This window comes from Photobacterium sp. AWH4_225, assembly GCF_056158405.1.
The window spans coordinates 2,536,105-2,651,447 of record NZ_JBSWTF010000001.1 but is presented as its reverse complement, the minus strand read 5'-3'; the positions used below and the strand labels follow the sequence as shown (position 1 = coordinate 2,651,447).

The window sequence follows — 115,343 nt, the reverse complement described above, 5'->3', positions numbered from 1 at the left end:
AAGAAATTTGGCGGTAAAGTGTCTATGTACAACTATGACCGTCCTGCCTACACCGGCTTGGTTTACCCAACAGAGTGCTACTTCCCTGCATGGAAGATCGATGAAGAGCACGTTGCGACTAAGACTCTAGAAGCCTCTTACGAGCTACTGTTCGACAAGAAACCAACCGTTGATAAGTGGACTTTCTCAACCAATGGCGTATCTATCATGGGCCGCTACGGTATCCCAGTGATCGGCTTCGGTCCTGGTAAAGAGCCAGAAGCACACGCGCCAAACGAGAAGACTTGGAAAGATCACCTAGTCACTTGTGCCGCAATGTACGCTGTTATTCCTCAGATGTACCTGAAAGAGTTGAAGAAGTAATAAAACGTGACGGGTAGGGCACTATGCTCTCTGTGCTCTGCCTGTCCATCCTTTTCCGTCCTGGGGGCGCCGACCGCTCTGCCTAACGTTGGCCACATATCCCCCCCAGGATGGATTTCTTTTTTAGGCAGGTGTGTTCTGTTTCTTTTGTCCGTTACCCCTGAAGCCTTAAAGCTAAAGTCTCTAATCTCAGCGGGCAAACGCAACAGCATTCTTTTTATACCTTGACGTAATTTGGGTATATGAATTCTTAGGCAGAGAAGGAATAAAGTATGTTTTCCGCGGCGTCGAAAAAAACATCAGAAAACCAAGCGGCGATCCTTACCCAGCCCCGTCCGGGGACAATGTTGATCCGCCAGGGGATAGTGGTTGATCACCTGCAGGCTCAAAAAGCCGATATTCTTATCGTTGACGGCAAGATCGCCGACATTGCCCCAGAAATCCACATCATTCCCAAGCAGTGTGAAATCATCGAGGCGGCGGGATTGTATGTGATGCCGGGCGGTATTGATGTCCATACCCATTTCAATATCGATGTTGGTATCGCGCGTAGTTGCGATGATTTTTTCTCCGGCACCCGCGCAGCAGCCTGTGGTGGCACTACCACGGTTGTTGACCATATGGGCTTTGGCCCCAAAGGTTGTAGCCTTCACCACCAGTTGAATGTCTATCAGAAATACGCCAAGGATACAGCAGTTATCGACTATAGCTTCCACGGGGTGATCCAGCACGTAAATGACGACATCCTCGCTGAAATGGCTTCGATGGTCGAAGAAGAGGGGATATCCAGCTTCAAGTTGTACCTAACCTACGGTTACAAGCTCGATGATGAAGAAGTGCTCAAGGCGCTGATCCAACTGAAACAAGTCGGCGCATTGGCTACCGTGCACCCCGAGAACGATGCTGCTATTGCCTTGCGCCGTACCCAACTGCTAGAGCAGGGCAAGACCGCACCTAAATACCATGCGGTAAGTCGTCCGCTCGAGTGCGAGGCCGAGGCTATTGCCCGGATGATCAATCTAGCCAAATTGGCCGGTGATGCGCCGCTGTATATTGTCCACCTCTCTAATGGGCTTGGTCTGGATTACACCCGCCTTGCCCGCGATAACCACCAACCTGTGTGGGTGGAAACCTGCCCGCAATACCTGATGTTGGATGATAGCTGCTATGAACGGGAAGACGCGCTCAAATTCATTCTGAGCCCGCCACTTCGACCAGCGGTAGAGCGCGAGAAGCTCTGGCTCGGGCTGGTGGATGGCAGTATTGATACAGTGGCTACCGACCATTGCTCGTTCACCTACCATGAGCAAAAACAGCGCGGCAAAGACAACTTTAGCGCTTGTCCTAACGGGATGCCTGGCGTCGAGACCCGAATGCCATTGCTGTTCTCTGAAGGCGTGATGAAAGGGCGGCTGAGCCCAAGCCGTTTTGTCGAGCTGACCAGTTACCTGCCAGCCAAGTTGTTTGGCCTTTATCCGCAAAAAGGCGCTTTGCAAGCAGGAGCTGATGCTGACTTAGTGCTGTTCGACCCAGAGCAAGAAGTCTCAATCAAACACGAATTACTACACGACAACGCAGACTATACCCCGTTTGAAGATATCCAAACCCAGGGCTGGCCAGTGATGACCATCAGCCGTGGGGACGTTGTAGCGTGTAATGGCGAATTTACGGGGAAAGCTGGGAATGGCCGCTTTATTCGCCGCAAACCGTTCGATGCCAGTGCGCTGTAAGCCGTAACGGACGGGTAGGGGTAATAGCCCCAAAACAACAAGGATAATTCAAGGAGTAGTTATGAACACCCCAACCAAGAAGAGTACTGCTGTCGTCGCCTTAGGGGGAAATGCACTGTTGCGTCGTGGCGATGCGCCAAGTTTTACCAACCAGCTTGCCAATATCAAGATTGCTGCCAAAGCGATCGCTGAGATTGCCAAGGAGTACCAAGTGGCGATTGTCCATGGCAATGGGCCACAGGTCGGCTTGCTAGCCCTACAGAACCTGGCCTACGACAAGGTACAGCCTTACCCGCTCGATGTTTTAGGCGCTGAAAGTGAAGGTATGATTGGCTATATGCTGGCCCAGGAGCTGCAAAACCTGATGCCGGATACAGAAGTCTCTAGTTTGCTGACCCGTATCGAAGTCGATTCGAACGATCCGAGCATGCTTGACCCAACCAAGTTCGTTGGCCCGGTCTACAACGAAGAAGAAGCTGGCATCTTGGCAGAAGCCAATAACTGGACGATGAAGCGCGATGGCGAGTTTGTCCGCCGCGTCGTACCGTCGCCAAAACCGTTGAACATTATTGACAAGAAATCTATCGAGACCTTATTGGGCGCGGGTGAAATCGTGATCTGCTGTGGCGGTGGCGGGATCCCTGTGCGTAAAACTGACTACGGCTATACCGGGGTCGAAGGGGTGATCGACAAAGATCTGGCTGCGACCTTGCTCGCCAAGCAGCTCAACGCTGACAAGCTGCTGATCTTGACCGATGCCGATGCGGTCTACCTAGATTGGGGCACTGAAAACCAGCGCGCCCTTCGCGCAGCAACCCCAGCGCAGTTGAGCGAATACCAATTCCCTGCCGGTTCAATGGGGCCGAAAGTGGAGGCCGCAGCTGACTTTGCCCAGTTTGGTGGCAGGGCCTACATCGGCGCCTTGGAAGAAGGGCTGGATGTATTGGCCGAAAAAGCCGGGACTTGTGTTAGCGCCTAGGAGCGAGTAGCGTTCGCGAGAGTTTCTTTCGTGCGAATTGATTAACCCGTTAAATGAAAAACAGCAACCTAGCTATTAGGTTGCTGTTTTTTTGCGTTGGAAGCCATCGATTACTCAATGTCGAGCAATGACACGACCCACTGCTGTAACGGGTCATCATGGTAGCGGGGGTGCCACGCCGCAATGACATCAAAGCTATCAGGGGACTGCTCGAGCGGAATAGTGACCACATCCAGCCCTTGTATTACTCGCGACGGTAAGAAAGCAATGGAGTCTGTTGTTTCCAGATACATAGGCACAATAGAAAAGCAGGGCGCAGAGACTACAACGTTTCGTTTCAAACCAAACTGTGAAAACCAATCATCGATAAAGCCTTTGAAATTCGGCCTAGATGGCGAGGCGATGATGGTCGGGAATTCTGCCACTTCGGCTAATGATGGCTTTTTCCCTGCGATGGATGACTTTGATGAGGTTACGCAGGCATGGTGCTCTTCAAATAGCTTTAAAACCCGGTAGCTTTCATGAATGTAATCAGGAAAGGCGATAGCTAAGTTGACCTTGCCATTTTCCATCAGCTCATGGAGTGTGTCTATTTCGAAATCCCTGACAATTAACTTCAGGCTGGGGGCCTGTACCCTTAGCTTGGCAATCAAACGGGGTAAGATAACTTGCTGGGCATAGTCCGTTGCTGATATCACGAACGTCCCTTTGGCCTTTTCAGGTACAAAACAGCTGGTAGCCATTAGTGCATTGAAGTCAATCAGTAGCTTATCGACCTTGATGGCGAGCTCTTCGGCAAATGGTGTGGGAACAAAGCCATTGGTTTTCCTGACGAATAACCTGTCATCAAACACATCCCTGAGCTTTTTGAGGTGCTCGCTGACCGCTTGTTGGGTTAGCCCTAACTGGCTTGCGGCTTTAGAAGCATTCTCTTCACGTATCAGTGCTTGGAAAACCCTCAATTGCTTTATGTCTAACCGATCTAACCTGCTCACACTTCACCTTGCTGCAAAAGCTACTTTGGTTGCTATTGTACCTAGTAACAAGTTTGGCTTGTATCACTTACAAAATCATATTGTTTCAGTTTGTTTTAGTGGTTCATTAAAGTCTCTCCATCGAATAAATCCAAAGGCTGGAGAGAAATATGAAAACTGTCATTCTAATTGGTGCACTGGGCAAAATGGGTCAAGCGGCGTTGACCGGTTTAGGCAACCACAAGGTGATCACCGCGGGGCGCTCTGGTGATGTTGACCACATCGTCGATATTACCGATGAAAAATCCATTGAGGCACTGTATGAGAAAGTCGGCCATTTTGATGCGGTGGTCAATACTGTCGGTTACTGTGAATATGCGACTTTTGCCGAGATGACTGAAGCGCAATGGATGACAACGGTCATGAGCAAAATGATGGGGCAGATTAACCTAGTGCGGATTGGCCAGAAATACATTGCTGATGGTGGTTCTTTCACCTTAATCAGCGGTATTTTGAATGTAAAGCCAATTCCCTACGCTATCGCCGATGCCACCACAAGTGGCGCGATAGATACCTTCGTCAAATGCGTTGCCTATGAAATGCCACGTAATACGAGGATCAATGTGGTTAACCCAACCGTTCTTGCCGAAGCATGGGATGTGTACGGTGAGATGATGCCAGGGTTTGAACCGGTACCGGGTAAGTTAGTCGGCAAGGCGTTTGAGCGTTCGGTCGATGGTTTCATCAATGGTGAAGTGATTTTTGTTGATGCGTAATGCCTGACTGGTCACTTCTATTACAAAATCGCTAGTTCATTAGGTTTGCTACTTTTGCTTTTTGTGGTTCATGCCATATCTGTCGATTTGATATGAACCAGAACCTTTGTGGCGTTAAAGTTGTATATTAAATATGTTGATTTAGGCCAATTAAAAAAGCCAGCTGTAAAATCAGCTAGCTTTAGCATTAATTATTATCAGCAGATGTAGGATTACTTACTGATATCTATTTGACGGCCAAGCTGAGGGACAACAATATCTTTACGTTCGCGTAGACCATCAATAATAATATCCATTACAAGTCCTTCCTCCTTAAGTACCTTGCCTTTGGAGAAAACGGTGTAACCATCACCGCCACTAGCAGCAAATGAGTATGTTGCTACACGGTACTTATCAGTGTCTTTAACTGCTTTACCGTTCACTTCCAGAGTAACTAGACGCTTATTTTCTGGCTTAGACATATCATACGTGGTTTTGATGCCTGAGAACTGGGCTAATCCATACGGTAGTGTGTAGCTGTATTCCAATAGTTCTTTTAGGTTCTCGCCAGTTAACTCTACAACGGTTAGCTTATCTGTGAATGGGAAAGCATTCATTGCTTGCTCAACCGTTATCGGCCCTTGATTAAAATCGACACGAATACTACCTGAACTTAGCATTGCAATATCAGCTTCGCCTGCTTCACGAATAATATCTGTTAGTAGGTTACCGATGCGAGATTCACGAACGTAGCGACGCGCTGCTGTGTCATCAAGCTCAGCAATGACTTCAGAAAGATCTGGGTTTGCATCACGAGCTTCATTTATCATTTCTTCTGCACGAGGGTGTGCTGGGATCTTATCTGCGTTGACAGTAATTAACTTTCCTTTTTCAAGTTTTACACCGCCATTCTCTGTATCCACTAACAGCTTCATGTGGCCTAGGTGCATCCCCTGACCAAATGTCATACCGATAATCGTACCAGTTTTAGGATGTACCACTGGTTCCCAAAGACCGTTATCTGAGTGACCGCCAATGATGATGTCAGCTCCGCGTAGCTTACCTGCCATTTCGTAGTCTTCTTCAATACCACGCTGAACTTCCTCGTCGACTTGTTTATCGCTCTGCATTGGTGCAGTCAGGTTCTGGTGAGTGAGGATAACAGTGAAGTCGACTTCATCTTTCAAAAAGTCAATATAGTGTTGAGTGACTTCGATAGGATCTCGAACTTCTAGGCCGCGACGGTTACCTTCCCACATTGTGTTGTAGTAAGCGTCAATACCCATTACACCAATGACACCCATTTTAATACCATCACGTTCGATGATCGTGTATGGCTGAGCGAGGGTAATATCTGTACCTTCATAAAAAATGTTTGCACATAGCACCGGATAGCTTGCACGAGGCATGACTTCACGAAGGCGTTCCCAACCGTATTCGAACTCATGGTTACCTAAGGTAATTACGTCGTAACCCATTACATCATATAAATCAAAAGCTAAGCGACCAAAGCTACGCTTTGTCAAAGAGCCAGTAAAGATGTCACCGGCATCTACTTGAAAGTATGTACTACCTTCAGCCGTCGCTTTATCACGCTCTTGCTCAATCAAAGTTGCAAGGTGAGCAATGCCACCGATACCTTCCATGCTTTCATCCCAAAACGCATCGATTGGTTGGTACACACTTTCAATATCGTTGGTATGTAGAAGAGTCACTTCCTTGATTTCTGCGAGGGTAGGGAAGCTGACGCTCAAGCCTAAGCCTAAAGCAGCCAAAGACTGAGTGATTTGTTTTAGGTTCATGGTAGTGCCTTGGTATAAGAGTACTAAAAATTAAGCGCGTTCTTGGTAAAGAGGGCAAATGCCTCATTTGCCGGCGAACGCTGCTAGTTTGGCTCAACAACTATGGTGGCGGGTCTGTTTATCGGAGACCAACCTTTGCCGTAATTGAATTTGGAGCGCAATTTACTCATCAAACAAACCTTAAGTTGTGACTAACATCACGTTAAAAGCGTTTGCGCAAACGATAAAATAAGAAAATACACTTTTTGTTGATGCTGTTATGGAACTAGTTGATTTAAACGTCTGCAAAAATAACCTCTGTGATAACTTTGGTATCACCAAAGCTAAAGAGTTTACCGGTCCCGTTTATCGACTAGGATTTCGAGCCTTTCATTGTAAGAAATGCGGATCTTATCCCCCGGTGCTAGATAGTGATGGCTTCACTAAGATATGGGCTAAAAGAGCAGAAACCCTTGGCAAATTAACAGCATCTATTTGCCCCAACTGTGCCAGTACAGCTCGGACCCACTTTGGTATTTCAGCCAATGGAAAAATACGTTTTAGGTGTAAAGACTGTTTAACAACTTATTCGCGTTGGACACCTAAGACGGAACTTAAATCAGTTTTAGCCAAACTTGAGCAAAGCCTTGAGAGCAGTAGTTGTTGGCTTCAATATCTGACGAAATCCCCACTCAAACGCAATCAACTCGATCGTCTGTTAACACAATTTAGCAACCTAAAGCAGCAAGAGCGCTATGACTTGAAATCTGCTCAGCGTGTGGCAACTTACGCTTGGGCTGTACCTTACAAAGGGAAGACTCAAGGGGCTCAAAATAAACTGTGGTTGCTTTGTAGCTGCGATGTGGATACAGGAAAAGTAATTCTACTGACTAGTACTTGGTGTCCGTTTTTGCTTCCATCGGACAGTCTTTATGACTATACACAGACTCCGTATGAGTCAGAAGATCATAATCTTACACTCAATTGTCAGGCGATGGAGCTTGCAGAGAAACGTAGCCAGGTATTTTGGGAACGGCCGCAGTTTGATCAGCTAAATTATGGCCCAAGCTCTTTGCAGGCGAAAGGAGAGTCTATATGTAAGCCGGTTTTAGCTGCACACGCTCATTGGCGCACCCTCAACACTCTTGGGCATGGTAAAAAGAAAGGCCATCACTATCTTTATCATGAAGTATTCCTACGAGGTGCTTGTATGACACACTTTGCGTATCAAGTAAAAGCCGGTGAGTGTGCGGTTTACTATGTCTCAGGAAGAAATGAGCATGAGACAGGACAGCTCATCGAAGCAAGAACCCTTGGCTGGTGGCAAAATCGCTGGTATCAATTTAGCAATGGTAATCATGAGTATGCAGTTTCTGCTTTGGTTCCTGATATCCCCCTTGCTGATATTGCGAAAGCAACACTCTCTCCTTGTCACCAATTCATTAATGAGCTGAATCGACAAGGTTGGATGGACACCTTTAAATATTCATCGCCATTAAGAGTAAATGCACTATTACAATGTTTAGCAACACAGTTTAACCAAACGCTTTAATGTAGAGACTATGATCTGCTCTTCAGACTATTCTTATAAAAAATGTAAGCCAAACAACGCTCTACTGTGACGAGAAATGAAGTTTTGCTAACGAACTTCGAAGCACGAATGAGTCAGACAGGTATGAGCCGTAGTTGCGAACTATAAATCACAAAGGTGCAGTGGTGACTATTAGCTCATTTATTGAGTGTTCGGTCGATGGTTTCATAAATGGTGAAGTGATTTTTGTCGATGTTTAACACTTAACTATATAAATCAAAACAGCAACCCAATAGCTTGGGTTGCTGTTTTTTGTTTTTTAAGACTAAGGGAATAACTCTTTCATTCCCTATGCTGTGGGCTCGACAATATACGAGATAATCTTGAACTGGTTATCACTCGAATCGACCACCCACCGTTCCTTAACGGTATTCTCGAACGTTTCCCCCTTTAAGGAGCGGGCCTTGAAATCCAGCATGAAGTCAACTTGATACATGTTGTCAGCCATCTCTGTATATTCGAAGCCATAAGGATGGTGATACAACGAGCCTGGCTCATATGTCGCCCTGTTTCCTGCCATCCATTCTTTAAACCCATCTATGCCATCAAAGATTTCTCCATGGAATGAAAAGTGGTATTGTTCGCTGAGGTACGGCAGAAAGTAACTGTCATCATCTAACCGATCAAAGGCTGTAAAGAGCTGTTTGATGATCGCTTCGAGTTCAGTATTGGCCATTACTTGTCGGCCTCTAACAACTCAACAATATCGGTATAGCCAAACTGCTCGGCCAATGCTTTTGGTGTTAACCCGTCAAAAGCAACAATGGTGGTATCTGCCCCAGCATCAATGAGAACTTTGGCTGCCTCGGTGTGCCCATGCCAAATTGCATCATGAAGTGGGGTATACCCGTTGTTCGGTCCCATAGCATCCAACACGTCTTCGAAGCCCTCATATTGAGATAGAAGTGTCAGCATATCGGCTCGGCCAAAATAAGCCGCTTTGTGCAACGGGATAGCTGCCATATAGTTACCCGGAATGGTTTGGTCTGCACCGGCTTCTAGCAAAGCCTTGGCAATGTCATAGTTACCGTTCCGAGCAGCGACGAGCAAAGCCGTATGGAAATCGCTACCTACTTTGAGGACAGGTGAAATTGCGTTTACCTCAGCCCCGCCTTTGATGAGTGCCTGAATGTTTGCCAGCTTCTCCTCATCGCTCGACTCTGTATCAAGTACCAGAGCTGTGAAGATGGCGCTTTCATCTTCAGCCAGGCTATTTAGGCGTGCCTCACGCGCATCAAAGAGCTCGTTAATCCGAGCAATATCGGCGATCGCAGCCTTATCGTCAGGATTAGGGCCAAAATCGTTAAAGTCTTTTGCCGACATGCCGAATGCCGCCACCAGAGATGTGTCTGTATCCGGCAGGCTCAGGAGGTATTCGACACCTTCGATATTGCGGTACCATACCGCCAGCATCAATGGTGATGCCCCAAGGCGTACCGACTGGAGATTGACGAATGCGCCATTTTCTACCAGCATCTGCAACATGAGTTGATTATGGGCTTGGGCGGCAAAATGAATGGGGGCATTACCCATTAATGGATCCAATGCATTTACATCGGCACCATCGGCAATTAATTTTTTGGCTTTTTCAATATCGCCTTCAACGACAGCTAGATGTAAAGGTGTCAGGTTGCGATAGACATCTTTTTCAACCACAGGCTGGTACAATGCGCCTGTTGGCGTATTTGTCTTTACTGTATTTGTTTCTGAAGATAATGCAGGAACAGATAGAGACAAAAAGCCGATAGCTAACGCTGATGCTAGAGTGCGTTTTACTAATTTCATTATTACTTCCTCGAACTGACACTGGCTAGTATATTTAAAATTTTCTTTGATTCGGTTTTAATGTCCTTATCTAAAAGGAAAGGATAAATATAATTAACTTCATATATCATTATGGAGCAATGAATGATAACCATATTGATATGATAAAAACACCTTGTCCAAATCACGGTTATATTTTTGCTCAAATATCACTGTGATGCCATTAACTAGATGTCAATCTAAACAAAACCACAGGTTAATAATGACTACTTTGTGGTTAACTGCTTGTTATTTTATATTTTTGTTGTGTTTTTTACGCATGGCTCAGATAATGGTAAATGAGAGGGGTAAGTCTTTAAGCTACTGAATGTTAATAATTCCATACAGATATATCAGTATTTCTTCTTCATCTTAAAGCGATAGATAAGTGGCTTGATAATATAAAATAGGCAATATTATTCATTGAATCTTTACCTCTTTTTACCGGCTTTATAGGGTTGGGTTGTTAATCTCGATGTAATAGACTTTAATTTCCAAAGAAAGCCGATAAAGCAATTATCAATGAACCAAAATGCCCAACAGCTTTTACAGGACCTCTGTAATGAGTACGACCATTTATCTCAAATATACCAAGCTCGACCGTTTCCTGAGTTTTCGGAAAGAAATGAAAATGAGTACGGCCACTGTTTAGTTCGTTGCCCTGTAGGTAGCCAAAGGTTCTCTATTGTCTCTGTCAATTTTTCTTCAACAGTGAGGGGACAGGGCGTGTTGACTGCTTTTATAGATTACATCCGGGAACACCCTTATCACTATAATGGCATTGAAGTCGCCACTATTGAAAACAAAGGGCTGGCCAAGCGGTTGCTCACATTTGGCTGGCGGTATAAATCCCGGTTCAGTAAATTTTTTTTGCAAAAACGCCAACACTTATCCAAGACTTTGAAAGTGAATGATGTTTAGCTGCAACTCAAGTGGATGCAGGAGCCATAAAGCTCCTGCTATTGTTTCACCAAGCTTATGTAAATGAAAAATTTTCATTTGCTTGAAAGCCTTACCTTCAAGTGAGGATTCAATTATAAAGTCAGGGCCACGGCGGCTTAAGCGGTACCAAATTTCATTAGGTAAGCCAGTGTGGATGATTGTCCTGTACCAAGGCTTTCAATCATTCTAATGCGGTGAGCACCCAATTGGCCCAGGTGTTATGATAACTCTACAAAAAGAACATAACTTTGGCGAAACAACCCTTGATTAGCGCAATTTTCCATCGTAGCCGGCACATTCTCTATTTCATCTGGCACCGTCTAAGAACCAGTGGTTTTCAGATGCTGACCAGCTTTCTCTTTGTGCGATGTGCACTGCTGACCTTGTTTGTCCCGCTGGATATATGGGTCACTTCTAAATTGATGTCCCTTCATGGGGTGAGTGCGATTGCCAATCAGGAGCTACTGGCTTTCTTTCTCTCGCCTGCAGGATTTCTGCTAAGCCTCTGGTTTATTACCCAGCTGAGCTTTGCTTTTTTTGTCGAACACTCAACTATTAGCATCTTGCTGGCTCAGCATGACTTGGGCAAACGCTCAATATTGGACACGTTCGGGTTGATCCTCCAGCGGAGCTTTCGGGTGGCTAAAGTGCTGCTCGCACAGTCATTAGGGATCAGTCTACTGCTTTCTACCTTGGTGTGGTGCGGGCGTTGGATCTACGGGCTTATGCTCAATGACTGGGATATCAACTATTATCTTAGCCACCAGATGAGCTCACTGTGGCTAGCGGTTGGTTTATTGGTTCTGGTCACCTTGCCGATAGTGTTGTTGGTGCTTCGCTATTGGGCGAGCTGGTGGCTCGCATTACCGCTCAGCCTGTTTCAAAACTGCTCCCAATGGAAGCTGTTCAAACAAGCCCAGCGCCTAAGCCAGGGGATTTACCTGCATATCTTACTGGGCCATATCGCATGGTTGCTTGGCCGGGTAGTGATCATTGCGATTATCGCCAAGGGCATTTTGTTTGTGCTTGAGCCAATTCTTCACTGGGCGACTTATGATCCTGAGCGCTATCCGTGGATTATGGTGGCAACGGTTATTCTGATTGGTGTTGGATTTCTACTGAGCTTTATCGACAGGTTTATCTACGCAAGCTGCCAATACTACGTATTACGGCTTCAGACCAAGCGCCTCAAGCTAGTCAATGAAGAAGAGCGCTTTGCCGGCCTAATGCAAAACACCCAGCGTCGTATTTTGCTGAGAAGTGTGATGGTGTTGCTGATAGTGTTTGCGTCGGTCAACGGCTATTCGGATGTACGTCATTTCGTTGGGCACTTACAAACCAATACCTCGGGCTATGTAACCGCTCACCGCGGTGGTGGTTTTGCACACCCGGAAAATAGCGAAGAAGGTATTCAGTATGCCATTTCACTGGGGATCCAAAGCACGGAAATCGATGTGCAGATCACCCAGGATGGGCAAGTAGTGGTGTTCCATGACCGTGATTTGGGCCGTATGCTGGGCTCTCACTTGGTGGTGGAAAACGCCAGCTATGCTGAGATTGTCGAGGCTTACGAACAACACAATAGTACACCTCCACCGTTGTTAACCAACTTATTGGATGAGTATGCTGATGACATTGAATTCAATATTGAATTGAAGCGTTATAACCGTAGTTTTGATCTTGCACTGGCAATGGCGGACCTGTTGCCGAAATACCAACAAGCCATGATTGTATCGAGCCTGGATACCGAATTACTGGCAAGGCTGATGAACAAGATGGAAGCTAAGCGGCCTGAGAATCTGCGCTATGCACTTATCTATGCGGCCAGTGTTGGCCAGTCGGCTCTAGAACGCGAAGTCGATATGCTGATGGTGAGCGACCAATGGCTTGATGCTTGGCGAATTATCGAAATTCAGCAGCGCGAGCAAGAAGTCTTGGCATGGACCATTAATAATGCGGCAGCCATGCAGCGCCTATTCCTGCTCGGTGTCGATGGTATTATTACCGATGAGCCCAAGCTGGCGTTGGAAACCAAAAAGGGTATTGAAGAGATGGATTTTTCAGAGCGGGCGCTTCGTACCTTGAGGCATTGGTTGCTTCTTTGATTGAGGGGCTTAGGCAATAGAGAGTTTTTGACCAAGACTGCTGCGTTAATAAAAAAAGGGGCGCAAACATATCAATGCCCCAACTGTTCAATGTAGTAACAGAAACTGATGTCTCAATGAGGCTAGAGCTTGCCTTGATAATTGCCTGACAATACGAGCTAGGTATTAAAAAAAGGGGAGTTAACCTCCCCAGACAGTCGCTTATCTAAAGTAGGTGATAAACACAATTAGCAATCATTGATTTGGATTTAACAATCAACTTTCGACACGGATAATGTTACGAAAAGGGTGGGTAGGCAAGAGCAGTAGCTTGGATTTGATATATCTTTTATGGGGTTTTATATTTTTATATACCCCATAAAAGCTTTAAAATTTAGTGTCTTAAGTTTAGTTTCTCACGAAAAATAAAGGTTTACTCTTCTAACGTAAATCCGATTTTTATAGTCACCTGCCAGTGGGCCACTTTCCCATCTTCAATATGGCCACGGGTTTCGACAACCTCGAACCAACGCATATTTTTAACGGTTTCATTTGCTCGGGCGATGGCATTGTTGATGGCATCTTCAATACCATCGGGGGATGATCCAACCAACTCCATTTTCTTGTAAGTGTGATGATTCGAGCCACTCATAATAGTCTCCTGATACTTATCCAGATTGGTATCAATGTGGATTAAGTGTAGTCGGTTTTATTGCTTACTCTTGTTCTACTTTTAAAGAGTTTGTATAGGAATGGTGTGGTGAGTTGGAAAAGAAAAAGGCCCCTTGTAGTGAGGCCTTTGCGTATTATCGAGCTATTGGAACTTACTCAGCTATTTATTTACTATTCTATCAGCTTGTGCGCTATCTGGCTCTGGCGCTCTTGCGGTTTAAACTGGTTAAACCTTGGCAAGAACTTGTCCCAGTCGATGACATGGCTGTTGATTTCCGGGCCATCGATACAGGCGTGTTTACGCACCAGTTTGCCGTCTTCCATCACCGGTACCATACAGGCACCGCACATGCCGGTGGCATCCACCATGATGGAGTTGAGGCTGGCCACACAAGGGACTTGGTAGCCCAGAGTCTGATCGCTGACTGCGCGCATCATCATAGGCGGACCGATGGTGATGACTTCTGCTATGGTTTGGTCAGAATCAGGATCATTGGCTTCCCTGTGCTGTACCAAGCGATCTTCCAGCGGGTTAGTCACGAAGCCTTCGATGCCGAGCGTACCGTCATTACTGGCGTAAACCACCTCCAGCAGTTCAGGGTAGGCTGCTCGAAGATTCTCGACTTTGTCGCCTTCTTTCGTCCAGAAGCTATGAGTTTTGCTTCTGAAACCGGAGATCAGGGTAACCTTATTACCGATTTCCAGGTGGGCGCGCATGATAGGGTGCACAGCAGGCAGACCCACACCACCAGCGGTAAAGATGACACTCTGGTTATCAGGGTGTTTCACTACATGGCTTGCTTGTCCCAATGGGCCGGCAATAGCCTCGAAGCAATCACCTTCTTGCATTTGGTTGATCAGCTTGGAGCTGGTACCCAGCCCTTGGATCACCAGTTCGATAGTGCCGGCTTCGGCGTCCCAATCGGCCAGAGTTAACGGGATCAATTCACCTTTTTCATCTGCTAGTACCCTGACAAACTGGCCAGCCTTGGCTGAGCGGGCAATCAGTGGAGAGGTAATGGTGAATTCGACAATTTCCTCGGTTAATTGACGACGTTTGACGATTTTAGCTGGCGTTTGGCCTAGTCCTGTATAGTGACAAGCTTGTGCGACGAGTCCTTCGACTTCCTTGGCGTTGAAATCGACTTGCCCCATGATCTCCCTAGCCGCTGCCTGACCATCACCCGCTGCCTTGATAGCCGTAGAGCCACCACGGGTAGCATCACCGCCACTGTATACGCCGCTGAGCGAAGTCTCTTGCGAGCCTTTATTGAGCAGAAGCGTACCCCACTTGGAGGTGTTCAAGTCAGGGTTGGCGTCTTTGACAATCGGGTTAGAACTGTTACCCAAGGCCATAATGGCAAAGTCGACCTTCATCAGCTCAAACTCACCGGTAGACTGTGGACGTCTACGGCCGGATGCATCAGGCTCACCCAGCGCCATTACATCTAGCTTGGCACTGGCCAGAACATGGTTTTTGTCACCGTTGAACTCGCAAGGCGAGCGGAGCTCCTTAAGCTGGATCCCTTCTTCGAGTGCATGGTGAAGCTCTTCGACACGGGCTGGCATTTCCTGCTGGGTACGGCGGTAGACGATAGTGACGTTGGCACCCAAACGGCAGGCCGTTCTGGCAGCATCCATCGCAGTGTTACCACCACCGATGATCATCACTTCCTTGCCTTCCATATCCGGCATTGGCGTTTCGTAGTCAGGCTCATTGGCGTGCATCAGATTGACACGGGTCAGGAATTCATTGGCCGACATGATGTTCAGCAAATGCTCACCCGGAACATTCATAAAGCGCGGTAAGCCCGCACCAGTACCGACAAAAATGCGCGTGAAGCCAGCGCGCTTGAGGTCTTCAAGCGTTGCCGTTTTACCTACGATGTAGTTGGTGACAAAGCGGCCGCCGAGCGCTTTGATTTTTTCGACCACATCGTCTACCAACTGGTTAGGCAAACGGAACTCAGGGATACCGTATCTCAGTACCCCGCCCAAGACATGGAATGCCTCGAACACTGTGACCGGATAGCCTTCTTTGGCAAGCAAGTATGCATTGATCAGCCCTGAAGGCCCAGAGCCGACAATCGCAACCGGTGGCTTGGTCGCCGCAACCCAAGGGTTGATGTCCGCTGGTTTTGGTGGCTCACCGTTGGAAAGTTCACGTTCACGCTGAGGTAGGAACCACTCCAACTGGCCGATTTCTATTGGCCTGTCGTTGTGGGTACACACGCCCTGGCATTGCAGCTCTTGTGGACAAACCCGGCCGGTAACATTCGGCAGTGGGTTGGCATCGCGGATCAGCTCGAAAGCGTCTCTAAAGCGGCCTTCACCCATCAGGTTGAGTACTTGTGGAATGTGGATCTTGACCGGGCAGCCGCCGTCGTTTTCTTCAGCGGGGTTGCCGTCGCGATCACATTTAGGCACACCGATTTCACACGGGCGATCTTCACACTGCTTGTCGCGGATCACTTCAAGCCAGACGAACAACTCAACTTCACGCAAGCTGTAGCCCAGCCCCATGTAACCGAGATAGCCTTGGCTCACCAAGTCAAAGTCTCTACGGCGCTCTTCGGCAGGGCGCACGTAAGGCGGTATGTTGTTGCTACCGGGCCATCCGACAGATAGCCCTTTGAACATAGGGTAACGTTCAGACATATGGGTATCCAGCGCCTGCACAAAAGCACGCTTTTGCTTGAGCGGAATACGCCATAAGTAACGCTGCAGGGCGACACTAAGATCGTTGTCAGCGAGCAATAGCTGCCATAGCTTTTCGGTAAACTCAGCAGACAGCTTGCCTTGCTTGAGGGTGTCGCGGATAAGCTGCATGCTCTCCTCGATCACCATCTGCTGGAAGCGCTGTGGGTTTTGCTCCATGCGCTTTAGCATCAGCTCCCGTTGAGCTTGCGAGATTGGACGGGAAATTACATCACTCATGACTACACCTCCACCGATGCAGGCGCGTTGAAGTGGATGATTTCTGCATCACACTCATCGGCAATGCGCGAGGCACGCTTGATCAGCTCGTCGCTGAGCTCGACAGTATCCAGTGCGTTAGGGATCACCTGGCTAATGACCTTGGCTTCACCGTTTTCAACAATGGTGGTTTTCTCGAACAGCTCACTCAATTGCTGGTAGCAGGTTTTGCAGTCTGTACACTGGCCTTTTTCGTCCTCGTTGATAGCGACGAGCGGCAAGTCCCCTGGGTTGCTAGTAGAAGCCTGTGGTGCAGTTGAACTGCTATCTATCTGGGTGACCGGGATGCTATTGGCCACATTGGGCGAAGCAGCCATAGCCAGCTCAGCCAAGCCATTGGCAATGGTTTCGATAGTTTGTTCGTTGCTGTCCATCGCGGTGTGGTAACGCTGTTTCCACTCATCGATCTGGCGCTGGTACTGCTGGTCGATGTTGGTGATGTGCTGGCCGCTCAAGTGCTGCAGCATATGCCAGTTGCGTAACCGCTCTTCGGTCAGCGCGACAATCGAACTGGAGACACTTAGCCTGATTAGGTGCTGCTGTTTATCAGTTGCCCAAATGAACGGTACCTTGCCATTACGTTCTTCGGCACTCATTGCCACAAACTCAGCTATCTCAACCGCGTGCTGCTCGTCAGATACAGGGTTGAAGTGTTTCTTGAAGCGTCCTTCATAGAGTGAGAAATCAGCCGGCGTAAACGGCACTTGTTTCAACTGGGTCATACCGTCGCTGTCGATGTAGCTAATGGTATGGGTTGCCCAGTCATGCTGCAGCTCAGGGTTGCCTTCGATAGAGAAGCGCTCAGATAGTGTCTCGCCCTTGCGTGGGTCGTGGACAAACACTGGACTCATGCGGCTTTCGACTGCCAGGCGTGAGTGGCGGGTGCTGGCATCATCGGCAATACCGTGCTCACCCATACATGGGGTGTAAACATCAAACAGCGCTGGGGCGTCTTGGTAGTTGAGGTACTCCATCAAATTCGCCATGAAGTGACCCTGCAGGGCAGTAGAGGTTTGTACCACCATCACTTTCGGATGGAAGGTCGCGATGATGCCTAGCTCTTTGCGTGATTCCTGCTTACCGCTGTGGGCACTGCCGAAGCGGCTGAGGTCGGAGTCTTGCGCGGTAAAGCTGGCAGTTGATGCCTGGCCACCGGTGTTGGAGTAGCTACCGGTATTGAGCACGAAGACCTTAATAGGCGTGCTGGTTGATAGCAAGCGGGACAGGGCACCAAAGCCGATGTCATAGGTCGCGCCGTCACCGCCGATACTGAATACAGTCGGTAATAGGCCGAGCTCTTGATCTGACAAGTGGCTCCATTCCAGGTAGCGAAGCTGGCGGTCATGGACTTCGGTATCGTACATATCTTCAAGCTCTAGCTTGGCGGTACGAAGTGCCTTGAACTGCTCTAGCTGGTTAGCCGCTTCCCCTTCAAACAAGCCTTTGGCAACCGCTGGGGTATCTTGGAACAAGCTGTTCACCCATGGGTCATTGTATGGGTTAGCCGGGAAGGTCGAAGCGTAAACACTACTACAGCCTGTGGCGTTGGCGATCAGCGCATCGGATGGCCCATTGCCGGTTGGTCCGTATTCGAAGTGGTACAGGCGTTTTTCCAATACTTTGATAGTACGGGCAATACGCTCAGAACGAGCTTGCTCTGCATCGATAGCCGCCAATGATTGGTGCTTGTCTTCCAGCTTCTCAATCATGTTTTCAAGGCTGGCGATGTGTGACTGGTAGCGTTGCTGCTGCAAGGCACGGTTGATAGAGGTAACCAGGCGCAACGCGGTGACCTCGCCACAACCACGGCACGCACCGTGGCCGGAGCTCATGGCGTAGTAGTTGCTGCGGTCAAGCAATAGGCGCTTGGACTCAGTGGCATCGGTGACGCCTTGTTGCAGGAAGCGGGCAGGGGTATTTGGCATTTCTGCCAAGGTATGGAACAGCTCGTGCATCTGCTGGTTCATTTCTGTGGTCTGGCGGACTTTCTGCAGCGCGTTCGGGCCACATACATCCACACATTCCATACAGCCACTACACTTGCTCGGGTCGATAGCCACCGAGAACAAGCCACCGCTGCCCGGAACCGCTTTTTCCATCGCATCGAAGAAAGGTTTGGTACGGCTGACTGGCAGTGATTCCAGCGCGACGCAAATCCCAGCAATCTGCTGGCTCACACCGGGTTCGTCGAATGACATGGTATCGACCACTTTGGCGACCACTTGGTGCAGCGGCAGTGATTCGTTCTTCGGCGCGGTGCGGTAGTACTGGCGGACCGCATCCAAAATCGGCGGCATTTTCGCCTTCAGGCCATCACGCTGTGCAGGCGGGATGTTGAGTTTGTCGATCGCCACATACAGGATATCGTGTAGTTCGTGGACGGCATTTGGGATCGCACCGTCAGGACAGGCAATGGTACATTCCATACAGCCAGTACACTTATCTGCGTCGAACTTAGGCGCATTGAGCCTGAACAGGCCTTTATCTTTAGTGATAGCGCTCGCTGGTGGCATGAACATGCCCGAGCCTGGAATGACCGGCGCCTCGCCAATCGAGCCATCGGCGTAATGCTTACCGGCAATATTGCTGAAGTAGGAAGGGTCGAACAGGCCACAGCTGGCTTGTTTTTGCTTCGGTGCTTCTGTGGTTATTGTTGTAGTTGCTTCAATATCGGCATCGCTGAAATCGGTGTAACAAACCTGCTTGGTCGCGTGGATCCCTTCACGGATCACCGCCATGTTACTGGCAACTACTTTCTCGCCTTTGGCGCCGAACTTCTTGGCAATCTGCTGGGTGATGCGTTCAAGCATCAAGGCTTCGTCAGCCCCTTGGGTGACTTGAGTCGCATGGCCGCAGAGTGCGCCGATAAAGGCGATACCCATCATCCTGATTTCAAGATCCGCAGATGGCGCTTGCTCACGAGCGACCTTGAAGGCATCGACAATGTAGAAGTTGATGTTGTTTTCACGAATATACTGGCGGGCGCTGGCTGGAATTTCCTGCCATACCTGCTCAGGCTCGTGGTGGGTTTGCAGGATGAATGTTCCGTTAGGTGTCAAACCTGCCAGTGGGTTGGTGTGCATGAACACCTTGTGGTCTGGCGACAGGACGATTTCAACTTGCTGTAGTTCGGCGTTGGTGATCTTAATTGGTTCTGGCGACAGAGTAATAAAGAAGTTGGTCGGTGCCCCACTTTTCTCCGAGCCGTATTTAGGCATGGATTTCGAGTGCAGCCCCAATGCGCCGGACAAGATATCAGTCAGCAGTTTCCCGGTGGCAATAGTCCCGTAACCACCTACCGAGTGGAAACGAACCCGCAGTGCAGATTCTGGCAGCAGGTTAGGGTTTTCGCCGGTTTCCAGTGCCATTAGCTCGGTATCTGGGTAGGCGGCACGCAGGCGGTCTTGGATTTCTTTCAGCTCACCTGTGGCTTTAGCATCAAAGAACTGGCTGCCGAGGTAGAAGAACGGCTTGGTATTTTCCTCGCGCATATTATCAAATGCGGCAATCAGATGTTTAGGCTGGAGATCATGGCCGCCAAGCCCGAAAATACCGGTGCTGATGGTTGGGATATGCTGTAGGGCTGGGATCCCCTTGTGCCTTGGGCTATGAACGTTTTCTTGTGCCTTGAACAAGGCGCGCGAGATACGGGCCGTCAAGCGGGTTTCATCACAGCGCTCAAGCACGGTCACTGCCATTTTACCGGCAAGCTTCTCGACGATTTGCGCTTCAGGGAATGGATGAAGCTGCTTGATAGAAATGACACCGACTTTTTGGCCCTGTTTGCGCAGGTGGGTGGCAACGGCTTCAGCATCATCAGTGACTGAGCCCAGGCCAACGATGACATAGTTGGCATCGTCGCACATGAAGTCCATAACAGGTTCGTAGAAGCGACCAGTCAGTTCGCCGTATTCCTTCATGGCTTGCTCGATAAACATCGGCACGTCATTCTGGAAGTGGCTGCGATGGTCGACAATACCTGCCTGGTAATCTGGCTGATTCTGCACCCCGCCGGTCAAGCCTGGATTATGGGTATCCATTAGGGCTGGTACGCGCTGACGGGTATCTTTCTCGTAAGCGTTGAGCCATGCACGCTGCCATTTCTTTTGCAGGCCATCAGGCAAGAAGGCTTTTGTTGATTCAATGAATTGGCCTTCGCTGTCTTTCTCAATCGCTTCGCTGTTGCTGGCAATATAGCCTTTCAGATCGTTCAGCTTTTCAGGCCAGAACTGGTCTTGGAATTTATCGATGAATTGGTTGAGTTGCCAAACACGCCCTTTGGCACCGTAAAGCATTCGCTGGGCTTCTGTTGGTGCAGGAATGCGATCAGTTGGGTCGCCGAGGTACTGTTTCAGTAATTCAGGCTCTGGCAACTTCACTTCACTCTGGATGTGGCTGGTGGCAAAGCCGTCCATGGTATTGGCTACCGGGATCAGCGATTGCGCACTGACACGGTATGAAATCGCCGCAAGGTCTGCCGCTTCCTGTGCGTTGCTGGCAAATAGGGTGGTGTAGCCGGCAGAAAGCAAGGCGTACACATCATCATGCCCGGCCATGACATTCAGTGAATGGCGCGAGACAGAGCGAGCCGCTACGTGAAGGACGAAGCCTGCGGCTTTCTTACCTACGGTAACGTAATGTGATTCCAAGCCATACAAGATCCCCTGGCTTGAGGAGGCATTTGAGATATATTTCCCGCCGGTCAGAGCCGCGCCGAGTGCACCACTTTGTGCTGAGTGTTCACCTTCGGGTTCGAAGAAGAAGGGGTGCTGTCCCCATACATTGCAACCACCTTGCGCCCTGAATGCTTCGTATAATTCTGAGATTTCAGTCGAGGGGGTAATGGGGTATCCAATGACACCGCCACAAACGTAATCCATGACATGCGCGACGGCACCATTTCCATGTATTACGGTTGATTGGCCTGGGTAAGTTGGTGTGCCCTGGGACGTATTGCTCCTTTGTGTCAGTGTAGACATACGACATAGCTCCTTGGTATGTGATTATTATTCGGTCGACTTCCTAAGGGTCGATTCTTTTTACTTCCTCACCAAAATACTTCCCGGCTTATGCGCCGTTTTTTGCACCTTATCAACCAGAGCATTTTGGTGAAAAATCACATACAACAAGTGATAGCTCTTGATTTGACCAACTGATGCTTATAACAACAGATGCTACACTAGTTGCATTTGCAGCATTGCTCAGACGGTCACAAATTAAGCACAAAAACCATGGTTTTTATAAGTGTTTATGCTAAGTGAGAATCGATAACAAAATAGGCTAACCGTTAGTGGCAAAAGCTTGATAACCTAGCCGCTTTCTATGTTTAGGTGTGGCGGTTTCTCTTTGTTTTCTCAACACAAATATACCTTGGCTGGATGCGTCGCTATCCTGCTGTGGAGCACTATTGTTGCCTTTATCCGAAACGTTGCTGAGCAACTGGGCCCGGTAGGCGGCGCGGCAATGATTTATACCCTGAGCTCGGTGTTGCTGGTGGTGGTTGTCGGAGCGCCTAGGCTCAGCCGTTTTTCTCCTCGCTATTTGCTCATCGGCGGTGGGCTGTTCGTCAGTTACGAGATGTGTTTGGCTTTGGCGTTGGGTATGGCTAACGACAGGGTGCAGACCGTTGAAATGAGCGTCATCAATTACCTTTGGCCTGCGTTGACTGTCATGCTAGCGGTGATAGTGAGCCGGCAAAAAGTGAGCAAGCTTTTATATCCCGCCATGGCGATGGCTTTTTTGGGCGTGGCATGGACGGTGAGCGGTGAACAGGGTTTGTCACTAACCCGATTGGCTGCCAATGTGGCGACCAACCCGGTCAGTTATACCTTGGCATTCAGCGGCGCTTTTATTTGGGCTATCTACTGCAATATCACCAAACGCTTGGCTAACGGCCAGAATGCGATTGCCTGGTTTTTCATTGCAACGGCAATAGCCCTATGGGTGAAATACTGTCTCACCGATCAGCCGCCGATGGTTTGGAGCAGTGAAGCCGTGTTGAACTTGGCGCTGGCGGCCATTGCAATGGCGGGTGGCTACGGGTTGTGGAACATCGCCATTATTGGCGGCAACATGGTATTGCTCGCAACGCTGTCTTATTTCACGCCAATTCTGTCTGCTTTTTTCTCTGCCCTGATTTTCGGCATCAGCTTAGGGGCGACGTTCTGGCAAGGTGTGGTGATGGTAACGCTGGCTTCGTTAAGTTGCTGGTATCTGACCCGGAAGAAGACTTAACAGAAAATCGTAAACGAATTTAAAAAGCGTCGGCCATGAGGTCGGCGCTTTTTTGTTGTCATCATAAAATTATCAAATTGTGGGAATGAAGGGTTTCTATATCATATTAATTATCACATTATGAGAATCTTGGTTGAATCGTAGTGGGTGATCCACGTTAATAGAGGGGTCGGCGCGATAGGAGCTACTGAACGTGTCGCCTAACCAGATAAAACCGACAGGAAATGCTTTGAAATCAGATAAATATAAATTGAATGCCAATGAAAAGATGCTGCAGGTACTGATGCATATTGCGTCAGCTAATGAACCTGTTACAGCACAGGCATTAAGTGAACAGACAGGCATGCCGCAAAGTAGTGTTTATCGCTATTTGGTAATCCTCAAGAACTGGAACTTGATTGAGGAAAGCCCGAGGCAAAGCTGTTACAGCATAGGTCCGGCGGCACTACAGCTACTGCGTAATTTCCAGCAGTTTTCACCGCTTTCAAGTGGAGTGCACCAGGTTCTCAAACGGGTTCAGCAGCAAACTGGTGAAATGGCCGCCTACTTGGTACCGGTCGGCTTTCGCGCCCTTTGTACTGCCCGGGTGGACAGTCCTCATGCATTACGTTGTGCGTATGAGGAAGGCCAGAGCCAGCCGTTGATCCGCGGTGCATCGGCCAAGGTGATTCTGGCCCATCTTCCCGAGCAGAGAATCATGGCCACTCTGCACCATTTCGGGATCAGTGACCCTGATGATATTAGCCACTGGTTACAAGATTTGGCGCAGATAAAGAAAGACGGGTATGCCATCAGTACCTCGGAGTATGACGTTGGCGTCTCAGGGGTCAGTGCCCCGGTATTCACCGGCAACAAAATTGTAGGAGCGGTGAGTGTGATGGCACCGCAAGAACGGGTTCAGAAAAGTAAGAACGCGATTATTTTTTCAGTCCTTCAGGCGGCGAGGGTATTGCCACCGGACTTGTAATTTCCCATAAGGAGCAATCATGCTGGATGTAAAACGTTGGTTTCCATTTTCCTTCCTAGGTCACCCCGTCAATACGCATCCTAGAGCCATGATTGAGCCTTATGCTGAACAGCGCAAAGCCGGGGCCGTGATCCTCGGGCTGGCCAGTGACTTGAGCTTAAGCGACTACGATATCTACACCGGTGCCAAAGAAGGGCCGGATGCCATTAGGCAGATGTTAACGAGAACCCCATACTCAGGCGCTTTACCTATTTATGATGCGGGAGTTATCGAGGCGCAAAGCTATTTCGGCGTGAAGGAAGATGAGTTCGATACTATGCGGTCAGCTCAATACGCCAAGCTGTGCAGCATGCTCAAGCTCGGCCATTTGCCAGTGATGCTAGGTGGTGGTCATGAGGTTGCTATCGGGAGTTATCAGGCACTGTCAGATACCGTTAATCAAGCGGGTAACGACAGCTCAGGTGAAGAAAGTCATATCCTCCCTTTTCTGGAAGGAAACCGGATTGGGATTATCAATATCGATGCGAACTTCCAGTTAAGGCGTTCCTTAGCAGTTAAGGCAGGCTCTGCATTCCATAGCGTCGCGTCATTTTGCCATGCCAACAACCGAACTTTCCGCTATCTGGGGTTGGGTATGTGCGATCACATCAATTCGCAGGCAACCTTGGCTTACGCCAGTGAGTTGGGAGCACAATGGCTGCTCGATAGTGAAATGAAGATGAAAAACCGCAAGCGGATCCAGGCGGTGGTGGCCAAGTATCTTGAGCAAGTTGACCATATCCACCTGAGTATCGACTTATCGGTGTTCTCTTCGGCAATTGCTGGGGGAGTGAACTTATCGCGGGTATTTGGTGTCAATTTAGCGGTGGTTGAGATGGTGATCAGCCAAGCAATGGCCAGCAACAAAGTGAGGCTGGTGGATATTGCGGGTCTGAATCCTGAGTATGACTACCAGAATCAAACGGCGAGATTGGCTGTTTCGCTACTACATCATGTACTTAAGGCCCGATGAACATTATGGCTTAGGCTCGAATATTGTCACAAAGCATTAAAACGTGGCTTCCAGTGTTGGAAGCCATTTTGTTTATGGGGTAAAAAGGTGGTAGCACAAACACTAAATGTTATATTATAACATTTGTTAGTTAGAATAACCCATAACACAGGGCTTTTGATGTTTTACCGCAAAAGGGCAAACAACCGAACGTTAACCGCAATGAAGCGGGCTGTACTCGGTCTCTCTTTTCTGATTTCTCCGCTGTTTGCCACAGCGCATCCACATTCCTGGATTGAGATGAAAACCTATGTCGATGGCAATGATGGCATGATCACCGGCTTTCGCATGGTTTGGTCTTTTGATCCTATGACCTCTGCATACATGCTTGATGGCGAAGACACATCGCCGGAGATGGAGCAGCAAACTTTCACCAAAGTGACCGCAATGGTGCTTGATAACATGTTGTCAGAGCATTACTTCACCTACTTCTATGACGGTGAAGAGCCTATCAAATACCAGCTCGCCCGCTATGGCAAGCTCACCCGAGATCGTGCGCGGTTAGTGCTTACTTTCGAGCTGCCGCTTTCCAAGCCGAAGCCAGTGACCGAGGACTCGCTCAAGCTATTGATTTTTGAACCAAGTTACTACGTAGATATGTCATGGCTATCCAAGGGGGATGTCATTTTGGCTGGCGATCTGGCTGATTACTGCGAGCTTGAGATGATTCAGCCTAACCCAACGCCAGAGCAGATGAGTTATGCCATGTCGCTGCCTGCCGATGCCGACCCTGACAATGCATTGGGTCAGCTATTTACCCAGTCTGTTCGCTTTCACTGCCAACCAAACGAATCAAATAAGGACGCCAAGGAATGACACAGCATAAACACAGCGAGCCATCGACTAGCGTCAAGGCTACTCCCAACAGTGTATTTAGCCAGAAGTGGCTGATGTTGTCAGTGCTGGCGATAGCCTTGTTGTTTGGTGCCTATCAGCTTTGGCTAGCATGGCCGAGCATGGTGTTGAAAAGTATCGAATGGCAGCGGGCAGTGAACAACCAACTGGCCGATTTGCTTTATGATGCCAAAGAGAACCCGTTGGTATCAGGGGGGTATCTAGCCGGTTTCAGCTTTTTGTACGGTGTCCTTCATGCTCTTGGCCCAGGCCATGGCAAAGTGATAGTAACGACTTACTTAGCCACTCAGCCGACCAAGGTGAAAACGAGCCTGATGCTGACGCTGGTGTCGGCTATCTGTCAGGCATTAGTGGCTGTAGCCTTGGTGAGTGTACTGCTATGGGGCTTTAATGCATCCATGCGTGAAGTGAGCTCACAGGCAGTGAAGTTCATGACCATGAGTAGCGCGCTGGTCAGTGTTCTGGGTTTAATGATCTGCTGGCGGGCAATTAAGCGTTTTCGCCAAAGTGTTGCCAATAAACACAAAGCAACTTGTAGTCACCACCATGACCACCATGACCACCATGACCACCATGACCACCATGGCCATCATCATCACCACGATCATGGTGCTGAATGTGGCTGCGGGCATCGCCACATAGCTTCGCCGGAAGAAGTCGACAATGCCAAGACACTGCGTGAGTACGTGGGTGTGATCATGAGTATTGGCCTGCGCCCGTGTACCGGTGCCATTATGGTATTGCTGTTTGCCAACATGGTCGGTCTTTACTGGATGGGGGTAGTCAGTGCGCTGGTGATGTCGTTGGGAACGGCGTTGACGACTTCTGCACTGGCTCTATTGACCCTTTCAGGCAAACGTATTGTTCATCGTTACCTGCAACAAGGGAATGGGCAATCCGGTGAGTCAGAGTCTAAAACCGGTTTGCTGTGGGCTGGATACAGTTTGCAGCTGTTCGGTGGCGTACTATTAATTCTATTGGGCTTATTGCTTGCTAGCACTCAGAGCACAGGGTTATCGCCTGTCTTATTGGGATAATATGTTGGGTAATAATTTTGAATAAGTTGGCCCCACTCTTGTGGGGCCTGTCGCCTAGCCAGGTGACGTTTTTATTATTCTTTCTGATATATCATTTCGTTGATTAATCGATTGTCGGCTCAGCCTTTGGCTGGGCCGCTGTCGTTTTTGCGCGCGGCATCATGCGGGCAAGGGTGCTGTCTTTAATCACGTAGTGATGGAACAGCGCCGCTGCAGTATGGATGGTAATTAAGGTCAGAAGAGTAAAACCCAGCAAAGCATGACGTTCACGGATAGTCGCACTGAGTGCCCGGTTTGTTTCGATAAGGGTAGGTAACTCCTGTCCAAAGATTAACAGTGGTTTGCCCGTACTGTTCAGTAGAGCCATCCCCGCAATAGGGATCATTAGCATTAGTGCATACAAAGCGATATGAACAATCTGGGTAATTCTTCTTTGCATCAAGCTTGGTGTTGGATAAATAGCCGGTCTTCGGCTTGCCATTTTTACCAATAGGCGGATAAGAGTAATAACAAAAAGTGTTGCGCCCAGATAAAAGTGAATGTTGCTGAAAAGGTCACGAGTGACAGATCCCCTCTCATAGCTAATAGCGATTTCTATCGAAGCAAAAACCGCGATGAGTACGCAGAGTGACAGCCAGTGTAGGAATATACTGACAGGGTTGAAGGTCATTTTGTCCATAGTGTTATTTTCCTTGAGTCATTGTTCTTAGGTGTTTAAAGGAAACAGACGCTGAGCCCGGCCCATACTATGGATTTGCAATAATGCGACAAGATACGTTATTGATAATTAATGTGAATTAGTAGTGTTTATATTTCTTTTAGCTCTTTTAGCTGTCAGGCTCAAAGATGAAAAAACACCAAGCAGCCTGTGAGCTAATAATTAGTAAGTACTTGTAGCCAATTGCTTATAGTCCGGAGACTTTATGATAAGAACGCGGTGGAATAGATGCCTTTTGGCGATGGGTGCTTCTCTGGGGCTAGCAGCAAACAGCATGGCAACTGAGCCTGCGTTTGACTGTTCGAAAGCAGGTGGTGAGGTAGAGAACCTAATTTGCCAAGATGAAGAACTGGCTACTTTAGATAAGAAAATGCAGCAAGTTTTCGATAAGGCTATCACTCAGTTGCCAGCAGAAGACGTTAAGCTACAAAAGGCGATGCAACGAGGTTGGATAAAAGGACGCAATGATTGCTGGAAGGCCAGTGATGTTCGCGATTGTACCGAGTTTTCCTACAAAAGCCGGATTGTCGAATTGCAAATTATTAGTGGGCAGCTTGAAGTGCCAGATAGCACTTCTCTCGATTGTGGTGATAGTAGCAAGCCGTTTACGGTCGTTTTTTATAACCAAACAGATCCGGCAAGCTTGGTTTTAACCCAAGGTAATGATCAGGTGATCGCCTTGGCTGAGCCCATGGCGAGTGGGATCAAGTACACGGGACAGAATGTGGAATATAACGAGCACCAGGGAGAAATAACCATCAATTGGTTTGATAACACCTTCGAGTGCCAAGCAGGGAAATAGAGATTTAGTTTTAGGGGAAAGAGTTATGCGCTCAGCTCAGCAAGTCATAATCAAGGTGGCGATAGCCAGCCTTTTGTTTGGGTTTATCCAGTTTGTCCAAGCTGGCTCAATGATAGCGACTTTGCCTGACGGCCGGGAAGTTATATTGCTAGAAGACAACACATGGCGTTTTGTCACACCAGAGTCTGCAAGTAGTGCACCGGTAAAGTCATCAGCAACACCAACCACCAGTGCAGGCGGGAATAACCTAGCAACTGGTACTACTGTGGTTACGAGCACTGCAATTGCAACGGATACAGCAGCTACAGTGGATAAAGCAAGTACAGCTGGAAGATCTACAGCGCCAGCGACTGCTTCAGGTGTTATAGCTTCATCAACAAACGGTGATTTGGTCGCCCCAGATACCGGGCGACTGGTTGGCGAATACCAGCGCAGTGGGGTGGTAATGGTTGCTCAATCAGCCAGCTATCAAGATGGAAGGTTGACGATTCCGGTGTTATTGCGAAACGAAGGGACAGATTCGGTGATCCTCGTTGAAGTGGCCACGATTTTACGCAATGACAAAGGGGAGGTGCTCAAGCGTGATAACCATGTGGTCTGGACGTCTATTAAACGCATGCCTGAAACCTATTTCCGTCCGGGCACTGAACGGGAAGGTAAGATCCTGACATTTAGTGTGCCCAAGCAAGAGCGGTACTTCCTAGAAACTGACATTACAACTGTTGAGCGTTGGTGAAAAACTCCACTGTCTACTTTAATGTTCGCTTTAGTTTAAGCTAGCTTTATTGATGTTGTGGTATTTGGTTAACGCCAACTCGATATGTACATTCTCCACTTCCAGCAAGGTATCCAATTGGCTAGGGTAATCGCCATCCTGGCTCTTCATGTATGCTGCCAGTAGTTTTACGTCATCAGGTCTGGGCCGGTAACTCAAATTAGGAAATGTTTGGTAAATCGTCGTGATTGCCGACTTAAGTGCATCCGCAGAACTTTTCATGTCTTTCTTAATTCTTCGTAGTAGGGGTTTCCCAAGTGGTTTTAGTTACTTGGCTAACTAAGCATGGGGATTGTAGGCAGGCTTTATGACAGGATGTTTTCAATACATCAAAGGAATGCAGTTTATTTCATATTAAGTGGATGGCTAGAGGCTTTGAAAGAAGGCTCTCTGTCAGTGCTGCTAAATATTGCACTGTTCGAGAGCCTATCGTTAATAAATTAACGTTAAAAGTGGACAGTCTGCTACTTTGAAGCCGCAAGTTGTTCGGCACGGCGCGCTTTTGCAGCCACTAAACGTGCAGCGCGTTTATCCGGCTTGATTAAGATGCTTTTTGCCGTTATTTGTGCATTTTCGGTGCTTTTTTTACTCTTAGGTAGCAACTGATTAAGCACGATAGTGGCCAAGGTACCTGTGGTGATCCCTGAGTGGAAAACTGTTTTTAGCGAATCAGGAAAGTGCTGGAGCAAGTTCGGTTCGAGGGTGACGGCCATCCCCGAAGCAAGGCCCACGCAAACCACCAGTGCATTACGACGTGAATCGGCGGCTTTTAGCAACATTCGGATCCCTGCGTAGGCAATCATGCCAAACATGACGAAGCCGACGCCGCCAAGTACGGGTTTAGGTACGGTCACAGCCAATGCCGCCAGTTTAGGGAATAGACCTCCCGCTACGAGCAAGCAGCCAGTCAGCGCGACCACATAGCGGCTTGCGACACCACTGATCCCAACGATCCCGACATTCTGGCTAAAGCTGGCCACCGGCATTGCCGAGAACATAGCACCGAAAGTACTGCCAAGACCATCACCTAGCAAACCACGTTTGAGGTCTTTTCCTGAAACCTCGACGTGGCAGTTGCTGCCCAGCGCCATAAAATCCCCGGTGGCTTCGGCAACGACCACCAGATATACCAAGCTCATGCTGATAATCGCTGGGATCGAGAAGGTCATGCCGTACTTGAAGGGCTCAGGTGCCGCTATCCAATTGGCTTCGTAAAGCTGGGTGAGGTCAACCATGCCTAGGGGGATAGCCATGATGTAACCTGCGGCCAGGCCAATGACGATAGCCGAAGCGGCAATTGCGCCTTTGCAAAATACCGATACCCCGATAACGACAGCGAGCGATGCGGCTGCCAGGAACACCTTGGGCAATGAGGCAAAGCTGGGGTCCCCGGCCGGAGCATCGCCGATCCAGTTCATTGCCACAGGGAGGATTGTCAGACCGATAAGTGTGACAACGACGCCGCTAACAAGGTTGGGAAACAGCTTGCGGATTTGATCCATGTAGAAGCTGGCGAGGATGACAAAGAACGAGCCGACGAAGGCGGCGCCGAGTATGGTCGACATACCGCCGGTCTGACCGATGGCTATCAATGCGCCAAGAAAGGCAAAACTTGCCCCCATCACCACTGGTAGCCTGATTCCGACCGGACCAAATCCGAGGCACTGGACAATGGTGGCTAAACCGGAGACAAACAGGGAGGCACTGATCAGGGTAACGATATCAGGCTCGGGAAGGCCTATTGCGCCGCCGACAATCAAGGGTACCGCGACAATCCCCCCGATAGAGGCCAGCATATGCTGGAGGGCGAGGAAAAAGGTGACCCCCTTGGGGGGCTTCTCATTGAGTTGGTAGAGTAACTGCATTGTTCAATCCTTATATACAAGTACACGTAATCTTGGATAAAAAAGCTCCCCTGCTGATTAGGCAGGGGAGAAAGACTTACGGGGTGATGTCTTCAATGACAGCATTGATGGCATTCAGGATGGGTTGATAGCCCGTACAGCGGCAAAGGTTGCCCTCAAGGGCATCTAACACCTGCTGTTGGCTTGGGCGTTGATACTTCTTCAGCAAGGCCCAGGTACTCATCAGGACGCCGGGTGTGCAAAAACCACATTGCACCCCACCACGCTTGATAAAGGATTGCTGCAGTTGTTGGGCTAATGGGTCGTCCTTTAGCCCTTCGATGGTCACGATTTGGCTGTCTTGGCATTGGGCGGCCAAGATCATGCACGAGCATACAGCCTCGTTATCCATCACGACGGTGCAGGCGCCACATTCACCTACGGCACAGCCTTCTTTGGTTCCCGTTAGCCCGAGATCTTGGCGAAGCAAGTCAAGCAAGCGGGTGTTGCCTGTGACAGACAACTGGTAAGGGCGACCGTTAACGGAGAGTGACAATGGGATCAGGTTTTCAGCAAGCAGACTCATTGCACTTCTCCTTGTAGTGGCTGATGGGATTGCTGATATCGAATATCGTTCATAAGATCACGGAACATATTGAGATAAACCGGTTGCTTGTAGGCGGCAGACCAACGGCCACCAATGGCCTTGTCGATCATCGCTTCGAGCTCTTGGCAGGCTTTCTCGATGTTCTCGTTGTTTAAGGTGTGGCCGAGCAGGATTTGTTCAACCGGTTGTAGTCGTTGTGGTTTGCTAAAGAGCGCACCGTCCACTAGGCGACAAGTGGTGATCACTCCGCTTTCATCACGTTCCATCAGGCAGCTGAGGCTCAAGCGAGTGATATTCAGTGCATTACGCCTGCCGAGCTGACGGTATTGTTGGATATGCCCGGAAGGGTTGTGCTTCGCCGAACTGGGAACCGCAAGGATCACTTTGGTCAGCAACTCGCCGGGCTGTAGCTCCGTTCGGTAGCCGCCAGTGATGAATTCGCTGATCGGCAGTTCTCTCATCCCTGCCTTATTTTTCAGTACCACTTTGGCATCGTAGATAACCAGTGGCGGAACGGAATCAGCGCATGGCGCGGCGTTGACGATATTGCCACCGACGGTAGCCCGGTTGCGGATTTGGTGTGAGCCTATGGTATGGCAAGCCTCGGCCAGCAAGGGATAGAGCTGCTTAATGTCGGGGTGTTCTGTGAGCTGGTTGAAACACACTCCCGAGCCGATATGCCACTCGTTACCGCAGCGCTCTATCTGGCAAAGCTCTGGCAGTTTGGCAATGTTGACCAAGGTGCGAGGTTCGTTCTGTAACCGTCCCTGGACAATCACATCAGTACCGCCAGCCAAAGGCATGGCACTGCCGTCAGCAAGAAACTCAAGCGCCGCTGCCAGTGACCCTGGATTTTTCACCGAGAAGCCATTGAGGCGATGGGTCTGTTTTTTCTCGGCTGACTCATGGAGCAATTCACTCTGACGGGCTGGTTTTTTGAGGTTATAGCCCAGCACAACCTGTTCGAGAGTGAGCGGCAGTTGGCGATGGCGTGTCCCGGTAGCAAAGGCGACCGCATTGGTAATTGCCGCGGCGGCAAGCTCTGCAGCGGGTTCGCCGATACTCTTAGCACCAAAAGGCCCGCCATTGTCGACATTTTCCACTGCATGGATAGAAAGCGAAGGAATATCTTTAATCGTCGGCAGCAAGTAGCTGTCGAGGTTTTCCGATTTCACCTGGCCGTGCTCGATGTTGTAGTCTTCCAGCATGCCAAGGCCGACACCCTGGGCAATCCCGCCGGCGACTTGCCCTTCATAACCAATTTGGTTGATGACCTGACCGACATCATGGACGGCAGTAATATCGAGTAGGTCGATTTTACCGGTACTGGTATCGACTTTCAGGTCGACGATTTGGCAACCGTACACCCAGGTGAAATAAGGTGAGCCTGTGCCTTTTTCTTCATCCCAGTGGATTGCCGGTTGGTCGAACCAACCATAGGCAGCCAGGTTAACCCCAGCCCATTTGGTGGCATTGGCCGCTTCCGCAAAGCTGATGGATTTATCCGGTGAGTGGCGGTTACAGATTTCGCCATGGGCCCACAGGGTGTCATCGAGGCTGGTGACACAGAGCTGCTCTTTGATCACCTCGAAAATGCGCAGCTTGATTTGCTCGGCACCGTCTTTGACTGCGTTGCCACCGGTAACGGTCGCGCGCGATGCCACGGTGGGGCCGCCATCGGCAATCAGGGATGTAGGCGGCTCGACAAAGGTGACTTTGGTTACCGGTAAGCCGAGTACTTCGGCAGCAATCGTTGCCATGGTAGTTTGCAGCCCTTGGCCGTTTTCACACACACCGGTCGAGACATTGACACTACCGTCGCTGTTGACGGTTACCAAGGCACTCGAAGTATCGACCCCTTCTGCCCCCATCGAACACCCACGATAACTCAACGCCAGACCGATACCGTATTTGATATGGCCGGGCTTGGCATTCAACTCGGCATAGTGCTCTCGCTTGGCTTGGAATTCACTGCGCTGGGTCGCCTTGTCGAGTACCTCAATCGCCGAGACATTGTGGTTATCAAATACCTGATTGGTAATGCTTCGGCTGCCCTGACGCAGGGCGTTGCGCTCCCTGACCTGAACCGGGTCTAGCTCGCAGGCTTTGGCTATCTCATCCATCAAGGATTCATTGGCAAAGATAATTTGCGGTGAGCCGAACCCCCGCATTGCACCGGACATACTGTTGTTGGTGTAAACGCCTTTGATATCGACCCGGACGTGCTCTATATCATAGGGACCAGCAGCCTGAACCACCGAGCGCCACGTGACGAAAGGGGTACAGGCGGCATAGGCTCCGGCATCGGCCAGGATATCGACCTTCATGCCCTGGATCTTACCGTCTTTGCTGACCCCGACCTTGTAGTTCATATGGTATGGGTGGCGCTTGGTGCTTTCGATGATTGATTGCTCGCGGGTATAAGAAAACTTCACCGGCCGACCGGTGATAGAAGCGAGCAATGCCGCTCGGCAAGAGAGGTGGTCAATACCGTCATCCTTCCCACCGAATGAGCCGCCCATAACCGAACGTTTCACATTGACCTTGGCTTGGTCGATGGCCATGAAACTGGCAACAAAGCCGCGAACCCGATGGGGGTTCTGAATCGAGCCGGTGATCACCAAGTCACGCGAGGTGGGATCGATATAGGCCGTGACAGATTCCGGCTCAATATAGGCGTGTTCCTGAAAGCCGACCTGGTACGTGTGTTCAAGTACGATATCAGCATTGGTAATGGCTGTTTCGGCGTCACCTTTTTCAGTATGGTGGCGGTTGACGACATTGGAGCCGGTTTCGGGGTGGATAAGGCGTGCCCCGTCAGCCAGCGCGTCATGCACATTGCCGATAGGGGCAAATGGCTGGTAGTCGATTTTGATCTTATCAGCAGCCTGACAAGCCGCTTCATAACTTTCAGCAGCGACGATAGCAACAACATCGCCGCTGTAGCGAACCAGTTCATCACATATCGGGTTGTAATCTCGAATGATAACCCCTGTTGCAGGATCTCCGGGGATATCTTTGAATGTGGCTATCCGTACTACGCCTTCGATGGCGTCAGCTTCAGATGTGTCTATGCCAAGGATTTTGCCCGCCGGGATATCGGTATAGCGACACACACCATACAGCATGCCGGGCATTGTAATATCATCTCCATATATGGCCGTACCGGTTACTTTGGCTTGGCCGTCTACGCGGGGTAGGCTATGGCCTACGTGATTGAAACGCGTCATTAAACACTCCCTCTTACATTGGCGACGACGATCTACCAATGACAAACAATGTGCTAAATAAATTGCTGCATCGAGGATGACAAACTACGAAATTACGCGAAATTGATAGTGAGTTAGCGATATTTCATAGTGACTTCGACCCAGCTATAAAGGCATTAATCAGGCCACAAAAAAGCGCATGTATGATTTGTCAGGCAAAACTGTGAACTCAAGGGGGAAAGTTTGTCGTGTTACTGAGCAACTTGTTGCTCGCTGAGAGGGGCATCAAAAATCAGATTTCTTTATTATGTTGATAAATAAGACTTATTTTCATTTATTTGCCAGGGATATCATTTTGATAGTCTCAATTTGGTAATGAGAGTTGCTTAGGTCAAGTTTGATATCTTGGGGGGATTGTTTTATCAGTAGCTTTGAGGCGTTTCGTGGAGTTGGTAACGTCTTTGCAAGAGCGCTAGCGGTAAAATAAAAACGGCTTTTGTGTTCAATAACAACTTAAACAAAGTCCTTCTCCCCTGAAATGGTTGCGAAGGCTAAGGAAAACTATGGATGGAAACAACGTGGGGTAAAGATCCTCTCGCAATTTTTACCGCCACCATGAAAGATGATGGTGCAAAGCAAAATGCGCAAGGCGGTATCGTTATTCAAGGTAACCGAATTCTCGAAATCCTCGCCCGAGGTGAGCGGCCTTCCGTACCGATAGACGTTACTGTTGATGCCAGTCAGCATGTTGTCACCCCAGGGCTTATCAATGCCCACCATCACTTTTATCAAACACTGACTCGCGCTTACCCCGGTGCGCTCAACAAAGAGCTTTTCCACTGGCTCAAAAGCCTCTATCCGGTCTGGGCGGGGCTAGATGAGGAGATGATGCGGGTGGCGACCGAGCTGGCTTTGGTCGAGATGATGACGTCAGGCTGTACTACCGCTTCAGACCATCATTACCTGTTGCCACATGGGCTGGAAAACGCTATCGATATCCAGGTGGACGCAGCGCGGCAACTAGGCATCAGGGCGATACTCACCCGTGGTTCGATGAGTCTGGGGGAAGAGCAGGGAGGCTTGCCACCGCAGCATACTATTCAGAGCGAAGACGCGATTATTGACGATAGCCTGCGGTTAATTCGTGAATATCACCAAACCGATGATGGTGCCATGGTGCAGATCGCACTGGCACCTTGCTCGCCTTTCTCAGTGACGACTGAGTTGATGAAAGAGACCGCAAAGATAGCCCGCCAGCATGGGGTGATGCTGCATACCCATTTGTGCGAAACCAAGGATGAAGAGCAGTTCTGCCTTGAGCGGTTCGGGTACCGTCCGGTGGATTACCTTGAAGAAGTCGGCTGGCTTCACGAGCGGACTTGGCTGGCCCACGGTATTCACTTCAATGAAGAGGAAATACGTCGGCTCGGGCAGGCACAGGTGGGGATCTGCCACTGCCCGACATCGAATATGATGCTGGCCTCGGGGATATGTCGAAATAAGGAGCTCGAAGCAGCCGGAGCCAAAGTTGGGCTCGGTGTTGATGGCTCTGCGTCCAATGACGGTTCCAATATGATTGCTGAAGTACGCATGGCCATGTACCTGCAGCGCTTGCGTTATGGCTCTGCCGAGGTGACACATTATGATGCCCTGCGCTGGGCAACCGCAGGTTCGGCGGCTGCGATGGGGCGCAATGATATCGGTAAGATTGAAGCGGGGATGCAGGCTGATATCGCGATGTTCAAGCTTAACGATATCCGTTTCTCCGGCAGCCATGATCCATTAGCTGCTTTACTGCTTTGTGGTGCTCAGCAGGCCGATAAGGTAATGGTCGCTGGTAAGTGGCGGGTAGTGGATGGCCGGGTACAAGGTGTCGATCTTGGAGATCTGATGGCACGCCACAGTGCGGCGGCCAAACGCTTGGCAATGAAAGCCAGATAACCTGTAAACCCATTAAAACAGCTTCGCAAGAAAATAACATTGAGCTTGAAATAAAAAGGCTGAATCCTAATTAAGATTCAGCCTTTTAGTTTTGCTGTTAATGGATTTTAGCTAGCAGTTCTAGTGAACAGATCTAAAGTGAACTGGCTCTACAGAGAACTGGTTTTAAAGCCTGCACCTTTCCACGCAAAGATACCGCCAGGGTAGCGGTAGACATTGGTGTAACCCAGTTTCACTGCCCAAGCTGCTGCGTTATGGCTACGACCACACTTCACGAACCCGCAGTAAAAGACCAAGGTTTTATCCTTGTCTTCGCCTAGTAGCTTTGTGAAGTCCTCGACAGATTGCTGGTCGGTTAATGCTGCGTCCCATTCAGGCATATCAGGGATAGGGAACTCGAACTGTTTGGCGCTAGGGATATGTTCTTTCTTGTAGCTGTCTTTGAACGGCATGGCGTCGACAATCATCACATTGCTATCTTGCTCGATCATTGTCTTGAGCCCGTTGGTGTCGACAAGCTGGTAACCGCCGGCAAGGGTATCCTTATGGAGCTTGATCGCGACTTGCTCTGTTTCAACCTCGGCTTTGAACTTGCCGCCAAACAAGGCAGCATTGGCACTAAACGGCAGGATTAACAAAGCACTGGCAAGAATAAATAGGTTAAGCCAAAAACTACGTCCGGCTTTGTTCAGTATCATGATCGTATCCTTATGAATAATAGGCTTTTACGCCCATCACACGGCCGGTGTGACAGGACGGTGGGTAGCCAAATTGTTGAAGTAATAAAGTGCTGCTGAAACGAGAAGTACGAGCAGCATGATGAGAAACTGAGGCTCTAAAGTGCTGTAGACGTCTGATTGTACCGAGCCTGGCAGGTTGCAGCCGCAATCAAAATGCAAGCCTTGATATAGCGCCAGACCCGACAGGGCAATATGGATACCGAAGCCTGCAACAACAGGAAGTAGGGTGGTAATGCCCAAGTAAGCTGTGAGGGCACTGATACCGAGTGCCAGTGGGATCGCGAAAGCAATCGGTTCGACATACATGGCTGGGACAATACCGGTATCACTAAGAAGTAATCCGGTGTGTTCAGGTAAGAAGAACCCTTTGACAGTAAGTGCTGCAGCGCACATCAGTACAAAGGAGGTAACAAAATGATGGAAATAGCCTCTAGTTTTCATAATTTGATCTCTTCCTGTCGTAATACCCAGCCTGTTGATTAGCTTCATCAGCAGCGAATGCTGGTGGGGCAATCTAGGCTGGTAAATTTGTCTGGCTTGAATCCCTCAAGCCAGACTGTATCTGTCCCGTCGCCACTTCTGAATCACCCTATTAGAAGCGGTAATGGGTAGGTTGGAGTTAACTCATTCTGTGTTGCTCCAGGTGTAACATGGCTTCGAGCACACTGCCGCCTATCGCCCGGGCCTTGTCAGAGACTGTTGTGTAGTCTGCTTCTTCGCCGCGTGGGTCGATATCACCAATCTTAAAGCCTTCGCGAACGGTGAGGCCGTTGTTCAGTAATCCGCGTACCATACCGCCAAGAGGCGCTACGACAGGACTATCACCGATGTGGGCAATCACATCCCCCTCAGCGACAATGTCGCCCAGTTTTACGTGACTGTGCATGACACCAGCACATGGAGCGCGTAATACCCGTTGGTGGGTATAGCCGGCAATGTTGCCCGGTACCCCTGTATTTGGTTGGGTTGCCCCTTGGTAGATAACCCGTCCCAAATGGTGGCCACGGTTGGTTTCGATTACTGCATCGCAGTCTTTGCCTGCGGTAAAACCAGGGCCGAGGGCAATAGTGACGGGGGCCATGTCTTTCTGGGTGCCGACATTGTGCTTGGCCAAAATGGCATCGACGAGGAAGGTAGGCTTCAGCGTGCTGGCATAACTACAATCTTCATCGACCACAACCGGGATCTGATTGCGGTCGATAATGTCGAACACCTCGTCTTTGTTGTTGGCTTTGCAGGCGGTGATCCCTTCCACTTCAACCGGTTCGCCATACAGACACTGGCCGAATGACACGCTGCAGCGGATCATGGTGGGCTTGGCAATATCCGTCATAACGACTTTGTAGCCGGCATTGAACAGGCGTACTGCAACACCGGTAGCCATATCCCCAGCACCACGAACCAGTACCAGTTTGTTCTGGTTAAGGCGGGTGTCGTCTTTCATTTGGCCGCCAGCCGATTCATGTTTTACCTTGAGGATCTCCGCCATGATACTGATAGCGATTTCTTCAGGGGTCTCGGCGCCAATATTAAAGCCGATTGGAGAGTGGATATTCTGGATCCTTACCTCATCCACCCCGCTTTGGCGCAGATGAGTAAACAAGGTTTGTACCTTGCGGCGACTGGCCATCAGGCCGGTATAGCGGGTTTCGCAATCGACGACCTTGGAAATAGCATCCTGATCTTGGTGATTGGTGGCAATCACTACATAGCTGTCTTTGTTGATATCAAGCTGGTCAATAGCTGCTTCCATGGTATCGCCGAGCAGGCGTTTGGTACCCAATGGGAAGTATTCTTCAGCTAGGCTATCGGCATATGCATCGGCGACCGAGATATCGAACCCCAGTACGTGGGCGGCCTGGGCAACAGCGCGGTTGACGTGGCCAGCACCGATGAGGATCAGGCTAGGGCGTAGGCCATAAACATCGACAAACACCGTCATTGCACCGCCGCAGTCCATGCCCATGGCATCAGGGCCGTTGCGGGTCATCCTGCCTTTGACAACGCGGGGTTTTCTTTCTTGCAGGGCTTCCAAGGCTTGTTCGATAACATACCGTTCGATCATGCCGCCACCCACGGTGCCTATGATGCTGCCATCTGCCTTGACGATCATCTGGCCTGAATGGCGCGGGGCCGAGCCGCGGGTTTCGATTATATTGGCAAGGGCAAAAGGGACGTTCTCTTGTTCTAGTTGGGCTGCCTTGGCAAAGATATTCATGTTCTATGACCTCTGTACTGACGAAGCCAGGTAGCTGCTATGATTCAGTGGCATGACTCAGTGGCATTAGCTACTTGTTCCTTCAAAATGACTTTTTTGATTGGTGTTTCCGACTGCATTTCTGTCAGCCAAACCGTATCGAGCTGTGGGCTGTTTACCAGTACCTCTTGCGCTATTTGACTCACTGCGTGGGTATCATTGGCCTTATCCATTTTGTTTATCAGCCAAACCTGTTTTGCTGTCCTTGGGGTTGATTTAAATAACCCCAGCGGGTGAGAAATCAGCGGTTGTAGTACGTCGGCGTCGATCACATCACCAGGTTGGCATTGCGTAAGGGCTGAAAAAGCTGGCCAGCGGTGGATGCGTTCGGGAATCGCCTTATGGTTGATAGCCTCTGCGCCGGTGACACCAATCACCATATCCGAGTAACTCGGAATGCAAGGCTCATGCCCGTGAGGGGCTTTTATTGGTAATGAGCGTGAACCGTCGCCTTCAATAATAAAAACTGTGAAGGGGAAGTCATTTTCGAGTTTTTTTATCTCTTTTTCAGATAAGCCAGATACTTTCAATCGGGTGGTTTTCAAATGGTCAGTTAATAACGATTTGTAGCAAAAAGTGATTGTGGGATCATAAAAACAAAAAGCATCTTGTGTTAAAGCATCATTACGTACTTTTATTCTTTTTTCATTTTCTTTTTTATTGCAGTACATGGCATCTAGGGGAAGAATATAGTCAGCCTGATCTGCATCGGGTAAATACATTTTTGTAGTGGTAGTGAGACAGACCGCATGGCCCCATTGCTTGAATTTTCTAGCTAACCAAAAGGCGGCTGATGTTTTTCCTCCACCACCGACTAGAGTAATAAACAACGGGTTAGTTTCAGCAGTTAAATGGTATTGGTATAACTCTGACAGGATAAACTGGTCTGGAGTTTGCTCTATTAATCGTGTCTGTGTGTTATTAACCATACGACCACCATAATTATCATTAAAGGAGTATGTTCAGTGATGGATAAATCGTTACGTCCCGAACGCTTAGACTGCGTAATGCCTGCTGCAGGCCTGTCTTCAAGGATGGGGGACTGGAAACTCATGCTACCTTACCAGCAGTACACAATCCTTGATGCAAGTATCGAAAATGCGCTCTCATTTTGCCGCCGGGTAATTTTGGTTGTTGGCTATCGTGGCGCAGAACTTATTGAAAAATATAAAAATGATCCAAGAGTAAAGATAGTGGTCAACGAAGATTACAAGGCAGGCATGTTTAGCTCTATCCAGCAGGGAGTCCGGCATGTAGAGAGCGACTTTTTCTTTATTACCCATGGTGATATGCCTTGTGTGCCGCCGCATATCTTCCGTGAGGTATGGTTTGAGAGAGGCGGATGTACCGTCTTCCCCGGAACTGCTGTTAAGCCTGGGCATCCGGTGTTGATCCCTTGCAGGCTGAAGAGCATGGTGCTCAATGCCAATATTCACTCGTCGATGAAGAAGATTATCTTCCGCTATCCGGTGAAATATTTGGGGTTGGATTGCGAGGAAATTTATTTAGATGTCGACACACCGCAAGCTTATGAAGAGTTGTGTGCAGTGTCACAATAGTGCTATCAACTTGATAGTTGATAATAGGCTTATTATCAATCTGATATTGAGATTACATTTATCTCACATTTTCATTTTATTTTTATCAGATGTTTATTTTCTCATGGCAGGTAATATCTATCATAATAGTTGATATCAAACTGATAGCTTTTTATTAATATGATAGCAATTCTTTCCTAATCAATAATCATCCTCATTTGAGGTGTTTTATTGTTTGATGATTTCTTTTTTTTAACAGCTGTTTTCTTGTTTTAAATAAATTCTGTTATTTGTCACCTGTCACAAAATGCGGTGAACTTTCGACTTTGCTCACGAAATTCATTAATAAATCGCCCGGTTTTGATGGCGCTGAAAAAGTTTGGCTCAGTAGTTGCTCTTTAGCTACTAACTAATTTTCGAATTATTAGCCCTACACATTGCGCATATAAATGTGCCTAGAAGAACAAGAAAAGCATCAAGGAGATCTATCATGGGAGATATCATGCGCCCCGTTCCGTTCGGTGAGCTACTTAACCGAATGTTTAGTGAATACAAGCAGAGCAAATCTATCTTCGGTATTCCAGAGAAGCAGTTCTACCGCAAAGCGAGCAAAGAATCACTGGCGGTTTGGGGAGAGTATTGTGAAACCCCTGTTGGTCCTGCGGCTGGTCCTCACACCCAGTTAGCTCAGAACATCATTACCTCTTGGCTGGCGGGTGGCCGCTTCATGGAGCTTAAAACCGTCCAGAAGCTTGATCAGTTGGAGATCGCCAAACCGTGTATCGATGCTGAAGATGAGTGTTTCAACACCGAATGGTCAACTGAGTTCACACTGCTAAAAGCCTACGACGAATACCTCAAGGCGTGGATAGCCCTTCATCTACTAGAAGAAGTGTTTGCGCCAAGAACCGATGGCGAAGCAAAGTCTTTCATCTTTAACATGAGTGTCGGTTACGATCTATCAGGGATCCAAACTCCGCCGATGCAGAAATACATTCACGATATGCTCGACTCCAGCGAGCACCCAAGCTTCCACGCTTACATCAGCGAGCTGAAAACCTTTATCCAGGATCCTGATTTCATCCGTGAGTATAAGCTAGAGGAAAGAGTTGATCGTCTGAATGCGTTGGTCGACGAGATCCCAGCCCAGCTGACCCGTGGTGTTACCCTATCAACCATGCACGGTTGTCCTCCGCATGAAATCGAAGCTATCTGTCGTTACATGATTGAAGACAAGGGTATCAATACCTTTGTTAAACTGAACCCAACCCTATTGGGCTTCGAGCGTGTGCGCGGCATCCTCGACAATGCAGGCTTTGATTATGTGGCCCTTAGCGAAGAGTCCTTCAGCCACGACCTGCAAATCAACGATGCCAAAGCTATGCTGCACCGCTTGGTAGATTTGGGTAAAGAAAAGGGCATTGGCTTCGGTGTCAAGCTGACCAACACCTTGGGGACTATCAACAAGAAAGGCCGTTTGCCTGACAAAGAAATGTACATGTCTGGCCGTGCGCTGTTCCCGCTATCAATCAATGTCGCGTTGGAGCTATCTCGTGAATTCAACGGCACCTTGCCTATCTCTTACTCGGGCGGTGCGAGCAAATTCAATATCAAAGAGATCTTCGAGGCCGGTATCCGTCCTATCACCATGGCAACGGATCTGCTCAAGCCTGGTGGTTATCTTCGCCTGTCAGATTGCGCCAAAGAGCTAGAGGGCAGCGATGAGTGGGGTATGGGCAAAGTGGATTTGGTTAAGCTAGAAGCGCTAGCTGCGAAATCGCTTGATGCCGACTACGTCCAGAAAGAGTGGCGTGGCCCAGAAGAAATCAGCGTGAAGAAAGCAGTACCGCTGACAGACTGTTACGTTGCCCCTTGTGTCACAGCCTGCCCGATCAGCCAAGATATTCCTGAGTACATTCGCCTGATGGGCGAGCACAAGTACACCGAAGCGCTGGAAGTGATTTATGCACGTAATGCCTTGCCTTCAATCACCGGCCATATCTGTGATCACCAGTGCCAGTACAACTGTACCCGTCGTGACTACGAAGGTGCGTTGAATATCCGTGAAATGAAGAAAATCGCCCTCGCCAAAGGTTGGGATGAGTACAAAGCCAAGTGGCATGAGCCAAGCCTAGACACAGCCAAGCATCCTGTGGCGGTAATTGGTGCCGGTCCTGCTGGTTTATCAGCTGCTTACTTCATGGCACGTGCCGGCCACCCTGTGACAGTGTTTGAGAAAGAGAAAAACGCTGGTGGGGTAGTGAAGAACATTATTCCTCAGTTCCGTATTCCTGCCGAAGCGATTGAGCACGACATCCAGTTTGTTCGGGATCACGGCGTGAATATTGAGTACGGCTGCAACCCAGACCTAACTGTCGATGTGCTTAAGCAGAGCGGCTTCAAGTATGTCTGTTTGGGTATAGGTGCTGACAAGGGCAATCCTATTTCTCTTGCGGGTGATAACATCAATATCTACAAGTCATTGGAATTCCTACGTAGCTTCAATGATGGCGAAGAGCTCAAGCTCGGCAAGCATGTTGTGGTTGTCGGTGCCGGTAACACCGCAATGGACAGCGCCCGTGCCGCATTGAAAGTCCATGGCGTTGAGAAGGTCACCATCCTGTACCGCCGTACTATCGCAGAAATGCCAGCCTACAAGGAAGAGTACGAAGAAGCAGTGGAAGATGGTGTTCAGTTCATGTTCCTGACCAACCCTGAGCAGTTCGATGCCGATGGCAAGCTGACCGCTCGTGTGATGGAGTTGGGTGAACCGGATGAGAAAGGCCGTCGCCGTCCAGTTGCAACAGACATGACTGTTGATCTCCAGGTTGATGCCTTGATCACGGCTGTCGGTGAGCAGTCCAACTGCGATGTCTTGTCCCGTATGGGTATCCCAATGGGTGAAGACGGCTGGCCGGTTGTTGACCGTGAAAGCTGTGAGACGGCGGTTGAGAATGTGTTCTTGATGGGTGATGCCCACACGGGTCCATCATCAATCGTATCGGCGATTTCAGGCGGTCGTAAGGCAGCAACCACTATCTTGGCCCGTGAAGCGCAGGCTGATGAGCAGCTTGAAGCAAAATCCGATGTGAAAGTCGAAGCGGTATATGCCCGTAAGGGTGATATCCAGGTCAAGCTGATTGAAGCCAATAAACTGGAAGAAGCAGACCGCGAAGAGTTCATCGAGCAGGAAGCAAAACGTTGTCTGGAATGTTCTTACATCTGTAGCAAGTGTGTGGATGTCTGTCCGAACCGTGCCAACATTTCGTTGCCAATTCCGGGCTTCCGTGACCAGTTCCAGACGCTACATCTTGATGCGTACTGTAACGAGTGTGGCAACTGTGCCCAGTTCTGCCCATGGGATAGCAAGCCGTACAAAGATAAGTTCACGCTGTTCAACCTGCGTGAAGACTTTACCAACAGCACCAATGCCGGTTTCTTCGTCGAAGGTGATGAAGTACTGGTACGCAGTCAAAGTGAGATTTATTCCTTCCGTATTAATGAGCAGGGCAATGTGGACATGCCAGAGTCGCTCGCTGATGAAGCGACGATTATTAACTATGTCATGGCTAACCACAGCTACCTGCTTGGCAAAGTAGAAGTTTAGTGAGGAGCCAGGGAATGTTAGTACTCAGAAACGCAACAGCCGTGCAGTTTGAGCCTGCACTGATCAAAGAAGGCGTCGATATTGTTATCGATGGCGACAAAATCAAGGAAGTTGGTGCCAATTTGGCCGCCAACTACCCAGATGCCCAAGTCAAAGACATGAAGGGTAAAATGGTGATGCCGGGTATTGTCTGCTCTCACAACCACTTCTACTCCGGGTTGGCGCGCGGGATCATGGCTGATATCAAGCCAAGTCCTGACTTCATCTCGATACTGAAGAACCTGTGGTGGCGGATGGACAGGGCGCTGGACGAAGAAGCCTTGTACTACAGCGGCTTGATCTGCTCGCTCGAAGCTATCAAGTGCGGGTGTTCATCGGTGATTGACCACCATGCCTCGCCGAACTACATCGCCGGCTCGCTTAATACTTTGCGTAAAGGGTTCCTCAAAGCAGGCCTGCGCGGCATGACCTGTTTCGAGACCACGGACCGTAACCACGGCATGAAAGAGATGGTAGCGGGCGTCGAAGAGAACATCGCGTTTGCCCAGTTGATCGACCGCGCTAAGGAAAACGGTGAGGAGCCTTACTTGGTAGAAGCCCATATCGGTGCCCACGCACCGTTTACGGTGACCAATGACGGGTTGTCGATGATGGCCGAAGCGGTACAGGCAACCGGGCGTGGGATCCATGTTCACGTGGCGGAAGATCGCTATGACGTGACCCACAGCCACCATCATTACAGCCAGGACATTGTTGAGCGCTTGGATAGCTTCGGCTTGATCAACGAGAAAACCCTGTTGGCACACGGCTTGTTCCTATCGGAAAAGGATATCGCCATCCTGAATGCCAAAAACGGTTTCTTGGTCCACAATGCCCGTTCGAATATGAACAACAACGTGGGCTACAACGACAAGCTGACCCGCTTCCAGAACGTTGCACTAGGTACTGATGGCATCGGTGCAGACATGTTCGAAGAGCTCAAGTTCGCCTTCTTCAAGCATCGTGATGTGGGCGGCCCATTGTGGCCAGACAGCTTCCTGCGCCACCTGTGGAACGGTAACGAAATTCTTGCCCGTAACTTTGGTGCGAAATTCGGTCGCCTAGACGCCGGCAACAAGGCTGATCTGACCATACTGGATTACACCAGCCCGACACCGTTGGTGGCAGATAACCTAGCAGGCCATATCGCCTTTGGTTTCAATGCCGGTAACGTCAACAGCGTAGTGGTTGAAGGTCGCTTCGTTTACGAAAACCGTGAGTTCCCATTCGATGTGGCTCCAATTTACGCTGAGGCACGCAAGGTGGCGATGCGTTTATGGCAAACCATGGATAAATTGGACTAATGTGAGAACCCGTTATGGATACGGTAAATACGCACTTTAAGTGGGAGGAAGCCACAGGAGCTGCGAAATATATTGCCGATCGCCATTACGAGGGACTATTGGAAGGGCGGTTTTACCGCTCTTCTTGCCCTCGCGGGCGGATCAAATCGGTAACACTTCCAACCTTGCCTGACGGCTACCATATTTTCGGCGCAGATGACGTCCCTGGACAAAATGTTTTGCCGATCGTTGAGATCGACTGGCCAGCCTTCGCCGAGCAAGAAGTACGGTTTGTCGGTCAGGTGATCTTCTTGGTTGTCGGGCCTGATCCTGATGTCGTTGACGAACTGCTTGGCGAGATCGCCATCGAATACGCGCCACTGGAACCTGCCTATACGATTGAACAATCCAAAGCGCTGAAAGACGGCGCGATCCATGCCGATGACAACGTGCTTGATACCCATATGCTGCACAAAGGGGATATCGACGCAGGTTTTGCCAAGGCAGTTACCATCATAGAAGAGACCTGCTCGACCGGCTATCAAGAGCATATCTATCTCGAGACTCAAGGTGCCGTTTGCTACCCACAAGATGGCAAAGTGGTGCTGGAAGGGTCGATGCAATGCCCTTGGTATGTCCACCACACCATGGCTGTTGTGCTGGGTCATGACAATGTTAGGGCAATCCAGTGTCCTACCGGCGGTGGCTTCGGCGGTAAGGAAGACTTTCCTGATGTGCTGGCAGCGCCCTTGGCAGTCGCAGTTGAGAAGCTGCAAAAGCCAATTCGAATCATTTTCGAGCGCGGGGAAGATATCGCGACCACCTCGAAGCGTCACCCTGTCACTTTTCACTATAAAACCGGTATCGATGCCGATGGCAAGATAGTTGCTATGGATATCAAGTTCGATGTCAACGCCGGTGCCTACCTGAGCCTGTCCGGCATTGTGCTACAGCGCTCAATCACGACTGCCACCAATGTTTACGACATTCCTAATGTCAGGGTTAAAGGCCATGCGTGGGCGACCAATACGGTGCCGACTGGCGCATTTCGTGGCTTTGGCTCGCCACAGAACTGTTTCTGTATGGAGACCCATATCCACCATGTGGCCAAGAAGCTGGGAGTCGATCCGGTTGCGTTCAAGCAGCAGCACTTCCTTACCTCTGATTCCCACTCTTTGACCGGAGCGGAAATTTTCGGTGATTTGGTTCTCGACGAGATGCTGCAAAAAGTGCTGGATATGTCGGACTATCAACGTAAATTCGTCGAATTTAACCAGTCAAATCTAAACCAAGCCCAAAACCAAACCGATCTTTTGGGCAAACGTAAGGGGATCGGCCTTGCGGTATTCCAGCATGGATGTGGCTTTGCCGGTGATTTGGAAGATACCTTAGTCAGAGCCAAGGTCAAACTGCTCAAGGATACTGAAGACAAGGTCCAGATATTGGCTTCCAATACTGATATCGGCCAAGGCTTGAGCCTGACGTTCCGCAAGATTGTGGCAGATACCCTTGAAAAGCCACTGGATGATATCCAAATAGCCGTGCCGGATACTGGGATTGTGCCAGATTCTGGCCCTACAGTTGCTTCTCGTTCGATTTTGATCGTTGGTTATATCCTCGAAAAGGCAGCGAAAAAGCTGAAAAAATCATGGATTGCCGGTGAAAAACAGGAGTTGGAAGAGGTTTACTGTAAGCCTGATTATCATCAGTGGGATCAAAATACCTACCAGGGCAATGCCTATCAGGCGACCAGCTATGGCGTTAACGTGGTCGAGGTTGAAGTCGATATGGCGACAGGCGAGGCGGAAATTTCCGGAGCCTGGGCGGTGTATGATATCGGCAAGGCTATCGATGGCACCATATTCAGGGGTCAGATCGAAGGCGGTTTAGTACAGGCGCTAGGGTATGGCAGTTGCGAGAAGCTGGAGATGACCCAAGATGGCGTGTTTGCCCAGCGTTCAATGGCAGATTATGTGATCCCAACAGCACTGGATGTACCGGCTATCGGTAGCGATCTTGTCGACAACCCATACCCTTATGGTCCGAACGGAGCTAAAGGTGGTGGTGAATTGACCCACAACGGCGGGGCTGCAGCCTTTGTCGCTGCGGTTGAAAATGCCATTGGTGTGCCTTTGTCGTCCATTCCTGCAACCCCGGAAAAGATATGTGAGGCACTGGCCTGCCGTTCGGCAGAGCTGAGTGGTTCTGGTCTAGATGGGGTTGGTATAGACGGATCTGGCAAAGGTGGATCTGTTCAAGGTAAGGGAGCATCGAAGTATGAAGATTGAATTTTATCTCAACAGTCACCTTGTCGTTGTCGACGTTGATCCAATGCAGTCTTTGCTCCATACCCTGCGCGGCACCATGAACCATACCGCAACCAAAGAAGGCTGCGGCGAAGGGGAGTGCGGAGCGTGCTCTGTGCTGTTCAACAATCGCTTGGTCAACGCCTGTATGATGCCTATCGGCCAGGTACAGGGCGGTGATGTGATGACCTTGGAAGGATTGCGCCAGACCGAAAAAGGCCAGTGTGTGATCAACGCGTTGCTCGAGGCCAAAGGTGTACAGTGCGGCTTCTGCACACCAGGTATGGTGTTGGCACTCTATGCCTTGCTAGAAGTCGACCCTAACCCAACCGAGCAGGTTATCCGCACTGCGATATCCGGCAACTTATGTCGCTGTACTGGTTACGGCATGATAGTCGAAGCAGCCAAGATTGCTGCCAAGAAAGGAGAAGGCTTATGGTAAATGTCTATCGGCCTGAAACGTTGGCGCAGGCATTGGATACCCTGTCGATGGGCAAGCTGACAGTATTTTCCGGCGGCACGGACTTGATGGTACAGCATGGCGTCAGGGCAGGGATGTCACCAAGGTTCGAGCAAGATGTGCTGTTCGTCGATGCCATTGAAGAGCTGCAATATATTGCGCCTGGAAAGCCTGTTCACAGCGAGCAAAGCAGTCAAGAGCAAGCTTTATACATTGGGGCTGGTGTCGTGTTGGCGGATATCGAGCAGCACCCGTTGGTGCCGTCGGTACTTTGCCAGAGTGTTGCCAAAATAGCTGCGCCCGCACTGCGTAACCGCGCCACGCTAGCTGGCAATATTTGCAATGCCTCGCCAGCGGCTGATTCTTTGCCTGCTTTGTATGTGCTTGATGCCCGTGTGGTGCTGTCATCAATACGTGGGCAGCGGGAAATGGCATTGGAAGATTTCATCTTGGCACCTAGGGTGACCGCCCTCAAGCCTGATGAAATGCTGAGCCATATTGTGATCCCGCAGCATGACTTACCTGAAGAGTTCTACCATAAGGTCGGCACGCGGGCTGCCAATGCCCTGAGCAAGTTATCGGTGGCTGGTATGGCCCGTATCAAGCGATTCCCCAAGAAAGCCCCTGTGCTCGAAGAGTGGCGGGTTGCTTTTGGTGCGGTTGGCCCAACAGTCGTCCGCAGCCGCGAACTAGAATCCTTGGTAATCGGCCAATCTTTAGAAACACTGGCCAACCCTAGCTTTGTTACCCAGGTCGTCGGCTGTTACCGCGAAATCATCCGACCGATAGATGATCAGCGTTCTACGTCAGCTTATCGTCAGCAAGCATCGCTTAATCTACTCACCCGTTGGCTCCAGCAGCTATCCCGCTGCTGACAGTTAACATCTCCCTTCTTGTAAGTATTTTTGTTTACCTTTTGGTTCGGGGCCGCTAGGCCCCTTTTTTTGTTAGGTTACTAACTCGATTTTGCCCCTTTCTAAGCTAGAGCATATATCCATCAATCTTTTCGGATCGCTATTTGACCTACTTTTTCTAATTATTTGTTCAGTGAAGAGAGGTCTTACCACTAGCTCTTGACTCGGCAGTAAAGAATGTATGTTGAAATCCCAAACTGAGGCACTGAGCAATCCCAAGCTAACCACATGATTAATTGATAAATAAAAAATTGAAGAAGAAATGTATATCTATTTGGTTCATACCGTGTATAGTAGCACTCAGCTCAAACAGTGAGCTATTGATAACTTATTTAGTTCAAGCTCTTCTCAGTTCTCTATTGATTTGATTAATCATCTCTATCCTGCCCTGTGATACCTTTTTCTTCATTCCTTATTTAGTAGTTCGCTTTTTAACTCAACCTATCGAGATATACATGTCAAATAAAACAACTGGCTCAGTAAAATGGTTTAACGAAACAAAAGGCTTTGGATTTATCGCACCAGACAATGGGAGTTCTGATGTATTTGTTCATTTTAGGTCAATTACCAGCGATGGCTTCAAAACACTAGCGGAAGGTCAAAAAGTTTCCTTCAACGTGGAACAAGGTGGCAAAGGCCAACAAGCAGCCAACGTTACTATATTGTAATAATTCTGGTGAGAACCTGCCTATTTTCTAGTGAAAGTAAGATCTCTCTATTTGAGCACTTATTAAGGAGTGAAATGATTAGAAGAACCAATCGAAAAAAATATTGGTACTATGTTTTGCGTGAGAAAAATCACCATAAGAGCAAAAGTTAATTGTATCAAGTTAAATATTATCTTTATCACAACAATACCTCTTGGTCAGCTATGATTAATCAGCTAAATAGCGATGTTTTAAAGCGTCATATCTTCCCTAGATTAAATACTACCTGCCTTGACTTGCTTTTTACGTTTTGTGAGTCTGAAAATACTGGGGAAATCAGAAATGAAGAAGATATGGTTTTGGGACATTATTATATATTATAAGTAAAGGAGATTAGACTTTGAAAAAAACATCTGGTCGAAAATTAAAATCAAAAAATGTCGAAAGTCATGGCAACGGAGATCGTAAGGATAACATCCATAAGATAAGAAAGGAGATCGAGAATATTCTACTAGAACGAGAACAGAAAAAGCTATGGGAACTATGAAATGAAAATGAGAAAACCAGCAAAAAAATCAAGTAAGAATATTCGAAAAAACAACTTCGAAGAGAGGTTTTCTCTTATGGTAGCTGAGTATCACAAAGCTAAAAAAATTCTTGATTCTATGGAAGAAGGCACTCCAGAGTTTACCAAACAGAAGAAAAAGTGTGATAGCCTGTTCGCTACCGCTGAACGGTTCATAAACACAAATTAATGCATTCTAATAGTTTTAGCCTTACTGTAGTGTACAGTAAGTTTTGCACAATGCTATGTGCTTTATTTGAATACTTTGCCTTAGTTGAGTTTATCTGAAATATCTCCATTTCTCGGAAATCGTAACAAGGTTTTGTCCATTTCCAAGTCAGTCAGTTTTAGGCTGACTTGTGATCACCAAGCGATTCTGTCGTGCCTTAATTACCAATCGTCACACCAAATCACTTATAGCGCAAAAATACCACGGTTAAGATCTGAAATAGCTCAACACACCTAACACATTGTTTGTGTGATAGGAGAAAAAGTTACGACACAGCCCCTGGATGATAAGAGAATGTGACCCAACACATAAGTTGTACATTTTTTGAACGACTTTTTTGATGTGGGACAAATCTGCTTTCAATTGTATTGGCATTCTAGCATTAGTGATCACTTAATTAAGTAACAGCTAATGTAAGGAGGCGCTACAATGGATAGGATTACATTCTCGATATGGTGTCGGGCTGTTTGCGTTGCAGCTATTTTGGTTCTGCCTCTTCAAATTATTGCCTCGACCGCCGATCACACCAACTTTGAACAACTGCATGGTCCTTTTGAGCGTGCAGAGCAAGTCACTAAAGCCTGTCTGGATTGTCACAACGAAGCTGGAGAGCAATTACAACAGTCCACACACTGGACCTGGCAACATGGCAAAACGGGTAGTGATTCCATGTACGGCAAAACAAACGTCGTCAATAACTTCTGTATTGCTACCGCTTCCAATGAACCACGCTGTACCAGTTGCCATGCCGGTTATGGCTGGAAGGATGATAGCTTTGACTTCACCAAGCAGGAAAGTATCGACTGCCTGATCTGCCACGAGCAATCTGGGCAGTACCGTAAGTTCCCGACCGATGCCGGCCACCCCAACTATGTCGACAAGGAGTGGCCGAAAGGCTCTGGCAAGATGTTACCTGCGGTTGATTTAGCAATGGCCGCCCAAAGTGTTGCCACCCCAGATATAGAAAATTGTGGTGCCTGCCACTTTTTCGGTGGAGGCGGGGACTCGGTAAAACATGGAGATATGGACTCAACTCTGTTTAGTGCGTCACCAGAGCTGGATGTCCATTTATCGGAAGAGGGCGCGAACCTCAACTGCCAAGACTGCCATACCACGAGCAATCACCAAACCAAGGGCTCGCGCTACGCGATGCTTGCGAAAGATACCTCAGGTATCGATATTCCCGGCCACAGTGATTTTAGCCGGGCAAGCTGCGAATCCTGCCATGGTATCGAGCCGCATAAAGGCTCCCGAAATGCCATTCGCCTCAACCAACACGTTGACAACATCGCTTGCCAGACTTGCCATATTCCCGAGTTCGCCCGTGAAAAAGCCACCAAGACTTTTTGGGACTGGTCAACCGCAGGTGACAAGAGCCGTCCAGTCACCAAAGACCAATGGGGCAACGTAACCTATACCCCGAAAAAAGGTGACTTTATCTGGGAAATGAATGTCGTACCAGAGTATGTGTGTTTCAACGGCAATATCGACTACACCGTTGTCGGTGAGATAGTCACGCCTAATGAGGACGGCATTATTGCGTTAACGACCCTGCAAGGACGTTGCGGCGATGACGATTCCCGTATCTGGCCTTTCAAGGTGATGAAAGGCAAACAGCCCTACGATAGCGAAAACCAAATCATGGTCACACCGCATCTATTCGGTAAGGACAAGGCCGCATACTGGAAAAGCTACGACTGGGATGCCTCAGCACAGGCAGGGATGAAAGCCAGTGGTGAAACCTTTAGTGGTGAGCTTGATTTCATCAATACCGAATACCACTTCCCAATTACCCATATGGTCGCCCCCGCTGAAAAAGCGCTAGAGTGCCAGGCTTGCCATAACCCGGATGGCCGAATGGCCAAATTGGCAGGCTTCCATATTCCCGGCCAATCCCACACCTTCAGAGGCGGGCCGTTCCTTTGGTGGTTGGTGGTGATAGTACTCGGGGTCGTGTGCATTCATGCACTGTTGCGAGTGTTCGTCCCCAACAAAAAAGACAAGGAGTGAGTTATGCGTCAGATGATTTACAAACGGTTTGAGCGTTTCTGGCATTGGTCGCAAAGCTTGCTGATGTTGGCCATGTTAGTAACAGGGTTTGAAATCCACGGCTTTTTTAGCTGGCTGGGTTTCGAACAAGCACTGCTTTGGCATGAGGTGGGGGCACTTGCCTTGATCATTCTTTGGCTGTTTGCCATTTTCTGGCATTTCACCACAGGGGAGTGGCGGCAATACATCCCAACTACGGAGAAGCTGATGGCCGTCATTCGTTATTACAGTAAGGATATCTTCTTCGGCAAACCTCACCCCTATAAAGCGACACCGGAGCGCAAACACAACCCGTTACAGCGTTTCTCTTACTTGGGTTTCAAGTTGCTATTGGCGCCTGTCATTTGGCTCTCGGGCTTATTGTTGCTTGCTTATCCCTTTGGGCTCGAAGTGTTCTCGTTGTCCACGCTATCAAACTTGCACCTGGCCACTGCATTTTTGATCCTGATTTTCTTAATTGTACATGTCTATATGACAACCACAGGGCCAACTCCTCTGAGTCACATCAGGACCATGATCACCGGTTATGAAGAGCCCCAGGAACAAGGCAATAAAGAAGTCACTCAGCCAACCAAGAAGACGGTGTAATTGGTTCCTAAAACCATGGCGATATCACCCTGATATCGCCATCAACACTTAATATTTATCAATTAGTTAGCCTTGAGATGCGAATGGATAACGACACCCGTGTTTTCCATGGGAGCCTATCAAACTCACTACTGCTCAGCTTTCGCCAGTTTCTTGCCGGCCTCAATGGCTGCGGTTAGCTCTTTGCGCGCTTGCGCTTCACTGATTTTTTCTTCACGTGGCTCAACGTCCATCAGCAAGAACGAGGTTTTGTTGTTCTTGTTATCCTGTACGCCTTGCTCGACTACTTTCAGGTTGGTGTAGACGTTACTCAGTACGCAGGCACCAATCGCTGCTGTACCGGACGGCAATTCTTGGTTCGCAACCTTCTGGGCTGCCGCTGCCGTACCTTCGGGGATTGCTAGCTCTTTAGGCTCGAAGCTATTTTTCCAGCTGTCGATCTGTTTCAAGGCAGCAGGGTGGGAGGCAATGGTGGTAATCGCCGTATCGTTGGTGACATCTTGGTGGTTCATTAATACACACATTTCAATCGGCGTAGTAATGAATGCCTTGGCTTCAACTAAACGGTATTGCTGAAAAGCCTCCACCGTGGCTTGCACCAAACGGCCTTCAATGGTGCTGTTCTCTACCGCGCTGAAAGCAAGGGCATCATGTTCAATAGATTGCTTGAAGGTGTTGCTTGGCGTCCCCGCAAACGTCACGGCCGCACTTAGCGCTGGCTGTTGTTCAAACAGTTTAGTGATAGCCGCATCGTTGAAGCTGCCTTTTGATGCCTGCGCGAAAACATGCTCTCCGGCAAAAGCAAGATTTGATAATAGAAGGGTAGAAGCGGTTAGGGCGATCCCAAGCGGTTTTAACATCCGTATTTCCTTTACAGTATGTGGAGTGTGAACCGTTTAGTATGACAATTTCATTGGTTTGATTTTATTAACCTTATCACTAAATAAGGTCTGAGCAGTTGATAGGAAATGGTAAGAGAAGGTTGTAGTAGCCCAAAAAATTTGGCCACGTTGTTGGAGGTTATCATATATAAGCTAAATCGAATTACGCTAATTTAGCAAAGTACCTAAAACACCATGTTGTCGGCAAAGAGATAATTCGTCCTTTGAATCATCACTGAGCAGGTTTTTTTACCTATACTTTCGTAAATCTTACCTATGTTCTGGAGTAAGAATATGAGTATGAATAGTCGGCATGGCCTGCGATTGATGGCGGCCATATTTATCAGCTCAACATTCCTTGGCCAGAGTGCTCACGCGGAATCCCACTCCGATGACAAGGAAAAACTAGGCACCGTTCAATTTCCTACCTCTTGCAATTCAGACAGCCAGCCCAAGCTGGAAAGAGGTCTGGCTTTGCTGCACCACATGACCTACGTTGGTGCTCAGGCAACTTTCGAAGAAGTCATCAAAAGTGACCCTGATTGCGCCATGGCCTACTGGGGCGTGGCAATGTCAATGATACACCCGCTTTGGTCTGATCCGCCTGATGAAGATGAATTTGCTAAAGGCCAAGCAATGCTTGAGTTAGCCGCTAGCAAAGGAGAGAAAACTCCGCGGGAGCTTGCCTATATTGAGGCGGTCGAAAGTTACTATGCTCAGGGCCGCAATACCAAAGAAGCCGCTAACCTCACTGCTTTCGAGCAAGGCTGGAAGAAAGTAATGGAGTCGTTTCCGGATGACCCTGAAGCGACCGCCTTCTATGCACTGGCCCATTTGGCGACGGCTTCACCGGATGATAAAAGCTATGTAATACAAAAAAAGGCGGGTGAGACAGCAGCCACTGTATTGGACAAGATCCCTGAGCATCCAGGGGGACATCACTACATAATTCATGCCTATGATTATCCCGAATTGGCGCCCAAAGCATTAGACGTGGCTCGCAGTTATGGGGATATTGCCCCATCTATTCCTCATGCTTTGCATATGCCAACGCATATTTTTACCCGACTTGGCTTATGGCCTGAGTCAATCACCATGAATATCCGCTCGGCCGAAGCTGCCAAGAAACATCCTGCTGGTGATAAGCTTTCCCTTCATTACCTCCATGCATTTGATTACTTGGCGTATTCATACTTGCAACAGGCACAGGACACGAAAGCACTGGAAGTAGTCGAAACTATTCAAAGGCTCGATGCGCCGATTCAGCCGCATGTTGCGTCGGCCTATACGCTGGCCGCTGTGCCGGCCCGGTATGCACTAGAAAGACAGCAGTGGTCTGCAGCAGCAGAGCTAGTGCCTAAAACGCCAAGCAGCTATCCATGGGATAACTATCCGGCTATGGAGGCCATTACTCATTTTGCCAATGCACTAGGGGCTGCCCGAACGGGTGATAAGCAAGGCGCCGAGAAAGCGCTGAAAAGGCTGGATGAGTTGAAGGCTCAAGCCGAACAAAACTCGGCCTATTGGGCCAAGCAGGTTGAAATTCAGCGTCTATCTGCGTTGGCCTGGCATCAATTCCAACAAGGCGATCGTGAACAAGGATTGCAGACCATGCAAAGTGCTGCAGACCTAGAGGCGACTACTGAAAAGCATCCTGTAACACCTGGCGAAATCATACCGGCCAGGGAGTTGCTGGCCGACATGCTTTGGGAAATGGAAATGTATCAACAAGCATTGGATGAATATGTCATAGCCTTGATCCGAAGTAAGAATCGCTTTAACAGCCTCTATGGCGCAGCCCGATCTGCCGAGATGGCTGGAGATAAAGACAAGGCTGAGCAATATTACCAAATGCTGGTTGATGTTGCTGGTGAAGGGGATGCCGATCGGCTGCGGTTACAGCAAGCGAAAGAATTTCTCGCTGCCAAATAGAAGTACCTGAAAAGCAAAAAAGTTAAGGCTAATGCAAAGCCACCTTCTTCAGAAGGTGGCTTTTTACTTGTCGTTTAGAAAGCTAAAACAGAAATATAAACCGTAGTTAAAAATCGTACTGATTGATAACCCCAGCCAGGATCTTGTCAGCGATGTATTTGTGCGTTGCGGTGGTTGGGTGGGTGACACCCCAGAACACATACTTGTCAGAGCCATGGTAAGCACAATCATTGGTTAGGCTGTGGCTGTAAAGGTAATCCATCGCGCTGCTGCGGTTGATATTAAGGCATGCGTCTTTGGCATTCTCAAAACCATGGGCTTTAGGTGCTGTAGTTATATCGTCAAACATCTGTGCGGCATCGACCAGCGCGACGTTGATCCCTTTGTCTTGATAGAGCTGAGCCTGTTCGCGGATATAGACATTGAATAGATGAATTTTAGCCCGGACTTTTTCAATCTCATCTTGGGTCGAGTATTTAAACTGCGGAGCCTTGGTGGCATCCGGCAGAGTAAACAACATGATATTTTGCGCGCCAGCGTCTGTCAGGCGAATAAGCGCGCTACTGAAGTCTGCTTTGACTTCTGAGACTTCACGGTCGTAGTTCATGAAGTCGTTGAGGCCGAACTCCAAGGTAAACAGGGTGCGCTTAGGCTGATAGTTTTGCGCCATTTTCATATAAGTCAGGTAAGAGGTGACCTGATCATATACACCCGTTAGGGCTATATACTGATTGGTGCCAGCTGCGCCACCGACTGCCCAGTTGTAAAGCGGGATATTTTTGTCACGGGCTAGGTATTCTGTCCAAACTAAACCATTGGAGAAACGACCCAAAAACCAAGAATTAGGGTTAGGGAATAGCCATTGTGAGGCATTAAAAATATTGCCGGTATCAGACAGGCTATCACCAAAAGCAACCATTTTATTGATGGTACCAGGCTGGAAGACAGGATCATTGAACCAAATAGAATGGTTGAAAGATAGCCGGTTATCTGCGGCATAGTAGCTCATATCAGCCGTTTCATGTCCAACGCCAAGTGTCGCCTTGCAGCGCTCGATAATTTTCTCTTGGCTAGCATCGGTATAGAACATATTTTTATATGACACCGATGACCACCAATATCCGTCTAGAGTGAAGTAGTCCCCGTCTTCATCCAGTGCCCACTCCCAGGTAGTTGCCGGGTCGTCGTGATTAATATGGGGGCGGTACCAGCAGCGGACATAGGTATAAGTTTGGTTAGCCTGAGCACTGCTGACCTGATATGAAGTGATGGCCTCAGGGGTAAGAGGTTCTGTAGTCGCTGTTTCTATAGCTACAGCCTCTGAAGCGTATGCCGCGAAAGGTAATAATAGAGTAAGTAGTAATTTATTCATTGTATTTTTCTTCTTGTTAACGAAGTTACCACTATTAACCATATGATTAATAGAGTAATTGTTTGTGAACATATTGAAAGCGGTATTTTGCCTGTGAATGCTTTTATATCAATGGCTTTGTTTTTGAAATGTATTAAGTTGGTATAAGGATCGCTTTATAAACAGAAATGGAAAAATGGTTTTATCAATAAGGTTATTTGGAAGTGAGGAGCAGTTAGTTGAACCCTCATCTGTATAGCGCTTTATTACTTATGATATTTTATTTGAAGTTATTTTTGAGTGATCGTTCAAAATGATTGAGACTTCTACTATAGTTATTGGGTCAAACAACGGGCCGATGACATTAATAGGGCAGAGTGGCGAATGTAAGCGGTATGCATCACCCTATATCTATTCAGAGAGTTTTACGTTTAAGTTCAACTTGAATAACGGTCATGATCATTAGGTAAGCTAAGACTGAAAACTAATCAGAACAAGGAAAAGTTATGAAGCAGAATACTGAGTCTTTATCAACATCAACAAGACCCATTCCACAAGAAGCCTATGATTGGTATGACGAATATGCCCATGGATTAATTGATAGAAGGGAGTTTTTGGCAAGACTCTCAGGGTTGGCTGTGCTTGGGTTTACCATGACTACATTAACGTCTGCTTTAATTCCTAATTATGCGCTAGCGGAGCAGGTATCTTTCAATGACCCATCTATCAAGGCAACCTATGAGAAGTTTCCTTCCCCTAAAGGGCATGGAGAGGGACAGGGTTATCTAGTCGTCCCAAGAGAGTTGCAAGGCACGGCTCCTGTTGTATTGGTTGTCCATGAAAATAGAGGGCTAAATCCATACATCAAAGATGTTGCACGAAGGCTTGCAGCTGCGGGTTATATTGCTTTTGCACCGGATGCACTATTTTCGTTAGGTGGTTACCCTGGCAATGATGATGAAGGTCGTGAGATGCAGAAATCTCTGTCGAGAGAGCTTATCGAAGAAGACTTTATCGCGGCAGCGAATTTCATTAAATCGCATGAAAAAAGTAATGGGAAATTAGGCGCTGTAGGGTTCTGTTTTGGTGGCTACATTGTCAATATGTTGGCTGCTGTAATCCCAAATCAGTTAGATGCGGGTGTCCCATTTTACGGTACCCCTGCAGTTCCTGATTTAAGAAAAAATGTGAAAGGTCCGCTGTTGATACATTTTGCTGGAATCGATAAACGTGTAAATGCAACTTGGCCGGAGTATGAAAAGGAGCTTAAAGAAATTGGTGCAGAACATTCTGCTTATATCTATGAAGGTGTCAATCATGGCTTCCATAACGACTCAACAGGCCGGTATGCTGAAAAAGAGGCAGAGTTAGCCTGGAGCCGTACACTTGAGTTCTTTTCTAAACAACTAACATAATCTTGTTAGCTGATATAAGGGCAGATAAATTATCTGCCCTTATATATTTTAATATTCTTATATCTATACCTGTTTTAAATAGCTATATCCTAGCGAACCCACTCCTGATAATACCTTATACATTGTATTTGAGAGGCTTTTTGAGGGAATTTGATATCGTGGCCTGTAACTTTGATGTTTCTTTCATCTTGTTCATAGTCAATTGAATATAAACGGTAGTTTTCTGCGTACAATATAGGTCCGCTGCAATCGCGTTCACCGTGGAAAGAAGCCCTCAACCATAATACCCATGTCACACCTTCATCTGTATTTGTTTGGCGATAGTTAGCAATTCGGTCGGCGTAAAACTCCCAGCCCCCGTTATAAAACATTGTAAACTGAGCTGGATTTTCATAATGAAGGTCTTCTCTGAAGAAATCTAAATTTTCCAATAAGAAGATAGGGTATGAAAGAGATCCTTTTTTATCTTTGGGGGGAAGAAGACTTTGTGTTACTGCCACTGCAGTGGCTTCTGGCCCTGCTTCATTGGCAGGTTCATTGGCAACAACGTCAACACTTTCATCTTCTTCAGATGAACTGCAACCAAACAACAACACAGAAAGAAGACAGCTTACTAAGACTGATTGAATACGATAAGTTCTGAATAACATAACAGCCCCAAACTATAGACAGTTTGATATGTAGTACAATTATAGTTTGCCACATCTAATGTTCGATATAAGTTTCAGTCAGGCATGCCCCTAAAGGTACTATCACTCCCATCCATATCATTTTGATAGCCCCCTGATATTATTTTGATATCACCTCTGTGCTTAGTGATAACCGTTATTATCTACTTGATAACCTAGATATTTATCTGGTTTAAAAAAAGTGACATGTGTCCCGACGCTGATCGCATTTTTACTGAAATTTCGGACTGTGCTCACGAATCCTTGCCTCAGCTGACCAGTTTCAGCAGTTTGGCGTGTTTGTTGCCTTTTAGATATTCAAGACATCAATAACGTTCCGTAAAAGCCTCTCGGCCGAACGCATGATGCAGGAATAACAATGAGAATGCGAAAAGGCAATTAACATGATTGAACAATATCTAACGCCTGATACCCCTGCTCAGGCACTTGAATTCAAGCAGCAGCATGGCAGTGATGCCATCTGGTTTGCAGGCGGATCCAAAATCAATGCAGCGCCAACAAAAACGGATAAAACTGTTGCTATCTCTCTAGGCAAGCTGAACCTCTCCAAAGTTGAGCAGCAAGGTGACAGCCTACACATTGGTGCGATGTGCCGTATCCAGCAACTGATTGACCACGAGTTGGTACCTGTGGCGTTGAAACAATCTGCGGCCTTTATCTATTCCCGTCACGTTCGCAACCAGGCCACATTGGGCGGTGAAATTGCTGCACGCCAACCAGAAGCTTTGCTTGTGCCTAGTTTGATTGCGTTAAGGGCAAAATTGAAACTGGCAAACGGCTTGGAAGTGGATGTAGAAGACTACATCAACAGCGAAGAGCGTGAGCTTATCGCAACAATCATTATTCCAGATAGAAACCTAACCTGTATCGGTTACAACATTGCCCGCTCAGCAGCAGGGTTAGCCATTGTGACTGCGGCGGTATCTATCGATAAACAAGGCAACAAGGTGATTGCCCTTGATGGTGTGTCTCCTTTGCATAACGGCGCAGCTCGTCCGGTTCGCCTGCGAGATGTGGAAGCACAAGATCTGAAAGGGGAGCTACTAGAGCAAGCGGTGGCTGATGCGATCTATCCGGAAGCCGATATTCGCGGCAGTGTGGAGTATAAGCGATATATCGCAGGTGTGGTGATCACGGATTTGATGGCTGAATGTCAGCACTTGGTAGAGGAAGCATAATCATGACGATTCAATTTACCTTAAATGGCCGCCCTCAATCTTTGGAATGTCGTCTTGGTGAAAATGTACAGACATTGCTGCACTCTATGGGCTATCACTCGGTGCGAAACAGTGATGATAGTTGGGGCTTTGCCGGATCGGACGTGATCCTGTTCAATGGTGAACTGATCAACGCTTCACTATTGATCGCCGCTCAGCTTGAAGGCGCAGAAATCAAAACCGCTGAAGCTCTTGGAGAGTGGAATCAGCTGAGCTTGGTTCAGCAGGCGATGATCGATGTCGGTGTGGTGCAATCGGGCTACAACGATCCGGCATTGGCACTGATCTTAACCGAATTGCTTGAGCGTATTCCTCAGCCAAATCGTGATGAAATTAATGACGCGCTATCAGGCTTATTCAGCCGTGATGCGGGTTACCAGCAGTTCTACGAAGTGGTTGAATTGGCGGTGAAGCGTCTTAACGATCCTGACTATACCCAGCAGTTTGCCCCTGAGTTCCGTGATGATCTGGCGGTAGTCGGTAAGAACTGTCCGAAGATTGATTCGGCCAAAATGGTTCAGGCCAAGCCGTGCTATGTCGAAGACCGCATTCCTGCCAATGCTTGTGTCATCAAGGTGCTACGTAGCCCACACGCCCATGCGTGGATCAAACATCTGGATGTATCCAAAGCCGAAGCACTGCCTGGTGTGGTCTCGGTGATCACTCATGAAAACTGCCCAGATATCCCTTACACCCCAGGTGGTCAGAGTGCTCCAGAGCCATCACCGCTAGACCGTCGTATGTTCGGTCAGAAAATGCGTCATGTCGGCGACCGTGTTGCTGCTGTTGTTGCCGAGTCAGTAGAGATTGCCGAGCAGGCATTGAAACTCATCGATGTCGAGTACGATGTGCTTGAGCCAGTGATGAGCATTGACGAGGCGATGGCTGCCAATGCGCCGATTATTCACAACGAACCTATCGAGTACGGTGTTGGTGCGCCGGATGACTTGGAAGAGCAGAACCGCAATGCCGATCCGCGTGAAGGCAAACTGATTGTTAACTTCCCGATTGGTTGCTTCCCTCGCAAGAACATTGCCGCCAGTGTCCGTGGCCATATCGGTGATTTGGACAAAGGCTTTGCTGAAGCGGATGTGATTATTGAGCGTACTTACGAGTCCAAGCAGGTACAGCAGCTGCCGGTTGAAACCCATATTTGCTACAGCTACATGGATGGTGATCGTATCGTAATGCACGATTCGACACAGGTGCCTTGGCACGTACGCCGTCAGGTTGCCAAGATATTGGGTGTGAAGCAGAACAAAGTCCATATCGTCAAAGAGCGTGTGGGCGGCGGTTATGGCTCGAAGCAAGATATCTTGCTGGAAGATGTGTGTGCGTGGGCAACTTGGACCACAGGCCGTCCGGTCTACTTCCATCATACCCGTGAAGAGGAGTTCATCTGTAACTCAACCCGCCACGTGGCTAAAGTGACGGTGAAACTTGGTGCGAAGAAAGACGGTACACTGACTGCGATTGATATGGACTTCCGTGCCAATACCGGCCCTTACGGTAACCACGCACTGACTGTCCCTTCAAATGGCCCTGCATTGTCACTGCCACTGTACCCATGTGACAACGTCGATTTCAGGGTTACCACTTACTACTCAAACATTTGTCCTACCGGGGCTTATCAAGGCTACGGCGCGCCGAAGGGGAACTTTGCCCTAACGATGGCCATGGCTGAAATGGCAGAAGAGTTGGGTATCGACCACTTGGATATGGTTGAGAAGAACCGTGTTGTTGAAGGTCAGGAGCTGAAGATCTTAGCCGCTATTGGTGAAGGCAAGATGCCAACTAGCGCTCCGAAAGTACACAGCTGTGCATTGGAGCCAATCCTGCGCGAAGGCCGCAAGCTGATTGAGTGGGATAGTCCGAAACACGCTGAAGGCGAGTGGAAAGTTGGCCGCGGTGTGGCGATTATCCAGCAGAAATCCGGTATTCCAGATATCGACCAAGCCAACTGCCGTATCAAGATGGCCTCTGACGGTACTTTCATTGTTCATTCCGGTGGTGCCGATATCGGTACTGGTTTGGATACGGTGATCAGCAAGCTGACCGCAGAAGTGCTGTGTTGCCCGATGGACGAAATTACCGTTCACTCTGGTGATACCGACCACGCCCCATTCGATAAAGGGGCTTATGCCTCATCGGGTACCTGCTTCTCAGGCAATGCCGCCAAGCGTGCTGCCGAAGCGATGCGCGACAAGATCCTTAAATGCGGTGCTGAAATGCTCGAAGAGCCAGTGGAAGACGTAGAGATTGTCGCTCCAGGTTTGGTGAAAGGTAAGAAAGGCGAGGTGAGCTACTTAGATATCGCCCACAAAGCAGAAAGCGGCACAGGGTGGGGGCAGTTACTGGCTTCAGGCTGCTTTATTACGCCAGAGTTTGCCTTCCCTTATGGCGCTAACTTCGCCGAAGTGGCGGTCAATACCCGTACGGGTGAAATCCGCCTGGATAAGTTCCATGCCCTGCTCGATTGTGGTACGCCGGTTAACCCTGATTTGGCTCTTGGCCAGATTTACGGTGCCAGCATGCGTGCTATCGGCCACAGCTTGTATGAAGAGCTGATTTACGATGACAACGGCGTGCCTGTTACCCGCGATCTGAAGAGCTACGGTGCACCGAAGATCGGTGATATTCCACGCGACTTCAAAGCGGTGTTGGTACCAAGTGATGATCCGGTTGGCCCTTACGGTGCGAAATCGATATCTGAAATTGGGGTTAACGGTGCTGCCCCTGCCATCGCCAGTGCAATTCATGATGCATGTGGTGTCTGGTTGCGTGATTGGCACTTCACCCCAGAGAAGATTTTGCAAGGTCTGAATAAGCTGTAACTAATGCGCAAGCGGTCATTTCCAGGGGATGGGAAATGGCCGTTTTGTTTTTCGGCTCCGGTTTTCCGGGCTGGTGTTTTGGCAATTACGCCGTCATGACTTGGCTGGTATCGACTGTCTCAGCAACTGAATCTAACACTGGGTAGTCATGATAGTAAGCGGGTAGGCAGGCACAAGCTCTGTTGAGCTTGGTGTAAAGGGCCCTGGAGTTTCTGGCTAGGTTATCGATTTAAAGATTTCGGATGGAACAGAAATGAAACTACTGTACAACGTGGAAGACAAGCCTCCTGTGGGCGCCTCGATTCTCTTAGCTCTTCAACACATGCTTGCCGCAATGGGGGCGATTATTGCCGTGCCTTTGGTGGTTGGTAGTGCAATCGGACTGCCCACCGACCAAATGGTGATTTTGGTCAACGCCGCCCTGATGGTCTCGGGTGTGGTAACCATTATCCAGTGTAAGGGGGTTGGCCCGGTTGGGATCCGGCTTCCTGTGGTGATGGGCACCAGCTTTACCTTCGTCGCTATCTCCATTTCTATCGGCTTGGACTCAGGGATCTCCGGCGTGTTCGGCGCGTCCTTGATTGGCTCCTTGGTGATGATCATCGGTAGCCGTTTCATGCCGCAAATCCGCAAACTGTTTCCGCCAGTGGTATCCGGTACCGTAGTAGTGCTAATCGGTCTGACCATTTTACCGGTTTCCGTTGACTGGTTCGCCGGTGGTTTTGTCGGCCAGGAGGGCTATGGCCAGATCAATAACCTGATGCTCGGCTTATTGGTGCTGGTGGTGGTCATCGTCTTGTCGCAACTTGGCAAGGGTTTGATTTCCGCTGCGGCAATCGTGATCGGGATGATGGTCGGCTATATCGTGGCGATTTTCATGGGCGTAGTAGACTTCACCCCAGTCAAAGAAGCCAAGTTCTTCTCTTTGCCTGAGTTACTGCCGTTCGGCTTGAGCTTCACGGTCAGTGGTGTGATAGGGATGTCTATTGCCTATCTGGTCACTATCATGGAATCGACCGGTGACTTCCTTGCCTTGAGTGATGCGACCCATACCAAGCTGACAGGTAAGAAACTCTCGAAAGGGATCCTGTGTGACGGTGTCGGTAGTGCGCTGGCATCGGTATTTGGCGCAACCCCGTTCTCATCATTCAGCCAGAATGTTGGTATTGTATCGATAACTGGTGTGGCCAGCCGCCATGTTGTCGCTGTTACCGGTGTGATCATGCTCATTGCCGGTATGTTCCCGAAACTGGGCGGTATTGTGGTTACTATTCCTTCTCCGGTACTTGGCGGTGCTGGACTTGTGATGTTCGCAATGATCATCTCTGCAGGTATTGGCATCCTGTCACGAATTAATTTTACCAAACGCAATATGCTAATCATCGCTGTCGGTGTGGCTTCGGGCATGGCGGTGACTGTTCGTCCTGAGATCCTGACTTATATGCCAGATTCAATGCGCGTCATCCTAGGCTCGGGTATCACAACCGGTTCATTGGTCGCTCTTGGCCTGAACATAGTTCTGGGTATCAACCGTGCCGATGAAGCGGAAAGCGCAAAAGAAAAACGTGAAGCGCTAAAAGAACAAATCAAAGAATGTGAAGCGTGCGAAAAAGCATTGGCCGAGGAAGAGGCAATGCAGTCACGTGAGCAGCAAGTTTAAGCCCTACAACAGAACGATTTTAATAAAAATAAGCGCTGGAAAAAGCGGTGAACCCTACCACTGCCCAGTACAGAAAGATAAGAGGTAATCATGGAATATACCCAGTCTATTAAAGCAATAAGAGCGTCTATCTTGGATATCGCTAGCGTTGTCGACAAGCCTGAGGACATAGAGCAGAACATCCGCTTTATCGAAGACGGTTTGATGTTGGTCGACAATGGGCGTATCGAGTGGGTGGGCGAATGGGATGAGGGGAAAGACAAAATCCCATCGACGGTTCGCATTCGTAGCTACCCAGGCAAGATTGTGATGCCAGGCTTTGTCGATACCCATATTCATTACCCGCAGGCTGAAATGGTCGGTGCCTATGGTGAGCAACTGCTGGAATGGTTGAACAACTACACCTTCCCGACAGAAGCCAGGTACAAAGACAAAGACTACTCCCGCGAAATGTCAACTTTCTTTATCAAGCAGCTACTGCGCAACGGCACCACGACTGCCTTGGTGTTCGGTACGGTTCACCCAGAATCGGTGGATGCCCTGTTCGAGGAAGCCGAGAAGATCAACATGCGGATGATCGCCGGCAAGGTGATGATGGACCGCAATGCGCCAGAGTACCTGCTTGATACCCCGGAAATTGGCTATAACCAAACTAAAGAGTTGATTGAGCGCTGGCATAAGCGTGGCCGTTTGCTCTATGCGATCACTCCGCGTTTTGCGCCAACTTCAACGCCAGAGCAGCTCGCAATGGCAGGCAAGCTCAAGGAAGAATACCCAGATACTTATGTGCATACCCACCTGTGCGAGAACAAGAATGAAATCGCTTGGGTGAAAGAGCTTTACCCTGAGCAGGATGGCTACCTTGATGTGTACCACCACCATGGATTGACTGGGCCGAAGAGTGTTTTTGCCCACTGTATCCACCTTGAAGATGAAGAGTGGGACTGCCTGCATGAAACCGACTCGGCGGTGGCGTTCTGTCCAACCTCGAACCTCTACCTAGGCAGTGGATTGTTCAAGCTGCAGGAAGCCTGGAAGCGCAAGGTAAAAGTCGGCATGGGGACCGATATCGGTGCCGGTACCACTTTCAATATGATGCAAACCCTCAATGAAGCTTACAAGGTGATGCAGTTGCAGCAGCACAGGTTGTCGGCCTTTGAAGCGTTTTACCTCGCCACCTTGGGTGGCGCGAAGTCACTGTCGTTGGATCACCTGATCGGCAACTTCGAAATAGGCAAAGAAGCTGATTTTGTCATTATCGATCCGTGTTCGACGCCGTTGCAGCAGCTTCGTTATGACAGCTCAAAAGATCTGTCAGAGAAATTGTTCATGCTAATGACCTTGGGCGATGACCGAAGCATCTACCGAACCTACGTAGACGGTCGATTAGTGTACGAGCGAGGTTAAATTTTACGCAAACGGTTTCGCCGGAAAATAAGTTTTTGACAATGCAGGGTGAGCAAAGCGTATAATCGCCGCCAATTTACCTTGCCCAGCCCCGGTTATTCACTCTAGGGATATTCCAATGAAGGAAATTGATGGGTTCTGTTAACTGGGGTTGTGTCGATAAAAGTCAGCAACATTTTTATCGTGACGGACAAGTCACAGCCCCAAAAAAGCAATCGATTGCGACGGGGCGGGTTGAGAGGAAGCTCAACGTTTTTCAAGGTGATCAGGCTGCGAGCCTGACACTAAATTTTACAAGGAATCACATCATGTCTGAAAATAGTTCGATTCATCATGAATCTACAGTTGTAGCAGAAGACACACCCCGTAAGAGTGGGTTGGATGGGTATTTTAAAATCTCCCAGCGTGGTAGTAGTGTTAAGCAGGAAGTGGTCGCCGGTCTGACGACCTTCCTGGCAATGGTTTACTCCGTTATCGTTGTACCTAGCATGCTGGGTGCCGCAGGGTTCAACCAAGGCGCAGTCTTTATCGCGACCTGTTTGGTTGCCGCTTTCGGTTCACTATTGATGGGGCTATGGGCCAACCTGCCGATGGCGATTGGTTGTGCAATTTCATTGACTGCCTTTACCGCATTTAGCTTGGTACTGGGGCAGGGGATCAGCATTCCGGTTGCACTGGGTGCGGTATTCCTAATGGGTGTGGTATTTACCGGTATTACCGTGACCGGTGTACGTCAGTGGATACTTACCAACCTGCCATTTGGTATTGCCCATGGTACGGGTATCGGTATCGGTCTGTTCTTGCTGTTGATCGCAGCTAACGGTGTTGGCCTTGTGGTACAGAACCCGCATGAAGGTCTGCCTGTTGCCTTGGGTGAGTTCACATCACTGCCTGTGATCATGTCTATTGTTGGTTTGGCAGCTATCTTCGGCCTTGAAAAACGTCGTGTGCCGGGCGGTATCTTGCTGGTCATTGTGGCTATTTCAATCTTCGGTTTGATTTTCGACCCGAAAGTGACTTACCAAGGCTTGTTTGCGATGCCATCGTTCGGCGCTGAAGGTGAGTCGTTGCTGGGCACCATGGATATCATGGGAGCACTAAACCCAATCGTGATCCCAAGTGTATTGGCGTTGGTAATGACCGCGATTTTCGATGCAACCGGTACTATCCGTGCAGTTGCAGGCCAAGCTAACCTGCTTGATAAAGACGGTCAGATCATCGATGGCGGTAAAGCTCTGACTTCAGACTCAGTTAGTAGTATCTTCGCTGGCTTTGTCGGTGGCGCTCCAGCGGCGGTATATATTGAATCTGCAGCCGGTACGGCAGCGGGCGGTAAAACTGGCCTTACAGCGACAGTCGTCGGTGGTTTGTTCTTGTTGCTACTTTTCCTATCGCCAATCAGCTACTTGGTACCTGCTTACGCTACCGCGCCAGCGTTGATGTATGTTGGTCTGCTAATGATGAGCAATGTTAGCAAGCTGGATATGGCTGACTCTGTTGATGCCCTATCTGGCCTAGTGTGTGCGGTATTTATCGTACTAACAGGTAACATCGTTACCGGTATTATGCTGGGCTTTGGCTCTTTGGTGATTGGCCGTGTGATTTCTGGTGAAGCGAAACGCCTGAATGCCGGCACCGTGATCATTGCCATTGTGCTGGTGGCTTTCTACGCAGGTGGCTGGGCGATTTAATCCCCATCTCCGCTCGATGTAACATCAAAATTTGATTGATAAACTTATGCGCCTCTCATTGAAAAATGAGAGGCGTTTTTGTTATGTGACTCGCAACTTGTTTAATCAATAACAACGGTATAAGCAATTGTAATAAAGACTACTTTTAAGTTTGTAACCCCTACTATATTTTCTCTTCACAACACTTTAATTTCGTTTCTGATAATGGAGTATATGTTCGGTGGAAGGAAACAATCGAACCTATAAATGGGTTATCTTTATGCGTGTAATGCTCCCAGTACTGTGGTAGTCGCCTGGGCGCTACTCAACCCGCCTAAAGCAGATATGGAGGGGTTTAGCTGGATGCAAACATCTGAGCAGAACGATTGGGCGATTAGTCTACCCAAGGAGGAAGGCTTTGACCAAGAGGTGTTGTTGGATCTACTTGAGCAGGTCTCGCTAAAGAAAACAAAGAAAGTTCAGTCTCTCTTGATTGCCCGATATGGTCACAACTGGTGGTTTCCATTCATTACTGTTGATGGTGAAAAATTGATGATTGCCGGGATGCGTGGTGCTGGGGGCCAGGAAATGTTCATTATTCCGGAAATGAAGTTGGTGATTACCATGACTTCTGGGGCTTATATCCGTCAAGATGAAGATTATGCCTTCGAGTTAATTGTTAACTATATCTTACTCTCTTTAGGAATAAACAGAGCAAAGTATACCCCACGAGTTTAGATTTAATCATAGAGGTAAAAAATGAAAAGGTTGTTATTTATTGCTGCTACTGTTAGTACCTTGGCATTTATGGTGTTTAAACTGGAGCATAAGGAAATAGTACCACTAAATACAGCGTTGCCGGATAACCCGTCATTCGCTATATCATCAAATTATGATGGCAAGTGGGAAGGTGAAAGAATTGATATTAGTGGTGATAAAATTTGCTTGGAAACTAGGGTGGTAGGCACGATAGATCAAGGCAAGGTAATTTTAAAGCTAATGTACAATAATACCTTACTTAGAGGGTGGGTATCTGATGATGGGGTACTTGAACTCTATGCAGACAGCCCTCGCTGGGGCTACCGGTTTACAGGCGTGGTTGAAAACGACCACATCAAAGGGGACTGGAGTGTAACGAACGCACCTTGCCGTGGGACATGGTATGTAAAGAGTATCAGAGAAAGTTAAGCTTTTTGGGTATATATATTTCTGGCGAATTTATCATCATTTATTATTTTCAAGTTATCAATAAATTGAAACCTATACCATAATTGCAATGTAAAATTTATCCGAACATTTATTGGTTAATTAATCTGTGATGGATTAGTATGATAAAAAAATATTAAATTATATGTCTAGGTTGATTTAAAGGTAAGTGACAAGGATGGAAATGGAGATAAGAAAAGCAAAGCAAGGTGACTCTCATCTTGTTTTAAGCTTAATTCACCAAAAAGCGGAATTTGATGTTTCACTAAACGGGGTTAGTGATTTAATAACAACGGATGTTGATAAAATTGAAAAAACAATATTGTGTGATAACCCTTTTCGCATGTTTTATTGCTTTCGGTTGAGCGCAAGATAGCAGGGTTTATTTTATATCACTATCGATATTCTTCTGGCACTGGGTCGCCTTACGTTTGGCTTGACGCACTGTTTATTCTGGATGAGTTTCGCTCTAAAGGGTTTGGTAAAAAACTGATGGAAGCGGTCAAAGAGCAAGCTTCAGAAATTGGTGCGTCACACATTTCATGGACTGAGAGCTGCCTGAATAACCGTGTTATCTCCTTCTACCATAATTTGGGGGCTGAAGTTGAAAGAGAAGAGGCTGTAGGGGCGTTTTACCGTTGGGCTGTGTGAACTCTTGATAAAGTACAGAGATTTAGCGGTGAGGGATAGTGGCCAATTTAGGCCACTCTCACTACTTCTCAGTCGCTGTTTTCACAATAGAATCCAACGCTTTGCTGACTTTATCGATAGTTGTATCACACTTAGCGACTTTTCCTTCAATGTGGTGGCGGTTGGCGATATATGCAGGGTCGTTGTAGATCACCCAAACTTCATTGTCGCTATTTTGCAAGATCAGGGCTTTTTGTGGCAGGTCGATTGCCGTTGTTTGTTGGCACTCCATGAAAATAGAGCCGACTTTGGGGTTGCCGAAAATGAGTAACTCAGTAGGGCGAAGGGCGACACCTATCTCGCTTGCTGACTGGCTATGAGGAATATGGGCAAACAGCGTCATACCTTTTTCATCCAGTACCTGCTTTAGCCTTTCAACGGTCTCTTGGACTGAATAGGGACTTTTCACAGTAATAAGTCCAGTATCTGCAAATGTGGGGAAACTAATACTAATGAAAAGGAATAAAACGAATAGCTTGTTTTTCATTATTAACTCCCCATTATTCTTTAAATGTAAAGAAGATAGTTGTGAACATCTGATTGATCAAGAAATAGCAAACTGGAAAGGATAAAAGGAGCAGGGAAAGGCCATATGTATATAGGGGAAGCGGCAAAACAATCCGGAGCTTCAGAGCGCGCTATTCGGTTGTATGAATCGATGGGTTTGCTGAAGGTGTCTAGATCGGGTAGCTATCGTGTTTTCTCTGAAGCTGATATTAAGTTTATTCAAATGATCAAAGATGCGCAGTCCCTTGGCATCCACTTGTCTGAGTTGCTCCCGTTGAAAGATGAGGAGCACGATTTTAATTGGTCGAAGGTGCTGCAGATTCTTGAGAAAAAGCAACAGGATATAGCGATTGAGATTAAGGCTCTCGAAGCACTGAATACACGAATTGGGGATTATCATCAGGCAATTACGCAGTGTGAACGCGATACCCAATTGAATAAACCCAAGCAGTTCAGCTAGCACCAATATATATTGACTCTGTCCCTAGGGGCAGGGTTTAAGATGCCTCCATTACGAACAATGGAGGTACCGTATGAAGAAAGTGCTAGTCATCAATGCAAACCCGAAACAAGAAAGTTTGTGCCAATCATTGGCTGAACACTATGCCAGTATTGCGGGTGAGAAACATGACATCAAACAGCTGAATATTGCGGATATGTCATTCGATATGGATCTGCAGCAAGGTTATGACAAAGTGATGCCCCTTGAGGAGGATCTGAAAGGGTTCCAGCAGCTGGTTACTTGGGCTGAGCATATTGTCATAGTCAGCCCTGTCTGGTGGGGGACGGTTCCAGCCAAATTCAAAGGGATCATTGACAGAACGTTCTTGCCGGGCTTTGCCTTTAAATATAATGAGGGTAAATCGGTGCCTGAGAAGTTGCTGAGTGGCCGCACTTCAGAATTGATCTTTACCTTAGACACGCCCCCATTCTGGTATAAGTTAGTGCAGGGTAACCCTATCTACAAACAGCTCAAGCGTACGATATTGAGTTTCTCTGGTATCAAGAATCAGTCATCGACTTATTTTGGACCGGTGTTGAATGCCAGTGAAGATCGTCGCAAGACTTGGTTTGATTCTGTTTCCAAGCAGGCTGCCAAGCTCTAAACGCCCTCTAACCACTGCATAATAAAATCGGCCACGTTTTGAGGGGTGTTCAAATCCAAACAGGGAAGTGAGCACTCTTCAGGCGCGGGTTCATCGCTAGCAAAAGCAATAATGTTTTTATCTTGCGGGTAAAAAAGTGGTTTACCATAGCTTGGCCGGTGAATTTCAATTTTAGCAATCGGCTCATCACGAAACCCTTCGACTAAGACAACATCTAACTGGCTGTGATCGAGCTGGGCAAGGCACTCATCTAATTGGGGCTCTTTCCGTTCTGGCTCAGGGTATTCAAAGTACAGCATGTGTCTGTCTTTGGTCGCCAGCAGTGTTTGGCTGCAACCAGCATGACGTAGCCGATAGCTGTCCTTTCCGGGTTTGTCTGGGTCAATGTTGTGGTGGCTGTGCTTAACCAAGCCGATGCGCAGCCCGTTTGATTTCAAGATTGGAATGAGATTTTCAAGAAGGGTCGTTTTGCCTGAGCCACTGTACCCCGCAAAGCCAATAACTGGTGCCATTTTGATTTTGAAATGCTTAAAAATAATATCCTGAGTGTAATTCAATGCGTTGTCTTGAACAAACCTGTTTGCGCTTTAAAACCATTTGGTTAGGGTGTAATGGAATATGCCCGTTAGCGTTTCAAACGCTGTATCAAAATTGAGGATATTGAGTTTTTTCTCCAACAACATCATGTTTCCTACTACATTTATTGAGTACATCGCAGGCATCTGCTATTACCTTTAAGTAAGGTGTTCAAATGCCTTAATCGCTTACCATACAGTTTTTTGACAGGAAGTCGTGGTATTGGTGGTAAGTACTCATAATCGCATCAGGGAGAGTGCAATGTGGGCAACATTGGATTTTGAAGCATCCGGTCTTTCCGGGCAATCTTACCCGATTGAGGTAGGATACTCGCTACCAGACGGTTCTGCGAACAGTCTACTTATCAATCCGTTAACTGCTGGTGATCCATGGCAACATTGGGATGACTACGCAGAGCAAGAGATCCATCAAATTTCACGTCAGAAGCTTCACAATGAAGGGCTTCAAGTTGTGGATGTGTGCCAGCATCTCAATGCAGTTCTAGGAAAATATGAGCTTGTTTTCTGTGATAGTCAGTGGGATCTATTCTGGCTCGGGCGTTTATATCATGCAGCTCATATGCGACCTTCCTTTACTCTGACAGAGGTGGGTTTGTGGCTGCTGCAGGAAAACGGTATAGATAGGGCGCACTTCCAGCAGATCATGGCTGAACTTGGCCCGGTACAGCATCGCGCTGAATCAGATGCCAAGCAAATAAGAATGGCGATCACACAGCTGACAGAGTAGTGATTTCATCAAGTTAGTGACCCATTTCTGGTGAGTGATTTATCAGAAGTGGGTATACTGATTTATCATATTCAGTTGTGAGTGACTTTCTTGCAAACCTCTTCATTTGTTCAACCTTCTTCAAGCACATTGCCGCCAAATGTTCGTGTCGCTGTGTTTAATATTTCCATGTCAGACTCCATTCCCGGGGAAATATTGAGGCAGCTAGAGCAGCCCAATCACGAGCGCTTTACCAAACTTGCCGCTATCATCCAGCATGTTGCCCCCGACGTGTTGATGTTGTGTGAATTTGATCATCCCGGCGAAGGGGGCGATGATGGCGCGCTTGAACGATTCTGCCAGCAATACTTGGCCGTTTCACAGCACGATCAGCCTGCGGTGTCTTACCCTTACCGCTATTGCCCGCCTTCGAATACCGGCATGGCAATGGCCAACGATCTTGATGGCGATGGGAAGATCACCTTGCCCAACGATGCGCAAGGGTTTGGTGAGCACCATGGTCACTTCAGCTTTGTGATTCTGTCGCGCTTCCCCATTGCCGATAAAGACATCAGAAGTTGGCAAACACTGGTATGGAAGGACTTACCAGGTCACCAGATGCCGGCAGACTACTACACTGATGGGGCAGCAAATGAGCTTCGTTTGTCTTCAAAAAACCATGTTGTGGTTCCGATAGAGATAGAAGGTCAGGCAATTCACCTAGTGTGCTGCCACCCAACCCCACCAGTGTTTGATGGACATGAAAAGCGTAATGCCCGCCGCAACCATGATGAACTCGTTTTGCTAAGAAGCATTATCGACAATACAGAATACCTTGTTGATGATAATGGTAGTCAGGGCGGGTTGTTGCCTGATAGTCGTTTTGTGGTGCTGGGAGATCTCAATGCCGACATGGTTGACGGCGACGGGATGAAAAAAGCTATCCGCGATCTGCTGTTGCACCCTAGGGTTCATCGCACAGTGTCCTCCGGACGGATGACGCCAAAAAGCTTGGGGGGACGCTTTCTGAGGCCATGGCAACAACGTCGTGGGCGACCGAGCGAATGGACGCATATCTCTGGGTTGCGCCTTGATTATGTTCTGCCGTCGGCCAACCTAGGTGTGCTTCAGAGCGGGGTGTTTTGGCCCGATAAGAAAGATCCGCTGCGCCATTTAATTACCGATGAACGTGGCAGGGAACGGCCTCAGGCAGGTTCTGATCACCGTTTGGTATGGGTAGATATCGCGCTGAAATAAAGAGCTTTATTCGTATGGTGAGAGTGGTTTTATGGTGTTTCCTGACCTAGGCTTTTGAATATAACAAAGTGACTGCATTTGGTTATCAACGTTGATTCGACAGGGAGGGACACCATGCCTGATTCGCTCAAACCGCTTGGCGGTGAAGGTTTACGCGGACAAACTGCTGGCAGCACAGCGCTGTGTACGGTGGGGAAAACCGGTACCGGATTGACCTATCGTGGCTACGACATTTCTGATCTGGCGCAGCATGCCGAGTTTGAAGAGGTCGCTTACTTGCTGCTCAAAGGTAAATTACCTACTCGGGCTGAACTTGCCGCTTACAAAACCAAGTTGATTTCCTACCGTGGCTTGCCCCTTGCTCTTAAGTTAGTGTTGGAACAGATCCCTGCGGATGCCCATCCGATGGATGTGATGCGCACAGGCTGCTCGATGCTAGGCAACCTCGAGCAGGAGCACGGCTTTACCGAAGAATACGACAAAGCTGACCGGTTACTGGCTCTGCTGCCTGCCATTATTTGCTATTGGTACCGCTATAGCCATCATGGGGTAAAGATAGAAACCTATTGCGACCAAGACAGCATTGCGGGCTATTTTCTGAAAATGCTTACCGGCGAAACGCCACCGGAATTGCACAAACAAGTTATGCACTGTTCGCTTACCTTGTATGCCGAACATGAATTCAATGCTTCAACGTTTGCTGCAAGGGTGTGTGCTTCGACCTTGTCTGATATCTATTCTTGTGTTTGTGCCGCGATTGGTACCTTGAGAGGGCCACTGCATGGCGGTGCTAACGAAGCAGCCATGGATATGATTGAGCGATGGCAGACAGCAGACGAGGCCGAATCCGGCATTCTGGAAATGTTGGAAAAAAAAGAAAAAATCATGGGCTTCGGCCATGCCATCTACCGCGAATCTGATCCTCGAAATGCTCTTATCAAAGTTTGGTCTGAAAAGCTGGCGAAAAATGCCAGTGACTCGGTGCTCTATGATATTTCCGTCAGAGTTGAAGAAGTCATGAAGCGCGAAAAGAACCTGTTCTGCAATGCTGATTTCTTCCATGCATCGGCCTATCACTTTATGGGCATACCGACCAAACTGTTCACCCCGATTTTTGTTATGAGCCGTGTTACTGGTTGGGCTGCGCATGTGTTTGAGCAGCGCGATCACAATCGAATCATTAGGCCGAGCGCAGATTATATTGGTCCAGATCACCAAGAATGGATACCTATTGATGAGCGTCATTAGCACAAGCTCTACCCATAACGGTTATTGGCAGGACTTGCCGCAGGGTCGGGTGTTTTGGCACCCTCATTTTCTCGAACCTTCTGTTGCTGATAAATGCTTTGAGCGACTTGAAAATGAACTTAATTGGCAGCAGAAAAAGATTATGATGTTCGGCAAGGAAGTGTGGCAGCCGAGGTTGCAGGCTTGGTGCGGCGAGGCGGTCTATACCTACTCAGGTTTGACTATGCAGCCCGACCCGTGGACACCGACCCTGCAGATCATTCGCCAGCAGCTCAATGATCTTCTGGGTGTTAATTTTAATTCCGTTTTGGCCAATCTATATCGCAATGGCAAAGATTCGATGGGTTGGCATCAGGACAACGAGCCAGAACTTGGTGAACAGCCTGTGATAGCTTCCGTTAGCCTTGGGGCGACAAGACGGTTTGTTTTACGGCATAAGCAAAGCAAGGAAAAGCAAGAATATCAGCTTAATCATGGTTCACTGTTGGTGATGGCCGGGGATTTGCAAACTTACTGGCAGCATGCGGTGCCGAAAACACAAAGGGTCGATGCTCCCCGTATCAACTTAACCTTTCGTGAAATTATGGAATGATGAGGGGGTATTCCTCTAACCAATGTTGATATTCCTTTAGGGTAAGGTCTTTTTTGCTATTGTTATCTCGATCACATCTGCGAGCATAAATTTACAGTTTTCTGACGTAATAGATGTAAGGCTTTGCTAGCGTCTTGGCTAAATGTTTAGCGGAATGAGCAGGGAGTCTTCAATGGGATGGGGAAGCAGTAGAATACAGAAGGTATTTCGTCGGAGATTTTTACCTTCGCTGGTAGTCGGGGCAATGGTTTCCTCTTCGGTTGCATGGGCTGATGTCCAGTCAGCGGCCGAGCAAGGCCTGACCCTTAATGCTGGCGCTGCCAATACCACTTCGAGTACTGAGCAAGACAGTTTTGAGCAAGACGCTGAGCGGATCCGTCAGACTTATGAAAGCCAACTCTTTACCCTTCCTGCTTTCAAAATGGGACATTATGGCCTTCGTATGTACCGCCAAACCCAAGATCCTAAATACCAAGCTGCAATATGGTCAGACATGGCCCGTGTTGCTAGCCGTTTAAATTATTTTGCCACTGAAGTTCATACTCCAGAACAAATTGAAGCGTATTCAGCACAGCGTCTCGCTCGCTATGAGCTTAAAGATGATGTACGCAGTGATTTGCGTTACGAAGCGACTAAAGACCAGCCTGAGTATTACTACCTTGGTGTTGACCTGTTAGGTTCGATGGCTCGCGCTAACGAGTACGGCCTTAAACACCGTGAAGATGCAAAACTGCGTGAAGTGATCCGCCGTTATGACTTCGAAAAGTATGCGACTGATCCGGAAATGATCAGGGCATGGGCGGCTCAACTAGCCAATCAAGTATATTGGTTACGTCAGTTAGGCGAACAGGACGTGGTCGAGGAGTTTACTACGGCGTTCAAACATACATACCCTGACAGCCAAGATGCACAGCTGACCGATCAGCAGTTCATGAACAAGGTGTATGGCCTGACTCACATAATCTTTGCCGATACAGGCTATTATCAGCATCCAGTTAAAGAGTCGGATCACCAATGGATCTATGACTACTACCGCGCCAATATCGATACCATTATCGCTCGCTCAAAGGAAGATGTGATTGCCGAAGTGGGGATCAACTTCTTGCTAGCTGGCTTGGAATACGATCCTGTGGTCGAAAAGACCCGCAAGGCGATACAGCGCTCTCTTAACCGTCAGGCGGGTATTATACCGGCAGTTAATGGCAGTACCGATCTGCTAGACGGCGAACACCGCAATGTCCTCGCCATCATGCTACTTGATTGGCAGGGTGCCCATGCTGTACCGACTATTCAGAAACAGCCGGAGATATTCACTGGCAAGCCTTATGGTTTGATGACTAAATAAAACCTAACGGCAGAGAAAACGGCTTTAAGAAAACGCCCCTTTTTAGGGGCGTTTGTATTTGAGGCTGAAACTGAAATCGCCAATCGATATTCACCATTAGCTTAGTAGTGATACTTACCGCTGATACTATTCACATCAAAGGTTTGTACTTTCATCGATGGTGACCAGTACACACTGTTCCAGCCGGCTTTGAGTTTCAGCTGGCGGATAAAATCTTCTGACTTGGGCAGCTTTTCCCAGACTTGTGGCAAAAATAGCGCTTGCTGGTGGTTATCTGAAAGGATAACGCCGACTTTGTTGTTATCTAGGTAGTCGATGAGGGCTTGTTCTGAGTCGACATCGAGATCTTCAGGTTGGGTCAGGACGGAAACTTCTACCACCAAATCGTCGAGCTGCTCTTCGACCAGCGGCATGAAACGGCGATCCTGGTAGGCGCTTGCACGGGCTTTGTTGTGTACTTCCATGACCAGAGGAGAGTGGGCCACGGTTGTACCCAGGCACCCTTGAAGTTCACCATCAACGGTCAGGGTAACGAAACAAGCCCCTGGCTGGAGCAGTTTCTTGCCATATAAATCTAGTCGGGGAGGCTGGGGAAGATCATCAGAAAAATGACCGCGAATGGCATCGCGAGCCACATCCAACAGTTGGGTTAGCTCACCTTTATTGAGGTTCTGAAATGAGATAGCTGACATATCCTACGACTCTCTCCTTATCTCCGGCGTCTGTGTCACCGGAATTTATTAATGTTCTACGTGTAAGTGTGTATCCCCTTTGTTTGGCTAGCAATAGCAATGTATTTATGCCGGTTGAGCCACAAGCTTGCTCTGGAACGAGGGTTGGCTTGTAGTGTTCAATCATGTTGCAGGTTTGGCTATCAATACGCTGGGCTTCCGAATAAGTATGGAAATGGCTCAGATCGCTACTGATAACAAGCAGGCAGTCGTCACCTTGCCAAAGGGCATCAATGATCTTGGCAACAGTCGCCGGATTTACATTACTGGTCAAGAGCGGTAACAGGGTGAAGTCATGTAAACATGACTGCAGGAAAGGCAATTGCACTTCGAGGCTGTGCTCTAGGGCATGAACCTGATCCGATACTTCAATATCATCTATTTCCTTCAGCTTTTCAACAAATTGTGTGTCAATTTTGATTTTACCTAGCGGAGTCTCGAAATAGTCTGCTGCGGGGATGGCACAGCCTTGGAAATAGTGACGGTGGCTGGGACCGATAAGGATCACCCGGCGGATGCGCTCGGCCTCAGGAAGTAGGTAACGGTAAGCATCGGCGGCAACACTGCCTGAAAAAACGTACCCTGCATGAGGAACGATTAAGGCACGGATAGGCGTGTGGTGTTGAGTGGACTTAAGCCATTCATCCATCTGGCTTTTCAGGTATTGCGCTGAGTGAGAATAGAACCGGCCAGCCACGGCTGGTGGACGCGTATTCATAGGGTACCTACCGATAAAGTCTTAAAAACTGGACTAATCTTAAGTATAGGAACAAAAATGCCTTATTGATCTCAAGGTGCCAGAAATCAGAGCAACATCAATGTGTTCAGTTCAAAAAGATAACCACGAAGGGACTACCATGCGTCAACCTCCTGAATTTTATCCCACAAAATATTGGCATCGGCTCGATGACGGCAGGGTAGTATGTGATCTTTGCCCCCGCCAATGCCGGCTTCGGGACGGCAAGCGCGGAGCATGCTTTGTCAGGCAGGCTCATGAGGGAGAAATCGTTTTAACCAGCTATGGTCGCTCCAGTGGTTTTTGTATTGATCCTATCGAGAAAAAACCCCTTAATCATTTTTACCCTGGCAGCTCGGTACTGTCTTTCGGAACCGCAGGGTGTAACTTGGGATGTAAATTTTGCCAGAACTGGAATATCAGCAAGTCCCGCCAGATAGATACTTTGGGATCGTCAGCGATGCCGGAGCAACTCGCACAGGCCGCGAAACGTTATGGCTGTGACAGCATAGCCTTTACCTATAACGATCCGGTGATCTTTATGGAATATGCGGTCGATGCCGCGCAGGCTTGCCGCGAAATGGGTATTAACAGTGTGGCAGTCAGTGCTGGGTACATTTGCGATAAACCTCGGGTTGAGTTTTATCGCCATATGGATGCAGCCAATATAGATCTCAAGGCATTTACCGAGCGCTTCTACCACAAAATCTGCAGCGGTCACCTTGCGCCGGTGCTTGATACCTTGCTTTATCTAAAGCATGAAACAGATGTATGGTTTGAAATAACGACTTTGTTGATCCCCGATGAAAATGACAGCCCGCAAGAAATCGATGCGCTCACCCGCTGGGTGCACGATAACTTGGGGCCGGATGTCCCGATCCATTTCAGTGCTTTCCACCCTGATTTCAAAATGCTCGACAAGGAGCGGACACCGCCCGAGACAGTGAAACGAGCGCGGGATATCGCGATTGCCAATGGCCTGCATTATGCCTACGTCGGCAATATCTTTGATGAGCAAGGGGACAGTACCTATTGTCCTGGGTGTGGTAAAAACGTCCTCTCCCGTAACTGGTATCAATTAGGTGACTGCCACCTAACCAGCCAAGGGCAGTGCCATTACTGTGGTTATCAACTGGCTGGCCGGTTTAAGCCGATTGAAAAAGCCTTTGGTCGGCGGCGGATCCCTGTGCAAATTGCCAGCGGATGAAAGACGATAGTCGCTTTAGATTGGATCTAGGCTTGTCAGCGGTACAGGCAATTCGATATCTTACTCATTATTAAAACACCTGAATGAGAAAGTAATCATGTCTGATATGACGATGGAGAAGCTTGCTAGCTACCAGAACCTTGTGATCACCCAGCCGAACTGCCCGTTTTGCGTTAAGGCGAAAGCGATCTTGGACGAGCGCGGCACCGAGTACACCACTTTGGTATTGGGTACGGATCTGCCTAAAACCACAATGGTTGATTTTATCGAGCAGCAGACTGGCAATGTTGTCCGTACGGTACCTCAAATCATCCTGGATGGTCAGTACATTGGTGGCCACGATGACTTGGTTGCTTTCCTTGCTCGTCAGGTAGAGAAAGACGCATTTGGTGATTTTGAGCTTTAAGTTCAATAATCTAATCACCTTTGCTTGTTAAAGAGTGTATCGAAGGCAGCGCATTGGCGTTGCCTTTTTTGGTTTGATCTAGGCTAAATATCCTGCATTCTTTTCAGGCGCTAATAACAGGCTCTGGTAAACTGGTATTTCAACTACGTTATATGGATTTCTGGAATGCTGAATTACCAAGGATTGTTTTTCCTGCTGTTGTTAGTCATCGCATCCGCACTGATTATTGCCCATTCTTACCGCTACAATCGCAAGGTAACGCCTTTCTCGCTGATGATTATTGGAGTACTCGCCGTAGTTTCAGTCACCAGCTACGCCTTCTTGGGGCATGAGCCGAAGAATACCGTTAAGCGTCCAGAAGCCCCGCAACCACTGCCAGACGATATGCTGATGAGCGCTTCGGAGCTGAACCAACAGCGTATCGGGGAGATCCAAGACAAACTGCGTGAAGACACCCAAAACGGAGAACTGTGGTACGCGCTGGGCAATGCGTATATGTACAGCAGCGAGTTTGAAAATGCAGGTACTGCATTCCTCTACGCACAGAGATTAGCCCCAGAGCCGCAATCCAATATTTACTCGGCCATGGCGACGGCTAGTTACTATCAGGAAAAGCAGCATTTCACCGCGCAAAGCAAAGCCTGGCTAGACCGGGCGTTGGAATTGGACGAAAACAATATCTCCGCCCTGATGCTGCTTGCGTCAGACTATTTCCTCAGTGCCCGTTACCAAAGAGCTATTGATACCTGGCAGCGAGTACTGGATACCGAACGCACTGATTTGGATCGGGTTGAAGTGATCAATGCCATTAACCGTGCTAAGAGTTTTCTGTAGGCTGAAACCAAGTGGCTAACGCGATAATAAAGCCTAATACACCAATGACATTAACCATTACTCCAGACCAACGCCAGACTTCGGTAGGCCACATTGAGGGCGCATGAGTGAAGGCTCCTGCTATTGTCAAAATAGCGGCGAGGGCAGGGAAAGTTGATAATGCTAAATAGCTTTTCTCGAAGTGTCCCTTTCTCAGCGTAACTAATCCTACTGCTAGAGCATTTATTATAAGGATTGCTGTGATAGAGGCTGTCGGTCCGATTGGCTGAATACCTTTGTTGATTTGATAAACACCTACCGCATTCCAAAGGATACACAAAAATAAGTGCAAGAGCTGTAGGCGAAGTGCCCATGTATATTTTGTTCGTTGCATTTCTTTACCCGACTTTGGGAGAACCAACAGGTTCATTGTTGGTTCTCCAGTAACTAAGCAAGAGCTTACATTTGGCTAAGCACGTCTTGATAGATTTTCGAGGCTTCGCAGCTGTCACCCCCGCCATGGGCGCCGTCGTAGCGTGAAATCAGCATCATTTTGTTGAGGTTGCTTGGGGTCATCGTGAGCCCTGCTGAAGGCTTGCTGATATCGATAGGCTCGCCATTAAATACAGTGGCGACGACCTCAATGTCTTTGATGGCAGCCGGGTTTACTTTTTCGACCTCGTAAGGATGCTCGGCCAGCACTGCAAAGTTGGCGTTTTTGCCAATATCGATACTACCAACTTTGTCTTCAAGGCGTGCGGCATAGGCAGCATCGATAGTGATTGCTCGCATCGACTCTTCCATCGTCAATTTCTCTGACTCACCCAGTGTTTTTCCACTGAGCCCAGTTCGGTTAACTGCTGTCCAGGCCAGTGCTAGGGGCCGCCCCGGTGCCATGGGAGCGTCTGAGTGGAAAGACAGTTTGGCGCCGGCATCAAGGAAAGAGCGCCCTCTTGAGGTGTATTGTGCGCGCTCTGGGCCAACCCCATAAAGGCTATATTGATCGCCTAAAACATGAAGGTAGAAGGGGTTCACCGAAAAGTTGGCTCCCAACTCCGTAGCACGCTGAATATCGGCTGGATCGGTATACGCGAGGTGATGGAAGCTGGTACGGTGATCTTCACGCGGAGTTTCGTTGTTCAGCTTTTCCATAATGTCTATCGCGACTTCGAGGCCGTAGTCACCATTGGCGTGAACCGTAATGGTATAGTCGTTGTTCCAGTATGGACGCATACTGTTTTCCAGATCGTCTGGGTATTGGATCCATGCCCCCTCATGACCATCGGTATAACCATCTTTCATCATCATTAGCTGGGCATAGGCAGCGCCGTCGGCAAACAGCTTGATTTGGTTGGGTAGCCAGCGGACATATTCGCTGTTTAGGGAAGGATCGCTCACCCTCTTTTCAACAGCTTCAAATGCTGCTTCGGCATCGCCGCCCATTTTGTCATAAACCGTGTTGCCTGCCGGGATCATGAAGTAATCCAACATCGGCTGTTGCTCCATAATATCAATCATGGCTTTGGTCATGTCATCTGGCAGCATCATGCCCGGATCTACCACTGTAGTGATGCCGCCTGCCTGCAGGTATTGATTTGCTCGATTCATTCCTTCGGCAAGCTTTTCCGGGGTGGCAATCAATGAGAACATCAAAGGGGCAGCAGCATACAGGCCTGTTTCGTAGGCATGGCCTTTTTCATAGTCCATGTATTTGAAATGGTTTTCTTCCCCCTCCCACTGATCGGCAGTAACACCAAGCATGTCAAAGGCTGCGGTATTGAAAAACAGTTCATGGACAGAGCGCTGCCATACGATGATAGGGCGTTCAGTGCTGATCTCATCAAGCAGTGCGCGGTTCATTTCGCCATGGAAGTAGCGGTGCCAGCCCCAGGTGATCAGCGGCTCTCCTTCAGGCAGAGAGGCTTCAAGCGCTTTGAGGCGCTCGAGATAAGCCTCTTGGCCAACAACGCCTTTTACATCTCCCCAAGGAAGGCTCCAATCAGCAGGTGTAATTAGGTGGGTATTGGCGACCAGGGCAAATAGCCAAATGTGCGCGTGGGGTTCGACTAAGCCCGGGGTTAGGGTCATCTCTGCGTAGTCGGTGTTATGGCTAAAGCCGTCGGTGTTTTGGTATCTGGCTAAGATGGCTTGTTTTTCACCGACAGCGAGAATTTTGCCGTCTTGGACTGCAACCGCATTTGCTTGGTCAATCTCGTCGGACATGGTGATGATGTCTGCAGCAGAATAGACAGTAATAGGCGAGTCGCTGGCCTCGGCAAACAGACTCGGTGCCTTTGAAATGCTTGAGCAAGCGGTTAAACCAGCACTTAGGGCGATAGCTAAGGCCGTGTACTTAATAGTTGTATTTATAGACATAATTGCTCCACTTGGATAAACAGAGGACGTTTTCACAACGCAATTATATTTATTTCGTTCGATTTCAATGAATCGCTGCAGGGCGCTTAGCGGGGGCAGTTCCCCCTCAAGGGCATTATAAAGTTATGGGAGTGACCTGAGTGAAAGATCACTACCGCTGAGATAGGAGGGTGGCAAGCTCTGAAATTAACCATTGCTTCGCTTTGCCAAAACTCTGATTGTGATGCCATACCACGATTCTTCTTGCATATAGCGGTGCGTCGGTATCGATGCTAAATACCCGGTAGGTGTTGTCTTGGTCTGATAGCAGTTTTTGGGGGAAAATGCCCCATGATGGTTTTTGGCGAATGATTGCTAATGCGGACTGTGGGGAAAAGGCCTGCTGCACCAGCTCAAACCTATCGGTACGCAGGACAATATCGAGGTCGGGATAGCCCACCAATGGCAGTTTACGTAACTCAGAATGAAAGCGGACATTGCTCAGATTCGAGGTGTTCAGCAGTGATGAAGCCTTCTGGTTGAGCACGCTGCACATTGTGACGTTATCAATATGCTTGGGGTGGAAGTCTTCTGGTAAATCCCGATTCTGGTAGAGGCGTATGGCGATATCAATCACTCCTTGTTCCAGCAAGCTGTCAAGGTTGTTGGTTGGGTGGTTCTGCCATTGCACGGCAAGCCCGGGAAACTGACTGGATAGGGCTTGGTCAATATGGCCTATCTCATCATAGGTAGTAAGAAAGTCGACTCCGATGACAAGGGATGATTCAATGTGATGGGCGACATTCTGGCTGAGCTGGCAAAAAGATTGGTAATTTTGCACCAAGGTTCTTGCCCTGCCGTACAAGCTTTCCCCTTCGTCAGTGAGGGAAATGTTCCGGCCGCTTCGATGGAACAACTTTACCCCAAGGTCAATTTCAAGGTTGGCAATGGCTTGGCCGATAGAACTGCGATCGCGGCCTAACTTGCGCCCGGCAGCAGTAAATGATCCCGTTTCGACAACAGTTGTAAAATAGTACAGGTGTTCTATGTTTGGGCTGATCATTGGGCTCTCTAGGCAAGTACTTTTATGTAAATATAATGGGGCAGGAAAAAAGTGCTTAATTCAAAACTTTATCTTGAGCGAATATAATAATTCAGCTTATATGTCGTTAATGTTGTTATATATCAAATGCTCTCACCTTTAATTAGAAAAATACCCTTCAAAAGTTTTTATCGTTAGCTAGCGTGACAATAGTTCAAATGGCACTTAATTTTCCCATCTATTTTTGATGTTGCTCTCAATATTCAAATAACAAAAGTACCAAATAACAAAAATTGAGCGCTGTACACATTTTTAAGAGAGAAAACACGAATTGGACATTCTTCAAATTGATTGTTAAAAATTTGTTTAACATGTTAACTAAAGGGGTGTTTTATCTTATGCGGCTATCAATTCTATCTCGTGCCAGTCTGATGCTAACAATGTTGTGTCTGAGCTGGGGGACATTTGCTCAAGCGCTCGCTCCGTCCAAGACAACGCAGGTTGTTATGCTGGGAACCGGTACTCCATTTAATGATGCAAACCATTCAGGTCAGTCGGTGGCGATTGTGGTCAATGGCGAGGTGTATCTGGTTGACTTTGGTCCAGGGGTGGCCAGACAAATTGATGCGGCGAGGCAAAAAGGCTTTGAGGGCTTTCCGGGTAATACACTACGCCCAACCTTCATAAAAACTGCTTTTCTTACCCATTTGGACTCGGATCATACCATGGGGATCGCCGATATTATTCTGACGCCGTGGGTATTAGGGCGCAAAGAGCCATTAAATTTGTATGGCCCGCCGAACACCAACTTTTTGGTAAACAACACCTTAAAGGCTTTTGATAAAGATATTGTTCATCGTATGAACGGCGCTCAACCTGCAAATCCAGATGGATATAAGGTCAATACCACTATTATTCGCGAGCCAGGTGTGGTGTACAAGGATGACAATGTTACCGTTGAAGCCTTCAATGCCCGCCATGGTGATTGGCCAGATGGCTACGCTTTGGGTTACCGCTTTACGACTCCTGATAGGGTGATCGTCGTTTCAGGTGATACCACCTATGACGATAAAGTTATCGAGAACTACAAAGGAGCCGACATACTGATCCACGAAGTGTACAGTATGGAAGGGCTCGCCAAGCGAACACCAGATTGGCAGAAATACCACCAGCTGGCTCATACATCGACTAAGGATTTGGCCAAAATAGGCGATATCATAAAGCCGCAGTTGATGGTCCTGAATCATGTCCTCTACTTTGGAACCAGTGCAGCTTCTGTTGATAATGAGTTCAGCCAGTATTACCAAGGTAAATATGTTATGGCCCAGGATTTGGATGTGTACTGAGGGCTGCTTGGAGTTAGATATTAAGTAAATTTAATCTAGTTTGAATTGTTTATCCTTTGAAAGGCATTGCACAGAAAGACAGGAAAGATGAAATATATATTTTTTATAATTCATCTTTCCTAGGATAGCTCTGGTGTTCACCATGAATATTGAGGGACAGATATTTTAAGCATATTGAACAGATGGTTAGCATTTTATCTAATGGCATTTTTGTGCGTGTTTAATTGGGTGAATAATGACTTCTTTCCATCGCTTGGTGCCTGTCCTTTCTAATATTTTATGGTTGGTATTTGCCCAACAGGCCTTAGCCGATGCGGGGGATGCATATATACAAGGCATTGATGAGGACTATATCGCCTTCGAGGCCGAAGACTATTACGACATTACACGTCACTATGGCGAAAATGATGGACTTAACGTCATCAACATTAATGCGTTCATTTCTGAATTTGGCACTAATATCCTGCCAGAAGAGAGCGAATTCCCGGCATCGGGTGATCGGGCGTTATTGGCTGATATGCGGTTTAACACCAAAGAGCAGCGCTCGACGGTTGAATATAAGTTGATATTCAATACTCCAGGTACTTACAAAATGTATTTCCGCAGTTCGCTGTTTGAACGTGGCGGACCAGACTCTTACGGCGGTGAAGACTCCTTTTATGCAGCAGCTGCCTTTGGTGCAGACCCCGATAAGAAGCTGGGATCTCGTATGCCGCAAGATAGTGATATCGAGTCACACCCAGTGACGAATCCATCAGAAGGAAAGTTCTTTTGGTACGGCATCAATAATCACTTCGTTGTTACCCAAGAGGATGTCGGTAAGACACTTAGCTTTAAAATACGAGATAGGGAGAAAGGCTTTGCTCTTGACCGTTTTGTTTTCAGCTTGAATCACAAACTCGATGATCAGGAAGCGGGCAAGGATGGCGATGGTAATGAGTTGGATCAGCTCACGAATTCCAGCCAAAGTTCGGAGCCGTTGGAAAGTCATGTTTTTCCACTAGATTATGTGCCGCATCATGAGAGTGATAATGAAATCACGGCTCGGGAAAGAGAACTACAGGCGGTATACGACGACTATTTTACTTATTTGGAACAGCAAAATGCCGCGGGCAACGAGGCACAGCTCATCGATGAATTGATCGCCAAAATCAATACCCAAGGTGATGCAAAGAGTGCCTTGCGGACATTGGTCATGTTATCAACCGATGAGGCTTGTTTTCCTGAGTGGCGTGATGAAGTTGTCCGGCGCTTTCAGAAAGAGGGCGAGAAGGCGAGGTTGCATGCTGAGCAAGTCATTATCGAGAGCGAATTTAAAATCAATGACTTAAAGCAGGTTACCCCAATTAGATATTATATGGATTACGCTTGGGGACTGTATGCGCTCGATGCTTTTGAGGCTGATACACCGCAAGCTGGCCTTTTCAAACAAAACCTCGAGGCATTCATTGCTACGTATATTGAAGGCACTGCTCCCTATTACGATAATGCCTATTACACGACGGGTTATAATAAAGAAGTCTTTGCCATGGATGTGGCATCAACGATCAGTCTTCTTTATCAAAATAGCCCTCGTTTTCCCAAGGTGAAAGAAGCCTTTGAAGCCTTTTGGGAGAACGTTACCCAGATGTCCTATGATGGTGACAATTCCCCTCATTATGATGCTAATACCGGTTTCCATATTATTTTGAATATTGCCCTCCGCCATGGTTTGGAAAGTGATGTTGTTAATTCCGAGCATCTGTTGAGAATGCTGGATCGTATGGTCCGTACCGTGATGAGCAGCGGACAATCGGCCAAGTGGGGAAAGTCAATGGAAACCATCGCTGATGGGCAAATTCGCATATCGGCAGGGGGAAGCCTTCCTTGGGATCTAAAGATGGGATATCGCTTATGGCAGAACCCATTCTATCTTTATGTCGCTAGAAAATATGAAGCATTTTACTTGCAGCAGCATGGAGCAATTGCGGGCAAGGCCTATGAAGCCGATCTTTGGCCGACGGGGATAGATGCCATGGATGTGCTTCTGGCTAAGCCTGCTGATATTGATATAACTTCGCGTGCAACACAGAGGATCACGTCGTGTTGTGAATATAATGGATTGCTATTGGGGCGAGGGGATACCGATTTTGTTGATGTGCAGGATAAACTGGTGATATCGACAGGTCACCACCCTCGAGCGCCTTACCTGTTGATGGATCTAAGCTATACCCAGCACAAAGCGGCAGTCGATCACCGCTCCGGTATTGATGCTCACATTTTTAATGGTGCCCACACCGTCACAAGGATGAAGCGCTGGTCGGAAGCGAACAAAAACAACGGTATTTACATTAATCCGGGCGCCTACCCATACCCGAGCGCACCATACCCATCGAAAGAGGTCTCAGCTCCGGGGGATAATGACCAGTTTGTCGAGGTGATGGGATACGAACCTTCTCACGGGTATGTCATTGACAGTTTCGACGCGATGGGGATTGCCAAAGATGCCGCTTATGGATACGTCGACTATCAGCAATATCAGTACAATGGGGTTGAAGCCAAACGCCAGGTCGTACTGTTACATAATGGAATTGCGGTGGTGTCAGATACCATCTCTACCAAAGAGAGTTACTGGGGGAATCACAACGGTGGGGTGATTTATCAGATTCTACCACAATTCAAGGCGGTGACCGGGGATAATTGGGTCTTGTTACGTGGTCAGCAGCGGATGTTGCCTCACGCACTTCCATTGGGTGAAAAAGAAGGGAGTGACACGCTAATTGTCTTTGCTTCCACACCAGAAACTAGTGATATCACGTTGACGAACAACACCTTCGATCCGGAAACTAGGGAGTGGTTCAGCGCTTATAAGCCATTAAAAGCTGGGGAAACATTCACCGTTGTGTCTCTGGTTATCCCCTTACACAATGCCAATGATATTGACTCACTTGTCGATGGTATTGAGGTTGATAGCTCTAATGCCACAGACAGCATTGTGACGATACCTTACAGCAAGGACAAGGAGATCCAGGTTTCATTCGATGCCCAGCACGGTCCTGCATTTGAGGTTATATCAAGCCATTAACTTACAGTAGATTAAGATTAGAGGGTATTGCCCCGACTATATCGGGGCGAACAGTGGTAATTTCTAAGCTGGTGCATAGTTAAGTTGAGGCTGCAGTGCGACTCAAATTAGCTTTCTAAGCTTGGTTTTAGTGAACCTAGGCTAACCTCTTTTGAATTAGCTTTGGCAATGAAAAGCAGACCAATGATAGGGACCACGATAGCTGAGTAGGGGATCATGCCAGCACCCAGCTGGCTATCAAGTACCATCCCGCCTAAGAAACCACCAAAGGCATTAGCCAAGTTGAATGCTGAGATATTTGCAGTTGCGGCAAGCTCCTGGCCTTCTCCACCATGGTTCATCACTCGTAACTGCATGGCTGGAACGTTGGCAAAGGAAGCGATGCCGAAGACAAAGGCTGCAGCGACAAACATGACTTTGCTCTCGACTGTAAGTCCTACCAATACCAGTGCAACAATCATGGCGATGGCCCAGAACATGGAGGCTTTTTGTAAGTTTTTATCTGATGAACGCCCGCCTAGGGTATTGCCAATAATTAAGCCCACACCGACGATGACCAGAATCCATGTGACAGAATTCTCAGCAAATCCTGTAATGTGCATGGCGATAGGGGCTAAATAGCCGTAAAGTGTCATGAAGCCAGACCAAGCAAAGACCGTGATCGCTAGACTGATGAGTAGCATTGGGTTCTTGAAGGCCATTAATTGAGCTTTAACGTCTTTTGCTTCACCATGGCCAGATGATTTAATGACGGTTGTGATGAAAAATAGTGCCACTAAACCAAAGGCCGAAACGGTCAAGAAAGTGGTGTGCCAGCCAAATTGAAGTCCAATCCAAGTGCCGCCGGGGACACCGAGCACGTTGGCTAGTGTCAGACCTGCGAACATTTGACCGACCGCTCTTCCTGCCATTTTCTCTGAGACCAAGTTAGTCGCGACAACAGCGCCGATGCCATAGAAGGGACCTTGAACCAAACCTGTGATGACTCGGCTGACCATCAGCACTATGTAATTCGGTGCGAACGCAGATAGCAGGTTACCGGCTATGAACAGTAACATTAAACCAGCCAGTACGGTCTTCTTGTTAAATCGAGCGAGGTAAATGGTTAGAATCGGCCCCCCGAATACAATAGCCAGGGCATAGGCACTGATTAGATAACCGGCTTGGCCTTCACTGATCGACAGTGAGTTGGCAACCTGTGGCAGGATGCCTGCGATAACAAATTCAGCGGTTCCGATAGCGAATGCTGCAAGCGTCAAAATCCATACCTGCAGCGGCATTCTTTCTTTATTCATGAGGGGGGCTCTTATATTTCGTGAATCTAAATGAATCCAAGATGCCAATCGCTTTGAAGGAATTGGCACTCATAACTGTTATGAAAAGCTGTGATAAAACTGTTGTGATGACTAAGTCGTTATAAACACGAGGGTTTCCTTAGCGTTTAGCCAAGCAAGGCTCCACCATCTACATCGATCACAGTGCCTGTCATGTAGGTGTTCTGCATGACTAAGAGGTAAGCCATCGCAATATCAGAAGCTTGCCCAACTTTTCCCACAGGCAAGGTATTTTGACTGTGTTGATACATGGCACTTCGGTCTTCATCGCGAATTTCTTTATAGGCTTGGGTTTGTGTTAAGCCTGGACTGACGGTATTGACTCGGATCGGCGCGAGCTCTTTGGCTAGCACCTTAGTGACGGCCTCCAGTGCGGCATTAATAGCGGTTTTGACATAGGTATTAGCAACGACTTTGCGCGACAACATCCCCGAAGTCAGAGTAATGGAGCCGCCTTGTTTGAGGTAGCGTGCTGCGTGTTTAGCGGCGAAAATGCTTCCCCAAAACTTGGTATCGAAGGCCGCTTTGGCTAGGGCTGTGTCGACATCCACAACTTTACCGGCCGGGGCAAAGGAGCCGGCGGTGACAATCAGGTGGTCAATAGCACCGATAGATTCGAAATAACGATAAACGGATTGTTCATCACTGATATCAAGACCGGTGTTTCGGCTAGCGACATGGATGGTAGTGTTTTCTTGTTTGAGCTGTTTGGCGAGCTCAGCGCCAATGCCCGATGTTCCGCCGATAATCACATACACGGTATTGTCTTTTTTCATAGTGGCTGTCCCAATATTGTTTTGATGGAGCCAGTATATTGATTTGGCCATTTTTGATAATTGGTTACAATTCGAATTCATTATTCGGTTTGACTGAATAATTGTGGGTGGATAAAGGTTAGGAAAGAAAGCGTGGATAAATTTTCCGACATGATGCTGTTTGTCAGTATTGTCAAAAACCAAGGGCTTGCAGCAGCGGGCAGGGAGTTGGGGTTGTCACCGGCAACAGTGACCGCAAGGCTGCAAACGCTAGAGGAGCGCTATGGTGTCAAGCTATTGAACCGAAGCACTCGCCACCTATCTCTGACTGACTCAGGTGCGATGTACCATCAGGCTTGTCTTGAGATCCTCGATAGTGTGAAAGAAACGGAAAACCTTCTACAAACAGGCTTGAAGGAAGTGCGTGGCACATTGAAAATTTCCGCACCACGTGACATTGGCAAACAGTATATTTCACCGATTGTGTCAGCATTTGCTGAGCAATACCCCGATGTCACACCATATCTATATTTGAACGATAACTTGTCGAATCTGGCTGAGTCCGGGCTGGATATTGTGATCCGCTACGGCGAGCTTGCTGATAGTAGCCTGATCTCGCGCAAATTGGCTGCCAGTCGGCGTGTGTTGTGCGCATCTCCTGAGTACTTGGCTAGAAGGGGAACCCCCATCAGCCCGCAAGATTTGGCTAATCATGATTGTCTAGCCATGGTACGTAGCAACGAAGAGCTGAAAACGTGGCATTTCCAGGATAGCGAGAAGCATAATGTGATTACAGTGCTGCCCAAGCGTTGTTCTGACGATGGTGAGGTTATCCGCCAGTGGGCACTGGAGGGGGCAGGTATTGCCCTTAAATCTATCTTGGATGTACAGGAAGATATTAACCAGCGCCGTCTTGTTACGCTGTTGAATGGTTACATGAAGAATTTCAATGCCTCCACCTCGTCGGTCGGGGCTGATTTGAATGTGATTTATATGAGCAGGCAATATCAGCCCAAGCGGATCCGCCTGTTCTTGGATTTCCTGATAGAACGGTTTGAGCTGTTAGCTGACAAGTAAAAAACGCCCCGACATTAATCGGGGCGTTTTAGTTATTGAGTTAAAAGCTAATGAGTTAATAACTAAAGCAGCTCAGTTATTTCTCGTCGTAGCTCGCTTCGCGAACTTTGGCTTCTTCTTCCCACTTAGGCACAACCGTATTCAGGAAGTCTTCTTTTTCCTGGTTCATCGCATCCATATCCATACCAAGCGCCTGCTGGGCTTTCAGCTTGGTAGAGATGTCTGGGATTTCAACAGGATCGGTAATGCCTTTGGTTGCCAGTAGGCGAACTACTTTAGCACGGGCATCAGCGGCTTTATCCAGTGCCGTACCCAGAACGCGTAGGGCAACTTCCGGTGCGTGCATGTGAACACCGTGAGAAGCAATCGCGTAGTCCCAGCGCCATTGCGCGTGACGGATGTCGGTCAGGATTGGCTTCATTTCTTCTTCCGTTGCACCTGCATCCCAAGCGGCTTTCGCTTCGAAGTGAGCGGCAACGATTTGCTTCTCAGCGCGAAGTTTCATCTCTAGCACCTGAGCTTTACGGGTAGAAACGATGCCCTGTAGGGTTTCTTTGTCTTGGGTGTGACAGTTAGCACAGGTATCTTCGAAACGGTCGAATGGGTTACCGATCTTGTGATCAGTGAACACGACACCGTCTTCGTTCTGTACTTTCGGCATGTGACAGTCAATACAGGTCACGTTGTTCTTACCGTGGATACCATCGCGCCATGTTTCATACTCTGGATGCTGCGCTTTGATCATCGGTGCTTTAGACAGACCGTGGGTCCAATCACTGAAGCCGATATTGTCGAAGTACACTTCCATTTCGTCAACACCCGTACCCATGTCCCATGGGAACTTGACTGAGTTGTGGCTTTGCTTCTGGAAGTAGTATTCAACGTGGCACTGACCACAAACTTGCGCTTGCTGGTCTAGGCGAGAACCATCCTCAAATTTCTTGTCGATGGCTTCCATCGCACGGGCTGCGTATGGGCGCGACAAAGCCAAGGCTGGTTTGCCTTGTTTGAAATCTTCACTGTTGGTGTTGTGGCAGTCGGCACAGCCGATGGTGTTGCTGATTTCAGAGCCCAAGCGTGCCCACTTGCCTTCGAAATAGCCATCTTCACCGCGCTCGTCAATCACACGAGCAACGTCAGGGCTCTTACAGCTCCAACATGCCATCGGCATTGGGCCCGAGTTAGCATCTTGAGGGCCACCGGTACGTAGGGTTTCACGTACATCGGTTAGGGCGTAGTAGTGACCACGGGCTTTGTTATAGTCTTTGGCAAAGCCGTAGCCAGCCCACAGGATAACCATGTTCGGGTCACCTTCAAGGGCATCTTCGATATGATCGCTTTCTTTGGTTGCTTCCCAGGTTTTGTACTGGTCTGCATGGGCCGCTGCAAAAGCTTCGTTTCGCGCCTCAATTCTTTCTTTTTCAGCAGGTTGTTCTTCGTTTGCTAACGCATTGCCAGAAAGAAATATTGCAGACAGTAATGCTGCAACAGCGGCAGTATTTCTCGTCCATTTATTACTCACGATGTGCACTCCAAAATTCTTGTTGTAAATAGAGCCAAGCGTTGTGAATGCGGCTTTTCGATGCAAACAGAATTAGAGTTCTAAATAAGAATATCAGAAAGGAGAAAAACCGAGATAAAAGCGTTTTCTTTTTTGTCTTGGATCAAAAGGGAAAAGTGAATAACGCGAGGTAGATTAATAATTTACCTATATACCCCTTTGTGGGTATTTACATAACCCTTTGGGTTGGTGTGGGTTTTTTGCTGTAATATCATTTTAAAACAACACGTTAGCGTGGGTTTTGGGATTGATCTAAATCAGTAAAAGTTCATGTTCAATACCACTTATACGTTATTTGTTATTTGTCGCATATTTTCACATCTTGAAATATAGTTTAATAAGCTTGTTGAGCGTTGTGGCTTAAAAATGATGCAAATAAGAATTGATTTCAAATGCAATGGATTATTAATTGCAGAAATCAAGGGGCACTTTTGTGCCTGATTTGTATTATCAGCACCGGTTACTTTTTGATTTAAATAAAAAAGTAATTGTGGAAGATGAAAAGGTGAAAAATGGGCAATCATAAAGTAGCCCTGAATAGCATGCTGACATTGTTTGTCGCTATGTGTATTTGGGGTTTCTCAATCAATGTTGCCGCAGACTCCCAAAGCACAGAAGCCACGACAGCCAATTCTTCTGTAACCACTTCGGAGTCCGGCAGACATGTCGTTGAATTCATCCGTGATCGGGATTACGCCTGTACCCAATGTCACAAGGATGATGAACACGTACTTAAAGGTGCGCATAGCACCGCCATTAATCCGCATACTAACCGTGATGTGACCTGCGTAGACTGCCACAGCAATGTGGGCAAAGACCACCGCAACGGCGCAAAAGAGGTGACCAAGTTTGCTCCAGCTCAGTCTGTTGCCGGCACTGAAAAGCCAGCAGCCGATGTTGCCTGGATCACCCAGCAAAACGAAACGTGTGTGAACTGTCATGAGCCTGAGAATTTACGTGAAGCGAACTGGACTCACGATGTCCACGCTTTGGATCTCTCATGTGCTTCTTGCCATAACATCCACCCAACATCTGATCCGATGAAAGGAATCGAGAGAAAGCCGAAAATCAAGCTTTGTGTCGATTGCCATTCCGATCAGACAAAAGCAAAAAAGTAGGGGAGAGTTTATGACGTGTTCAAGACGTAACTTCCTGGCCGGTGCCGGGGCAGTTATCTTCACTACAGGGGTGGCAGCCTCTAACCTCGTTGGTGGTCGCAAGACATTGGCGGCAACCATGGAAGATGGTGTGAAGCGCTATGGTATGGTCCATGACGAGACACTTTGTATCGGTTGTACCGCCTGTACCGATGCCTGCCGCGAAGTCAATAATGTGCCTGAAGGGGTATCACGACTGGAAATCGTCCGCAGTGAACCACAGGGCGAATACCCAGATGTTGACTACAAATTTACCCGTATCTCTTGTCAGCATTGTGAAAACGCACCTTGTGTCCATGTCTGCCCGACTGGGGCGGCCTTCAAGGACGATGACACCGGTATTGTTGCCGTCGATAACTTCAAGTGTGTCGGTTGTGGTTACTGCCTAGCGGCTTGTCCTTATCAGGTGCGTTTCTTCCATCCTGAAACTAAATCTGCGGATAAGTGTGACTTCTGCCGTGAAACCAATCTCAAGGAAGGCAAACAACCTGCTTGTGTTGAGTCATGTCCGACTAAGGCACTGACCTTTGGTGATTTGAATGATCCAAATAGCGAAATCAGTCAATTAATCACTGAGAAGCCGGTTTATCGCCAAAAAGTCGAGCTCGGCACTGCGCCTAAGATGTACAAGGTGCCACATGGAAAAGGGGAGATAAAAGGATGAGTACGACATTTGCAGATGCCTTTTATTTTGACTCGTTGGTCTGGGACTGGATCATTGCGGTCTACCTGTTCTTGGCAGGGATGTCAGCCGGTGCGGTAATGATTGCTATCTACCTTAAACGTAAGGTGATCGAAGGTTACCCGGCCAGTAACGGTATTATAAAAGCGACAGCGATTCTGGCCCCGTTCGGGATCATCGTGGGGCTGTTGATTCTGATCTTCCACCTGACCAAGCCTTGGTCATTCTGGAAAATCATGATTTTCTACAACCCGACCTCGGTGATGTCGATGGGTGTGGTGTTGTTCCAGGTTTACCTGGTGGTTCTGTTTGCTTGGCTTGCTATTATCTACAAGAACGAGCTGCTGGAATTGCTAGGTGAAAAGTTGCCAATTGTTGGCAAGGTCATGAAGGTAATAGAGCGCTTCGAAAACAGCATCGAATTGTTCCTTGGCTTCTTGGCTTTGGTACTGGCGGCCTACACTGGCTTCCTACTATCAGCGTTGCAAACCTACCCGATGCTGAATAACCCGGTATTGCCTGTCTTGTTCTTGTTCTCCAGTCTGTCATCGGGAGCTGCCGCTTGCTTGTTGTTTGGCGTGGTGTTCTTTAAAGAATCGGCGAAAAGTGCCAGTGTCAGCTGGGTACACAAGTTCGAGCGTCCAGTGGTGATGTTTGAGTTGTTTGTGATCTTTGCTTTCTTCACCGGTTTGTACTTCGGTGGTGGTCAAAGTCAGGTAGCTGCCATTGCCGCGATCGGTGGTGGTTTCTGGGCTAGCTGGTTCTGGTATGGCGTGATTGGTATGGGCATGTTGGTGCCATTAGGCCTTAATGCCGTGAGTCCTTCTGGAATTAAACACAACAAAGCCTTTATTATGCTGGTGACGACACTAAGTTTGATCGGTGTACTGATGCTGCGTACGTTTGTGCTGTATGCTGGACAAATGACGACCTTATAGGTTGATGTAACAAAGATGGAATCGCCACAGTTAGCGCTGTGGCGATTTAGTAACAAGGAATATAGATGCTCCCTGAAGTTGGACATTTCTCGTTAATCCTCGGTATGGTGTTCGCCTTACTCGGTGCAACTGTCCCGGTTGTTGGATTAGTCAAAAAGGATTCATACCTTACTCGCTATGCCTGGCCATTAAGTTATGGCGCCTTTGGCTTTATTGGTCTCTCGATTATCTTGCTTGGCGTGTGTTTTGCGCTGGATGATTTTTCGGTTGCCTATGTTGCCCATCACTCCAATACCCAATTACCCATATTCTTCAAGCTCGCCGCGGTGTGGGGGGGACATGAAGGATCATTTTTATTTTGGTTATTCTCCTTAACCCTCTGGACTGCGCTTGTTGCCAGGGTGTGCCGCAAACTCGATGAGGAATTTATCGCAAGGGTACTTATTACCCTGTCTGGGCTGGTTTTGCTGTTTAGCTTGTTTGTTTTGCTGACCTCTAACCCGTTCGAGCGACTGTTCCCGACACCGCTTGAAGGCCGCGACTTGAACCCGATGCTGCAGGATATTGGGCTGATCTTCCATCCGCCGATGCTTTACTTGGGCTATGTTGGTTTTGCTGTCAGTTTCGCTTTTGCTATTGCAGCCTTAACAGGTGAACGTGGCAAAGATTATGGAAAAGTTGAGTGGGCAAAATGGAGCCGTCCTTGGACGCTGGCAGCTTGGGTTTTCCTCACCGGTGGTATCGCACTGGGCTCGTGGTGGGCATACTATGAACTTGGCTGGGGGGGCTGGTGGTTCTGGGACCCAGTAGAGAATGCATCGCTGATGCCATGGCTGACGGGCACCGCGCTGATCCACTCTTTGATGATCACCGAATATCGTAAGGCGCTGTCTGGTTGGAGTTTACTACTGGCTATCTTTACGTTCTCACTAAGCTTGTTGGGCACCTTTATTGTTCGCTCGGGTGTACTGACATCTGTTCATGCCTTTGCGGTTGATCCAACCCGGGGAGTAACGCTGCTGGCGATGCTGGCATTGATCCTCATTGTTGCCTTGTCGTTGTTTGCTGCACGTTCCGGCCGTTACTTTGTTGCCGCCAAATTTGGGTTTTTATCGAAAGAAGCGATGTTCATGGTGGGGAACAGCCTGTTTGCGGTCTCCATGCTAACGGTACTGCTAGGCACTTTCTATCCATTGGTATTCCAAGCGATGGGCTTGGGTAATATCTCTGTAGGTGCGCCATATTTCAATGCGATGTTTGTACCGATGAGTTTTGTGTTGTTCCTGTTTATGGGACTAGGCGTAGTGATCCGCTGGCACAAGGTTGGATTGGAAGATGTGATTACCCGCTCTCTGGCTCCAATGTCGGTCTCTATTGTGCTGGGAGTGGCATTGTCGGTGATGTTTGAGCGTGGGGTAAATATCACCGTATGTCTGGCCTTTATCACCGCTATCTGGATAGCACTTTGTGCCCTGCAGGCGATGTACATGCGTATCCGTGCCCGCCGGGCGAAAGGTATGAGTGGCATTGTATGGAAGCAAGCGGCGATGGTTATTGCCCATATTGGCGTTTCGGCAACCATCATTGGTGCGACCTTGGTGAGCTTTTATGATGAAGAGATCAGCAGCAAGATGGGGCCGGGAGATGCGGTTTCTCTGGGTGAATATCGCTTTACCTATCAGCAGACAGACCTGTTAGTTGGCCCTAACTATACCGCCGAACAAGCCCAGATCACCGTAACCAAAGATGATGCATTCATCGCAACTATTCGTCCTGAACGACGCCATTACACAGTGCGCACCATGAATATGAGTGAGCCGGGTATTAAATGGTTCTGGCATGGTGATATCTATATCACCTTGGGAGAGAAGCTTAACCGTACGGATTATGCAGTTCGGATCCAATACAAGCCGTATGTTCGATGGTTATGGCTGGGCAGTATCTTGATGATGATTGGTGGGGCCATGGCAGTGGTTAGCTTGGCGAGCAAACGGGTATCGCATAAGCTGCAGCAACCCAAGAAGATAGAAACTATCGTGCTTTGGAAGTAATAGAGTGATGGTGTAAAGAGATGAGAAAAACTAGCCGTTATCTTCCGTTAGGCGCGGTGGTCGTGATTCTGGTCATCATAAGTTTGTCGATGATGTTCACCCAAGAAGGTCATGCCCCAAAACTTGAAAACAAACCGCTACCAGCTTTTAGCTTGCAGCGACTAGATACTGCTGCTGGCACAGCGGATGAAACATTATTAACTGGTAAGCTGCAGCTACTGAACGTGTGGGCCTCATGGTGCGCTGTGTGTAAAAGTGAACATGCATTCTTGTTGCAGTTGGCTCAGCAACAAGACATGTCGATTATTGGGCTCAATTACCGTGATAACCGACAGGCAGCAATACGTGAGTTGAACCAAAGTGGCAATCCTTACAAGGCTGTTTTGTATGATCCTAAAGGTGCGTTTGCATTGGATCTCGGTGTGTATGGAACGCCGGAAAGCTACTTAGTCGACAGCACAGGCACTATTCGTTACCGCTACTTAGGTGCTTTGGATGAAAAAATATGGCAGCAAGAATTCGTCCCAGTCATCGAAATGCTGCAACAGGAAGAACAAACTAATGGATAGGGATGTATTAAACCGGCTTAAACAATTTATGTTGGCAGCCGTTATGTGTGTGCTCGTTACGAGTGTATCGGCTCTGGCACAAAGTGATCAGATATTTGTAGCGGCAGACGCTGAGTTAGTTGAGTCTGTCGAGACATTCCAGTTTCGTTCATCAGCCGAGCAACGCCGTGCTATCCAGTTGTCACGCCAGCTTCGTTGTCCGCAATGCCAGAACCAGAATCTGATCGAGTCTAACTCCCCTGTGGCGAAAGATTTGCGTCTTAAAGTGTATCAGATGGTCAATGCCGGTCAGAGTGATGAAGTCATCATTGAGTATATGACATCACGCTTTGGTGATTTCGTGCTGTATAAGCCTCGTTTGAATCCACAAACCTATTTGCTGTGGGGCGGGCCGTTCTTGCTGTTGGCCTTGTTTGGCTCGATTATCTGGGTAACGATTCGGCGACAGCAGAAGGAAAGATAAGGACGCAGTATTTCATCTTATGATGTTATCAATGACTTAGATCTTTCATCGTAAGTTGTACCCAGCGGTTTCTATTTTTTTGCTTGAATTGGCTTTCCCTTAATTTTGCCAAGAAAGTTAAACTCCACTGTTAATTTTTGTATGCACAATATAGCGACTGCAAGCGCATATTTGCAGTGGGATTTTCCCGACTAAATGAATAATGTTTTTTTAATGTTGTCATGCTGTATGGCTTAATGTAACTGTAAGCATATGCTCGACAAATGATACATTTATTTACAATGAGTGTACTGATAATACAAAGATCTAGAGATAATGTCTTTGGTTTATTGTTTTGCTTAATCAAATAAATCTAAAGAATATGTCTATATCAGTATACGAAACAAGCAAGATGCATGTTTCTATAGGCGAAAAGGAAGTCATTAAGACCTTTAAAAAAAGACCTGGATATAAAAAACGCTTCAAGCGGGAAAAAAAGGCTCTGCAAAGGTTAAAAGGCATCGATGGTTTTCCGCAAATTATCAGCCATCGTAATAGCACTGTTGTGATGTCTCGTGTTGCTGGTGATAATAAAGAACAGCTTTCTAATCAAAGTCTTAAAGAGATTAGAGTGCTGGTGGATAATATGCTGGAGGCCGGAGTCGCTCGCCATGCAATACCTGAGCGTGATCTGCTTATCGATGATGATAAAGTGTCGATGGTTGATTTTGAGCGAATTACACTACGTCGTCATCGGTTATCACCGAGCTGGCTGTTTGCAAAAAAAGTCACTAAGTTTCATTTGTTTAGGCTGATTTCGAATCATAATAGTCAATTACTGACTGATGATGAAAAGAAAGAGTTAGAAACATTTACAGCTGTTCGAAATAAACTTCAAAAGCTCAAGAAAGTCCGAAGCTCTGTCCGTAAAGTGATTCGAACTAAGGCCAAAGCTGGCAACTATACCAAGAAGTTTGAGAGCAGTAATTTACGTAAAGACTAGTTACTTATGCGCTAGCAATTAAATGCTTAATCAGGCTGATGACAACTTATATTTATAATTTTTTAATAGTTAGCCTGATTAAGTATACAAAGGGGACAATACTGTCCCCCTTTTTTTATCTGTTACTTATTGTTTATTACTACTGCAAAGTACGCCGAGGGCTATGTTTTTGACTTTGAATTGCGGTTACTTTTCTCAGTACTAGAACCAGCGCACAAGGCAGTAGCCAGCTGGCATTAGCTGAGTATAACGGGAGCCACTGTTTGAAGTTCGCATCAAGCGCTGTAGGTACAGTATCAAGAATACTGGCGGCATCTATGCTGCCGAAGATTAAAGCGACAGTAATGGCTGCAATGTAGGTGTTGCGGTACTGCTCTTGGCCTGGGTAGAACAAGGCGCAAAGGATCAAGGCGATCGCAACGGGGCAAAGTACCAGTATAGCCGGTAGGCTCAGAGCCAAAATTTGGTCGAGGCCAACATTGGCGATAAGCCCGGTTAGTAGAACAACAATCGTGGCCGTGCGACGGAAAGGAACTGCAAAGGCCTGCTGGTAATATTCGGTGCAGGCGTTGGTCAAACCGACGGTGGTTGTCAGGCAGGCCATGATAATAATGGCGGCCAGCAGTAGTTGCCCATACTCGCCAAAATGGTGGGCGACATAAAGGCTAAGCAGTTCACCGCCGTTGGTTGCCTCGTGGGCAATAGGGCTGGATGTCGCGCCGACATAACCCATCGCTAAATAGCATGCCCCCATCAATACGATATAAATCAGAGCCACTTTGAAGGTCGACTTGCCTACCGCTTTTTTGTCGGTTACGCCTTTGCTGTTAATCGCTTTGATGATCACCCAGCCAAAGCCGACTGCAGCGATGGCATCCATGGTCATGTAGCCTTGTACCAGTCCCTGAGTGAAGGCGAAATCAATGTATTCACCCTGAGGCGCGAGTGGTGCAGATAACGGGTTGATCACAGCGGTAACTGCCAATGTACAAAGCATGATGATTAATAGTGGCGTCATGATTTTGCCAATATAATCAACCAGTTTACCTGGGTGAAAAGCCAAAAGCAGGGTCAAGCTACAAAAGATAAGAGAGAAAAGTGGTAGCTGGTCGCTATCGACAAACGGATTAATCCCCATTTCATAAGCAACGGTTACGGCACGCGGCATGCTGAAGGCTGGACCTACTGCAGTCAGCAAGGCGACCCAAATCAAGGTAGCCAGCCAGGTTGGCAATGGGTTAGTTAGCTGCTTGCTGTCGCTAAGCCGACCGAAAACAATCAGGGTCAGAGCGGGTAAACCGACAGCGGTGATCAGAAAGCCAGCCATCGCTGGTAGAAGTTGTGTACCGGCTTCCAGGCCGAGAAAAGGTGGAAAAATGATGTTACCAGCGCCGAGAAACATGGCGAAGGTCATCAGCCCGATGGCAAGTGTATCGTTAGTTTTCATTGGACGAACCCTGTGTTTGCTTTTAATTCTTGGGACCGTCAGGGGCTGGGGGAAGATAGATATAAAGATATGTTGATTCTCCGTCAGCCTGGCTGACGGAAACAGCCGCCAGCCTAGATAACGATGACTAGGACGACGACAGAGACGACAGATTGTGTTGCACGCACAACCGCACGCTTGGCATTAGCCAGAACGTTTTTAGCAGCGGTTTGAGAGATAAGCGTTAGCATTGAGCTTTCCTAGTGAAACAACAAAAATGTCTTAGCAACGTGATGTCACTGGGTATACAACATATAAGCATTTTTTTGAGCTGTAAACACTAAAAGTAAAAAAAGTCATCATCCTGATTGATGGCTGAATACTCTACTTATCTATCTGTTTATCGATTCTCACTTATTCTTAACTTGGGCTAATTATCGAAGTTTTATCTCGCTTAAGGCTTGTTCTTATCTCGGGCTGGCTTTGGTTATCCAAAGGACTAAACGCCAAATTGTAGAAACCGCCCCTTGTAAATTAAGAGGCGGTTTTGTTGTTTTTTAGCGGCTTAATTTAGGATTATAGCTACTATTTTGCAGATATTGAGACTGTCGCTTTTCTACGCTGTGAAAGCGATGCATTAGCCAAGACGCTGAAAAGTAGTGTCGTCAAACAGGGTAGGAACCAGCTTGCATGGGCAGTGTAAAGCGGCATGTAATCAACCAACATTGCCTCCAATTGTGCAGGGATCAAACCGAGAATATGCAGGGTATCTACGGTGCCGAAAACCAGTGTGACCGAGACGGTAGCGACAAAGATATAACGCTGGTATGGCGATTTTTTCACCATTAATGCGGTGATAACTAACGCAATCGCAACAGGGCAAAGTACTAAGATGACAGGCAGGCTGATCGTTAGGATCTGATCAAGACCGAAGTTGGCAAGCAAGCCTGTTAGGGCACAAACGATAATTGCTGTGACAGAAAAAGGGGCATTGAATGTTTGCTGGTAGTACTCGGCACAGGCATTTGTCAGACCAACTGTAGTGGTCAGGCAAGCCATCACAATGATAACGGCAAGCAAGTACTGGCCGTAGATGCCAAACAGCTCTGCCACATAGCGGGTTAGGATCTCACCACCGTTAGTTGCATCGCTGGAGACAGCGGATGAGGTTGCACCAACATAAGCCATAGCCAAGTAGCAAGCTGACATCAGTGCAGCATAGATCAGCGTGACTTTTACCGTACTGGCAAATAAACCGTTAGTTGAAGAGGCTCCTCTGTCCTTGATGGTCTTGATGATCACCCAACCAAAGCCAACGGCAGCGATAGCATCCATGGTCATGTAACCTTGGATTAGCCCCTGGGTGACGGCTTGGTGCTGATAGTCGGCATTCGGTAGGGTCATTGGGCTGACTGGTGAGACAAAGGCCGTAACCGCGAGCACTGCCAGCAACAAAACCAGTAGTGGTGTCATTACTTTACCGATGTAATCGACCAATTTTCCACGTTGAAAAGTCAGCAGCAGCGTCGCCACCACGAATACCAGTGAAAAAGGCAGTAGCAGGTCATTTGAGGTAAATGGCGCTATACCCATCTCATAGGCAACAGTAACCGCGCGAGGCATACCAAATGCAGGCCCGATGGCAGTAAATAGCAATACCCAAAAGCTGGTAGCCATTGGTTTTGGCAAGGCGGCAGTGAGCTGCTGGCTATGGCTCAAGCGACCCATGACGATCAGCGTCAGGGCAGGTAGACCGACAGCGGTAACCAGAAAGCCAAGCATGGCGGGCAAATAGTGCGTGCCAGCTTGAAGGCCAAGAAAAGGCGGAAAGATGATGTTTCCGGCACCAAGAAACATCGCAAAAGTCATTAGGCCAATTGCCAAGGTGTTTTGTTTAGTCATTCGGACAAGTCCTCTGATATACATCAGTTTTTGTTATGGACCGTCAGAAAGGCTGAAGAAAAACAGGTAGGTTAAGACATTGCTCCCCGTCAGCCTGGCTGACGGGTGAATAGCCGCCAGCCTAGTTAATAATCACTAGAATAGCAGCAATAATATTACGCGATACGAATGTTCCGCCTGTAGTCATAACAGGTTTGCAAACTGGGCGTTGGCAAGTTGTCTGATTAGCGAAATGAAACACGGCGTTTTCCTGAACATAAGTATCGAAGTCATTTACAACATATAAATAAAAAACTGTGTTGTAAATACTTTGCAGGTAAAAATAATGCATTTTTCTGCATGATTAGATTCCCTGACTGTTTTGCGTTTCGAGTGTGGGTGTTCTGTCCGTTGCGTTTCGGAAGTTAGGGTGGGATAGTAGCGCTATTGAATTAGCGTGATGATTATTAAGGATTATTTATGTTAAAGGCGATACACCATGCCGCGATTATCTGCTCAGACTACTCAAGGTCGAGAGCCTTCTATGTCGATGTCTTGGGCATGAAAGTGTTGGCTGAGAATTATCGTGAAGCACGGGATTCATGGAAGTTGGACTTGCAGTTGCCCGATGGCAGCCAGGTTGAGTTGTTCTCTTTTCCTAATCCGCCTGCAAGGCCAAGTTTCCCTGAGGCGAGAGGGTTACGCCATTTGGCGTTTGTGGTCGATTCTGTTGAACAGGTTACTGATTATCTTGAATCAAGGGGAGTAGAAGTAGAGCCAATCCGGATCGATGAATATACAGGTAAGGCATTTACCTTTTTCCAAGATCCGGACGGGCTGCCGTTGGAGCTATATCAAGCTTAAGAGTGATTGGCTTAAGAAGCGCATCCAAATTAAGTGGGAGTGAATGTTAACTGAGGATACCGGTTAGCAAACCTGCAAACACCAAACTTGCCACACCGTAGAACCCGAACTCGATGCGGGATTCAACCAGGCTATTTTCGTTGGTGGGTTTGGCTGTCGCCATGGTAAAAAAGGAACCGCCTGCTAAGCCGAGAAGTAGTACGATCAAACCAAAGAGCGTACCTTCAATGAGATAAGTGAAATTCATAAACAGGCCTAATCCTTTGTGGCACGTGAAATGATATAGGGATAATACACATCTCATGCCATATGGCAAAGAATTATTATTTGTAAACCCTATAATAAACAGGGTTTTAGCTTGTTATGTTGTGCGCGTGAATGAATAGGCAGCAATACGCGTATTGCTGCCTGATTTATAACCGCCGCTCTGAGGGTAAAGTAGCCTGGTGGTTAATTAGCCTGGCGATTATTTAGTAAGGTCTGCCACCGGTTAGAAGTATGTCTCTACGAGCTTCGAGACCTGGAACTCTTCATCGGCAATACAGATGTATTTCCACTTATCAAATGTCAGGCATGGGTGAGAGGTAGAAAACGCAATCACATCGCCGACACGTAAATCGTGGCCTTCAGGTACCGTAACGAAAGTGTGCTGATCCATGATTGCAGTGGCTTCCAAACCGCTCACTTCAATCTGTTTGCCATTGCGGTAGCCCCGCTCTGGGATAGGCAGGCCGGCATCAAACGCTACATCACGCTTGCCAAGGCCGATCACTGCTTTGTTTGGCTCTGGACGTGAAATCACATACGCCCATACTTCCAGCGCCGATTCAAGATCACCACCCAAATCACAGGCATAGCCTTGGTTAGCTTGCGCCCTTGCCATGACATTATTTTGGGCATCCTGGTAGATCCCGGTATCGTGGATGAGGTAACAGCCCGGGCGGATAATCGCCAGTAGGTGCTGGCACTTGGCGAAGCTTTCAGCCACGACGTCATACCAAGCCGAGCCTGCACCCGTTACGATTGGGCTATCCAGCTTGATTAAGCCTTCTTCTTTTAGCTGTTCAACTGTGTGTACAGTGGTTGCCAAGAATTCACGGATGGCTTGCTCGGCATTTTCGCCATGGATCACCCCTTCATACACTTCAATGCCGGCTAGGCAAATCCCGTCTAGGTTATCGATATGTTGGGCCAGTGACACAACTTGCTGCTGAGTACGGCAGCCACAACGGCCACCTTTAACGCCAAATTCGATCAGCGCATGTACGGTAACGCCGGTACCAGCGAAGAACGCAGAGAGTTGCTCAGCATTCTCTTTGGAATCGACACAGCAGTAGAATGCCACGTCATGCTGGGATAGAAGGCGCTTGATGATTGCCATATTGGCTTTACCCACCAATTGGTTCGCCATCATGATCTGCTTGGCTCCGGCTGCCGCTGCCACTTCGGCATGCGGGGCCGTGGCGACTGTCAGGCCCCAAGCGCCAGCTTCAAGCTGCTGCTCAAAGAATGCGGGTGTCATGGTTGTTTTGCCGTGCGGTGACAGTTTGACGTTGTGGTGTTCTGCAAACTGTTGCATCCAGTTTAGGTTGTTATCAATCGACTGTTGCTTGATAACGGCTGCAGGCAGGCTGATCTCTTCGTTAATTAGGCTGTATTTTCCCTCCGTTTTTTCATCCACCCATATCCCTTTGGTACCTACGGGAAATTTTTTGTGATGAATATCTTGGTATTTACTAACATGCTTTTTATTTGCTTGGGTCATTTATTATTCTCCTAACATAGCCATCAGGGCTTGTTATTACTGCGTTTTAGCGTGGTGATAATATTATCGGTGTTAGAAAGTATCAAACATTACTGAGCGATTTGTGCTGTTTCTCACTGTTTTGAACCGGCCCTGAAATTACTATTTGCCCTGTCGAGAGAAAGGTGAAAGCCGTGACTATCGAAGTCGATATTGTTTCAAGAATTACTGAGCGCTTCTCGCAATTGCGGGATGCCGAGAAGAAAGTCGCCATGTTGGTGATTGATGATTTGGCCGCAGCATCGGGTTACAGCATTACTCAAATGGCAGAAGAAGCCGGAGTGAGTGAGGCAACCATTACCCGCTTTGCCAAAGCGGTTGGCTGTAAGAATGTGCGGGATCTGAAGCTGAAATTAGCCCAGTCACTAGCCATCGGTCAGCGGTTCATTCATGAGTCGCCGGATCAGTCGGGGATCCAAGGGGTTTATGAGTCGATCAAGAATGTGATCAACATAAACCGCAAAGTGGTGAACGAGCAGGATGTCGCTACTGCGGTAGATATGCTGCAGAACGCCCGGCAAATCTTGGCCATTGGTATGGGCGGTGGCTCAACCATGTTGTCGCAGGAACTGCAGTTTCGCTTGTTCCGCCTGGGCTACCCAGTAACGGCTTACAACGATGGCCTGTTGGCAAGAATGGTGGCTTCAACCGCCGATGCCAATGATGTGATGGTGGTGATTTCCGCGACCGGCTATACGCCAGAGGTGGTTGAGCCGGCATCGATTGCCAAGCAATACGGCTTGAAGGTGATAGCCATTACACCTAAAGAGTCACCACTGGCAGAAGTCAGTGATTTGGTTCTGCCGGTTGTCACCAAAGAGACCGATTTTATCTACAAACCGTCGGCATCACGTTACGCCATGATGGCGTTGATAGATGTGCTGTCGACAGAGTTGGCCTTGAGCCACAAACGCCGGACCCGCGATAAGCTGCGCCGCTTGAAGTTGGCACTAGACAGTCATCGTGGTGGAGAGGATAGACAGCCTCTCGGCGATTAACACAACCTGACCGGACAGTTCGGATTAACGGTTGTGCAGAATTAGCGTCATAAAGAAGGAAGTTTCATGCAGTTCGATACCGTTTTCCGAAATGTTCAAGTTGTTGATGGCTCGGGCAGTGAGCCTTACAACGCCGATGTTGCTATTACAGGGGATCGTATTGCAGCCATAGGGGATTTAGCAGGGTGTGAAGCCACACAGATCATCGATGGCCATGGTAAGGCGTTAGCGCCGGGTTTTATCGATGTTCATACCCATGATGATACCAATGTGATCCGCTATCCCGATTGTTTGCCAAAGATCAGCCAAGGTGTCACCAGTGTGATTGTTGGCAACTGTGGGATCAGTGCATCGCCAGCAACGTTGGCCGGTGACCCGCCGGATCCGATGAACCTGCTTGGCAAACAACAAGATTTCAAATACCCGACATTCGCTTCATATGCCAAGGCAGTCACTGCAGCAGAGCCTGCTGTCAATGTTGCTGCGCTGGTGGGCCATACCACACTGCGTAATAACGAGATGGATGATTTGTACCGTGCAGCGTCCAGCGATGAAATCGCAGCGATGAAAGCCAAGCTGCATGCTGCGATGGAGCAGGGGGCATTGGGGTTAAGTTCTGGCTTGGCATACGCCTCAGCCAAAGATGCCCCGACAGAAGAAGTGATGGCCCTTGCCGAAGAACTGGCAGAGTTTGACGGCATCTATACCACCCATATGCGCACTGAATTCGAGCAAATCCTTGAAGCGATGGAAGAGGCTTTTGCCACGGGTAAACATGGCAAGGTGCCAGTGGTAATTTCGCATCTCAAATGTGCAGGTGCAGGTAATTGGGGCCGTACCGTTGAGGTACTTAACCTGATGGAGAAAACTGCCAAGCACCAAGACGTGGCTTGTGATTGCTACCCGTACTCGGCGAGTTCATCGACGCTCGATCTTAAACAGGTTACCGACGAGATAGATATTTTCATTACTTGGTCAGATACCCACCCACAACACGCAGGGAAAATGCTCAAGCAAATTGCTGAAGATATGAACCTGCCCCTGATGGAGGCGGCCAAGCAACTTCAGCCAGCAGGCGCGGTTTACCACTGCATGGACGAAGCCGATGTCGAGCGAGTACTGAAGTACCGATTAACCATGGTTGGCTCTGATGGCCTGCCGAATGACCCACATCCGCACCCACGCTTGTGGGGCTCATTTCCAAGGGTTCTGGGCTATTACAGCCGTGAACGCCAGTTGTTCTCACTGGGACAGGCGATTCACAAAATGACAGGCATGTCGGCCAAGCGCTACTGCCTTAAAGACAGGGGAGAAATTCGCGAAGGGGCTTATGCCGATATCGTGATGTTTGACCCGAACACCATTATCGATGTTGCAAGTTTCGAAAATCCGATTGCAGCAGCGAAAGGGATTGACGTGGTTATGGTCAATGGCTGCATCAGTTATCAAAACGGGCAGGTGAGTACTAACCGCCATGGCCGTTTCTTATACCGTCATCAGGACTAAACCCCTGGGACAGCAAATTGAACTAAGTAACACAACGTTGGAGAAAGAAATTATGACTATCACACGCTACGGCATCGAAGGCGGTACAGGCACTGGCGGTCAGCACCTACCTTTTGCACGTGCAACTCAGGCGGGTGGTTTCCTGTATGTCTCTGGTCAAACACCAATGACAGACGGCGAAGTGGTTGAAGGTGGCATTGTTGATCAGTCTCGCCTGGCGATTCAGAACTGTGTCGACATTATGGAAGAAGCGGGCTACGGCCTAGAAGACGTAGTACACGTAAAAGTGGTACTGACTGACTCTCGTTACTTCCAGTCATTCAACAAAGTGTTTAAAGAGTTTTTCGGTGAGCACCCACCGGCACGTATCTGCATGGTATGTGACCTGGTTGTCGACGTAAAAGTTGAGGTGGATGTGACGTGCTACCGCGAAGATCGCCGTTAATTCAGGCATTATCTTCGGGCCCCGCATAAAACAATAAAGCCGCGGGGCCAGCTGAAGCCCAATTGACAAGCGATGCCACAACGGAAGTTGGCAGGCTATTACAGCTTAGATATAAAGAATTAGAGCCGAAAGGCCAAAGAAAAAAGGTTGGCAAAGTACCAACCTGAATAAAGCAAAATACTGAAATGACTCAGTAACTCATGGGGTAGTAAGTGATGAGACTATCCCCAAGCAAATAAAAGCAATGACGGATTATAAGAGGTATGGGATGAACAGTACACTCTTTCTCACCGGTTTCGGTGCGTATGTGGTTTTTTTAATCTGGTTAGGTTGGTTTGTATCGCGTAACCAGAAATCTGGCGAAGACTTTCTACTTGGAGGTCGTGGTCTTCCGCTGTTCTTGGTACTTGGTACCACGGTAGCCACCATGGTGGGTACAGGTTCGAGCATGGGGGCGGTTGGCTTTGGTTATGCCAACGGCTGGGCTGGCGCACTTTATGGTATTGGTGGTGCTCTGGGTATCCTGCTGCTCGCCTACTGGTTTGCTCCGGTGCGTAAGCTTAACTTCATGACCATGAGTGAAGAGCTGGCTTACTATGTCGGCGCCAACAAGGTTGTCAAAAATGTGGTGGGTATCCTTATCTTTACCGCTTCTATCGGTTGGTTGGGCGCACACATCCTAGGTGGTGGTATGTACCTGGCTTGGATTGCAGACATTGAGCTCAATACTGCCAAGATGATTATCGCCGCTGCGTTTACTATCTACGTCGTGATCGGTGGCTACACTGCGGTAGTTTGGACCGATACAATTCAGGCCGTGATCCTGTTTGCCGGTTTCATTCTGATGGCGGTACTGTCGGTTAACCACATCGGTGGCTTGGATAACCTTTATGCTGCGATGGAGCCTGCGTCTGTCAGCTTCCTTGGCTTGGAAAAACTGGGCATGATCCCGGGTATCTCACTGGCACTGGTTGTTGGTGTGGGTATCTTGGCAACGCCTTCTTTCCGCCAGCGTATTTACTCGGGTAAAGACGTACCGACTATCCGCCGCTCGTTTGTGATGTCAGGTGTACTGTACTTGTTCTTCTCTATCATCCCAGCGGTTATCGGTATGTCAGCACATGCGATTAACCCAGAACTGAACAACGCCAACTTTGCGTTCCCATATGTTGCAGCAACAGTGCTTCCAGTAGGTATCGGCATGATTGTTCTGATTGCAGGTCTGTCAGCAACCATGTCGAGTGCAAGTTCCGATGCGATTGCCGGTGTCTCTATCCTACTGCGTGATATCTACATCATGTTCACGGGTAAAGTCCCATCGAAAGACAAGATGGTTACCTATTCACGTATTGCTCTGGTTATCTGTATCGGTTTGGCACTGCTGTTCGCCCTGACTTCAAATGACATTATCAGCTACATCACCAAGATGATTTCTACAGTAATGTCAGGCATGTTCGTGTGCGGTATGCTGGGTCGCTTCTGGGGCCGCTACAACTGGCAAGGTGCATTGGCTACCTTGGCTGGTGCATCAGCAGCGTCGTTCTCTATCATGTTCAATGCTGACTGGACGGCATTCTGGGGCAACCCGGTTATCCCATCTGTCACAACAGCCTTGGTTGCCGGTGTGGTAGTTAGCTTGGTGACTCCAGCGAACAAGGTGTCTAAAGAAGAAGCGAAAGCCATCCTTGATGCCGAGCGTGCCGCGATGGAAAAGCCTGAAGAGCAAGGTATCGACGCTCAACCGGTTACCGCAAAATAATCTTCTAAAACTCGTCAAAATGCAGGCCTTTGTTGTGATGTAAGGCCTGCATCTTCAGTTACGCTTTAAATACAGTTCGAATAATTAGAAAGGTTGCAGTGTGAAAATTGCTTTTTTTGGTGAGTGCATGGTCGAGCTTAGCGGCCAACCGCTACAACGGACATTTGGTGGCGATACCTTAAATACGGCGCTTTACCTGTCACGTTTGGGCACTAGCCGTGATATCGCTGTCAGCTACGCAACCGCACTGGGTGTCGATAATATCAGCCAGGATATGCTCAGTGCCTGGCAGCAGGAAAATATTGATACTTCAATGGTGCGTAAGCTGGAAAATAAACTGCCGGGCCTTTATTTGGTGGAGACCGAGCCAAACGGTGAACGTCACTTCCATTATTGGCGCAACGACAGCGCGGCCAAATTCTATTTTGCAAGCGGGCTTACTCCGCTTGAGCAAGCGATCGAAAACCATGATTTTGATGCCCTTTATATCAGCGGGATCAGCTTGGCGATTTTGGCTGAAGATGCCAAAGCGACTTTGATTACCTTGCTGGATAAACACAAGGCTAAGGGCGGTAAAGTGTTGTTTGACAATAATTTCCGACCGCAACTCTGGACTTCAAAGCAAGCCCAATACTGGTATTCGCAAGTATTGCCATTTGTCGATATTGCCTTGATCACCGAAGACGATGATCACCTGGTGTGGGGAGAAACAAATATTGTTGACCGATGCCAGTCATTCGGTTGCCAGGAAGTCGTGATAAAACGGGGCAGCGAGCCATGTCTTGTGGTTAGCGAGCTGCAATCAGACCAGCCACATGAGTCTTACATTGCCGCAAACAAAGTAGATAAAGTGATTGATACCTGTGCTGCGGGCGATTCGTTTGCCGCAGGCTATTTAGCTGGGCGCTTAAGTGGAGGTACTGAAGCCGCAGCTGCCGAATTGGGCCACCAGTTAGCCTCTACTGTTATCCAGCATCCAGGGGCGATTATCCCGGTCGATGCAATGAAAGAATTAATGTAAATAGATTGATTGTAAATAGGAACATTGGAACATGTCTCAGCAGATCATCGAGAAACTAAAAGCCTTCAAAGTTATCCCTGTTATTCAAATTAACGATGTGTCACAGGCTGTGCCTCTGGCGAAAACGCTTGTAGAAAATGGCCTACCGGTTGCCGAGGTGACCTTCCGAACAGAAGCTGCTGCAGAAGCGATTCGCTTAATGCGCGAAGCCTACCCTGAGATGTGTATTGGCGCAGGTACGGTACTGAATTCTGAGCAAGTCGATCGCGCTAAAGAAGCGGGTTCTGAGTTTGTGGTAGCGCCGGGGTTGAACCTAAATACAGTTCGTTACTGCCAGCAGCAGGGGATCCCTATGGTACCGGGTGTGAATAACCCAAGCCAGGTTGAGCAGGCTCTGGAGATGGGGCTGACCTTCTTGAAGTTCTTCCCGGCTGAAGCTTCAGGCGGTATCAATATGGTCAAGTCACTGCTGGCGCCATACGTTGACGTTAGCTTTATGCCAACCGGTGGTATCGGCAAGGCAAACGTACGTGACTATTTAGCGATTGACCGTGTGATTTGTTGTGGTGGTACTTGGATGGTAGCGCCTAAGCTGATTGAAAACGGGGATTGGGAAGAAATCGGCCGTTTGGTACGCGAAGCGGTTGAGTTGGTAAACGGCTAGCAATAGACGATTACTCGCGTAAAAGCTCTCAATGTATAAAGCCCGCCAAAGGTGGGCTTTTTCTTTTCAACGGACTTAGCAAAAAAGGGCATTGAACTTGTGCTCAGAAAAGCATTTGATTGGATTCCATACGATTAAGGCCGCTTTTTTGGCTGGATGAGTTGGAATTTGTCCAGTTGAAGAAACTTCTTGTATTTTTGTTTGACTCATCCTAGAAAATCAGTAAATTACATCTCCGTACCGCAGCGGCACTGGCCGAAATTCAGCGGTAACAACAAAATTGATGGCGCGTTGGCAGAGTGGCTATGCAGCGGATTGCAAATCCGTGGACCTCGGTTCGACTCCGGGACGCGCCTCCATAATTTTGGTTCTGGTGCCTTTGGGCGGCAGCAACCAAACAAGCGGCCAAATAGTAATAGCTAAATAGGTACGTTTGAACAATTTGGCGCGTTGGCAGAGTGGCTATGCAGCGGATTGCAAATCCGTGGACCTCGGTTCGACTCCGGGACGCGCCTCCATTATTTCGGTTCTGGTGCCTTTGGGTGACAGCAACCAAACAAGCGACCTAATAGTAATAGCTAAATCGGTACGTTTGGACAGTTTGGCGCGTTGGCAGAGTGGCTATGCAGCGGATTGCAAATCCGTGGACCTCGGTTCGACTCCGGGACGCGCCTCCATTATTTCGGTTCTGGTGCCTTTGGGTGGCAGCAACCAAACAAGCGGCCTAATAGTCATAGCTACGTAGGTACGTTTGGACAATTTGGCGCGTTGGCAGAGTGGCTATGCAGCGGATTGCAAATCCGTGGACCTCGGTTCGACTCCGGGACGCGCCTCCATCATTTAAGGCCCAGCGGCAACGCTGGGCCTTTTTTGTTGTTTTTCACCCAGCCAGCTCGATAAAGTTATTCACGCCAAATAGGCAAATCAGCAAACCGCCTAGTAACTGCAAATAAAACGGGAAGGTAATGCTGTCATCGTCTTTAAATGCAAAGCCAGAAATGGCAAGCAAGCACTGGACAATCAAGCTACCGACAAACACAGCCCCGGCAAGTTGCATGGCAAACAGTAAGTCTACCTGCTCGGTGGAATGGCCGATAAATGCCGACAGCGCAATAATAGCAATCGGGTTGGCAAGCGTTAGGTAAAAGGCAGAACGAAAGCCCAGCTTCTTAGATGGACGGTGAACCTTAGCAAGGAGCTTGGTGTTTTTCATGGCATTGAACATCATATAGAAGCCCATGAAAATGAGTACCCAAGAAGACAGCAGGATGATTTGGTAGTGGTATTGATCGAGTTTACTGATTAATAGGCTGCCGGTTACGAAGCTCACCAACGCATAGCAATAATCAGCCAGCGCCGCACCCGCAGCACTGCGAACGGCTGCCATGTAGCCATGATGCATCCCATTATTAAGGACCAAAATGGCGATTGGCCCGACAGTCAATGACAAGATAATGCCGAACAGAATGGCTTTCATCACTTCCA

Annotated in this window: 96 protein-coding genes, 4 tRNA genes and 2 pseudogenes (2 of these 102 only partly in view); 67 read left to right on the top strand and 35 right to left on the bottom strand. The window is 48.2% G+C overall.

From position 1 onward, the window contains the following. The 3 genes from ACXAD4_RS12390 to arcC form a co-directional block, all read left to right on the top strand. Positions 1-363: the end of a YgeY family selenium metabolism-linked hydrolase gene (locus ACXAD4_RS12390; protein WP_044623725.1), read on the top strand. 849 nt of this gene lie to the left of the window's left edge; 363 of the gene's 1,212 nt are visible here — the last part of the coding sequence; the start codon falls outside the window, past its left edge; it ends in the stop codon at positions 361-363. Positions 364-635: 272 nt separating this feature from the next. Further along, positions 636-2,093, top strand: coding sequence for a dihydropyrimidinase (hydA, locus tag ACXAD4_RS12385; protein ID WP_475241736.1), 1,458 nt, complete (start codon positions 636-638; stop codon positions 2,091-2,093). Positions 2,094-2,154: 61 nt separating this feature from the next. Continuing rightward, entirely contained in the window at positions 2,155-3,072 is a 918-nt protein-coding gene (gene arcC / locus ACXAD4_RS12380; RefSeq protein ID WP_475241734.1) for a carbamate kinase, read from the top strand. A gap of 110 nt (positions 3,073-3,182) precedes the next feature. On the opposite strand, the gene ACXAD4_RS12375 is transcribed toward arcC, so the two are convergent. Further along, positions 3,183-4,067, bottom strand: a complete 885-nt coding sequence (locus tag ACXAD4_RS12375; protein ID WP_475241732.1) for a LysR family transcriptional regulator — start codon at positions 4,065-4,067, stop codon at positions 3,183-3,185. A gap of 149 nt (positions 4,068-4,216) precedes the next feature. On the opposite strand from ACXAD4_RS12375, the gene ACXAD4_RS12370 reads away from it, so the two are divergent. Then, entirely contained in the window at positions 4,217-4,822 is a 606-nt protein-coding gene (locus ACXAD4_RS12370) for a short chain dehydrogenase (protein ID WP_475241729.1), read from the top strand. A 212-nt stretch (positions 4,823-5,034) separates the two neighbouring features. Here the strand turns inward: ACXAD4_RS12370 and ACXAD4_RS12365 are convergent, their stop codons facing one another. Beyond that, entirely contained in the window at positions 5,035-6,603 is a 1,569-nt protein-coding gene (locus ACXAD4_RS12365; protein WP_475241727.1) for a bifunctional metallophosphatase/5'-nucleotidase, read from the bottom strand. Positions 6,604-6,862: 259 nt separating this feature from the next. Between ACXAD4_RS12365 and ACXAD4_RS12360 the strand changes: the two genes are divergently transcribed. Next, entirely contained in the window at positions 6,863-8,134 is a 1,272-nt protein-coding gene (locus ACXAD4_RS12360; RefSeq protein ID WP_475241725.1) for a transposase-like zinc-binding domain-containing protein, read from the top strand. A 328-nt stretch (positions 8,135-8,462) separates the two neighbouring features. Here the strand turns inward: ACXAD4_RS12360 and ACXAD4_RS12355 are convergent, their stop codons facing one another. Both ACXAD4_RS12355 and ACXAD4_RS12350 read right to left on the bottom strand, forming a co-directional pair. After that, positions 8,463-8,849 carry a hypothetical protein gene (locus ACXAD4_RS12355; protein WP_475241723.1) on the bottom strand — a complete coding sequence of 129 codons (387 nt, stop codon included), beginning with the start codon at positions 8,847-8,849 and terminating at the stop codon, positions 8,463-8,465. Beyond that, entirely contained in the window at positions 8,849-9,958 is a 1,110-nt protein-coding gene (locus tag ACXAD4_RS12350; protein WP_475241721.1) for an ankyrin repeat domain-containing protein, read from the bottom strand. The genes ACXAD4_RS12355 and ACXAD4_RS12350 overlap by 1 nt, the downstream gene beginning before the upstream one ends. Positions 9,959-10,498: 540 nt before the next feature. Between ACXAD4_RS12350 and ACXAD4_RS12345 the strand changes: the two are divergent. After that, a pseudogene (locus tag ACXAD4_RS12345) lies at positions 10,499-10,890 on the top strand (hypothetical protein). Positions 10,891-10,939: 49 nt separating this feature from the next. Here the strand turns inward: ACXAD4_RS12345 and ACXAD4_RS12340 are convergent. Further along, positions 10,940-11,062 (bottom strand): annotated as a pseudogene (locus tag ACXAD4_RS12340) (DUF1349 domain-containing protein); the annotation flags it as partial. Between the two features lie 197 nt (positions 11,063-11,259). On the opposite strand from ACXAD4_RS12340, the gene ACXAD4_RS12335 reads away from it, so the two are divergent. Further along, complete coding sequence (locus ACXAD4_RS12335) at positions 11,260-13,023, top strand: glycerophosphodiester phosphodiesterase family protein (RefSeq protein ID WP_475241719.1); 1,764 nt, start codon at positions 11,260-11,262, stop codon at positions 13,021-13,023. 412 nt (positions 13,024-13,435) lie between these two features. On the opposite strand, the gene ACXAD4_RS12330 is transcribed toward ACXAD4_RS12335, so the two are convergent. The 3 genes from ACXAD4_RS12330 to ACXAD4_RS12320 all read right to left on the bottom strand — a co-directional run bounded on the left by ACXAD4_RS12330 (position 13,436) and on the right by ACXAD4_RS12320 (position 21,629). Then, entirely contained in the window at positions 13,436-13,654 is a 219-nt protein-coding gene (locus ACXAD4_RS12330; protein ID WP_475241717.1) for a dodecin, read from the bottom strand. Positions 13,655-13,845: 191 nt separating this feature from the next. Further along, positions 13,846-16,611 carry a sulfide/dihydroorotate dehydrogenase-like FAD/NAD-binding protein gene (locus ACXAD4_RS12325; RefSeq protein ID WP_475241715.1) on the bottom strand — a complete coding sequence of 922 codons (2,766 nt, stop codon included), beginning with the start codon at positions 16,609-16,611 and terminating at the stop codon, positions 13,846-13,848. A gap of 2 nt (positions 16,612-16,613) precedes the next feature. Continuing rightward, positions 16,614-21,629 carry a 2-oxoacid:acceptor oxidoreductase family protein gene (locus tag ACXAD4_RS12320; RefSeq protein ID WP_475241713.1) on the bottom strand — a complete coding sequence of 1,672 codons (5,016 nt, stop codon included), beginning with the start codon at positions 21,627-21,629 and terminating at the stop codon, positions 16,614-16,616. Positions 21,630-21,996: 367 nt separating this feature from the next. Between ACXAD4_RS12320 and yddG the strand changes: the two genes are divergently transcribed. From yddG to ACXAD4_RS12295, 5 genes are all read left to right on the top strand, one after another. Then, positions 21,997-22,884: an aromatic amino acid DMT transporter YddG gene (yddG, locus tag ACXAD4_RS12315; protein ID WP_475241711.1), complete on the top strand. Its 888-nt coding sequence runs from the start codon at positions 21,997-21,999 to the stop codon at positions 22,882-22,884. A 268-nt stretch (positions 22,885-23,152) separates the two neighbouring features. Beyond that, positions 23,153-23,851: an IclR family transcriptional regulator domain-containing protein gene (locus tag ACXAD4_RS12310; protein ID WP_317522255.1), complete on the top strand. Its 699-nt coding sequence runs from the start codon at positions 23,153-23,155 to the stop codon at positions 23,849-23,851. A gap of 19 nt (positions 23,852-23,870) precedes the next feature. After that, on the top strand, positions 23,871-24,863 hold the full coding sequence (locus tag ACXAD4_RS12305) for an arginase family protein (RefSeq protein ID WP_475241710.1): 993 nt from the start codon (positions 23,871-23,873) through the stop codon (positions 24,861-24,863). A gap of 159 nt (positions 24,864-25,022) precedes the next feature. After that, positions 25,023-25,718 (top strand): DUF1007 family protein, encoded by a 696-nt coding sequence (locus tag ACXAD4_RS12300; RefSeq protein WP_475241708.1) that lies wholly within the window; start codon positions 25,023-25,025, stop codon positions 25,716-25,718. Positions 25,719-25,792: 74 nt separating this feature from the next. Next, positions 25,793-26,794, top strand: coding sequence for a nickel/cobalt transporter (locus tag ACXAD4_RS12295; protein ID WP_475242768.1), 1,002 nt, complete (start codon positions 25,793-25,795; stop codon positions 26,792-26,794). Positions 26,795-26,897: 103 nt separating this feature from the next. On the opposite strand, the gene ACXAD4_RS12290 is transcribed toward ACXAD4_RS12295, so the two are convergent. Next, positions 26,898-27,473 carry a cytochrome b gene (locus tag ACXAD4_RS12290; RefSeq protein ID WP_475241705.1) on the bottom strand — a complete coding sequence of 192 codons (576 nt, stop codon included), beginning with the start codon at positions 27,471-27,473 and terminating at the stop codon, positions 26,898-26,900. A 244-nt stretch (positions 27,474-27,717) separates the two neighbouring features. On the opposite strand from ACXAD4_RS12290, the gene ACXAD4_RS12285 reads away from it, so the two are divergent. Beyond that, the gene (locus ACXAD4_RS12285) at positions 27,718-28,314 is read left to right on the top strand and encodes an MliC family protein (RefSeq protein WP_475241702.1); all 597 of its coding nucleotides are present in this window, start codon (positions 27,718-27,720) and stop codon (positions 28,312-28,314) included. A 25-nt stretch (positions 28,315-28,339) separates the two neighbouring features. Then, a complete protein-coding gene (locus ACXAD4_RS12280) occupies positions 28,340-29,050 on the top strand; it encodes a DUF3157 family protein (RefSeq protein WP_475241699.1) in 711 nt (236 codons plus the stop codon). A gap of 30 nt (positions 29,051-29,080) precedes the next feature. Here ACXAD4_RS12280 and ACXAD4_RS12275 read toward each other — a convergent pair whose 3' ends face one another. The 4 genes from ACXAD4_RS12275 to ACXAD4_RS12260 form a co-directional block, all read right to left on the bottom strand. Further along, a complete protein-coding gene (locus ACXAD4_RS12275; protein ID WP_475241697.1) occupies positions 29,081-29,311 on the bottom strand; it encodes a hypothetical protein in 231 nt (76 codons plus the stop codon). 242 nt (positions 29,312-29,553) lie between these two features. Next, entirely contained in the window at positions 29,554-30,954 is a 1,401-nt protein-coding gene (locus ACXAD4_RS12270; protein ID WP_475241696.1) for a nucleobase:cation symporter-2 family protein, read from the bottom strand. Positions 30,955-31,030: 76 nt separating this feature from the next. Beyond that, a complete protein-coding gene (locus tag ACXAD4_RS12265) occupies positions 31,031-31,519 on the bottom strand; it encodes a (2Fe-2S)-binding protein (RefSeq protein WP_475241694.1) in 489 nt (162 codons plus the stop codon). Then, positions 31,516-34,770, bottom strand: coding sequence for a molybdopterin cofactor-binding domain-containing protein (locus tag ACXAD4_RS12260; protein WP_475241692.1), 3,255 nt, complete (start codon positions 34,768-34,770; stop codon positions 31,516-31,518). The genes ACXAD4_RS12265 and ACXAD4_RS12260 overlap by 4 nt, the downstream gene beginning before the upstream one ends. A 546-nt stretch (positions 34,771-35,316) precedes the next feature. Between ACXAD4_RS12260 and ACXAD4_RS12255 the strand changes: the two genes are divergently transcribed. Next, positions 35,317-36,690, top strand: coding sequence for an 8-oxoguanine deaminase (locus tag ACXAD4_RS12255; protein ID WP_475241690.1), 1,374 nt, complete (start codon positions 35,317-35,319; stop codon positions 36,688-36,690). A 149-nt stretch (positions 36,691-36,839) separates the two neighbouring features. On the opposite strand, the gene ACXAD4_RS12250 is transcribed toward ACXAD4_RS12255, so the two are convergent. The 4 genes from ACXAD4_RS12250 to yqeC all read right to left on the bottom strand — a co-directional run bounded on the left by ACXAD4_RS12250 (position 36,840) and on the right by yqeC (position 40,616). Beyond that, positions 36,840-37,388: a rhodanese-like domain-containing protein gene (locus ACXAD4_RS12250; RefSeq protein WP_475241689.1), complete on the bottom strand. Its 549-nt coding sequence runs from the start codon at positions 37,386-37,388 to the stop codon at positions 36,840-36,842. Between the two features lie 36 nt (positions 37,389-37,424). Beyond that, positions 37,425-37,871: a MauE/DoxX family redox-associated membrane protein gene (locus ACXAD4_RS12245; RefSeq protein ID WP_475241687.1), complete on the bottom strand. Its 447-nt coding sequence runs from the start codon at positions 37,869-37,871 to the stop codon at positions 37,425-37,427. A gap of 178 nt (positions 37,872-38,049) precedes the next feature. Further along, positions 38,050-39,648: a selenium-dependent molybdenum cofactor biosynthesis protein YqeB gene (gene yqeB, locus ACXAD4_RS12240; RefSeq protein ID WP_475241685.1), complete on the bottom strand. Its 1,599-nt coding sequence runs from the start codon at positions 39,646-39,648 to the stop codon at positions 38,050-38,052. A 44-nt stretch (positions 39,649-39,692) separates the two neighbouring features. Next, positions 39,693-40,616, bottom strand: coding sequence for a selenium cofactor biosynthesis protein YqeC (yqeC, locus tag ACXAD4_RS12235; RefSeq protein WP_475241683.1), 924 nt, complete (start codon positions 40,614-40,616; stop codon positions 39,693-39,695). A 39-nt stretch (positions 40,617-40,655) separates the two neighbouring features. Between yqeC and mocA the strand changes: the two genes are divergently transcribed. From mocA to ACXAD4_RS12185, 10 genes are all read left to right on the top strand, one after another. Continuing rightward, complete coding sequence (gene mocA, locus ACXAD4_RS12230) at positions 40,656-41,246, top strand: molybdenum cofactor cytidylyltransferase (RefSeq protein ID WP_475241682.1); 591 nt, start codon at positions 40,656-40,658, stop codon at positions 41,244-41,246. Positions 41,247-41,715: 469 nt separating this feature from the next. Further along, positions 41,716-44,832 (top strand): putative selenate reductase subunit YgfK, encoded by a 3,117-nt coding sequence (ygfK, locus tag ACXAD4_RS12225; protein WP_475241680.1) that lies wholly within the window; start codon positions 41,716-41,718, stop codon positions 44,830-44,832. A 14-nt stretch (positions 44,833-44,846) separates the two neighbouring features. Beyond that, a complete protein-coding gene (gene ssnA / locus ACXAD4_RS12220; RefSeq protein WP_475241678.1) occupies positions 44,847-46,175 on the top strand; it encodes a putative aminohydrolase SsnA in 1,329 nt (442 codons plus the stop codon). A 14-nt stretch (positions 46,176-46,189) separates the two neighbouring features. Next, positions 46,190-48,442, top strand: coding sequence for a xanthine dehydrogenase family protein molybdopterin-binding subunit (locus ACXAD4_RS12215; RefSeq protein ID WP_475241676.1), 2,253 nt, complete (start codon positions 46,190-46,192; stop codon positions 48,440-48,442). Next, on the top strand, positions 48,432-48,902 hold the full coding sequence (locus ACXAD4_RS12210; protein WP_475241675.1) for a (2Fe-2S)-binding protein: 471 nt from the start codon (positions 48,432-48,434) through the stop codon (positions 48,900-48,902). Before ACXAD4_RS12215 ends, ACXAD4_RS12210 begins: the two co-directional genes overlap by 11 nt. Continuing rightward, complete coding sequence (locus tag ACXAD4_RS12205; RefSeq protein WP_475241674.1) at positions 48,896-49,795, top strand: FAD binding domain-containing protein; 900 nt, start codon at positions 48,896-48,898, stop codon at positions 49,793-49,795. Before ACXAD4_RS12210 ends, ACXAD4_RS12205 begins: the two co-directional genes overlap by 7 nt. Before the next feature lie 494 nt (positions 49,796-50,289). Continuing rightward, positions 50,290-50,502, top strand: a complete 213-nt coding sequence (gene cspE / locus ACXAD4_RS12200; RefSeq protein ID WP_475241672.1) for a transcription antiterminator/RNA stability regulator CspE — start codon at positions 50,290-50,292, stop codon at positions 50,500-50,502. Positions 50,503-51,035: 533 nt separating this feature from the next. Continuing rightward, positions 51,036-51,236 (top strand): hypothetical protein, encoded by a 201-nt coding sequence (locus ACXAD4_RS12195; RefSeq protein WP_475242767.1) that lies wholly within the window; start codon positions 51,036-51,038, stop codon positions 51,234-51,236. 468 nt (positions 51,237-51,704) lie between these two features. Further along, on the top strand, positions 51,705-53,285 hold the full coding sequence (locus ACXAD4_RS12190) for a tetrathionate reductase family octaheme c-type cytochrome (protein ID WP_475241671.1): 1,581 nt from the start codon (positions 51,705-51,707) through the stop codon (positions 53,283-53,285). 3 nt (positions 53,286-53,288) lie between these two features. Beyond that, on the top strand, positions 53,289-53,912 hold the full coding sequence (locus ACXAD4_RS12185) for a cytochrome b/b6 domain-containing protein (protein ID WP_475241670.1): 624 nt from the start codon (positions 53,289-53,291) through the stop codon (positions 53,910-53,912). 128 nt (positions 53,913-54,040) lie between these two features. On the opposite strand, the gene ACXAD4_RS12180 is transcribed toward ACXAD4_RS12185, so the two are convergent. After that, a complete protein-coding gene (locus ACXAD4_RS12180) occupies positions 54,041-54,772 on the bottom strand; it encodes a prephenate dehydratase domain-containing protein (RefSeq protein ID WP_475241668.1) in 732 nt (243 codons plus the stop codon). 315 nt (positions 54,773-55,087) lie between these two features. Between ACXAD4_RS12180 and ACXAD4_RS12175 the strand changes: the two genes are divergently transcribed. Continuing rightward, positions 55,088-56,725 (top strand): hypothetical protein, encoded by a 1,638-nt coding sequence (locus ACXAD4_RS12175; RefSeq protein ID WP_475241667.1) that lies wholly within the window; start codon positions 55,088-55,090, stop codon positions 56,723-56,725. A 106-nt stretch (positions 56,726-56,831) separates the two neighbouring features. Here the strand turns inward: ACXAD4_RS12175 and ACXAD4_RS12170 are convergent, their stop codons facing one another. Continuing rightward, complete coding sequence (locus ACXAD4_RS12170; RefSeq protein ID WP_475241665.1) at positions 56,832-58,097, bottom strand: SGNH/GDSL hydrolase family protein; 1,266 nt, start codon at positions 58,095-58,097, stop codon at positions 56,832-56,834. A gap of 485 nt (positions 58,098-58,582) precedes the next feature. Between ACXAD4_RS12170 and ACXAD4_RS12165 the strand changes: the two genes are divergently transcribed. Then, the gene (locus tag ACXAD4_RS12165) at positions 58,583-59,491 is read left to right on the top strand and encodes a dienelactone hydrolase family protein (RefSeq protein ID WP_475241664.1); all 909 of its coding nucleotides are present in this window, start codon (positions 58,583-58,585) and stop codon (positions 59,489-59,491) included. Positions 59,492-59,580: 89 nt separating this feature from the next. On the opposite strand, the gene ACXAD4_RS12160 is transcribed toward ACXAD4_RS12165, so the two are convergent. Next, positions 59,581-60,141: a hypothetical protein gene (locus ACXAD4_RS12160; protein WP_475241662.1), complete on the bottom strand. Its 561-nt coding sequence runs from the start codon at positions 60,139-60,141 to the stop codon at positions 59,581-59,583. Between the two features lie 422 nt (positions 60,142-60,563). On the opposite strand from ACXAD4_RS12160, the gene ygfM reads away from it, so the two are divergent. The 9 genes from ygfM (at position 60,564) to ACXAD4_RS12115 (ending at position 70,825) form a co-directional block, all read left to right on the top strand. Then, positions 60,564-61,358 carry a molybdopterin-dependent oxidoreductase FAD-binding subunit gene (gene ygfM / locus ACXAD4_RS12155; RefSeq protein WP_475241661.1) on the top strand — a complete coding sequence of 265 codons (795 nt, stop codon included), beginning with the start codon at positions 60,564-60,566 and terminating at the stop codon, positions 61,356-61,358. Positions 61,359-61,360: 2 nt separating this feature from the next. Continuing rightward, complete coding sequence (locus ACXAD4_RS12150) at positions 61,361-64,231, top strand: molybdopterin-dependent oxidoreductase Mo/Fe-S-binding subunit (RefSeq protein WP_475241659.1); 2,871 nt, start codon at positions 61,361-61,363, stop codon at positions 64,229-64,231. Positions 64,232-64,484: 253 nt separating this feature from the next. Then, positions 64,485-65,891: a nucleobase:cation symporter-2 family protein gene (locus tag ACXAD4_RS12145; protein ID WP_475241657.1), complete on the top strand. Its 1,407-nt coding sequence runs from the start codon at positions 64,485-64,487 to the stop codon at positions 65,889-65,891. 90 nt (positions 65,892-65,981) lie between these two features. Then, positions 65,982-67,298, top strand: a complete 1,317-nt coding sequence (guaD, locus tag ACXAD4_RS12140; RefSeq protein WP_475241655.1) for a guanine deaminase — start codon at positions 65,982-65,984, stop codon at positions 67,296-67,298. Between the two features lie 308 nt (positions 67,299-67,606). Then, entirely contained in the window at positions 67,607-68,989 is a 1,383-nt protein-coding gene (locus ACXAD4_RS12135) for an NCS2 family permease (protein ID WP_475241653.1), read from the top strand. A 246-nt stretch (positions 68,990-69,235) separates the two neighbouring features. Further along, positions 69,236-69,706: a hypothetical protein gene (locus ACXAD4_RS12130; protein ID WP_475241651.1), complete on the top strand. Its 471-nt coding sequence runs from the start codon at positions 69,236-69,238 to the stop codon at positions 69,704-69,706. Positions 69,707-69,727: 21 nt separating this feature from the next. Further along, complete coding sequence (locus ACXAD4_RS12125) at positions 69,728-70,156, top strand: hypothetical protein (protein WP_475241649.1); 429 nt, start codon at positions 69,728-69,730, stop codon at positions 70,154-70,156. Positions 70,157-70,352: 196 nt separating this feature from the next. Continuing rightward, positions 70,353-70,550, top strand: a complete 198-nt coding sequence (locus tag ACXAD4_RS12120; RefSeq protein WP_475241647.1) for a hypothetical protein — start codon at positions 70,353-70,355, stop codon at positions 70,548-70,550. After that, a complete protein-coding gene (locus ACXAD4_RS12115; protein ID WP_475241645.1) occupies positions 70,526-70,825 on the top strand; it encodes a GNAT family N-acetyltransferase in 300 nt (99 codons plus the stop codon). Before ACXAD4_RS12120 ends, ACXAD4_RS12115 begins: the two co-directional genes overlap by 25 nt. A 61-nt stretch (positions 70,826-70,886) precedes the next feature. On the opposite strand, the gene ACXAD4_RS12110 is transcribed toward ACXAD4_RS12115, so the two are convergent. Further along, positions 70,887-71,273, bottom strand: coding sequence for a DUF302 domain-containing protein (locus tag ACXAD4_RS12110; RefSeq protein ID WP_475241643.1), 387 nt, complete (start codon positions 71,271-71,273; stop codon positions 70,887-70,889). A gap of 183 nt (positions 71,274-71,456) precedes the next feature. Here ACXAD4_RS12110 and ACXAD4_RS12105 point away from each other — a divergent pair, with 183 nt between their 5' ends. Then, entirely contained in the window at positions 71,457-71,831 is a 375-nt protein-coding gene (locus ACXAD4_RS12105) for a MerR family transcriptional regulator (RefSeq protein ID WP_475241641.1), read from the top strand. Positions 71,832-71,904: 73 nt separating this feature from the next. Further along, positions 71,905-72,477: an NAD(P)H-dependent oxidoreductase gene (locus ACXAD4_RS12100; RefSeq protein WP_475241639.1), complete on the top strand. Its 573-nt coding sequence runs from the start codon at positions 71,905-71,907 to the stop codon at positions 72,475-72,477. Here the strand turns inward: ACXAD4_RS12100 and mobB are convergent. Beyond that, positions 72,474-72,989: a molybdopterin-guanine dinucleotide biosynthesis protein B gene (mobB, locus tag ACXAD4_RS12095; protein ID WP_475241637.1), complete on the bottom strand. Its 516-nt coding sequence runs from the start codon at positions 72,987-72,989 to the stop codon at positions 72,474-72,476. The genes ACXAD4_RS12100 and mobB overlap by 4 nt on opposite strands. A gap of 325 nt (positions 72,990-73,314) precedes the next feature. Here mobB and ACXAD4_RS12090 point away from each other — a divergent pair, with 325 nt between their 5' ends. The 5 genes from ACXAD4_RS12090 (at position 73,315) to ACXAD4_RS12070 (ending at position 78,221) form a co-directional block, all read left to right on the top strand. After that, the gene (locus tag ACXAD4_RS12090; protein ID WP_317521969.1) at positions 73,315-73,800 is read left to right on the top strand and encodes a hypothetical protein; all 486 of its coding nucleotides are present in this window, start codon (positions 73,315-73,317) and stop codon (positions 73,798-73,800) included. A gap of 90 nt (positions 73,801-73,890) precedes the next feature. Further along, positions 73,891-75,036, top strand: a complete 1,146-nt coding sequence (locus ACXAD4_RS12085) for an endonuclease/exonuclease/phosphatase family protein (protein WP_475241635.1) — start codon at positions 73,891-73,893, stop codon at positions 75,034-75,036. Positions 75,037-75,150: 114 nt separating this feature from the next. Then, entirely contained in the window at positions 75,151-76,284 is a 1,134-nt protein-coding gene (gene prpC / locus ACXAD4_RS12080; protein WP_475241634.1) for a bifunctional 2-methylcitrate synthase/citrate synthase, read from the top strand. Continuing rightward, a complete protein-coding gene (locus ACXAD4_RS12075; RefSeq protein WP_475241633.1) occupies positions 76,271-76,876 on the top strand; it encodes an alpha-ketoglutarate-dependent dioxygenase AlkB family protein in 606 nt (201 codons plus the stop codon). The genes prpC and ACXAD4_RS12075 overlap by 14 nt, the downstream gene beginning before the upstream one ends. A gap of 244 nt (positions 76,877-77,120) precedes the next feature. Continuing rightward, positions 77,121-78,221 (top strand): DUF3541 domain-containing protein, encoded by a 1,101-nt coding sequence (locus ACXAD4_RS12070; protein ID WP_475241631.1) that lies wholly within the window; start codon positions 77,121-77,123, stop codon positions 78,219-78,221. 101 nt (positions 78,222-78,322) lie between these two features. Here the strand turns inward: ACXAD4_RS12070 and amrA are convergent, their stop codons facing one another. Both amrA and amrB read right to left on the bottom strand, forming a co-directional pair. Further along, the gene (gene amrA / locus ACXAD4_RS12065) at positions 78,323-78,913 is read right to left on the bottom strand and encodes an AmmeMemoRadiSam system protein A (protein ID WP_475241630.1); all 591 of its coding nucleotides are present in this window, start codon (positions 78,911-78,913) and stop codon (positions 78,323-78,325) included. Continuing rightward, complete coding sequence (gene amrB / locus ACXAD4_RS12060) at positions 78,882-79,670, bottom strand: AmmeMemoRadiSam system protein B (protein ID WP_475241628.1); 789 nt, start codon at positions 79,668-79,670, stop codon at positions 78,882-78,884. Before amrB ends, amrA begins: the two co-directional genes overlap by 32 nt. 139 nt (positions 79,671-79,809) lie before the next feature. On the opposite strand from amrB, the gene amrS reads away from it, so the two are divergent. From amrS to ACXAD4_RS12045, 3 genes are all read left to right on the top strand, one after another. Continuing rightward, positions 79,810-80,895, top strand: coding sequence for an AmmeMemoRadiSam system radical SAM enzyme (amrS, locus tag ACXAD4_RS12055; RefSeq protein WP_475241627.1), 1,086 nt, complete (start codon positions 79,810-79,812; stop codon positions 80,893-80,895). 97 nt (positions 80,896-80,992) lie between these two features. Beyond that, positions 80,993-81,301, top strand: coding sequence for a glutaredoxin domain-containing protein (locus ACXAD4_RS12050; RefSeq protein ID WP_475241626.1), 309 nt, complete (start codon positions 80,993-80,995; stop codon positions 81,299-81,301). Positions 81,302-81,466: 165 nt separating this feature from the next. Beyond that, positions 81,467-82,135 (top strand): TPR domain-containing protein, encoded by a 669-nt coding sequence (locus tag ACXAD4_RS12045; RefSeq protein WP_475241624.1) that lies wholly within the window; start codon positions 81,467-81,469, stop codon positions 82,133-82,135. Here the strand turns inward: ACXAD4_RS12045 and ACXAD4_RS12040 are convergent. From ACXAD4_RS12040 to ACXAD4_RS12030, 3 genes are all read right to left on the bottom strand, one after another. Beyond that, complete coding sequence (locus ACXAD4_RS12040; RefSeq protein ID WP_475241622.1) at positions 82,119-82,544, bottom strand: hypothetical protein; 426 nt, start codon at positions 82,542-82,544, stop codon at positions 82,119-82,121. The two genes, ACXAD4_RS12045 and ACXAD4_RS12040, sit on opposite strands and share 17 nt — an antisense overlap. 29 nt (positions 82,545-82,573) lie before the next feature. Next, entirely contained in the window at positions 82,574-84,490 is a 1,917-nt protein-coding gene (locus ACXAD4_RS12035) for an amidohydrolase (RefSeq protein WP_475241620.1), read from the bottom strand. Positions 84,491-84,641: 151 nt separating this feature from the next. After that, complete coding sequence (locus ACXAD4_RS12030; protein ID WP_475241618.1) at positions 84,642-85,532, bottom strand: LysR family transcriptional regulator; 891 nt, start codon at positions 85,530-85,532, stop codon at positions 84,642-84,644. Between the two features lie 377 nt (positions 85,533-85,909). Here ACXAD4_RS12030 and ACXAD4_RS12025 point away from each other — a divergent pair, with 377 nt between their 5' ends. Continuing rightward, a complete protein-coding gene (locus ACXAD4_RS12025; RefSeq protein ID WP_475241616.1) occupies positions 85,910-86,857 on the top strand; it encodes an MBL fold metallo-hydrolase in 948 nt (315 codons plus the stop codon). A gap of 235 nt (positions 86,858-87,092) precedes the next feature. Next, positions 87,093-89,921 (top strand): hypothetical protein, encoded by a 2,829-nt coding sequence (locus ACXAD4_RS12020; protein WP_475241614.1) that lies wholly within the window; start codon positions 87,093-87,095, stop codon positions 89,919-89,921. A 107-nt stretch (positions 89,922-90,028) separates the two neighbouring features. Here ACXAD4_RS12020 and ACXAD4_RS12015 read toward each other — a convergent pair whose 3' ends face one another. After that, positions 90,029-91,216, bottom strand: a complete 1,188-nt coding sequence (locus ACXAD4_RS12015) for an MFS transporter (RefSeq protein WP_475241612.1) — start codon at positions 91,214-91,216, stop codon at positions 90,029-90,031. Positions 91,217-91,362: 146 nt separating this feature from the next. Then, positions 91,363-92,031, bottom strand: coding sequence for an SDR family oxidoreductase (locus ACXAD4_RS12010; RefSeq protein WP_475241610.1), 669 nt, complete (start codon positions 92,029-92,031; stop codon positions 91,363-91,365). Positions 92,032-92,163: 132 nt separating this feature from the next. Between ACXAD4_RS12010 and ACXAD4_RS12005 the strand changes: the two genes are divergently transcribed. Next, the gene (locus ACXAD4_RS12005; protein WP_475241608.1) at positions 92,164-93,087 is read left to right on the top strand and encodes a LysR family transcriptional regulator; all 924 of its coding nucleotides are present in this window, start codon (positions 92,164-92,166) and stop codon (positions 93,085-93,087) included. Between the two features lie 76 nt (positions 93,088-93,163). Here ACXAD4_RS12005 and nrfA read toward each other — a convergent pair whose 3' ends face one another. Beyond that, positions 93,164-94,609 (bottom strand): ammonia-forming nitrite reductase cytochrome c552 subunit, encoded by a 1,446-nt coding sequence (nrfA, locus tag ACXAD4_RS12000; RefSeq protein ID WP_475241607.1) that lies wholly within the window; start codon positions 94,607-94,609, stop codon positions 93,164-93,166. A 551-nt stretch (positions 94,610-95,160) separates the two neighbouring features. Here nrfA and nrfB point away from each other — a divergent pair. The 7 genes from nrfB to ACXAD4_RS11965 all read left to right on the top strand — a co-directional run bounded on the left by nrfB (position 95,161) and on the right by ACXAD4_RS11965 (position 101,490). Then, positions 95,161-95,766 (top strand): cytochrome c nitrite reductase pentaheme subunit, encoded by a 606-nt coding sequence (gene nrfB, locus ACXAD4_RS11995; protein ID WP_475241605.1) that lies wholly within the window; start codon positions 95,161-95,163, stop codon positions 95,764-95,766. A 10-nt stretch (positions 95,767-95,776) separates the two neighbouring features. After that, positions 95,777-96,469 carry a cytochrome c nitrite reductase Fe-S protein gene (nrfC, locus tag ACXAD4_RS11990; protein ID WP_475241604.1) on the top strand — a complete coding sequence of 231 codons (693 nt, stop codon included), beginning with the start codon at positions 95,777-95,779 and terminating at the stop codon, positions 96,467-96,469. Further along, positions 96,466-97,425, top strand: a complete 960-nt coding sequence (nrfD, locus tag ACXAD4_RS11985; protein ID WP_475241602.1) for a cytochrome c nitrite reductase subunit NrfD — start codon at positions 96,466-96,468, stop codon at positions 97,423-97,425. The genes nrfC and nrfD overlap by 4 nt, the downstream gene beginning before the upstream one ends. Positions 97,426-97,490: 65 nt before the next feature. Then, complete coding sequence (locus tag ACXAD4_RS11980) at positions 97,491-99,476, top strand: heme lyase CcmF/NrfE family subunit (protein WP_475241600.1); 1,986 nt, start codon at positions 97,491-97,493, stop codon at positions 99,474-99,476. A gap of 20 nt (positions 99,477-99,496) precedes the next feature. Continuing rightward, on the top strand, positions 99,497-100,045 hold the full coding sequence (locus tag ACXAD4_RS11975) for a DsbE family thiol:disulfide interchange protein (RefSeq protein ID WP_475241599.1): 549 nt from the start codon (positions 99,497-99,499) through the stop codon (positions 100,043-100,045). Further along, positions 100,038-100,508: a heme lyase NrfEFG subunit NrfF gene (gene nrfF / locus ACXAD4_RS11970; protein ID WP_475241597.1), complete on the top strand. Its 471-nt coding sequence runs from the start codon at positions 100,038-100,040 to the stop codon at positions 100,506-100,508. Before ACXAD4_RS11975 ends, nrfF begins: the two co-directional genes overlap by 8 nt. Positions 100,509-100,869: 361 nt before the next feature. Then, complete coding sequence (locus tag ACXAD4_RS11965) at positions 100,870-101,490, top strand: hypothetical protein (RefSeq protein ID WP_475241595.1); 621 nt, start codon at positions 100,870-100,872, stop codon at positions 101,488-101,490. Positions 101,491-101,629: 139 nt separating this feature from the next. On the opposite strand, the gene brnQ (ACXAD4_RS11960) is transcribed toward ACXAD4_RS11965, so the two are convergent. Next, positions 101,630-102,937 carry a branched-chain amino acid transport system II carrier protein gene (gene brnQ / locus ACXAD4_RS11960; protein ID WP_475241593.1) on the bottom strand — a complete coding sequence of 436 codons (1,308 nt, stop codon included), beginning with the start codon at positions 102,935-102,937 and terminating at the stop codon, positions 101,630-101,632. A 564-nt stretch (positions 102,938-103,501) separates the two neighbouring features. Then, complete coding sequence (gene brnQ / locus ACXAD4_RS11955; protein ID WP_475241591.1) at positions 103,502-104,818, bottom strand: branched-chain amino acid transport system II carrier protein; 1,317 nt, start codon at positions 104,816-104,818, stop codon at positions 103,502-103,504. 459 nt (positions 104,819-105,277) lie between these two features. On the opposite strand from brnQ (ACXAD4_RS11955), the gene gloA2 reads away from it, so the two are divergent. Then, entirely contained in the window at positions 105,278-105,661 is a 384-nt protein-coding gene (gene gloA2, locus ACXAD4_RS11950) for an SMU1112c/YaeR family gloxylase I-like metalloprotein (RefSeq protein WP_475241589.1), read from the top strand. Between the two features lie 46 nt (positions 105,662-105,707). On the opposite strand, the gene ACXAD4_RS11945 is transcribed toward gloA2, so the two are convergent. After that, the gene (locus ACXAD4_RS11945) at positions 105,708-105,908 is read right to left on the bottom strand and encodes a hypothetical protein (RefSeq protein ID WP_107299847.1); all 201 of its coding nucleotides are present in this window, start codon (positions 105,906-105,908) and stop codon (positions 105,708-105,710) included. 243 nt (positions 105,909-106,151) lie between these two features. Further along, on the bottom strand, positions 106,152-107,426 hold the full coding sequence (locus tag ACXAD4_RS11940) for an amino acid deaminase (protein WP_475241586.1): 1,275 nt from the start codon (positions 107,424-107,426) through the stop codon (positions 106,152-106,154). A 173-nt stretch (positions 107,427-107,599) separates the two neighbouring features. Between ACXAD4_RS11940 and ACXAD4_RS11935 the strand changes: the two genes are divergently transcribed. The 10 genes from ACXAD4_RS11935 (at position 107,600) to ACXAD4_RS11890 (ending at position 114,694) form a co-directional block, all read left to right on the top strand. Continuing rightward, positions 107,600-108,463 carry a MurR/RpiR family transcriptional regulator gene (locus tag ACXAD4_RS11935; RefSeq protein WP_317521946.1) on the top strand — a complete coding sequence of 288 codons (864 nt, stop codon included), beginning with the start codon at positions 107,600-107,602 and terminating at the stop codon, positions 108,461-108,463. Positions 108,464-108,529: 66 nt separating this feature from the next. Then, positions 108,530-109,969, top strand: coding sequence for an N-acyl-D-amino-acid deacylase family protein (locus ACXAD4_RS11930; RefSeq protein WP_475241584.1), 1,440 nt, complete (start codon positions 108,530-108,532; stop codon positions 109,967-109,969). A gap of 52 nt (positions 109,970-110,021) precedes the next feature. Continuing rightward, positions 110,022-110,414: a RidA family protein gene (locus tag ACXAD4_RS11925; protein WP_107299851.1), complete on the top strand. Its 393-nt coding sequence runs from the start codon at positions 110,022-110,024 to the stop codon at positions 110,412-110,414. Positions 110,415-110,682: 268 nt separating this feature from the next. After that, a complete protein-coding gene (locus ACXAD4_RS11920) occupies positions 110,683-112,173 on the top strand; it encodes a sodium:solute symporter family protein (protein WP_475241582.1) in 1,491 nt (496 codons plus the stop codon). A gap of 127 nt (positions 112,174-112,300) precedes the next feature. Then, complete coding sequence (locus ACXAD4_RS11915) at positions 112,301-113,194, top strand: sugar kinase (protein WP_475242766.1); 894 nt, start codon at positions 112,301-112,303, stop codon at positions 113,192-113,194. Positions 113,195-113,225: 31 nt separating this feature from the next. After that, positions 113,226-113,858, top strand: coding sequence for a bifunctional 4-hydroxy-2-oxoglutarate aldolase/2-dehydro-3-deoxy-phosphogluconate aldolase (locus ACXAD4_RS11910; protein ID WP_475241580.1), 633 nt, complete (start codon positions 113,226-113,228; stop codon positions 113,856-113,858). A 285-nt stretch (positions 113,859-114,143) separates the two neighbouring features. Then, positions 114,144-114,217, top strand: a tRNA-Cys gene (locus tag ACXAD4_RS11905). 85 nt (positions 114,218-114,302) lie between these two features. Next, positions 114,303-114,376: transfer RNA gene (locus tag ACXAD4_RS11900), tRNA-Cys, on the top strand. An 85-nt stretch (positions 114,377-114,461) separates the two neighbouring features. Beyond that, a tRNA-Cys gene (locus ACXAD4_RS11895) sits at positions 114,462-114,535 on the top strand. 85 nt (positions 114,536-114,620) lie between these two features. Further along, positions 114,621-114,694 (top strand) — tRNA-Cys (locus tag ACXAD4_RS11890). 44 nt (positions 114,695-114,738) lie between these two features. Here ACXAD4_RS11890 and ACXAD4_RS11885 read toward each other — a convergent pair. After that, on the bottom strand, positions 114,739-115,343 hold the 3' portion of the coding sequence (locus tag ACXAD4_RS11885; RefSeq protein ID WP_475241578.1) for a LysE family transporter. 1 nt of this gene lie beyond the right edge of the window; 605 of the gene's 606 nt are visible here — the last part of the coding sequence; the start codon is cut by the window's right edge — 2 of its three bases fall inside, at positions 115,342-115,343; its stop codon occupies positions 114,739-114,741.

Coding starts and splice junctions, on each gene's coding strand:
- ACXAD4_RS12030 (WP_475241618.1), bottom strand. CDS start 85,532: ATGATCAGCCCAAACATAGAACACCTGTACTATTTTACAACTGTTGTC.
- ACXAD4_RS11945 (WP_107299847.1), bottom strand. CDS start 105,908: ATGAATTTCACTTATCTCATTGAAGGTACGCTCTTTGGTTTGATCGTA.
- yqeC (WP_475241683.1), bottom strand. CDS start 40,616: ATGGTTAATAACACACAGACACGATTAATAGAGCAAACTCCAGACCAG.
- ACXAD4_RS12365 (WP_475241727.1), bottom strand. CDS start 6,603: ATGAACCTAAAACAAATCACTCAGTCTTTGGCTGCTTTAGGCTTAGGC.
- ACXAD4_RS12165 (WP_475241664.1), top strand. CDS start 58,583: ATGAAGCAGAATACTGAGTCTTTATCAACATCAACAAGACCCATTCCA.
- ACXAD4_RS12360 (WP_475241725.1), top strand. CDS start 6,863: ATGGAACTAGTTGATTTAAACGTCTGCAAAAATAACCTCTGTGATAAC.
- ACXAD4_RS12255 (WP_475241690.1), top strand. CDS start 35,317: ATGGAAACAACGTGGGGTAAAGATCCTCTCGCAATTTTTACCGCCACC.
- ACXAD4_RS12105 (WP_475241641.1), top strand. CDS start 71,457: ATGTATATAGGGGAAGCGGCAAAACAATCCGGAGCTTCAGAGCGCGCT.
- ACXAD4_RS11965 (WP_475241595.1), top strand. CDS start 100,870: ATGTCTATATCAGTATACGAAACAAGCAAGATGCATGTTTCTATAGGC.
- ACXAD4_RS12250 (WP_475241689.1), bottom strand. CDS start 37,388: ATGATACTGAACAAAGCCGGACGTAGTTTTTGGCTTAACCTATTTATT.
- nrfC (WP_475241604.1), top strand. CDS start 95,777: ATGACGTGTTCAAGACGTAACTTCCTGGCCGGTGCCGGGGCAGTTATC.
- ACXAD4_RS12285 (WP_475241702.1), top strand. CDS start 27,718: ATGATAAGAACGCGGTGGAATAGATGCCTTTTGGCGATGGGTGCTTCT.
- ACXAD4_RS12350 (WP_475241721.1), bottom strand. CDS start 9,958: ATGAAATTAGTAAAACGCACTCTAGCATCAGCGTTAGCTATCGGCTTT.
- ACXAD4_RS12090 (WP_317521969.1), top strand. CDS start 73,315: ATGTGGGCAACATTGGATTTTGAAGCATCCGGTCTTTCCGGGCAATCT.
- ACXAD4_RS11930 (WP_475241584.1), top strand. CDS start 108,530: ATGCAGTTCGATACCGTTTTCCGAAATGTTCAAGTTGTTGATGGCTCG.
- ACXAD4_RS12280 (WP_475241699.1), top strand. CDS start 28,340: ATGCGCTCAGCTCAGCAAGTCATAATCAAGGTGGCGATAGCCAGCCTT.
- yqeB (WP_475241685.1), bottom strand. CDS start 39,648: ATGAATATCTTTGCCAAGGCAGCCCAACTAGAACAAGAGAACGTCCCT.
- ACXAD4_RS12290 (WP_475241705.1), bottom strand. CDS start 27,473: ATGGACAAAATGACCTTCAACCCTGTCAGTATATTCCTACACTGGCTG.
- arcC (WP_475241734.1), top strand. CDS start 2,155: ATGAACACCCCAACCAAGAAGAGTACTGCTGTCGTCGCCTTAGGGGGA.
- ACXAD4_RS12295 (WP_475242768.1), top strand. CDS start 25,793: ATGTTGTCAGTGCTGGCGATAGCCTTGTTGTTTGGTGCCTATCAGCTT.
- nrfD (WP_475241602.1), top strand. CDS start 96,466: ATGAGTACGACATTTGCAGATGCCTTTTATTTTGACTCGTTGGTCTGG.
- ACXAD4_RS12170 (WP_475241665.1), bottom strand. CDS start 58,097: ATGAATAAATTACTACTTACTCTATTATTACCTTTCGCGGCATACGCT.
- guaD (WP_475241655.1), top strand. CDS start 65,982: ATGGAATATACCCAGTCTATTAAAGCAATAAGAGCGTCTATCTTGGAT.
- ACXAD4_RS12035 (WP_475241620.1), bottom strand. CDS start 84,490: ATGTCTATAAATACAACTATTAAGTACACGGCCTTAGCTATCGCCCTA.
- ACXAD4_RS12175 (WP_475241667.1), top strand. CDS start 55,088: ATGAGTATGAATAGTCGGCATGGCCTGCGATTGATGGCGGCCATATTT.
- ACXAD4_RS12045 (WP_475241624.1), top strand. CDS start 81,467: ATGCTGAATTACCAAGGATTGTTTTTCCTGCTGTTGTTAGTCATCGCA.
- ACXAD4_RS12075 (WP_475241633.1), top strand. CDS start 76,271: ATGAGCGTCATTAGCACAAGCTCTACCCATAACGGTTATTGGCAGGAC.
- brnQ (WP_475241591.1), bottom strand. CDS start 104,818: ATGACTAAACAAAACACCTTGGCAATTGGCCTAATGACTTTTGCGATG.
- ACXAD4_RS12145 (WP_475241657.1), top strand. CDS start 64,485: ATGAAACTACTGTACAACGTGGAAGACAAGCCTCCTGTGGGCGCCTCG.
- ACXAD4_RS12215 (WP_475241676.1), top strand. CDS start 46,190: ATGGATACGGTAAATACGCACTTTAAGTGGGAGGAAGCCACAGGAGCT.
- ACXAD4_RS11920 (WP_475241582.1), top strand. CDS start 110,683: ATGAACAGTACACTCTTTCTCACCGGTTTCGGTGCGTATGTGGTTTTT.
- ACXAD4_RS11915 (WP_475242766.1), top strand. CDS start 112,301: ATGGTCGAGCTTAGCGGCCAACCGCTACAACGGACATTTGGTGGCGAT.
- ACXAD4_RS12210 (WP_475241675.1), top strand. CDS start 48,432: ATGAAGATTGAATTTTATCTCAACAGTCACCTTGTCGTTGTCGACGTT.
- ACXAD4_RS12330 (WP_475241717.1), bottom strand. CDS start 13,654: ATGAGTGGCTCGAATCATCACACTTACAAGAAAATGGAGTTGGTTGGA.
- ACXAD4_RS12020 (WP_475241614.1), top strand. CDS start 87,093: ATGACTTCTTTCCATCGCTTGGTGCCTGTCCTTTCTAATATTTTATGG.
- ACXAD4_RS12100 (WP_475241639.1), top strand. CDS start 71,905: ATGAAGAAAGTGCTAGTCATCAATGCAAACCCGAAACAAGAAAGTTTG.
- ACXAD4_RS12180 (WP_475241668.1), bottom strand. CDS start 54,772: ATGTTAAAACCGCTTGGGATCGCCCTAACCGCTTCTACCCTTCTATTA.
- ACXAD4_RS12050 (WP_475241626.1), top strand. CDS start 80,993: ATGTCTGATATGACGATGGAGAAGCTTGCTAGCTACCAGAACCTTGTG.
- ACXAD4_RS12190 (WP_475241671.1), top strand. CDS start 51,705: ATGGATAGGATTACATTCTCGATATGGTGTCGGGCTGTTTGCGTTGCA.
- mocA (WP_475241682.1), top strand. CDS start 40,656: ATGGATAAATCGTTACGTCCCGAACGCTTAGACTGCGTAATGCCTGCT.
- ACXAD4_RS12135 (WP_475241653.1), top strand. CDS start 67,607: ATGTCTGAAAATAGTTCGATTCATCATGAATCTACAGTTGTAGCAGAA.
- ACXAD4_RS12070 (WP_475241631.1), top strand. CDS start 77,121: ATGGTTTCCTCTTCGGTTGCATGGGCTGATGTCCAGTCAGCGGCCGAG.
- ygfK (WP_475241680.1), top strand. CDS start 41,716: ATGGGAGATATCATGCGCCCCGTTCCGTTCGGTGAGCTACTTAACCGA.
- ACXAD4_RS12270 (WP_475241696.1), bottom strand. CDS start 30,954: ATGCAGTTACTCTACCAACTCAATGAGAAGCCCCCCAAGGGGGTCACC.
- ACXAD4_RS11940 (WP_475241586.1), bottom strand. CDS start 107,426: ATGACCCAAGCAAATAAAAAGCATGTTAGTAAATACCAAGATATTCAT.
- ACXAD4_RS12325 (WP_475241715.1), bottom strand. CDS start 16,611: ATGAGTGATGTAATTTCCCGTCCAATCTCGCAAGCTCAACGGGAGCTG.
- ACXAD4_RS12130 (WP_475241651.1), top strand. CDS start 69,236: ATGGGTTATCTTTATGCGTGTAATGCTCCCAGTACTGTGGTAGTCGCC.
- ACXAD4_RS11910 (WP_475241580.1), top strand. CDS start 113,226: ATGTCTCAGCAGATCATCGAGAAACTAAAAGCCTTCAAAGTTATCCCT.
- ACXAD4_RS12185 (WP_475241670.1), top strand. CDS start 53,289: ATGCGTCAGATGATTTACAAACGGTTTGAGCGTTTCTGGCATTGGTCG.
- ACXAD4_RS12025 (WP_475241616.1), top strand. CDS start 85,910: ATGCGGCTATCAATTCTATCTCGTGCCAGTCTGATGCTAACAATGTTG.
- cspE (WP_475241672.1), top strand. CDS start 50,290: ATGTCAAATAAAACAACTGGCTCAGTAAAATGGTTTAACGAAACAAAA.
- ACXAD4_RS12160 (WP_475241662.1), bottom strand. CDS start 60,141: ATGTTATTCAGAACTTATCGTATTCAATCAGTCTTAGTAAGCTGTCTT.
- amrS (WP_475241627.1), top strand. CDS start 79,810: ATGCGTCAACCTCCTGAATTTTATCCCACAAAATATTGGCATCGGCTC.
- ACXAD4_RS12370 (WP_475241729.1), top strand. CDS start 4,217: ATGAAAACTGTCATTCTAATTGGTGCACTGGGCAAAATGGGTCAAGCG.
- ACXAD4_RS12195 (WP_475242767.1), top strand. CDS start 51,036: ATGAGAAAACCAGCAAAAAAATCAAGTAAGAATATTCGAAAAAACAAC.
- ACXAD4_RS12300 (WP_475241708.1), top strand. CDS start 25,023: ATGTTTTACCGCAAAAGGGCAAACAACCGAACGTTAACCGCAATGAAG.
- ACXAD4_RS12010 (WP_475241610.1), bottom strand. CDS start 92,031: ATGAAAAAAGACAATACCGTGTATGTGATTATCGGCGGAACATCGGGC.
- mobB (WP_475241637.1), bottom strand. CDS start 72,989: ATGGCACCAGTTATTGGCTTTGCGGGGTACAGTGGCTCAGGCAAAACG.
- nrfF (WP_475241597.1), top strand. CDS start 100,038: ATGGATAGGGATGTATTAAACCGGCTTAAACAATTTATGTTGGCAGCC.
- ACXAD4_RS12355 (WP_475241723.1), bottom strand. CDS start 8,849: ATGGCCAATACTGAACTCGAAGCGATCATCAAACAGCTCTTTACAGCC.
- hydA (WP_475241736.1), top strand. CDS start 636: ATGTTTTCCGCGGCGTCGAAAAAAACATCAGAAAACCAAGCGGCGATC.
- ssnA (WP_475241678.1), top strand. CDS start 44,847: ATGTTAGTACTCAGAAACGCAACAGCCGTGCAGTTTGAGCCTGCACTG.
- amrB (WP_475241628.1), bottom strand. CDS start 79,670: ATGAATACGCGTCCACCAGCCGTGGCTGGCCGGTTCTATTCTCACTCA.
- ACXAD4_RS12125 (WP_475241649.1), top strand. CDS start 69,728: ATGAAAAGGTTGTTATTTATTGCTGCTACTGTTAGTACCTTGGCATTT.
- ACXAD4_RS12150 (WP_475241659.1), top strand. CDS start 61,361: ATGACGATTCAATTTACCTTAAATGGCCGCCCTCAATCTTTGGAATGT.
- ygfM (WP_475241661.1), top strand. CDS start 60,564: ATGATTGAACAATATCTAACGCCTGATACCCCTGCTCAGGCACTTGAA.
- prpC (WP_475241634.1), top strand. CDS start 75,151: ATGCCTGATTCGCTCAAACCGCTTGGCGGTGAAGGTTTACGCGGACAA.
- amrA (WP_475241630.1), bottom strand. CDS start 78,913: ATGTCAGCTATCTCATTTCAGAACCTCAATAAAGGTGAGCTAACCCAA.
- ACXAD4_RS12320 (WP_475241713.1), bottom strand. CDS start 21,629: ATGTCTACACTGACACAAAGGAGCAATACGTCCCAGGGCACACCAACT.
- gloA2 (WP_475241589.1), top strand. CDS start 105,278: ATGTTAAAGGCGATACACCATGCCGCGATTATCTGCTCAGACTACTCA.
- ACXAD4_RS11925 (WP_107299851.1), top strand. CDS start 110,022: ATGACTATCACACGCTACGGCATCGAAGGCGGTACAGGCACTGGCGGT.
- ACXAD4_RS12015 (WP_475241612.1), bottom strand. CDS start 91,216: ATGAATAAAGAAAGAATGCCGCTGCAGGTATGGATTTTGACGCTTGCA.
- ACXAD4_RS12040 (WP_475241622.1), bottom strand. CDS start 82,544: ATGAACCTGTTGGTTCTCCCAAAGTCGGGTAAAGAAATGCAACGAACA.
- ACXAD4_RS11980 (WP_475241600.1), top strand. CDS start 97,491: ATGCTCCCTGAAGTTGGACATTTCTCGTTAATCCTCGGTATGGTGTTC.
- brnQ (WP_475241593.1), bottom strand. CDS start 102,937: ATGAAAACTAACGATACACTTGCCATCGGGCTGATGACCTTCGCCATG.
- ACXAD4_RS12275 (WP_475241697.1), bottom strand. CDS start 29,311: ATGAAAAGTTCTGCGGATGCACTTAAGTCGGCAATCACGACGATTTAC.
- ACXAD4_RS12260 (WP_475241692.1), bottom strand. CDS start 34,770: ATGACGCGTTTCAATCACGTAGGCCATAGCCTACCCCGCGTAGACGGC.
- ACXAD4_RS12265 (WP_475241694.1), bottom strand. CDS start 31,519: ATGAGTCTGCTTGCTGAAAACCTGATCCCATTGTCACTCTCCGTTAAC.
- ACXAD4_RS12335 (WP_475241719.1), top strand. CDS start 11,260: ATGCTGACCAGCTTTCTCTTTGTGCGATGTGCACTGCTGACCTTGTTT.
- nrfB (WP_475241605.1), top strand. CDS start 95,161: ATGGGCAATCATAAAGTAGCCCTGAATAGCATGCTGACATTGTTTGTC.
- ACXAD4_RS11975 (WP_475241599.1), top strand. CDS start 99,497: ATGAGAAAAACTAGCCGTTATCTTCCGTTAGGCGCGGTGGTCGTGATT.
- ACXAD4_RS12305 (WP_475241710.1), top strand. CDS start 23,871: ATGCTGGATGTAAAACGTTGGTTTCCATTTTCCTTCCTAGGTCACCCC.
- ACXAD4_RS12205 (WP_475241674.1), top strand. CDS start 48,896: ATGGTAAATGTCTATCGGCCTGAAACGTTGGCGCAGGCATTGGATACC.
- ACXAD4_RS12245 (WP_475241687.1), bottom strand. CDS start 37,871: ATGAAAACTAGAGGCTATTTCCATCATTTTGTTACCTCCTTTGTACTG.
- ACXAD4_RS12310 (WP_317522255.1), top strand. CDS start 23,153: ATGCTGCAGGTACTGATGCATATTGCGTCAGCTAATGAACCTGTTACA.
- ACXAD4_RS12120 (WP_475241647.1), top strand. CDS start 70,353: ATGGAAATGGAGATAAGAAAAGCAAAGCAAGGTGACTCTCATCTTGTT.